Origin of the sequence: Streptomyces sp. HUAS TT11, assembly GCF_051553595.1 — a bacterium.
Classification (GTDB): domain Bacteria; phylum Actinomycetota; class Actinomycetes; order Streptomycetales; family Streptomycetaceae; genus Streptomyces.
Map to the genome: position 1 here is coordinate 6,550,569 of NZ_CP196184.1, position 114,583 is coordinate 6,665,151.

Consider the following 114,583-nt stretch of genomic DNA (forward strand, 5'->3'; position numbering starts at 1 on the left):
GCGCCACGGACACCATCTTCGGGTCCTGCTCGAGCCCGGTTATCCGGTGCCCGGCGCGGGCCAGACGCAGTGCCTGGGTGCCCTGGCCCATGCCCACGTCGAGCACCCGGAGCCGCCGTCCGACCGCGAACCGTGCGGCTATCTGCTCGTCGAGCTGCCGCGCCACCAGCTCCTGCCGCACCACGTCACGCAGACCGCCCAGCTTGCTCAGCCAGGCATCCGCGGCCCCCCCGGAAAAAGAGTCCGTGCTCAGGGCCGCTCTCCGCGCTTGACCTGAGGCTTCGGCAGGCGGAGCCGGCGCATCTGCAGGGAGCGCATGAGCGCGTAGGGGACGGCACCCCGCTTGTTCTGGTCCGGGAAGCGTTCGGCGAGCCGCTTCCGCAGCCGGTAGGCGGAGAAGACCGAGTCCAGCACGATCAGGATGATCACGACGAGCCACAGCAGCAGCGCGATGTTCTGCAGCTGGGGCACCCGCACCACGCTCAGCACGAGAATGACCACGGCGAGCGGCAGGAAGAACTCCGCGACGTTGAAGCGGGAGTCCACGTAGTCGCGGGCGAACTTGCGCACCGGGCCCTTGTCCCGGGCCGGCAGATACCGCTCGTCACCGCCGGCCAGTGCCTGGCGCTGCCGCTCCATGGCGGCGCGGCGATCGTCGCGCTGGCGCCGGGCGGCGTCCTTGCGCGTCGTCGGCGTATTGGCGACGCTGCGCCGCTGGGACTGGGCCTCACTGCGCTTGGGCGTGGGCCTGCCCTTCGGGGCCTGCGGGTCACGGGTCTGCTTGGAGAGGGTCACCTGCGCCTTGTCGGCGGGGGCCTTCTCGTCCTTGGCACGGCTACGGAACACAAAACCCAAGGGTACGGGGTACCCGCGCATGGACCCCAGCCGGATGGGGAACGATCCGGCAACACCCGTCGTCTGTATGGGGACAGAGGGGCCCTAAAAGGAAGACCGCCGGCGTTCTTCCGTCGGACGGCCGAGGGAATCCGGGAATCACCCCGCACGTAACCCCGGGGCACTCCTACTCCCTACGCCGGAGCGGAACCGGGGGCAGTCGTCCTTGGGGATGACCGCATCCGGCCGCGAACAGTGCGGTAATGGATGCAGGGACCGTACTGTGGGTCCTGTCGCAGACCTGTGAGCTGGAGTCCGTCAGAAGGGGGCGCGCGAAGCCCATGAGCGGTGTGATGAAGCGTATGGGGATGATCTTCCGCGCGAAGGCGAACAAGGCCCTTGACCGGGCCGAGGACCCGCGCGAGACCCTCGATTACTCGTACCAGAAGCAGCTGGAGCTGCTGCAGAAGGTGCGCCGCGGTGTCGCGGACGTGGCGACCAGCCGCAAGCGCCTGGAGTTGCAGCTCAACCAGCTCCAGAGCCAGTCCACCAAGCTCGAGGACCAGGGCCGCAAGGCGCTCGCCCTCGGCCGGGAGGACCTGGCCCGTGAGGCGCTGTCGCGGCGCGCCGCGCTCCAGCAGCAGGTGACGGATCTGGAGACCCAGCACCAGACCCTGCAGGGCGAGGAGGAGAAGCTCACGCTGGCGGCCCAGCGTCTCCAGGCGAAGGTGGACGCCTTCCGCACGAAGAAGGAGACCATCAAGGCGACGTACACGGCGGCCCAGGCACAGACCCGCATCGGCGAGGCCTTCTCCGGGATCTCCGAGGAGATGGGCGACGTCGGCCTGGCCATCCAGCGCGCCGAGGACAAGACCGCGCAGCTCCAGGCCCGTGCCGGCGCCATCGACGAACTTCTGGCCTCCGGCGCCCTCGACGACCCCTCCGGCATGGCCAAGGACGACATCCAGGCGGAGCTGGACCGGCTCTCCGGCGGCACGGACGTGGAGCTGGAACTGCAGCGCATGAAGGCGGAGCTGGCCGGCGGGTCCGCCCAGCCCCAGGCCATCGAGGGCGGCACGGGCCAAGGGCAGAACCAGTCCCAGCCGCAGGACACCCCGCGCTTCGACAAGCAGTGACGCTGTCATCCACCGCGTCCCCCTGAGGAGGGCGAGATGATCGTACGGATCATGGGGGAGGGGCAGGTGAAGCTGGACGACGCCCACTTCACCGAGCTCAACAAGCTGGACGACGAACTGCTCCGGGAGATGGAGGGCGGTGACGAGGAGGGCTTCCGCCGTACTCTGGGCGCCCTCCTGGACGCGGTGCGCCGCCTGGGCTCCCCGCTCCCGGACGACTCCCTCGAACCGTCGGAGCTGATCCTGCCGTCACCGGACGCGAGCCTCGCCGAGGTCCGCGAGATGCTGAACGACGACGGGCTGATCCCGGGCTGAGCGCCGATGCCGTCGTTCCGGGCCGGGGCCGCCCGCAGTGTGCGGCCCGGTCCGGGGACGGACCTGGGCGCCCACGCCGGTCTACGCCGTACGGCATCCGTTCCGCCCGCAGCGGGCGCGCCGTACCTTTGCTGAGGTGAGCACCCTAGAACGCACCAGGGACGGCCTCCGCGCCCACCCGCTCGGCCTGGACGCCGCCCTCGCCTTCGGCGTCCTCGTCTGCATGGTGGTCGGCTCCTTCGTCGACCCCCACGGGCAGGACGGCCCCACCTGGGGTGCGCGCACCCCGGCCGCGCCCAGCCTCACCCTGCTGGTGCTCAGCGCGGCGGCCCTGGTGTTCCGCCGCAGAAGGCCCGTGACCGTACTCGCCGTCACGGCCGCACTCTCCCTCGTGGAACTGGTCACCGCCGACCCCCGTGTCCCCGTCGCCATGTCCGCGGTCGTCGCTCTCTACACCGTCGCCGCCACCACCGACCGCCCCACCACCTGGCGCGTCGGGCTGCTCACCATGACCGCTCTGACCGGCGCCGCCATGCTCGCGGGCACCGTCCCCTGGTACGCCCAGGAAAACCTCGGCCTCTTCGCCTGGACGGGCATGGCCGCGGCCGCCGGCGACGCCGTGCGCAGCCGGCGCGCCTTCGTGCACGCCATCAGGGAGCGCGCGGAGCGGGCGGAACGCACCCGCGAGGAGGAGGCCCGCCGCCGTGTCGCCGAGGAGCGGCTGCGCATCGCCCGTGATCTGCACGACGTCGTCGCCCATCACATCGCCCTGGTGAACGTGCAGGCCGGGGTCGCGGCACACGTCATGGACAGACGGCCCGACCAGGCGAAGGAGGCCCTCGCCCACGTCCGCGAGGCCAGCCGCTCCGCACTCAACGAACTGCGCGCCACCGTCGGCCTGCTCCGGCAGTCCGGTGACCCCGAGGCACCGACCGAGCCCGCCCCGGGCCTCGCCCGCCTCGACGAGCTCGCCGACACCTTCCGCAACGCCGGTCTCCCCGTCGAGGTCGCCCGCGCCGACCACGACACCGCCCTGCCGGCCGCCGTCGACCTGGCCGCCTACCGGGTCATCCAGGAGGCCCTGACCAATGTGCAGAAGCACGCAGGACAGCGGGCGAAGGCCGAGGTCAGCGTGGTGCGGGTGGGACCGGCGGTGGAGATCACGATCCTCGACGACGGGACGGGCGAGGACCCGGGGCCCGAGGACGACGGGCACGGCGGGCACGGCCTGCTCGGGATGCGTGAGCGCGTCACCGCCCTGGGCGGGACCCTCGCCGCCGGTCCCCGCTACGGAGGCGGCTTCCGGGTCCATGCGATCCTTCCGGTCAGGAACCGTGCGACGACGACGGCAGGGGAGACCGTATGACCGCCGCCCCGGGAGGACCCGTATGACCATCCGCGTCCTGCTGGCCGACGACCAGGCACTGCTGCGCAGCGCCTTTCGCGTCCTCGTCGACTCCGAGCCGGACATGGAGGTGGTGGGCGAGGCGTCCGACGGCGCGGAGGCGGTCCGGCTGGCCGGGGAACGGCGCGCCGACGTCGTCCTCATGGACATCCGGATGCCCGGGACCGACGGTCTCGCCGCCACCCGGCTGATCAGCGCCGATCCCGCCCTCGCCCACGTCCGGGTGGTCATCCTGACGACCTTCGAGGTCGACGACTACGTCGTGCAGTCGCTGCGCGCCGGGGCGTCGGGCTTCCTCGGCAAGGGATCCGAGCCCGAGGAACTGCTGAACGCCATCCGGGTCGCGAACGGCGGCGAGGCGCTGCTGTCGCCCGCCGCCACCAAGGGGCTCATCGCCCGTTTCCTCGCCCAGGGCCCGGACGACGACGGGCGCGATCCGGCACGCTCCGACCGCCTGGGCACGCTGACCGGACGCGAACGGGAGGTGCTCGTGCAGGTCGCGGGCGGTCACTCCAACGACGAGATCGCCGAACGGCTCGAGGTCAGCCCGCTGACGGTGAAGACGCACGTCAACCGTGCCATGGCCAAGCTGGGAGCGCGGGACAGGGCGCAACTGGTCGTCATCGCCTACGAGTCGGGGCTGGTGCGTCCGAGGTCGGAGTGAGCGGGTTCCGGCCCGGTACGTCCACGGGTGGAGCGAGTCGCATCGGGCCGTACTGCGTCCGCAGTAGGCGCGGCCCGGGGAAATCGACCGTGGGGCGACGGATCGGCACCCTCCGATGCAGCAGGGTGTAGGGGTGGGGGCTCATCTGCGTCCCCGTCCTTCCGCTCAGCCACAGAGAGAGACGCCGACCCATGTCCTGGCTGTCACGATTCAGCCTCGCGCAACGGGCCCTGATAGCGCTGATGTCGATCGTCGCGCTCGTCTTCGGGGCGATCGCGATCCCACAGCTCAAACAGCAGCTCCTGCCCACCATCAACCTGCCCGTCGTGTCCGTCCTGGCTCCGTACCAGGGCGCGTCCCCGGACGTGGTCGAGAAGCAGGTCGTCGAGCCCCTCGAGAACACCCTGAAGGCCGTCTCCGGCATCCAGGGCGTCACCTCCACGGCGAGCGAGGGCAACGCCGTCATCATGGCGTCCTTCGACTACGACAACGACAGCAAGCAGCTCGTCGCGGACGTGCAGCAGGCCGTGAACCGGGCCCGCGCCCAGCTCCCGGACTCGGTCGACCCGCAGGTCATCGCCGGTTCGACCGACGACATCCCGGCCGTGGTCCTCGCCGTCACCTCCGACAAGGACCAGCAGGCCCTGTCCGACCAGCTCGACAAGACCGTGGTGCCCTCGCTGAAGGACATCAGCGGGGTCGGCCAGGTCACCGTCGCCGGCGTGCGCGACGTCCAGGTCGCCGTCACGCCCGACAACGCCGCGCTCGCCAAGGCCGGGCTGACCACGGTCGTGCTCGGCCAGGCCCTGCAGGCGGGCGGCGCGACGGTCCCCGCGGGCTCCTTCGACGAGAACGGCAGCAACCGCACGGTCCAGGTCGGCGGCGGCTTCACCTCGCTGCAGCAGATCCAGGACCTGATGGTCGCGGGCCGGCCGGGCACGAAGCCGGTGCGCCTCGGCGACGTCGCCACGGTCCGGCAGGAGGAGGCCAAGGCCGACTCCATCACCCGTACGGACGGCAAGCCCAGCCTCGCCGTGAACGTGACGATGGACCACGACGGCAGCGCGGTCGCGATCTCCAACGCGGTCAAGGACAAGCTGCCGGACCTGCGCAAGGACCTCGGTTCGGGCGCGACCGTCACCGTGGTCAGCGACCAGGGCCCGGCGGTCTCCAAGTCCATCCGCGGTCTGACCAGTGAGGGTGCGCTGGGCCTGCTCTTCGCGGTCCTGGTGATCCTGGTCTTCCTGGCGTCGGTGCGCTCCACCCTCGTCACGGCCGTCTCGATCCCGCTGTCGGTGGTCCTCGCCCTGATCGTCCTGTGGACGCGCGACGTGTCGCTGAACGTGCTCACGCTCGGCGCGCTGACCATCGCCATCGGCCGTGTCGTCGACGACTCGATCGTGGTCCTGGAGAACATCAAGCGGCACCTCGGCTACGGCGAGGAGCGGGAGACGGCGATTCTCACCGCGGTGCGCGAGGTGGCCGGAGCGGTGACCTCGTCGACGCTCACGACGGTGGCGGTCTTCCTGCCGATCGGCCTGGTCGGCGGTGTGGTGGGCGAGCTGTTCGGCTCGTTCTCCCTCACGGTCACGGCTGCCCTGCTCGCCTCACTCGTGGTGTCGCTGACCGTCGTCCCGGTCCTGTCGTACTGGTTCCTGCGCACCCCGAAGGGCATGTCGCAGGACGCGGAGGAGGCGCGCCGCGCGGCCGAGGCGAAGGAGGCGCGGAGCCGTCTGCAGCGCTTCTACGTGCCCGTGCTGCGCTTCGCGACCCGCCGCCGCCTCACCAGTGTGGCGATCGCGGTGGTCGTCCTGATCGGCACCTTCGGCATGGCGCCGCTGCTGAAGACGAACTTCTTCGACCAGGGCGAGCAGGAAGTCCTCAACATCAAGCAGAAGCTGAAGCCGGGTACGAGCCTGTCGGCGACGGACGAGCAGGCCAAGAAGGTCGAGAACATGCTCGCCGGGACGAAGGGCGTCAAGGACTACCAGGTCACGATCGGCTCGTCCGGGTTCCTCGCGGCGTTCGGCGGCAGCACCGACACCAACCAGGCGTCGTACACGGTGATGCTGGACGGGTCCGCCAAGTACGAGGACGTGCAGAAGCGCATCGAGGACGGCATCGCCGGGCTCTCCGGGATCGGCGCGACCACGGTGGCGGCCGGTGACGGCTTCGGCAGCCAGGACCTGAAGGTGGTCGTGAAGGCGGCCGACGGGGACGCGCTGCGCAAGGCCTCCGAGCAGGTCCGCACCGAGGTGGCGAAGCTCAAGGACGTCACCGATGTGAGCAGCGACCTGGCGCAGAGCGTGCCGCGTATCTCGGTCAAGGCCAACTCCCGTGCGGCCGCGGCCGGTTTCACCGACCAGACGCTGGGCGCGGCCGTCACCGAGGCCGTGCAGGGCACCAAGGCGGGCACGGCGGTCCTCGACGACACCGAGCGGGACGTCGTCGTCCGGGCGGCGAAGCCGGCGCAGACGCTGGGGCAGCTGAAGGACCTGCGGCTCGGGGCGGTGAAGCTGGGCGACATCGCCACGGTGCAGCTCGTGGACGGCCCCGTCTCGATGACCCGTATCGACGGTCAGCGGGCCGCCACGATCACGGCGCGCCCCACCGGTGACAACACCGGCGCGGTGAGTACGGACCTCCAGTCGAAGATCAACGCACTGAAGCTGCCCGCGGGTGCGACGGCGCAGATCGGCGGTGTCTCGCAGGACCAGGACGACGCGTTCAAGAACCTGGGCCTGGCCATGCTCGCCGCGGTGGCGATCGTGTTCATGCTGCTGGTCGCGACGTTCCGCAGCCTGGCGCAGCCGCTGATCCTGCTGGTCTCCATCCCGTTCGCGGCGACGGGCGCCATCGGCCTGCTCATCGCGACGGGCACCCCGATGGGCGTACCGGCGATGATCGGCATGCTGATGCTGATCGGCATCGTGGTGACCAACGCGATCGTGCTGATCGACCTGATCAACCAGTACCGCAAGCAGGGTTACGGCGTCGTCGAAGCCGTGATCGAGGGCGGTCGCCACCGTCTGCGCCCGATCCTGATGACGGCCCTGGCCACCATCTTCGCGCTTCTGCCGATGGCCCTGGGCGTCACGGGCGAGGGCGGTTTCATCGCCCAGCCGCTGGCGGTGGTGGTGATCGGCGGTCTGGTCTCGTCGACGCTGTTGACGCTCCTGCTGGTGCCGACCCTGTACGCGATGCTGGAGCTCCGCAAGGAGCGCCGCGCGAAGAAGAGGGCGGCGAAGCGCGCGAACAAGACGGGCACCGTCGAGCCGGCGGAGTCCGAGTCCGGCGAGCCGGAGCCCGCGGGGGTGTAGTCCTCCGGGTACGGCAGAGGCCCGGTCCGCACGTTGGTGCGGACCGGGCCTCTGCATTCACACGCCACCAACGCCCCGACAGGGGCGTGGGGCTCTGCGCAGAACCTGCGTCGGGCGGGTAGTCGCCGACGCGCGCTGATGGGGGCGCGGGGCTCTGTGCAAACCCCGCGTCGGAGGGGTAGTCGATGACGCACCCCGACCGACCCGCGGGGCTCTATGCAACCCCGCGTCGGGCGGGTAGTCGCTGACGCACTCCGACCGACCCGCGGGGAACCGCGCAAACCCCGCGTCGGAGGGGTAGTCGTCGACGCCCGCTGATGGGGGCGCGGGGCTCTGCGCAGAACCCGCGTCGGGCGGGTAGTCGCCGACGCGGGTTCTTGAGGGCGCGGGGCTCTGCGCAAACCCCACGACGGGCGGGTAGTCGCCGACGCACCCCGACCGATCCGCGGGGGACCGCGCAACCCCCAACAGCCCAGCGGCAGCGCTACGGCAGTGCCAGCATCCGCTCCAGCGCCAGCTTCGCGAAGGCCTCCGTCTCCTTGTCGACCTCGATGCGGTTGACCAGGTTCCCCTCGGCCAGCGACTCCAGTGCCCATACCAGATGCGGCAGGTCGATGCGGTTCATCGTCGAGCAGAAGCACACCGTCTTGTCGAGGAAGACGATCTCCTTGTCCTCCGGCGCGAAACGGTTCGCCAGCCGGCGTACGAGGTTCAGCTCCGTACCGACGGCCCACTTGGAGCCGGCCGGGGCCGCCTCGAGCGCCTTGATGATGTACTCCGTCGAACCGACGTAGTCCGCCGCGGCGACGACTTCGTGCTTGCACTCGGGGTGGACGAGCACGTTCACGCCGGGGATCCGCTCCCGCACGTCGTTGACCGAGTCCAGGCTGAAGCGGCCGTGGACCGAGCAGTGACCGCGCCACAGGATCATCTTCGCGGCGCGCAGTTCCTCGGCGGTGAGCCCGCCGTTCGGCCTGTGCGGGTTGTAGACGACGCAGTCCTCCAGCGACATCCCCATGTCCCGCACCGCGGTGTTGCGGCCGAGGTGCTGGTCCGGAAGGAACAGGACCTTCTCACCCTGCTGGAACGCCCACTCCAGGGCCCGCTCGGCGTTCGACGACGTGCAGATGGTGCCGCCGTGCTTGCCCGTGAACGCCTTGATGTCGGCGGAGGAGTTCATGTAGGAGACCGGCACGACCTGCTCGGCGATGCCCGCCTCGGTCAGCACGTCCCAGCACTCGGCGACCTGTTCGGCCGTGGCCATGTCCGCCATGGAGCACCCGGCCGCCAGGTCCGGCAGAACCACCTTCTGGTCGTCGGAGGTCAGGATGTCCGCCGACTCCGCCATGAAGTGCACACCGCAGAAGACGATGTACTCGGCGTCCGGTCGCGCCGCGGCGTCACGGGCCAGCTTGAAGGAGTCGCCCGTGACGTCCGCGAACTGGATGACCTCGTCGCGCTGGTAGTGGTGACCGAGCACGAAGACCTTGTCCCCGAGCTTCTCCTTGGCCGCGCGGGCACGCTCCACCAGGTCCGGGTCGGAGGGGGAGGGCAGGTCGCCGGGACACTCGACGCCGCGCTCGCTCCTGGGATCGGCCTCACGGCCGAGCAGCAGCAGGGCGAGGGGCGTCGGCTGTACGTCGAGCTCCTGGGTCTGGGCGGTGGTCACGACACGCACCCTTTCTGTTCTGCGGCTCGCCGGCCCGAAGGGGCCGGCGGGACATGCCTTTTCGTCGAATTGACGCTATCTATCATAACCGCTTCACGTCAGTTTGACGATGGGCATTGCGTCCATGTGACGTGAATCCCGGCCCGCCCCGGCCGCCCATCCGCGGGGGATCGTCCGGTGGTCCAGGAGGAATACCGCAGGCGACACGACGGTGTCCCCCGCGGCGGCCACGGGCCGGTGTGCGTGTTCCGGCGCGTGTGCGAGCATGAATGGGGTAGCGAAAAGAAACGCGCTCGGCCCGGAATGAATCCGCGGCCACGCCGGTTGCAATCGTCGGCAAGCAGTCTCCGTACAACCCGGGAGAGATGTAGATGTCCGTACAGGACGAGACCACCACCGTCACCGACGGCATCATCCTGACCGACGCCGCTGCGGCCAAGGTCAAGGCCCTGCTCGACCAGGAAGGTCGTGAAGACCTTGCGCTGCGTGTCGCCGTTCAGCCCGGTGGCTGCTCCGGCCTGCGCTACCAGCTCTTCTTCGACGAGCGCGCCCTCGACGGCGACGTGGCGAAGGACTTCGGCGGCGTGAAGGTCGTCACCGACCGCATGAGCGCCCCGTACCTGGGCGGTGCGACGATCGACTTCGTCGACACCATCGAGAAGCAGGGCTTCACCATCGACAACCCGAACGCCACGGGTTCCTGCGCCTGCGGCGACTCCTTCAGCTGAGCCGGCACCGGCCACCGCGACGGTGACCGGCAGACGTACGGAGGCGGCGTCCCCCCGACAGGGGACGCCGCCTCCGGCTTTTCCGCCGGCCCGCTGCGCCTGCCGTGTCTATCGAGCCGCGCCGCCGGAGGGGCTCTTCGGCAGTGCGCCGGCCGTCTCCTTCGGGATCTCGTCGCCGTCCGAGCCCACCACCGTGCGACCGCCGAGCGGCGCCTTCAGATGCAGCGTCTCGTGGTAGGTCTTGGCGATCATGATGCAGACCTTGCCCTTCCAGGGCGTCTCGGTCACGGTGACCGTCACCCTGTCGGGGGTCTCGCGCACGGATGCCGTGTAGTCGGCGCAGACCCCGCCCATGTAGGCGACGGTCACGGTCCGGTCGTCCGCGGTGTATCCCATGACCTTCACATCGCGCGTGGCCGGCGCCGACGAGGGGTGATCACTCGGGCCGCCGGTCCGCGGGCTCGGCTGTCCGGGTGGCTGCGGGGCCGCCAGATACCGCGGGTCGACCGCCGGATGCGCCACCGTGAAGGTGTCCCCGGTGCCCGCAGGACGCACCTGGAAGAGCCACGACGGCACCAGCACCGGCTTCGCGCCCACGGAATGCACGGCCAGCCCGAACACCGCTCCCGTCACGACCGCCGAGGGCCGTCCCGGCAGTGCGGTCGACGCCCGGCAGGGCGCCTCGTCCCGGTCCTTGAGCGGCACCGGGCTCGCGCAGCCGCCGATGCCCTTGCGGCCGTACGACGGGGGCGCGCCGTTCATCAGGTCCAGGGTCTTCTTCGCGCCGATGACGGGATAGGCGGCGCCCTCGACCGGTGTGCCGAGATTCCCGCTGCCACCGATCACCTCGCCGTCGGAGTCGATCCGGAGGCCGGTCGTCCAGCCGTGCGTCGGCAGACCCCCCACCCGGGGCTCCGCGTTCACCACCCGCACCCGCCCCATGAGCTGGGACGCGTTCAGCTTCGCGTCGTCCTGGCCGACCGCCTTCAGCACGGGAGCGGCCGCCTTCTTCGCCGCCTCCTCGCTCACCGGCCGCGTATCCGCGGGCCCGGACCCGGACGGCCTGCACGCCTTGCCCCTCGGGCAGTTGTCGGTGCCCGGCAGGGAGGTGCTGAACGTCCACGTCCCCGGCGCGTTCCTGCCCACGCGCAGATTCGGCTCGGCGCCGTCCTTGACCGATCCCACCTGCCAGGTGTCGCCCACGAGTCGCGGGGTGCCGCTCAGCCGCAGGGCCTCGGCGAGCCGGGCCACCTCCTCCTCGGCCACCGCGTCCCTCGCCCAGTACACGTGTGCAGACTTCGGGCCGTCCGGGAGCCGGGCCGCCACGGTGTAGGCCGTGCCGTACGGGTCGGGCTCGCCGACCGCGATACCGGAGGTACGTCCGTCGCTGTAGCCGTCGAGGGCCAGCGCCGGGGGAGTGCCGTCCCCGCCCGGCGCCGCGGAGTCGCCCGATCCGCCGGACGCGGTCGCCGCGACGTACGCGGTGCCGCCCCCGACGAGCAGCACCGCGGTGACCACCGAGGCGACGGCGGCGCGGGAACGTCGCCGGCGCGGCACGGCCGCCTCCGCACCCTCGGTGACCTCGGTGGCGTCACGCGCGTCGTCGGGTCGCTCGGTGTTCACCGCATCGCTCCTTCGGCTCCACTGCTGTCCCGGCGGACCCCGCCGTACGGCACGACGCCACGGCAAGGTCGTACACCGCATCCCCTGTACAGGGGACGGCGATGGGACGCTGCGGGGGAGCGCGCGGTTCCCTTCCGGGCGCGCATGCGGGTGCGGGCGCCCGGTCGGTCCCTGCGGCCGGTCAGTCCCCGTAGTCCGACATGGCGTCCAGCAGTCGGGCCGAGGCGGGCGGCACGCTGACGCCGTGGATCAGGGACGGGGAGACCGGCAGCGCAGCGGTTTTCGCGGGGGCCGCCCAGTGGGGAGCCATCCGGGCGCTGTCTTTCGGCAGCGACGCCAGGTCGCCCTCCAGGTCGAGCGGAACGCTGCCGTGGACCTCGATCTTCGTCATGAGGGAACGGTAGGCTCGGTCGGACCCGCGAAGAAAGATCTACTATCGGGTAGTTTTTCCTGCTTCAGACGGCCGGGTCGACCGGGTAGCGTGGACTGTCAATCCCTTTTGCCACAGGAGCGTGTCCTCGCCGTGCGTATCGCAGTCACCGGCTCCATCGCCACCGACCACCTGATGACCTTCCCCGGCCGCTTCGCCGACCAGCTGGTCGCGGACCAGCTGCACACGGTCTCCCTCTCCTTCCTGGTGGACCGTCTCGACGTACGCCGCGGCGGTGTGGGCGCGAACATCGCCTTCGGCATGGGGCAGCTCGGCACCGGGCCGGTCCTGGTCGGCGCGGCGGGCTCGGACTTCGACGAGTACCGGGCCTGGCTGGACCGGCACGGGGTGGACACGGCCTCCGTGCGCATCTCCGAGACCCAGCACACGGCCCGCTTCGTATGCACCACGGACACCGATCACAACCAGATCGGCTCCTTCTACACCGGTGCCATGAGCGAGGCCCGGCTCATCGAGCTGAAGACGGTCGCCGACCGGGTGGGCGGTCTGGATCTGGTGCTGATCGGCGCCGACGACCCGGAGGCGATGCTGCGCCACACGGAGGAGTGCCGCACCCGGTCCATCCCGTTCGCCGCCGACTTCTCGCAGCAGATCGCACGTATGAACGGCGACGAGATCCGGATACTGGTGGACGGGGCGACCTACCTCTTCTCCAACGAGTACGAGAAGGGGCTCATCGAGACCAAGACGGGCTGGACCGACGCGGAGATCCTCGGCAGGGTCGGCCACCGGGTGACCACGCTCGGCTCGCGGGGTGTGCGCATCGAGCGGTCCGGCGCGGACCCGATCGAGGTCGGCGTGCCCGAGGAGACGGGGAAGGTCGACCCGACGGGCGTCGGCGACGCCTTCCGCGCGGGCTTCCTGTCGGGCCTGGCCTGGGGCGTCCCGCTGGAGCGCGCCGCCCAGGTCGGCTGCATGGTGGCCACCCTGGTCATCGAGACGCTGGGCACCCAGGAGTACCAGCTGCGCCGCGCCCACTTCATGGAGCGCTTCACCAAGGCGTACGGCGACGACGCCGCGCTCGAGGTCCAGAAGCACCTCGTCTGACCGCCGGGCGGCGCGCCCTAGGAGAGCCGGCGGACCAGGTAGGCGGAGCCCCGCTCCGCCGGCTCCTCACCGACGTACTCCTGCCCCCGCATCTCGCACCAGGCCGGGATGTCCAGGCGCGCCGCCTCGTCGTCGGACAGGACCCGCACCGTGCCGCCGACCGGCACGTCCCCGAAGACCTTCGCCAGCTCGATCACGGGGATCGGGCACCGCTTGCCCAGGGCGTCGACGACCAGGGCGTCCTGCGGTCCGGCCGTCCGCGGGGACGGCGCGCCGAGCTTCGCGCGCACGCCGGCGACCGCGTCCGGCAGCACCGCGAGGAACCGCTCGACCTCCGCGGCCGGTGTGCCGAGGGGCAGCGAGACGCGGACGTTGCCCTCGCTGAGCACGCCCATCGCCTTCAGCACATGGCTCGGCGTCAGCGTGCTGCTCGTGCACGACGAGCCGGACGACACGGAGAAACCCGCCCGGTCGAGCTCGTGCAGCAATGTCTCCCCGTCGACATAGAGACAGGAGAAGGTGACGATGCCGGGCAGGCGGCGCACCGGGTCGCCCACCACCTCCACATCGGGAACCAGCGCGGGCACCCGCGCCCGGATCCGCTCCGTCAGCTCCCGCAGCCGTACCGCCTCCCCGGCCGCCTCCGCCCGTACGGCCCGCAGCGACGCCGCCGCCGCGACGACCGCCGGGATGTTCTCGAACCCGGCCGCCCGTCCCGACTCCCTTTCGTCCACCGGGCCTTGGGGTGCGAACCGCACCCCCTTGCGCACCGCGAGGAGCCCCACCCCGGAAGGGCCGCCCCATTTGTGCGCACTCGCCGTCAGTACCGACCAGTCACCCTCCACCGGACCCCAGATGAGCGACTGCGCCGCGTCCACCAGCAGCGGCACCCCGGCCGCGCGGCACAGGGCGGCCACCTCGGCGACCGGCTGGACCGTCCCCACCTCGTGGTTGGCCGACTGGAGGCAGGCCAGCGCGGTGTCCGGACGCAGCGCCGCCCCGTACGCCTCGGGCGCGACCGAACCCGTGCGGGAGACCGGAACACGGGTCACGGTGCCGTCGCCGGCTTCGAACACCTCCGCCGCATGAAGGACCGACGAATGTTCGACGGCTGACACGATCAGGTGGCGTCCGACCCGGCGGCGGCCGGACAGCACCCCCTCGATCCCCGAGTGCACCGCCCGCGTGCCGGACGCGGTGAAGACCAGCTCGTCCGGACGGCAGCCGACCGTTTCGGCGGCCGCCTCCCGTGCCGCGTCCAGCAGCATCCGGGCCCGCCGGCCCTCGCGGTACAGACGAGCAGGATCGGCCCACCCCTCGTCGAGCGAGGCCTGCAGCGCCTGGCGGGCGACGGGGTGGAGGGGAGCGGCGGAGGCGGCGTCGAAGTAGGACACACCGCAACGCTAACTCCTGCGAACCGGGTGGCCCGGCGCAGGTCCGGGGCGGCCCGCGAACCACCCCCGTGCCACCCTCGAACCACCGTCAGATGCTGGCCAGAAGCGGTCATTCCACCCCTTCGGGGTGACCGGCGGCGCGTTGGGCACCCTCCCCGCGCGCCCCCAAATAGCGTCCAGTAGGGTTTGGTCCGCATAAACATCCAAACCCCTGCCCGACGCAGGGCGGCGACCGACCAGCGAGAAGGCCGCAGCCGACCGCGCGGGCGAGACTCTCGGGAAGGCGCTACGTGAGTCCCAACGGCTCCGACCGCTCGCCGCGGCGCCCGATGCGGCGGAAGCTGCTGCAGGCACTGACCGCGGGCCTGGTCCTTGCGACCGCTACCGGTTGCACATACAAGGACTTCCCCCGCCTTGGTATGCCCACCCCGACCACGGAAGAGGCTCCGCGGATCCTCTCCCTGTGGCAGGGCTCCTGGGCTGCCGCGCTGGCCACCGGCGTGCTGGTGTGGGGCCTGATCCTGTGGAGCACCATGTTCCACCGGCGCAGCCGCACCAAGGTCGAGGTTCCTCCGCAGACCCGGTACAACATGCCGATCGAGGCCCTGTACACGGTTGTGCCGCTCATCATCGTCTCGGTGCTGTTCTACTTCACGGCCCGCGACGAGTCGAAGCTGCTCGACCTCTCCAAGAAGCCCGACGTCACGGTCAACGTCGTCGGCTACCAGTGGAGCTGGGGCTTCAACTACGTCACTCCGCTCGCCGGGGTGACGGGGGATGCGAAGACAGATCCGAACCTGGACGCGATTCCCACCCGGTACAAGGACGACTTCCCGGCGAACGCCGGCGGTGTCTACGACTTCGGCACGCCCGCCACGCGGAACCCGCAGACGGGCAACCCGGGTCCGACCCTCTGGCTTCCCAAGGGCAAGACGGTCCGCTTCGTCCTCACCTCGCGCGACGTCATCCACTCCTTCTGGGTGCTGCCGTTCCTGATGAAGCAGGACGTCATTCCGGGCCACACCAACGCCTTCCAGGTGACTCCCAACCAGGAGGGCACCTTCAGGGGCAAGTGCGCCGAGCTGTGCGGCGTCGACCACTCCCGGATGCTGTTCAACGTGAAGGTCGTCTCGCCCGAGCGTTATGAGCAGCACCTCAAGGACCTCGCCAAGAAGGGGCAGACCGGTTACATTCCCGCCGGCATCGCGCAGACGAGCCACGAGAAGAACCGGGAGACGAACAACCTGTGAGCATCCTCAACGAACCCCAGGGTGCCGCGGCAGCTGAAGACTCGTACGAGAACGAGCTGCCGGTCCGGCCCAGGCGACCCGGCAACGTCGTCGTCAAGTGGCTGACCACCACCGACCACAAGACGATCGGCACGCTGTATCTGGTCACGTCGTTCGCGTTCTTCCTCATCGGCGGCGTCATGGCTCTGCTCATGCGCGCCGAGCTGGCCCGCCCGGGCCTGCAGATCATGTCGAACGAGCAGTTCAACCAGGCGTTCACGATGCACGGCACGATCATGCTGCTGATGTTCGCGACGCCGCTGTTCGCCGGTTTCGCGAACTGGATCATGCCGCTGCAGATCGGCGCGCCCGACGTGGCGTTCCCGCGGCTGAACATGTTCGCCTACTGGCTCTACCTGTTCGGCTCGACCATCGCGGTCGGCGGCTTCCTCACCCCCCAGGGTGCGGCCGACTTCGGCTGGTTCGCCTACAGCCCGCTCTCGGACGCGGTCCGCTCGCCGGGCATCGGCGCCGACATGTGGATCATGGGTCTGGCCTTCTCCGGCTTCGGCACGATCCTCGGCTCGGTCAACTTCATCACCACGATCATCTGCATGCGCGCACCGGGCATGACCATGTTCCGCATGCCGATCTTCGTGTGGAACGTGCTGCTGACCGGTGTGCTCGTTCTGCTGGCCTTCCCGGTCCTCGCGGCCGCGCTGTTCGCCCTGGAGGCGGACCGCAAGTTCGGTGCGCACGTCTTCGACGCGGCCAACGGCGGCGCCTTGCTATGGCAACACCTCTTCTGGTTCTTCGGCCATCCAGAGGTGTACATCATCGCGCTACCGTTCTTCGGCATCATCTCCGAAGTCATCCCGGTCTTCAGTCGCAAGCCGATGTTCGGTTACATGGGCCTGATCGGCGCCACCATCGCCATCGCCGGCCTCTCCGTGACCGTGTGGGCGCACCACATGTACGTCACCGGTGGCGTACTGCTCCCGTTCTTCTCCTTCATGACGTTCCTCATCGCCGTACCGACAGGCGTGAAGTTCTTCAACTGGATCGGAACGATGTGGAAGGGATCGTTGTCCTTCGAGACACCGATGCTCTGGGCGACCGGCTTCCTGATCACCTTCACCTTCGGTGGTCTGACCGGCGTCATCCTGGCCTCGCCGCCGATGGACTTCCACATCTCCGACTCGTACTTCGTGGTCGCGCACTTCCACTACGTGGTGTTCGGCACCGTCGTCTTCGCGATGTTCGCCGGCTTCCACTTCTGGTGGCCGAAGATGACGGGCAAGATGCTCGACGAACGCCTCGGCAAGATCACCTTCTGGACGCTGTTCATCGGCTTCCACGGCACCTTCCTGGTGCAGCACTGGCTGGGCGCCGAGGGCATGCCGCGCCGTTACGCCGACTACCTCGCGGCCGACGGCTTCACCGCCCTCAACACGGTGTCGACGATCTCCTCGTTCCTGCTCGGTCTGTCGATCCTGCCGTTCCTCTACAACGTGTGGAAGACGGCCAAGTACGGCAAGCCGGTCGGGGTCGACGACCCCTGGGGCTACGGTCGTTCCCTCGAGTGGGCCACCTCCTGCCCGCCGCCGCGGCACAACTTCCTCACCCTGCCGCGCATCCGTTCCGAATCCCCCGCCTTCGACCTGCACCACCCGGAGATCACTGCGCTCGAGCAGCTCGAGCACGCGGGTGCCGGCAGCAAGGCCGTCTCCGGTGGCAAGGAGGCCGGCAAGTGAAGATCCAGGGCAAGATGTTCATCTGGCTGGCCGTCTTCATCCTGGCCATTGCCGTCATCTACGGCCTGTGGTCCAAGGAACCGGCCGGTACCACCGCGCTCTTCCTGGCCTTCGGCCTGAGCATCATGATCGGCTACTACCTGGCCTTCACGGCCCGGCGGGTCGACACGGGCGCCCAGGACAACAAGGAGGCCGACGTCGCGGACGACGCCGGTGAGGTCGGCTTCTTCAGCCCGCACAGCTGGCAGCCGCTCGCCCTCGGTGTCGGCGGCGCGCTCGCCTTCCTGGCCATCGCGATCGGCTGGTGGCTGCTGTACTTCTCGGCCCCGCTGATCCTGGTGGGCCTGTGGGGCTGGGTCTTCGAGTACTACCGCGGCGAGAACCGCACCCAGTAACACGCACCCAGTGCACGGGAGCCCGACACTCCGTCAGGAGTGCCGGGCTCCCCCTTTTGCCGTGCAGCGCGTCCCCCGCACGGCTCTCTCCGCGCGCCGCGGCCGACAGACGTCCCTAGCGTGAGGTCATGAGCCACACAGTCTTCTTCCGGGGCGACGCCGGACCCGACAGGCGCCCGCCGGCGCGCCCGCGACACCGCACCGCCGTCAGTTGCTCGCTGCTCGCGATAGCCCTCGGCGCGGGGCTCGCCGGCTGCGGGTACGACGGCAACCCGCTCTCCGCCAGCCCGTACGACGCGGCGGACGAGGTCTCCTACAACGCCCCCGCCGACTCCGACAAGAAGGTCGACCCCGACAAGCCCCTGGAGATCACCGCCTCGGGTGATGACGGACGCATCACGGACGTGACGGCCACCGATTCCCACGGGCGCCAGGTCGCCGGTGAACTCGCCGCCGACGGCAGCCGCTGGCACAGCACCTCCCCCCTGGCCGCCGGCACCCACTACACGGTCCGGGTGAGCACCGAGGACGACGACGGTGCACAGGGCCGCAAGGTCATCGAGTTCGACACCGGTACGCCCAAGAGCAAGACGCTCAAGGTCAGCTTCGGTCCCAACACAGGTACCTACGGCGTCGGCGAACCCGTCACCGCCGAACTCAGCGAGCCCGTCAAGGACAAGGCGTCGAGGGCCATCGTCGAGAGAGCCCTCAAGGTGGACTCCGTGCCCGCGGTCCAGGGCTCCTGGTACTGGGTGGACGACAAGAAGCTGCACTACCGCCCCCAGGACTACTGGCCCGCCCACGCCACCATCACGGCCCACAGCAACCTCGCGGGCATGAAGGTCGGCGACCGTCTGTGGGGCGGCGAGGTGAAGCCTGTGAAGATGACCACGGGCGACCGCGTCATCGCGGTCACGGACGCCGCCGCCCACCAGATGACGGTCTACAAGAACGACCAGGTCCTGCGGCGGATACCCATCACCACGGGCAAGCCCGGCTACGAGACCCGCAACGGTGTCAAGGTCGTACTGGGCAAGCAGTACGTCGTACGCATGCGCGGTACCTCGATCGGCATCTCGCAGAACTCGAGCGATTCGTACGACCTGATGGTCTACTGGGCGGCCCAGGTCACCTTCAGCGGCGAGTATGTGCACGCGGCGCCCTGGTCCGTGGGCTCACAGGGGTACGCCAACGTGAGCCACGGCTGCACCGGCATGAGCAACGGCCAGGCCCAGTGGTTCTACAACACGGTGCAGCAGGGTGACATCGTCAAGGTCGTCAACTCCTACGGCAAGCAGATGGAGCCGTTCGGCAACGGGTTCGGCGACTGGAACGTCGACTGGGCGAAGTGGCGCAAGGGCAGCGCCCTGGTCGCCGACAGCGGCACGAACGCCCAGGACCGGGCACGTCTGCGCCCTGAATCGATCTGAGACGGGCCCTCCGCGCCCCGTCAGGGGCGCGGGACCGGGACATCGTGCGGCTCCACCGTGGGGGTACGACGCACCAGGAGGGAACGGCTGCCGCCCTCACCCCGGGCGGCCCCGGCTCTCAGGCGCTCAGCAGGGCCTTGCGGCGCAGCAGATCGGCCAGGGCCGACGCGAACTCCACCGGCTCGACCGGGAGCGCCACCGCCGCATCCGCACGGCTCCACGTCGCCAGCCAGGCGTCCTGCGGCCGCGCGATCAGCACCAGCACCGGCGGGCAGTTGAAGATCTCGTCCTTGATCTGCCGGCAGACGCCCATGCCGCCCATCGGCACGGCCTCGCCGTCCAGGACGCACACGTCGATACCACCCCGGTCCAGCTCCTTGAGGACGGCGCCCGGTGTCGCGCACTCCACGAACTCGACCGCGGGGACGTCCGGGGCGGGCCTGCGCCCGGCCGCGAGCCGCACCTGTTCGCGGGTGGTGGAGTCGTCGCTGTAGACCAGGACCGTGGCGGTCGGCTGCATGCTTCCTCCGGTACGCACTGGTGTCCGCCGTCCTACGGGACGGTTCCGTTGGGGCGGATGCTACTCCCTCGGACTCGTGGTCAACACCGGTTCGGACAGGGCTTCGATGGGCCATCCGGGCAGTACACACGGTGCGGACACTCCGAACGGCACCCCCCGGAGTGAGGGCGGGATAAGGGACCGACATAATGTCGGTCGTGGCGACAGCAACGACAGTAGAAACCGGGCACGCGCACCCGTCGGTCAACCGGCCGAACCTCACCAGCGTCGGAACCATCATTTGGCTGAGTTCCGAGCTGATGTTCTTCGCGGCCCTCTTCGCGATGTACTTCACCCTGCGATCGGTGACCGGGCCGACCCACTGGAAGGAGATGGCGAGCCATCTCAACTTCCCGTTCTCGGCGACCAACACCACGATCCTGGTGCTCTCCTCCCTCACCTGCCAGCTCGGCGTGTTCGCTGCCGAGCGCGGTGACGTGAAGAAGCTCCGGGGCTGGTTCATCGTCACCTTCATCATGGGTGCGATCTTCGTCGGCGGGCAGATCTTCGAGTACACCGAGCTGGTCAAGAAGGACGGCCTCTCGCTCTCCTCGGACCCGTACGGCTCGGTGTTCTACCTGACCACCGGGTTCCACGGCATGCATGTGACGGGTGGTCTCATCGCCTTCCTGCTGGTCCTCGGCCGCACCTACGCGGCGCGGAGGTTCACCCATGAGCAGGCGACCGCCGCCATCGTCGTGTCCTACTACTGGCACTTCGTCGATGTCGTCTGGATCGGCCTCTTCGCCACGATCTACATGATCAAGTAGTCGGCCGTCGGCCGCGGCGGACGTTCACCCGATCGGGGAGAACCGATCGCCCGCGACGAACCGATCCATTTCCAGAAGCATCGACGCAGAAGATCCTGACACCGGGGTAATCCGTGAAAAAGCTCTCCGCACGACGACGCCATCCGATGGCGGCGCTCGTCGTCCTACTCATCGCGCTGACGCTCTCCGGGGGGCTGTACGCCGCGTTCGCGCCCGCCGACAAGGCGCAGGCCGATGACACCGCCCAGTCCCTCGCCATCGAGGAGGGCAAGAAGCTCTACCAGGTGGGCTGTGCCAGCTGCCACGGCACCGGCGGTCAGGGCTCCTCCGACGGACCCAGCCTGGTGGGTGTGGGTGCGGCGGCCGTCGACTTCCAGGTCGGTACCGGTCGCATGCCCGCCGCCACCTCGCAGGGCCCCCAGGTGACGAAGAAGAAGAACATCTACTCGCAGGCCCAGATCGACCAGCTCGCGGCGTACATCTCCTCGCTCGGTGCCGGCCCGGCCGTCCCGACGACGAACGACTACAGCCCCGAGGGTGCCGACATCGCCAAGGGCGGCGAGCTCTTCCGCACCAACTGCGCGCAGTGCCACAACTTCACGGGCAAGGGTGGCGCGCTGACGCACGGCAAGTTCGCGCCGAGCCTCGACGGCGTCGCCCCGAAGCACATCTACGAGGCCATGCAGACCGGCCCGCAGAACATGCCGTCGTTCCCCGACACCACGCTGTCGCAGCAGAACAAGAAGGACATCATCGCGTACCTCAACGCGGTCAACGGCGACCAGACCGACAACCCCGGCGGCCTCGAGCTGGGCGGCCTCGGACCGGTCTCCGAGGGCCTGTTCGCCTGGATCTTCGGCCTGGGCGCACTGATCGTGCTCGCCGTCTGGGTCGCCGCTCGGACCGCAAAGGCCAAGAAGTCATGAGTAGCCACGACATTCCAGAAGAGAACCTGCCCGCTGAGCAGGACACCGCACACGGTGCCGTGACGGTCGCGGACGAGGAGAACCCGTTCGCCGACCCGGGGCTGCCGCCCCACGAGCACCGCGTCCAGGACATCGACGAACAGGCCGCCAGGCGCTCCGAGCGCACGGTCGCCATGCTGTTCACCGTGTCGATGCTGGCGACGCTGGGGTTCATCGCCTCCTACGTCACGATCCCGACGGACAAGTCGATCTTCGTCTTCCCGATCGGGCACCTCAGCGCGATGAACTTCGCGCTGGGCCTGACGCTCGGTGTGGCGCTGTTCGCCATCGGCGCGGGCGCGGTCCACTGGGCCCGCACCCTGATGTCCGACATGGAGATCGCCGACGAGCGTCACCCGGTCGAGGCGTCGCCGGAGGTGAAGGCGAAGGTCCTCGCCGACTTCCAGCAGGGCGCCAAGGAGTCCCAGCTGGGCCGCCGCAAGCTGATCCGCAACACGATGTTCGGTGCGCTGGCCCTGTTCCCGCTCTCCGGCGTGATGCTGCTGCGCGACCTGGGCCCGCTGCCCGGCACCAAGCTGCGCCACACGCTCTGGTCCAAGGGCAAGCTCCTCGTCAACATGAACACGAACGAGCCGCTGCGTCCCTCGGACGTCGCGGTGGGTTCGCTCACCTTCGCCAAGCCCGAGGGCCTGGAGGAGAACAACGAGGACTTCCAGACCGAGATCGCCAAGGCCGCCCTGATGATCGTCCGGCTGCAGCCGGACAACATCAAGGACAAGCGGGAACTCGAGTGGTCCCACCAGGGCATCGTGGCGTTCTCCAAGATCTGCACCCACGTCGGTTGCCCGATCTCCCTGTACGAGCAGCAGACGCACCACGTCCTCTGCCCGTGCCACCAGTCCACCTTCGACCTCTCCGACGGTGCCCGGGTCATCTTCGGCCCGGCCGGTCACGCCCTGCCGCAGCTGCGCATCGGCGTGAACGCGGACGGTTACCTCGAGGCGCTCGGCGACTTCGAAGAGCCCGTCGGTCCTGCTTTCTGGGAGCGCGGATGAGTACTGCATCGACCAACCCGAACCCCGCCGGGGACGCGGCGGGCGGCTCGCGCGGACGGGCACCCGCCGGCGAGCGCCTCGCGGACTGGGCCGACGGCCGCCTGGGTGTCTACACCCTGGCCAAGTCCAACATGCGCAAGATCTTCCCCGACCACTGGTCGTTCATGTTGGGCGAGGTCTGCCTCTACAGCTTCCTGATCATCATCCTCACGGGTGTGTATCTGACGCTGTTCTTCCACCCGTCGATGAACGAGGTGGCGTACCACGGCAGTTACGTGCCGCTCCAGGGCCAGATGATGAGCGAGGCGTTCAACTCGACGCTGCACATCAGCTTCGACGTCCGCGGCGGTCTGCTGATCCGGCAGATCCACCACTGGGCGGCGCTGGTCTTCCTCGCCGGCATGTTCGTGCACATGATGCGCGTGTTCTTCACGGGCGCGTTCCGCAAGCCGCGTGAGATCAACTGGGTCTTCGGCTTCCTGCTGTTCGTCCTCGGCATGTTCACCGGCTTCACCGGCTACTCGCTCCCGGACGACCTGCTCTCCGGCACCGGTGTCCGCTTCATGGAGGGCGCGATCCTGTCCGTGCCGATCGTCGGCACGTACCTGTCGTTCTTCCTCTTCGGCGGTCAGTTCCCGGGTGGCGACTTCGTGGCCCGGTTCTACTCGATCCACATCCTGCTGCTGCCGGGCATCATGCTCGGTCTGGTGGTCGGCCACCTGATCCTGGTCGTCTACCACAAGCACACGCAGTTCGCGGGTCCCGGAAAGACGAACAACAACGTCGTCGGCATGCCGCTGATGCCGGTCTACATGGCCAAGGCCGGAGGCTTCTTCTTCCTGGTCTTCGGTGTCATCGCGGCCGTCGCTGCGGTCGCCCAGATCAACCCGATCTGGGCCATCGGCCCCTACCGTCCGGACCAGGTGTCCACCGGCGCCCAGCCCGACTGGTACATGGGCTTCTCCGAGGGCCTGATCCGTGTGATGCCGGGCTGGGAGGTCAACTTCTGGGGTCACACGCTCGTCCTGGGCGTGTTCATCCCGCTGGTGATCTTCCCACTGGTCCTCGTCGCGATCGCGGTGTACCCGTTCATCGAGGCCTGGGTCACCGGCGACAGGCGCGAGCACCACATCCTGGACCGCCCGCGCAACGCCCCGACGCGTACCGCCTTCGGTGCGGCGTGGATCTCCTGGTACTTCGTGCTGCTCGTCGGTGGTGGAAACGACCTCTGGGCGACGCACTTCCACCTGTCGATCAACGCGATCACCTGGTTCGTCCGCATCGCCTTCTTCGTGGTGCCGGTCCTCGTGTTCATCGTGGCCAAGCGGATCTGCCTGGGTCTGCAGCGCCGCGACCGCGACAAGGTGCTGCACGGCCGCGAGTCGGGCATCATCAAGCGGCTGCCGCACGGTGAGTTCATCGAGGTGCACGAGCCGCTCAGCCAGGAGCAGCTGCACACGCTCACCTCGCACGAGCAGTACCAGCCGGTCGAGATCGGCGCGACGGTCGACGAGAACGGCGTCGAGCGGAAGATCAAGGGCTCGGAGAAGCTGCGCTCCAAGCTGAGCGGCGCCTACTACGGAGACGCCAACCAGATCCCCAAGCCCACGGTCGAGGAGTACAAGGAGATCACGAGCGGCCACGGCCACCACTGATCGCTGCGCGCGCCACGCCACGGTCGAAGGGCCCCGTCCAGTCATGGACGGGGCCCTTCGCCGTGTCCCGGGCTGGATAGGGTGGAGCTGTTCGACAACCCGAGCCCCATGTCGGGGCCACCACCCAGGAGCGGCTTATGAGCGCTGTGAACCCCGCCGGAGGCGACACCGCGGCGGTCCGTTCCTGGCCCCAGGTACTGAACGGGCTGCTCGAGGGCCGTGACCAGAGCGCCGACGACACGGCCTGGGCGATGGACCGCATCATGCGGGGCGAGGCGACCGATGCCCAGATCGCCGGCTTCGCCGTGGCGCTGCGTGCCAAGGGCGAGACGGTCGCGGAGATCACCGGGCTCGTCCGGGCGATGTACGAGCACGCGAACGTCATCGAGGTGCCGGGGCCGACGGTCGACATCGTCGGTACGGGCGGTGACGGCGCGAAGACCGTGAACATCTCCACGATGTCGTCGATCGTGGTGGCCGGTGCGGGCGCCAAGGTCGTCAAGCACGGCAACCGGGCCGCGTCCTCGGCGTCCGGGGCCTCGGACGTGCTGGAGAAGCTCGGTGTCAATCTGGAGCTGCCGGTGCACCGGGTGGCCGAGGTGGCCGAGCGGGCCGGGATCACCTTCTGTTTCGCGGTCAAGTTCCACCCGGCGCTGCGGCACGTGGCGGCGGCACGCGGACAGCTCGGCATCCGTACGACGTTCAACGTCCTGGGCCCGCTGACGAACCCGGCGAAGGTGAAGGCGCAGGCGGTCGGGGTCGCCGACCCGCGGATGGCGCCCATCGTCGCCGGGGTCCTCGCGGAGCGCGGCAACTCCTCCCTGGTGTTCCGGGGCGACGACGGCCTGGACGAGCTGACGACGACGTCGACGTCCCGGGTGTGGGTGGTCCGCGACGGCAAGGTCACCGAGGAGTCCTTCGACCCGAGGGACGTCGGTATCGAGCTGGTGCCGGTGGAGGCGCTGCGCGGCGCCGACGCCTCCTACAACGCCGAGGTCGCACGGCGGCTGCTCGACGGTGAGACGGGCCCGGTGCGGGACGCCGTGCTGCTGAACTCCGCCGCGGCCCTCGTGGCGCTGGAGCAGGCCGACGGCCCGCTGGTGGACCGGATCCGGGCCGGCATGGCGAGGGCGGCGGAGTCGATCGACTCGGGAGCGGCCAAGAGCGTCCTGGACCGCTGGGTGGCCGCGAGCCACGCCTAGCACCACCGCTCCGGGCGGGCCGCGGTCTCTTCCGCCGCGGTCCGCCCGAGGTGTCTTCGGGCCCTGTCGCGGGGCACGCTCGTCGCCGGGGCACCGCCCTGTCCGGGGCGCCCCCCGCGGTCCTCGGTGCATCCCGGTATCCGGACAGAAGTTGCAGCCGATCGATCACCCCTCTAATGTCCTGCGCAGGTCATGAGCGACAGCCATTCGGCCCCGGCCGGCTGTCCGGCAACCCTCCGTCCGTGGCGGGGTGCCCCGGGTGAGGACCAGGCCGTAGGCAGCGAGGTCTGCGGCAAGCGCGGACCCCTCGCGTCACCAGGGGTCCTGGTCGTTCGAGGGAGCCTTCCGTGAGCAAGCGAATGCGCTAGGGCCGCAGAGCCCCGCCTCCGCATCCCCTTTCACCCCTTCGTGTGCCGTCGACCCCGTCATGCGCTGTCCTGCGCACCGTCCGGCACGGCGAATCCACCTGTCCTCACGGGAGTGCACCCATGTCCGTCTCCACCGTTGCATCCGACCGGTCCGTCTGTTCCCCGCTGCCCGTTCTCGGACGGGATGTCACCGTCCCGCTCGTCACCGGCGGCGAAGTCACCTACGCCGCGCTCGACTACGCGGCCAGCGCCCCGGCGCTCCAGCGGGTCTGGGACGACGTGGCGGCCTACGCCCCGTACTACGGCAGCGTCCACCGCGGTGCCGGTTACCTCTCGCAGCTCTCCACCGACCTGTTCGAGAACGCCCGCGGGACGGTCGCCGAGTTCCTCGACTGCCGGGAGGACGACCAGGTCGTCTTCACCCGGTCCACCACCGATTCGCTGAACCTCCTGGCCGCCGTGGTCCCGGCCGGCTGCGAGGTCTTCGTCTTCGAGACGGAGCACCACGCGTCGCTGCTGCCGTGGCGGGACGCCCAGGTCACCTACCTCGACGCCCCGAACACTCCGGGGCAGGCCGTCGAGACCCTGGAGCGCGCCCTGGCGCACCGCGCACCTTCCCCGGCCTCCGGCCCGGCCCTGGTCTGCGTCACCGGCGCGTCCAACGTCACGGGTGAGCTGTGGCCGGTGCGCGAACTGGCGGCGGCCGCCCATGCGCACGGCGCCCGTATCGTGCTGGACGCCGCCCAGCTGGCTCCGCACCACCCGGTGTCGGTCCGCGACCTCGACGTCGACTGGGTCGCCTTCTCCGGGCACAAGCTGTACGCGCCCTTCGGGGCGGGAGTCCTGGCAGGCCGCGCCGACTGGCTGCGCGATGCCGAGCCGTATCTCGCGGGTGGCGGCGCCAGCCGCAAGGTCACTCGGCGTACCGACGGGGGAGTGGACGTCGAGTGGCACGAGAGCGCCGCGCGGCACGAGGCGGGCTCGCCCAACGTCATCGGCGCCTACGCGATCGCCTCCGCCTGCAAGGCTCTCACCGAGGCCGGCTTCGACACGCTGGTGGCCCGCGAGCGGCAGCTGATCCGTATCGTCGGGGAGGGGCTCGCCGAGGTCCCCGAGGTGAAGGTGCTGTCCCTCTTCGGTGACGACTCGCCCCGCGTCGGCGTCATCTCCTTCGTCGTCGAGGGCTGGAACAGCTCCCACTTCGCCGCCGCGCTCTCCGCGGAGTACGGCATCGGTGTCCGCGACGGCCTGTTCTGCGCCCACCCGCTGGTGCGTACCCTGCTGGGCAGCGACCCGCAGACCCAGGGCGAGTGCGGTGCACCCGAGGCCGCGCCCGGGGAGAAGTCCCTCAACGCGATCCGCGTCAGCTTCGGCGCGGGCACACCCGACGAGCACGTCGAGCGGTTCGTCCGCGCGGTCAAGGAGCTCGTCAGCGACGGCGCGAAGTGGAACTACCGTACCGAGGGCGGTCGTTGCGTGCCGACGGTGTGATCCACCGACGTCCGGCGGTTCAGCGGGGGACGAGCCCCGCGGGCCGCGGGCGGGGCCGGCGGCACGGACCCCGAGGGCGAACGGCCGTGAACGGCCGAGGAGTTCATGGACGGTCCCGGCCCGCGCGACACGGTGGCGCGGCCGGGGCCCGACGGACCGGGTCTCCGGTGCCGATACCCGTGCCTCGTCGCGGCGCCGGCCGCGGCGGGCGGTGATTGCCGGGGGTGCTGCTCGCCGCGCGTGGGGGAGTCGCCGGCCGGAGAGGCACTCTCGGCCGTGGCCGGGCGGGCTTCGGACGTCGGCCGGCACTACGGGAAAGGGCTCGGCGGATACCGCGGAGGTGTGCCGCGGCCTCGCGGAAGATCACTGCGGGGGCGGCTGCCCCTGCCCGGCCGGGCAGGAGGGTGCCTCGAAGCCGTGTGCACCGACGGGACGCGGGGGCCCTGTCCACATGGCCGCCGTCAAGGGCGTCACCGCTTCGGACGTACCGGTCTAGTTGTCGAGCCCGATCGCGAACGCGGCCTCCAGGTCGTGCTGGGAGTACGTGCGGAAGGCGACATGCGTGTCCGTGGCCAGTACGCCCTGGATCTTGCTGATCCGGCCGGGGATGACGTCCGCAAGGTCGTCGTGGGCCTTCACCCGGACCATGGCGATCAGGTCGTAGGTGCCGGTGACGGAGAAGACCTCGCTGACACAGTCCAGCGCGGCGATCGACTCGGCGATCTCGGGGATCCGGTCCACGCTGGTCTTGATGAGGACGATCGCGGTGATCACGGCTGGTGTTCTCCCTCGGGGGCCTGGGCTGGGGGTTTCACCCTACTCGTACGGCCGTAGCGCACCCAGGCGTAGCCGAAGCCCAGCGTGAAGCCGACCAGGTGCGCCAGATAGGCGACCCCCGGCCCCTGCGCGGCACGGCCCGCAGCCATCCACTGAAGGCTCGCCCAGAAGGGCAGCACGACCCAGGCCGGGAAACGCAGCGGCAGGAAGAGCAGGAACGGGAAGAGACTGGTCACCCTGGCCTTGGGGAACAGGAACAGAAAGGCGCCGAGGACCGCGGAGATGGCTCCGGAGGCTCCGACCAGCGTCTGCGCCGACTCGGCGTTGGCCGCCGCGTACCCGAGCAGCGCCAGGTAGCCGCAGCCCAGGTAGAACAGGGCGAACTCCAGGTGGCCCATCCGCTCCTCGGCCATCGCCCCGAAAACGTAGAGGAACAGCATGTTGCCCAGCAGATGCACCCAGCTGCCGTGGACGAACAGCGCCGTCGCGGGGGTGAGCGCCGCCCGCGGCGCCCCGCTGAACAGTTCCACGGGCACGACCCCCCAACGGGCGAAATAGGACCGCTGGGCGGCCAGCAGTTCGTCCCCGGTGCCGTAGGCCGGATTCAGTCCCGCGGCCGGCCCGATCAGGAAGACCAGACAGCACAGGACGATCAGCCCGTACGTCACCGGCGCCGACTGCGCCCGCAGCGCTCCGGCGGCCACCCTCCTCCAGGTGCTGATCATGGGACAGAGCATGGCGTAACCGGACCGATCCATGCAGAGTGCCTCGCCGCACGGACGGACGGGCGGCGAGTACCCGCCAGGCCGTAGGGTTACGAGCCACACGCTCCAGGGAAACTGGCGCATCACGGAGACTGGAAGAAGGAAGAGCGGCCACGATGACGGTTCCCCTCCCGACCGAGACGACGCGCTGGCGCTGCACCCTCTGTGGAAACCTCACGCGGTTCGACGTCACCCGCTCGTCGAAGGTCGTCGAGTATGTACACCTCGATCTCGCCGGGGAGCCGAAGGTCGAGGAGCGCGAGGTGGTCAGTGAGACCATCGAATCGGTGCGTTGCCGCTGGTGCAACGCCCTGGATCAGGTGGAGCTCGTGGACAGGCCGGGCGCCGGCTCCTGAGGGAGGCGGTCCCGCACGGACAGTGGGGTGACGGATGGTGGAGACCACAGGCGGGGAGCCGGCCGACGGCGCCGCTGAGGTGCTCGACCGCCCGCTGCCCGACGGCGTGCGCCGCCGTGTCGTGCAGATCGTGTCGGAGAGCTTCGGCGGTCTGACCCTCGGCGAACTGCCCGTCCAGCTGCGGCAGTATGCCCGGTTCACCCCGAACCGCCGGGCGAAGTTCGCCGGCAACGCCATGGCGTCGGCCCTGGAGACCGATGCGGTGTTCCGCCAGCGCATCGGGGAGAAGCTCAGGGAGACGCAACCGGAACTCGCCGACGCCCTCGACTCCGGTTCGCCGCCACCTGCCGCGGACCCGCTCGACGTGGCGGCCGCGGCCTACGTGCTGCGCCCGGCCGGCTGGGTGAAGCTGGTCACCGCCGCCGGGGAGGAGGCCCAGCGGGCGAACGCCGAGCGCGCGGACGAGGAGAGCCGGGCCGAGCTGGAGCGGCTGCGTGCCGAGTTGACGGCCGCCCGGGCCCAGACCCGCACCGAGACGGAACGGTTGCGCTCGGAGGCCGAGTCCTCCCGCAAGGAAGCCGAATCGCTTCACCGCAAGTTGCGTGCCGCCCTCAGCGACGTCAAGCGCGGCGAGGCGGCCCTGCGCAAGGCCCGGGTCGAGATGGACTCCGTACGGGCCGAGGGGCAGGCGCAGTTGTCCGCCGCCGAGAGCGAGGCCCGGCGGCTCAGGGCGCGACTCGGTGAGGCGGAGGCCGCCCTGGAGGCCGCCCGTAGAGCGGCTCGCGAGGGCCGCAGTGTCGAGGACATGCGGGTCAGGCTGCTGCTCGACACGGTGCTGGACGCCGCCCAAGGGCTGCGGCGGGAACTGGCGCTGCCGCCGGTGTCCGTACGGCCCGCCGAGACCGTGGACGCGGTCGAACCAGGACGAATGACCCCGAAGGACATCGCCGCCCGTGCGCTGTCCGAGAACGATCCCGCGATCCTCGACCAGTTGCTCGCGCTGCCTCAGGCGCATCTGGTCGTCGACGGCTACAACGTCACCAAGACCGGCTATCCGCAGATGCCGCTGGAGAAGCAGCGGCTCAGGCTCCTCGGGCAGCTCTCCCAGCTGGCCGCGCAGACCGGGGCCGAGGTGACGTGTGTTTTCGACGGGGCGGAGCTGGCCGCCCCCGTGCTGCTCGCGCCGCCGCGCGGGGTGCGGGTGCTGTTCTCCAAACCCGACGTGACCGCCGACGAGTTGATCCGCCAGCTGGTGCGCGCGGAACCCCCGGGCCGACCGGTCATCGTGGCTTCGACCGACCGCGAGGTGGCCGACGGGGTCGCGAGGGCGGGCGCGCGCCCGGTCGCGTCGATCATGTTGCTCAAGCGACTTTCCAGGGCGTAACGGGCAAATCGGTCGCAGCCTGCGGCTTGCGCCGAACATCCCATGGGTAACCAACGCACCAAGCGCAACGTCCGTGCGGCTTGCCCGAATTGAGCGGATCGCCACGCAACGTAGTGTCAAGGCGGTATCACTGCACGTGAGTTCCGTGCAAAGAATGCATTGCGTGACCGAGATTTTCCCGCTCGGGATTTGAACTGATCACAGAGAGGTCACTAGGGTCGGGCTTCGAACCTCCGCACGGGCGATCACTCACAAGGGGTGGTTGGCGGCGGAGGGGCCCGCCCACCGGCGTGTCGGTAGGCGGCTGAAGGAAGAAGGAGCTCGCCTCCGTGGCGTCCCACCGTCGACCCAAGCAGCCGAGCCGCGCACGTGTGACCGTGCTCACCACCGCAGCGGCCGCAGCCGTTGTCCTCAGCGCCCAGGCGGCCAACGCCGCCCCCAGCGCCAAGCCGAGCAAGGACGAGGTCAAGTCCAAGGTCGACAAGCTCTACGAAGAGGCGGAGAAGGCCACCGAGGCCTATGACGGGGCCAAGGAGAAGCAGGACAAGCTGGAGAAGGACATCTCCACCCTGCAGGACAAGGTCGCCCGGGGTCAGGACGAGCTCAACCAGCTGCGCGACGGCATCGGCACGATGGCCAGCGCCCAGTACCGCAGCGGCAGCATCGACCCGTCCATCCAGCTCTTCCTGTCCGCGGACCCGGACGACTACCTGGACAAGGCGTCGACGCTGGACCAGTTGAGCGGTCAGCAGGTCGAGGCGCTGAAGAAGATCCAGGAGAAGCAGCGCGAGCTGGCCCAGGAGCGGCAGGAAGCCACCGACAAGCTCAAGGACCTCGCCTCCACCCGCACCGAACTCGGCAAGAAGAAGAAGGAAGTCCAGGGCAAGCTCGCCGACGCGCAGAAGCTGCTCAACAGCCTCACCGCCCAGGAGCGTGCGGCCCTCCAGGCCGACCAGGCCCGCGCCAGCCGCGACAGCATGCGCAACGCCCTCAACGGCTCCACCGCCTCGGCCTCCGGCCGCGCCGGAGCGGCCTTCGCCGCCGCGCAGAGCGTGATCGGCTCGCCCTATGTCTACGGCGCCTCCGGCCCCTCCTCCTTCGACTGCTCCGGCCTGACCTCCTGGGCCTACGCCCAGGCCGGTGTCTCCATACCGCGGACCTCCCAGGCCCAGGCCAACGCAGGCACCCGTATCTACAGCCAGAGCGACCTCAAGGTCGGCGACCTGGTCCTCTTCTACGGCGACCTGCACCACATCGGCCTCTACGCGGGCAACGGCCAGGTGCTGCACGCCCCGCACACCGGTGCCTCGGTGCGCTACGAGTCGATCGGCAACATGCCGTTCCAGTTCGGCGTCCGGATCTGACCGCCTTCCCGGGCGGTCCACACCCGCCCGAACGAGGGAATTCCAGCGGCTCCCGCTGACCCTGTGCCCCGCCTATGACCTGCGTCAGGGCGGGGTTTCGCATGGTGTGTGCCCATCGCGCCCTTTGTTCCAGGAGTGATCGCCCGGCTACTGTCTGCCGCGTTTCCCCCGCCGAGCGGCGGGGGTTGTCAGCGGAAGGGAGTGCGACCGGACGTGGGGTCCCATCGCCGCCTTGCACCATCCGGCCTCGGCCGGGGACGTGGCGCCACAGCCGCCGTCGTGTCCGCCGCCGCGGCTGCCGCGGCCCTCGGTGCCGTACCGGCGCACGCCGCGCCTCGTGATCACCGGGCCACCGTGGACCGGCTCTACCTGGAGGCCGAACAGGCCACGGAGGCGTACAACGCGGCCGGGGAACGCGCCGGTTCGCTGCGCCGGCAGGTCGGCCGGGCCCAGGACCGGATCGCCCGCCAGCAGGATCGTGTCAACGCCATGAGGGATGTGCTCGGCACGCTCGCGGGGGCCCAGTACCGCTCCGGCGGCCTCGCCTCCTCCCTGGAGTTGCTGTTCTCCGACAATCCCGCCGACTACCTCGAGAAGGCGGCGGCGCTCGACCGGATCGGCGTTCGCCAGTCCGGGCAGTTGAGGGAACTGCGGGGTGCCCTGCGGGAACTGGCCGAGGAGCGCACGGTGGTGGCGGACGAGCTCGCCGCGCTGGAGAAGACCCGCAAGGCCGTCGCCCGTCACAAGAAGGACGTGGAGCGCAAGCTCGCCGCGGCGCAGCGCATGCTCAACTCCCTGCCGCCGGCGGAGCGGGCGGCCTACGAGCGGGTGTCCCGCTCCGGCGGCGGCATGCCCGACCTCGCCGACGCGGTGCCGCCGGGTCCCCGGGCCGCCGCGGCCGTCGCCGCGGTCCGCTCCGCGCTCGGCCGGCCGTATGTGTGGGGTGCCAGCGGGCCGCGCAGCTTCGACTGTTCGGGCCTCATGCAGTGGTCGTACGCCCATGCCGGAATCGGGCTGCCCCGCACGTCGCAGGCGCAGCGCCACGCCGGCCGCCGGGTCCCGCTCTCCCAGGCCCGGCCCGGAGACCTGGTCGTCTACCGCGCGGACGCCAGCCATGTGGCGATGTACGTCGGCAACGGCCGGGTCATCCACGCACCTCACCCCGGGGCCGCGGTGCGCTACGACCCGGTCGGGATGTTGCCGATCTCGTCGGTCATCCGACCCTGAACGCGACGGCGATACACCCTCCGACCGGCGCGTACGATCGTGAGGTGGCTGGTCGCAGACGGGTGCCGGGGGTCGTGGCGGGCTGTGTGGTGCTCCTTGCCGGACTCGTCGGCTGCTCAGGCGGCTCCGGTACGGACGCCCAGACCGCAGCCGTGCAGCAGGTGCTCGACCGGCGGGCGGCGGCGATCCTGGACGGGGACCGCTCGGCGTTCCTCGCGACCGAGGCGGTGTCCGGTGACGCCGACGGCCGACCCGCCGCCGGCCCGGCCGAGTTCGACAACCTCCGTGACATACCGCTGGCCGCCTGGTCCTACCGGCTGACCGCGCTGCACCGCACCGGTGACCGGGCCACCGCCGACGCCGAACTGCGCTACCGCATCAAGGACTACGACCGTGCGCCGGTCACCGCGAGTCGTGTGCTGCGGCTGACCCGCAGCGACGGCCGCTGGGTCGTCGGCTCCGAGGACCCCGCGCAGAAGGCCAACCAGCAGCTGTGGGAGCAGGGCGCTGTCGAGGTGGTGCGCGGGTCGCACAGTCTGGTGCTCGGCGTCGGGCAGCCGCACAGTGCGCTGCGGGCCTACGCGGACCTCGCCGACCGTGCGGTGCCCGCCGTCACCGACGCATGGGGCACCGACTGGCCCCGGCACGTGGTGGTGCTCGTGCCGAGCACGCTGGAGGGGATGGCCGGGCTGCTCGGCGCCCCGGCGGCCGGCTACCGCGGGATCGCCGCGGTCACCACCGGCGAGGCGGGGGGTGCCGGGAAGGCGCCCGCCGACCGGATCATCGTCAACCCGGAGGCCTACGGCGTTCTGGGCGACCTGGGCAAGCAGGTCGTGCTCAGCCACGAGACGACCCATGTCGCCACCCGTGCCCACACCACGGCGGCCACCCCCCTGTGGCTCTCCGAGGGCTACGCCGACTGGGTCGGCTACCGCGGCACCGGCCGTCCGCCCGGTCAGGTGGCCGCCGAACTCGACCGCGCGGTCGCGCTGGGTCATGTCCCGGCCGCGTTGCCGAAGGACGCGGACTTCGCCTTCTCCGGGGACCCGGGCAAACTGGCCCAGGCGTACGAGGGCGGCTGGATGGCCTGCCGGATGATCGCCGACCGCTGGGGTGAGGTCCGCCTGAACGAGTTCTACCGAATGGTGGGCGACCACCGTGAGCGGCCGGGGGCGGTCGAGGGCGCGATGAGGAAGGTGCTCGGGACGACGCCGGAGGCGTTCACACGCCAGTGGCAGGTGTATCTGAGAGCCCAACTGGGCTGAGGGCCCGTTCGTCGGGGTCGGCCGGCCGCGCGTTCGCCTCGCGCGGTCAGGAGGGTGCGAGCGTCTCCTGGGTGCGGGTGGCCTGAGGCGGCACGGTCGGGGCCGGGCGCGAGACCGTGTCGCGCCACAGCGCCCGCGCGGCGGTCAGCGTGGCGAGCACCAGCAGGCCGTTGCGCACGAACAGCAGGGTGATGCCCAGCCCGTCGCCGGCGACGACGTTCGCGAAGCAGACCGGGAACTCCAGGACGGTGGCCAGGCAGGCGACCACCACCAGGGCGCCGGGCAGCGTCATCCGGCTCGCGCGGGAGCACAGGCAGACGGCCGCGAGCCCGACCAGCCACACCATGTACTGAGGGCTGATCACCCGGCTGGTGACGGTGAACAACAGCACCGCCACGAAGGCGGCGTCCGCGAGCGTGTGCGGCGACGTCCGGCGGACGCTGACACGCCACAGCAGCAGCCATCCGAAGGCGACCACGGTCAGGAAGAGGGCGGCCGAGCTGACCCAGTCGACGTACGGCCCGAGGAATTCCACCGAGCCGTAGTTGAGCAGTACCCGGCCCTGCCAGCCGAAGTGCCGGGCCACGTGGAAGACCAGCGAGCCCAGGGACTCGACCTCCGTGCCGCGGTCCCGCTGGGAGGTCAGGAAGCCGAAGGCGCCGGGCATCGTCAGAGCGGCCGCGAGGGCGAGGGAGCCGGCCGTCGTCGCGGCCGACACCCATGCCCGGCGTCTGACGGCACCGGCCAGCAGCAGCGCCGGCCACACCTTCAGCAGGGCCCCCAGGGCCACCAGTGCCCCCATCGCCCTCGGCCGGCGGGCACCCGCCAGCAGCGCGGCCACCGCCACCGCCGTCACCATCAGGTCGTAGCGGGCGTACACGGTCGGGCCGAGCAGGGCGACGCCGACCACCCAGACCCAGGCTCCGCGCTCCGTCCTGTGCGGCCGGCGGCCCGCGTACAGCAGCAGGCACAGGACCGCCAGGTCGGCGACGCAGGCGAGGACGTAGAAGGCCTGCGCGTAGTCCAGGAAGGGCAGCAGCGCGGGGGAGAGCACGGCCAGCGCCGCGGCGGGCGGATACTGCCAGGTCACGTCGTCGTGCGGGAACGCGCCGCTGCGCAGGGTGTCGTACCAGCCGTGGTAGATCACCGAGACGTCGCTGGTGACGTCCGGGCCGGGGAAGACGAACACCTTGAAGACGAAGAGCAGCAGGGCCAGCCTGGTCAGAGCCCAGGTGGTGAGCAGCAAGACCGGGAACCGCCGTGTGCCCGCCATGTCCACCTGAGCCCCTGTCCTGCCCGTTCCGTGTCGCCTGTGGTGCGGGACCATGATCTCCCGCCGCACAGTGCGACGGCGACGAAGCGCGGCCGTGCGGAGCCGTGAGTACGGTGACACATCCCGTTCTGTAGTGTCGACGACGATGCACAAGACCCTCATCGTGACCAACGACTTTCCGCCCCGTCCGGGTGGTATCCAGGCGTTCCTGCACAATATGGCGCTGCGTCTGGATCCGGAGCGGCTGGTCGTCTACGCCTCCACCTGGAAGCGGGGCCGCGAGGGCACCGAGGCGACCGCCGCCTTCGACGCAGAGCAGCCCTTCGCCGTCGTACGCGACCGGACCACGATGCTGCTGCCCACCCCGGCGGTGATCCGGCGCGCGTCCGGACTGCTGCGGGAGCACGGATGCACGTCGGTGTGGTTCGGGGCGGCTGCCCCGCTCGGTCTGATGGCGCCGGCATTGCGGCGCGCCGGGGCGGAACGGCTGGTGGCGACCACGCACGGCCACGAGGCGGGATGGGCCCAGCTGCCCGCCGCCCGAAGTCTGCTGCGCCGGATCGGCGACTCCACGGACACCCTCACCTATCTCGGTGAGTACACGCGTTCCCGTATCGCCTCCGCACTGACCCCGCGGGCGGCCGCGCGCATGGTGCAACTGCCGCCGGGCGTCGACGAGAAGAGGTTCCGCCCGGACTCGGGCGGCGACGAGGTCCGCGCACGCCTGGGCCTGACGGACCGCCCCGTGGTGGTGTGCGTCTCCCGGCTGGTCCCGCGCAAGGGCCAGGACACACTGATCTCGGCGATGCCGCGCATCCTGGCCAAGGAGCCGGACACGGTCCTGCTCATCGTCGGGGGCGGGCCCTACGAGCGGGAACTGCGCCGGCTGGCCGACGACACCGGGGTCGCCGACGCCGTCCACTTCACGGGCGCCGTCCCGTGGCCGGAGCTGCCGGCCCACTACGGTGCTGGCGACGTGTTCGCGATGCCGTGCCGGACCCGGCGGGGCGGCCTGGACGTGGAGGGCCTCGGCATCGTGTACCTGGAGGCCTCCGCGACGGGCCTGCCGGTGGTCGCCGGCGACTCGGGCGGTGCCCCGGACGCGGTGCTCGAGGGCGAGACGGGCTGGGTGGTACCGGGCGGCTCGGCCGAGGAGGCCGCGGACCGGATCGTCACCCTCCTCGGCGACCCCGAGCTGAGGCGGCGCATGGGGGAGCGGGGCCGGCAGTGGGTCGAGGAGAAGTGGCGCTGGGACCTGCTGGCGGAGAAGCTCCGGACGCTGCTGTGAGGCATGCCGGGACACCGGGGGTTGTCGTCCGAGGTGGGCGCCGCGCACGCGGTCGTCGCTGATCGACCCCGGCGGTGACGGGGCGTACGGCTCCCGGGCCGTGCGAAGGCCCCGGCAGAGCCTGGCGGTGACGTGCTCAAAAACCGGTGGAAGCGCGCGACCGCGCGCCATTACCGTGCTGCCGAACCAAGTCGTCTGATCAAGGACGTGCCGTTGTACACCGTGTGAGACCTCCCGAGCGCTGATCTGTCGCGCGTCGCGCCTGTGCGCCGCGCTCCTTTCTGCTGCGGACTTCTCACTGAAACCGGTGTACTTCGGTGCTCACGAACTGGGTGGTCACGCCCACCTGCCTGCCGCTCGTTCTCCGCCGTTGCCACGCGTGCGCGTCCGAGCGCTTCCGGGCAAGCGGTAAATTCCGCGTCAACGCACACCACAAGCTCATCGACGTCTGGCTTCTCGTGCTCTGTACCGGGTGCGGGGAGACGGCAAAGCTCACGGTGCTGGAACGCACGCATGTGCGGTCGGTACGACCTGAGCTGCTGGACCGACTGCACGGCAACGACCCCGGCCTGACGGCCGAACTGCTCCAGGACCCCGTCGTGCGGCGCCGTAACCGCATCGCCCTCGACTGGGACAACGCCTGGCGCCTCGACACCGGCGGATCGGATCACCTGGACCGTGAGGTGATCGACATCTCGGTCCGCTTCGCGGCGCGGATTCCCGTGCGCCCGGTGCGACTGATCGCCGAAGGCTGCGGACTTTCACGGGCCGAGGTCGAACGGCTGATCACGGAGGGCGAACTCGTCTCGGCGGTCCGGCTGAGCGGCCGGCTCGCCGGCGACTTCACCTTCACGCTCACGCGCTGAACCCTCCGCGGGACCGGTGCCTGTCCGGCAGCATCCGCCGGACAGGCACCGCGGCCTGCCGTTCGGGCCACGCCGGCACCGCGGGTCGGCCCCCGCGATCGTGGCCGCCCCGCGCCGCCGACACACGGGCATCCGCACCCTCGTCCTGGAGATGGGCCGCCTGTGCAACACGCCCGGCCCCGGCGGGAAGGTGTTCTGCTCCACCGGTGCGCCGGACCGGGGATCCATGTGGTTCCGCACGCGCACCGAGGCGCCCCTGGCCACCTTCCTGTGGCTGGACGCCGTCAACAAGGCCATCGGCCGCCACCCGGGTGTCCTGGACCGAGACTCGGCTGGAGGGCCGCACCGGGCGCCGTGTCGGTACGGACGGCCAGAACCTGTTCGACCGGGTCGACGCGGCCGACGCCACGGTCTACCGGTACGACCTCTTCGGCTCGGCCGGCAAGGCCTTCGCCGGCGACTTCACGTACCGCCCGCTCGGCGGCTGCGTCCTCGGCCGGTCGACGGACGGCTGCGGCCGTGTGAAGGGGTACTCCGGGCTGTACGGCACCGACGGATCGCTCGGGCCCGGCTCGATCGGCGTCCATCCGTTCCGCACTGTCACCGCGCTCGCGGAACGCACCATGACGCGGGTCCTCGCCGAGGACATCGCGTCATGACATGAGGGTGTCCGGGCCCGCTACTTGCGGTAGATGGCCTCGATCTCGTCCGCGTAGTCCTTGGCCACCACACTGCGCTTCAGCTTCAGGGACGGCGTGAGGTGGCCCGACTCCTCGGTGAACTGGGAGGGGAGAACGCGGAACTTCCGCACCGATTCGGCCTTCGACACCGCGGCGTTGCCGTCGTCGACCGCGTCCTGGATCGCGGCGAGCAGATCCGGGTCCTCGCTCAGCGACGCCGCGGTGACGCCGGCCGGCTTGCCGTGCTCGGTGGCCCAGCGCCCGAGGAACTCCTCGTCGATGGTGATCAGTGCACCGACGAAGGGCCGCCCGTCGCCCACCACCATGCACTCCGCGACCAGCGCGTGCGCCCGGATGCGGTCCTCGATCACGGCCGGGGCCACGTTCTTGCCGCCCGCGGTGACGATGATCTCCTTCTTGCGGCCGGTGATCCTGAGGTAGCCGTCCTCGTCGAGGGTGCCGATGTCACCGGTGTGGAACCAGCCGTCGGCCAGCGCCTCCGCGGTCGCCGCCTCGTTGTTCCAGTAGCCCTTGAAGATGTGCTCGCCGTGCAGCAGCACCTCGCCGTCGTCCGCGATGCGGATCACGGAGCCCGGCATCGGCTGGCCGACCGTGCCGATCTTCTGCCGGTCCCAGGGGTTGAACGCCGTGGCCGCGCAGGACTCGGTCAGCCCGTAGCCCTCCAGCACCGTGAAGCCCATGCCGCGGAAGAAGTGGCCCAGCCGCTCGCCGAGCGGGGCGCCGCCGGAGATGGCGTACTCGCCCCGGCCGCCGAGCACCGCGCGCAGCTTGCTGTAGACCAGCTTGTCGAAGGTCTTGTGTTTGATCCTGAGCCCGAGGGACGGGCCGGACGGGGTGTCGAGCGCACGGCTGTAGGCGATGGCCGTGTCCGCCGCCTTGTCGAAGATCTTCCCCTTGCCGTCGGCCTGCGCCTTGGCGCGCGCCGAGTTGTAGACCTTCTCGAAGACCCGCGGCACACCGAGAATCAACGTCGGGCGGAAGGCCGCCAGTTCGTCGGTGAGGTTCTTGATGTCGGGCACGCAGCCCAGCTTGATGGGCGCCATCATCGGCGCGATCTGCACCAGACGTCCGAAGACGTGCGCGAGCGGCAGGAAGAGCAGGACGGAGCACTCGCCCGTACGGAACAGGGGGCGCAGCCGCTCGACGATGTTCCCGCACTCGGCGAAGAAGTTGCGGTGGGTGAGCACACAGCCCTTGGGGCGGCCGGTGGTCCCGCTGGTGTAGACGATGGTCGCCGGGTCGTCGGCCTTGGCGAGCGAGCTGCGCTCCTCGACCATGGCGTCGCTGACGTCCCTGCCGGCACGGCCGAGCTCCTCCACCCCACCGGCCTCGATCTGCCAGAGGTGCTTGAGCGCGGGCAGCCGGTCCCGTACCGACTCGACGGCCGCGGCGTGCGTGCCCAGTTCGACGATGCACGCGGTCGCACCGGAGTCGCCGAGGATCCACTCCACCTGCTCGGGCGAGCTGGTCTCGTACACCGGCACGGTGATCGCGCCCGCGCTCCAGATCGCGAAGTCGAGCAGTGTCCACTCGTACCGGGTCCTGGACATCAGTCCCACCCGGTCGCCCGGTTGCACGCCGGAGGCGATGAGCCCCTTGGCGGCGGTCCGCACCTCGGTGAGGAAGGCGGTCGCCGTGACGTCCTGCCAGGTGCCGCCCACCTTGCGGGCGATGACGGCGACATCGGGGTGCTGCGCGGCGTTTCTGCGGACGATGTCGGTCAGGTTGCCGTCGGCAGGGACCTCGTACAAAGCCGGAAGGCTGAACTCGCGCAAGACTGCTGCTCCTCATAGGGCACCGACGCCACGACTCTGTGTGGTGCGACGGTGCGGTCCAAGGCTCGGGCAGTGCGCAGGGTTCTTCCTACGGAGTCGTTGGTTGAAACCCTGAGCACGACTGGACGGCCCGGACGTTACCCGCCGGTATGGCTTCTCCGACAGGGGGTCATGACGAGATGTTCCGTGCGTCACATGTGTTGACGTTCCATTGCGCACAGTAGTCCACGCTTTTCCTGACTGGCCAGTATCCGCAGGTCCGGCGGCCACTGTTCACAGTTGCCGCACACGCTTACGCTTGATCGTCATGGCTCCCACACCGGGCGGTAACCCGAGGACGCGCATTCACGTGGTCAGCGACGTGCACGGCAATGTGCGCGACCTCGCCCGGGCCGGCGACGGGGCGGACGCGCTCATCTGTCTGGGTGACCTGGTCCTCTTCCTGGACTACGCCGACCACTCGCGCGGGATCTTCCCGGACCTGTTCGGCAAGGAGAACGCCGACCGGCTGGTGGAACTGCGCACCGCCCGCCGCTTCGAGGAGGCGCGGGCGTTCGGCGCCGCGTTGTGGGCCGGCGTCGGCACGGAGCGTGCGGCGATCGTCGAGAAGGCGATCCGCAGACAGTACGCACAGCTGTTCGCCGCGTTCCCCACTCCGACGTATGCGACCTACGGCAATGTCGACATGCCGCCCCTGTGGCCGGAGTACGCCGCACCCGGTACCACCGTGCTGGACGGCCAGCGGGTCGAGATCGGCGGCTGGACCTTCGGCTTCGTCGGCGGGGGCCTGCGCACCCCGATGCGGACCCCTTATGAGATCGACGACGAGGAGTACGCGGCGAAGATCGAGGCCGTGGGCGAGGTGGACGTGCTGTGCACCCATATCCCGCCGGAGGTGCCGGAACTCGTCTACGACACCGTGGCGCGCCGTTTCGAACGCGGCAGCAGGGCGCTCCTCGAGGCGATCCGCCGCACGCGTCCGCGCTACTCGCTGTTCGGCCACGTCCATCAGCCGCTGGTGCGCAGGATGCGGATCGGAGCCACGGAGTGCGTGAACGTCGGGCACTTCGCGGGCAGCGGGAAACCCTGGGCGCTGGAGTGGTGAGCGGACGTCGGCCCGACGGCAGGAGCGGTGGTGGCCGCGCGGCCGGTGCGCGGTAGCCTTCACGCTGCACACACGTGCGCACGTGCGCACCACCCTCCCTCACCGGACCGCATCTGGAGGAGCCACGTCGATGGCGGAACACACCAGCTCGAGCATCACGATCGAGGCGGCCCCGGCCGATGTCATGCGGGTGATCGCCGACTTCGCGCGCTACCCGGACTGGACGGGCGAGGTGAAGGAGGCCGAGGTGCTCGCGACGGACCAGCAGGGCCGCGCCGAGCAGGTACGCCTCGTGATGGACGCGGGCGCGATCAAGGACGACCAGACGCTGGCGTACACCTGGACGGGTGACAGCAAGGTCTCCTGGACGCTGGTCAAGTCCCAGATGCTCCGCTCCCTGGACGGTTCCTATCTTCTGAAGCAGGCGGGTCCGGGCGGCACGGAGGTCACCTACCAGCTGACCGTGGACGTCAAGATCCCCATGCTCGGCATGATCAAGCGCAAGGCGGAGAAGGTCATCATCGACCGCGCGCTGGCAGGCCTGAAGAAGAGGGTGGAGTCGGGAGAGCAGGCGTAACAGGCCCGGCGGCCGCGGGGCGCGGCCGCCCGGTCCGGAGCGGCACCGTGGTGCGGACCGGGCCGTTCCGCGTGTGCGGGCTCACCCACGTCCTGCCCGACCCTCCGGCCGGGCCCCGGTAGCGTGCACCCTCATGCGCACCATCCTGATCACCGGCCCGGGCGGTTCCGGCCGGACCACCGTCGCCGCGGCCGCCGCGCTGGAGGCCGCCCGCCGGGGCAACCGCACCCTCGTGCTCGGCGCCGACCGCACGGACGCGCTCGGTGCGGTCCTCGGTGTCCCCACCGGCGCCGAACCCGTCGAGGCCGCCCCCGGCCTCACCGCCTGGCGTCCGGACGCCGCCGCCGGGTTCCGGGAGGACCTCGCCGCATTCCAGGACCGCGCCGCCGGTGCGCTCGACCTGCTCGGCGCCGCCCGGCTGGACGCCGAGGAGGTGACCCCGCTCCCCGGTGCCGAGGAACTCGCCTTCCTGCGCGCCCTTCGCGACGCCGCCCTCTCGGAGGCGTACGACCTCCTCGTCGTCGATCTGCCCCCCGTCCCGCAGGCCCTCGGACTGCTCGCCCTGCCCGAGGAACTCCGGCGCTATCTGCGCCGTCTGCTCCCGCCGGAGCGGCAGGCCGCCCGCGCTTTGCGCCCCGTCCTCGGCCGGCTCGCGGGCGTCCCGATGCCCGCCGAGTGGATGTACGAGGCCGCCGCCCGCTGGGACGGCGAGCTGGCCGCGGTCGAGTCCGTGGTCGCCGACCGCGCCACCAGCGTGTGGCTGGTGGCCGAGCCGGGACCGGCCGGGGCCGACGCGGTCCGCACCGCCGTCACGGGCCTGGCCGTGCGCGCCCTGCGGCCCGAGCTCCTGGTCGCCAACCGTGTCCTGCCCGAGCACGGCCAGGACACCTGGCCGGCCGGCCTCGCCGCCCAGCAGCGCAAGGCCCTGGAGGAGTGGCAGGGGACCTACGAGGTGCACCCCCTCCCGCACCTCGGCCGCGACCCGCGCGGCGCCGACGACCTGGGCTCGCTCGTGCCTCCCGGGGTCAACCCCGCGCCCGACCCGGTCGAGTGGCCCGTGGCGGACCGCCTCGCCGAGGACGGGGTGCTCGTATGGCACATCCCGCTGCCCGGCGCGATACGCGAGGAACTCGAGCTCGTACGGCGCGGCGACGAACTCGTCGTGACCGCGGGCTCCTTCCGCCGGATCGTTCCGCTGCCGTCCGCCCTGCGCCGCTGCACCGTGGCCGGCGCCGCCCTGCGCGACGAAGAACTGCGCATCCGCTTCGCCCCGGACCCGGAGCTGTGGCCGCGCTCCGTGTGACCGGCCCGGACCGGCGCCCGTCCGGGCGCCGGGGCCGGCCGGGCGGGCACGCGCTGAATCGCGTACCCCCGTTCGGGTAACGTCGGGAGTACGTACCCCAGTCAGGAGTCCGCCATGAGCGAAGAGCGCCCCACGTCCGACGCCGCTCAGGACGCCGCCGTCGGTGGGGGTCCGTCCCGGGCGAGCCAATCCGAGAACTCGCGGGAGCGGGCGACCGACGCCGACGCCTGGGCGACGGCGTGCGCCGAAGACCTCGCCGCGGAGAAGGCGCGCCGCCGGACCCAGTACGGCCGGCCGCCCGGCTCGGCGGCCGACGAGCTGCGCAAGCTCGTCGACGCCGTCGCCGACAAGCTGTCCGGGCTGCAGACACCGCTGTTCGGCGCCGCGGCCTCGGGCGCGGCCCAGCAGATGGTCCAGCAGGCCGTGCAGCAGGCCAAGGCCGCCGTGGAACCGGTCATCGAGCGCAATCCCGAGATCTTCGACCACCTCGCCGCCGCCGGTTCCGAGCTGCTCGCCGCCTACCGCTCGGCCGTCGAGGCCCAGGAGAGGCGCTGGACCGACCGCACCTCCCGCGACTTCGGTCCCGAGGACGACCAGGGTTCCGGGGAGCGCATCGACCTCGACTAGGCCCGAGGGAAGTACCGGGTGGTCGGGGCGCAGGGAGGGCCCCGACGTCCGTCAGCACCCTCGGGTACGGTTGGCCGTAGCGGGGCTCGACCGAAACTGAGGGATTCATGGGACTCACCATCGGCGTCGACATCGGTGGAACGAAGATCGCGGCCGGTGTGGTCGACGAGGAAGGCAACATCCTCTCCACGCACAAGGTGCCGACTCCGGGTACGCCCGAAGCCATCGTGGACGCCATCGCCGCGGCCGTCGAGGGTGCCCGCGCGGGGCACGAGATCGTCGGCGTCGGCATCGGTGCCGCCGGATACGTCAACCGCCAGCGTTCGACGGTGTACTTCGCGCCGAACATCGACTGGCGGCAGGAGCCGCTCAAGGCGGAGGTCGAGGCCCGTGTGGGTCTCCCGGTGGTCGTGGAGAACGACGCGAACGCCGCCGCGTGGGGCGAGTACAAGTTCGGTGCCGGCAAGGGCCATCGCAACGTCATCTGCATCACGCTCGGCACCGGTCTCGGCGGCGGCATCATCATCGGCAACAAGCTCCGCCGCGGCCACTTCGGTGTGGCGGCGGAGTTCGGCCACATCAGGATGGTCCCGGACGGCCTGCTGTGCGGCTGCGGCTCGCAGGGCTGCTGGGAGCAGTACGCCTCGGGCCGCGCCCTCGTGCGGTACGCGAAGCAGCGTGCCAATGCCACCCCCGAGAGCGCGGAACTGCTGCTCTCGCTCGGTGACGGCACCCCGGACGGCATCGAGGGCAAGCACATCTCCATGGCCGCCCGCCAGGGCGACCCGGTCGCGGTGGACTCCTACCGTGAGCTCGCCCGCTGGGCCGGTGCCGGCCTCGCCGACCTGGCCTCGCTCTTCGACCCCTCCGCGTTCATCGTGGGCGGCGGTCTCTCGGACGAGGGCGAGCTCGTGCTCGACCCGATCCGCAAGTCGTACAAGCGCTGGCTGGTCGGGGGCAACTGGCGCCCGGTCGCCGAAGTGATCGCCGCCCAGCTGGGCAACGAGGCGGGCCTGGTCGGCGCCGCCGACCTGGCCCGGGAGCCCGACCCGATCATGTAGGGGCCGCCCCCTTCACTCGACGGCGCCCGCCTCTCCCGATGCCGGGGAGGCGGGCGCCGTCGTTCTCCACGACCGGCCCGCCCGCCCGCGCCTCTCCCACCGGGTACGGGCTATCTTGATCGGCATGGCGCCCTCGACTCCGCTGCTGCCCAACTCCCGCACCGAACCCGACGGTTCGGCCGTCATCAGGGTCCTCGGCTACAACATCCGGTCGATGCGGGACGACACCGACGCGCTCGCCCGGGTGATCCGAGCGTGCGAGCCCGACGTGGTGCTGGTCCAGGAGGCCCCGCGCTTCTTCCGCTGGCGCAAGAAGCTCGCGCGGCTCGCGGCGGCCTCCGACCTGGTGATCCTCACGGGGGGCGGTACCGCGGCGGGACCCGCGATCCTCTGCTCGCTGCGCGCCACGGTCGAGCGCACCGAGGACGTGCTTCTGCCGCTCACCCCGGGGCTGCACCGCCGGGGCCTCGCCACGGGGGTCGTACGGTTCGGCGGTGCCCGGGTCGGCCTCGTGAGCTTTCATCTGAGCCTGGAGCGCAACGAGCGCCGAGCCCAGGGCGGCATGGTGCTCGACCGGCTCGCCCGGATGGGCGTCGAGCACGCGATCGTGGGCGGCGACCTCAACGAACGCCCGGACGGTCCGGCCTTCGCACGGCTGGCGGGCAGCCTGGAGGACGGATGGGCCACCGCCCCGTGGGGCGCCGAGTACACCTGGACGCCCACCGACCCCTACCAGCGCATCGACGCCCTCTTCGCCACGAGCGGGGTCGAGATCCTCGGCTGCGGCGTGCCGCTCGGCCACCCGGGGGTGACGGAGACGGACCTGAGGGCGGCCTCGGACCACTTTCCGGTCCTTGCCGCCCTCAGGGTTCCCGCGTCGTAGAGCCGGTCAGACCACCGCGCCACGGCCGGGGTCGTCGCCGTCCTCGTCGTCGGTCCTCATGCGCGCCACCAGCGTCGCGAAGCCGCCGAGGAAGCCGCCGACGCCGAGCGTGGTCAGCCACCAGGTCATCTCCCAGCCGAGCACCACCGCCAGCAGGAGCAGGATCGGGCCGCCGACCACTCCGAGCCAGGCGAACTTCGCCGTCGTGTCGCCCGTGGGCAGCGGCGGCGGCTCGGGCGGGACGAAGTGGCCTTCGTCGTCATCGTCGAAGTCGTCCTCGGAGGGCTCCCGCGGTGTGTAGTCGCGCGGGCCCACACCGGGCGCGAAGGAGATCGAGCTGCCCAGGGGCCGGGCGGGCGCGTCCCGTCCTTCACCCTGATCCCCGTCTCCTTCGCCCTTCTCCCCGTCCTGCTCCCCGTCCTCGCCGTCCGGCTCCATGGCGGGCAGCGCCAGGTCCTCGATCGGCTTGTACGGCTTCGAACCGGGCGGGTCCGCAGGCTCCTCGCCGTACCCCGCGACGATCGCCGCCCAGGCGGCGTCCTCGTCGAAGGGCACGCCCTTCTCGTCCGGCTCGCGATCCTCGCGGTCGGAGTCGTGCTCAGCCACCTGCGGACGTCCCTTCCTTGTCGACACTGGGCGCGAGCCGGCCGATGAACGAGTGGCTCTCCTCGTGGATCCGGTCCGCATCGTGGTCCAACGTCGCCACGTGGTAGCTCTGTTCCAGCACGATCTCCGTCACGTCCGTGGACGAGACGCGGCCGAGGATCCGGGCCGAGTCGGCGGGCGGCACCACATGGTCCTGCGGACTGTGCAGAAGCAGCAGCGGCTGGGTGACCTGCGGCAGCTCCCCGTCGACCACGCGGAAGAAGGTGCGCAGGGAGTGCGCCGCGTGCAGCGGCACCCTGTCGTAGCCCAGCTCCGTGCTGCCTTCCTTGGCGATGTCGCTGGTGATGCCCTTCGTCGTCCGGACGAGGTGGCGGGCCACCGGAAGGGCGTACGCCGACAGGCCGTGCACCTTGTTCGCCGGGTTGACGACCACCACACCGCTCACGGCCTCGCCGTGCCGGGCGGCGAGCCGCAGGGCCAGGGCGCCGCCCATGGACAGGCCGGCCACGAAGACCTGCGCGCAGCGGTCGCCGAGGGCCCGCAGCTCGCGGTCCACCTCCGCGTACCAGTCGTGCCAGCCGGTGAGCTGCAGGTCCTCCCAGCGTGTGCCGTGCCCGGGCAGCAACGGCAGCGAGACGGTGAGGCCGCGCTCGGCGAGATACTCCGCCCAGGGGCGCAGCGACTGCGGGGAACCGGTGAAGCCATGGCAGAGGAGGACGCCGACCTCCCCGCCGTCGTGGCGGTACGGCTCGGCTCCAGGGAGGACCGGCACGTCGGTCTCCTGTTCATGAAAGGGGCTGGGCACGTCGATTGCAGGTACTTCACCGTACGCGACCGCACTGACACCGACCAGGGCCGTCGGCCTCTTTGCGAAAGGACCGGGTTAAGGTCTGTTCGACACACACAGGAGGCAGTCGGTTGTTGTACGGCGCGATGAAGGTATCCATCGGGGGGCCGCTGAAGCTTGCCTTCAGGCCCTGGGTGGAAGGCCTGGAGAACGTTCCCGCCGAGGGCCCCGCGATCCTGGCGAGCAATCACCTGTCCTTCTCGGACTCGTTCTTCCTGCCCGTCATGCTCGATCGGAAGGTCACCTTCATCGCGAAGGCCGAGTACTTCACGACACCCGGTCTGAAGGGCCGGCTGACCGCCGCCTTCTTCAAGGGCGTGGGGCAGCTCCCCGTCGACCGCTCCGGTGCGCGTGGTGCGGGCGAGGCCGCGATCCAGAGCGGCATCGAGGTGCTGGAGCGAGGCGAGCTGTTCGGCATCTACCCGGAGGGCACACGCTCGCCCGACGGGCGCCTCTACCGCGGCAAGCCCGGTGGTCTCGCGCGCGTGGCGCTGGCCACCGGCGCGCCCGTGATCCCGGTCGCCATGATCGACACGGAGAAGATCCAGCCGCCCGGCAAGGTCATGCCCAAGCTGATGCGCCCGGGCATCCGCATCGGCAAGCCCCTGGACTTCCGGCGCTACCAGGGCATGGAGCAGGACCGTTTCGTGCTGCGCGCCGTGACCGACGAGGTCATGTACGAAATCATGAAGCTCTCCGGTCAGGAGTACGTCGACATCTACGCGACCGCCGCCAAGCGGCAGATCGCGGAGGCCGCGAAGGCGGAGAAGCAGGCGCACAAGGAGGACCGCAAGGGTGCCGTGAGGGAACGGCCGGGCTCCTAGACGCGTCCGTCCGGGTCGGGGGGAGTGAACCGAAGGGGCGCTCCGGCGGGGGCGCCGCCCAGGTGAACGACAAAGGGGGGACATGGCCAAGCGCGAGCGGGTCGTCCGGATGTCGGTCGAGCAGCCGCTGTGGCGTGCGCTGACGGCGTACCGGGTTCTGACGATGCTGTACGCGATCGGGCTCTTCGCGACCGCCTACGGCCATTTCGTCCGGCCCTGGGTGGCGATCGCGTACTACGCCGTGCTGTGCGGCTGGACGCTGGCCACGCTCCCGAGGGTGGCGAACGCCGCGAGCTGCACCAAGCGCTTCCTGACCGCCGACCTCACGATCGCGCTCACCGGCATCCTCCTCACCCCCGTCGCCGACACCCATGAGCGGATCCTCGCGGGAGGCCCCACCCTGCCGTCGATCTGGACCGCCGGATCGGTGCTCGCCTTCGCCGTCAAGGGCGGCTGGCGCTGGGCGGCCCTCGCCTCCACCCTGGTCGCCGCCGCGAACCTGGTCGAACGCGGCGCCCCCGCCCGCGACACCATCCACAACGTGGTCCTCGTCTGGGTCGCCTCCATCGCGATCGGGTACGTCGTCGAGGTCGCTCGTGCCTCGGAGCGGACCCTCGCCCGCGCCCTGGAGATCGAGGCGGCGACCCGTGAGCGGGAGCGGCTGGCCCGGGGCATCCACGACAGCGTGCTCCAGGTGCTCGCCATGGTGCAGCGGCGCGGCACGGCCCTCGGCGGGGAGGCCGCGGAGCTGGGCCGGCTGGCCGGCGAGCAGGAGGTCGCCCTGCGCAATCTGGTCTCCGGGGGCCTGGTGCCGCTCTCACGGGTCTCGGAGGACGCGGCGCTCGGCGCGGTCGTCCGGGCGGTCGAGGAACCGGACGTCGAGGAGGGACCGCTCGATCTGCGTGCCCTGCTGGCCCCGCACGCCGGTGCCCGGGTGACGCTGTCCGCACCGGGCTCGCCCGTGCCGCTCGCTCCGGCCGCCGCCCGGGAGCTGGCCGCGGCCGTCGGGGCCGCCCTGGACAATGTCCGCAGGCACGCCGGTGACGGGGCGCGCGCCTGGATCCTGGTCGAGGACGAGCCGCGGGGAATCGTCGTGACCGTACGCGACGACGGGCCCGGCATCCCGGAGGGGCGGCTCGCCCAGGCGGAGGGCGAGGGGCGGCTGGGGGTGGCCCAGTCGATCCGCGGCCGGCTGCGCGACATCGGCGGCACGGCCGAGCTGATCTCGGTCCCGGGCCAGGGCACGGAAGTGGAGCTGACGGTGCCGAAGGGCGTGCAGGACCCGGACGGCCCGAACGACACGAAGGGCCCGGAGGGCTCACGGGGGAAGGCGGAGACGCGATGACGGGAGCGCAGCGGCCGGCGGGGATTCGGGCGGCCGGGCGAAGGACGGTGCGGCCGGCGACGGCGGCATCGGCCGGCGGGTGCCGGGCGGCGGCGGTGCCGGTCATGGTGCGAGGTGCCGGCCGGGCAGGGGCCCCACCGGGACCGGCGGCCGCAGGGGTGACGCGGGGGGAGGGGCGATGACGGCGGACGCGACCGGGGCGCGACGGGAGTCGACCAGGGTCATGGTCGTCGACGACCACCCCATGTGGCGGGACGCCGTCGCGCGTGACCTGGCCGAGGCCGGCTTCGACGTCGTCGCCACCGCGGGCGACGGGGAGCAGGCGGTGCGCCGTGCCCGGGCCGCAGCGCCCGACGTCCTCGTCCTGGACCTCAATCTGCCCGTGAAGCCGGGCGTCCAGGTCTGCAAGGAACTCGTCGGTGCCGACCCGGCGCTGCGGGTCCTCGTGCTGTCGGCGAGCGGCGAGCACGCGGACGTGCTGGAGGCGGTGAAGTCGGGTGCCACGGGCTATCTGCTGAAGTCGGCGTCCACGGAGGAGCTGATCGACGCGGTGCGCCGCACGGCGGTGGGCGATCCCGTCTTCACCCCCGGTCTCGCGGGCCTGGTCCTCGGGGAGTACCGCCGCCTCGCCTCCGAACCGGCGCCCGCCGCGGACGCCGACGAGCCGAAGGCCCCGCGGCTGACCGACCGCGAGACCGAGGTGCTGCGGCTGGTCGCCAAGGGCCTGAGCTACAAGCAGATCGCCGAACGCCTGGTCATCTCGCACCGCACCGTGCAGAACCACGTCCAGAACACCCTGGGCAAGCTCCAGCTGCACAACAGGGTGGAACTGGTGCGCTACGCGATCGAGCGAGGGCTCGACGGTGAGTGAACCGTGCTGCACACTCCCACTTTCGGGTGAATTGACGGTGATCAACTAGCCGACATTTCACCGGAATTGACTCTCCGCGGCATGCCGAAGTGACGTGGATCACCATTAGCGTGACTCGCATCAGGCAACCGCGGCGAAGGGACATTTCCAATGCGGGTCGGAGTACTGACCGGAGGCGGCGACTGCCCCGGGCTCAACGCCGTCATCCGGGGCGTCGTTCGCAAGGGCGTGCAGGAGTACGGCTACGACTTCGTCGGTTTCCGGGACGGCTGGCGGGGTCCCCTGGAAGGAGACACCGTCCGGCTCGACATCCCGGCGGTGCGCGGCATCCTGCCCCGCGGCGGCACGATCCTCGGCTCCTCGCGGACCAATCCGCTCAACGAGGAGAACGGCATCCGCCGGATCAAGGAGAACCTCGCCAAGGAGGAGGTCGACGCGCTCGTCGCGATCGGCGGTGAGGACACCCTGGGGGTCGCGGGGCGGCTGGCGGACGAGTACGGCATCAAGGTCGTCGGTGTGCCGAAGACCATCGACAACGACCTGTCGGCCACGGACTACACCTTCGGTTTCGACACCGCCGTCAACATCGCGACCGAGGCGATCGACCGCCTGCACACGACGGCGGAGTCGCACATGCGGGTGCTGGTGGTGGAGGTCATGGGCCGCCACACGGGCTGGATCGCGATCCACTCGGGGCTGGCCGGCGGGGCCAACGTCATCCTCATCCCCGAGCAGCGCTTCGACGTCGACCAGGTGTGCGCCTGGGTGACGTCCCGGTTCAAGGCCTCGTACGCGCCGATCGTGGTCGTCGCCGAAGGCGCGATGCCGAAGGACGGGGACGTGGTGCTCAAGGACGACTCCATGGACTCGTTCGGGCACGTCCGTCTCTCGGGCGTCGGCGAATGGCTGTCCAAGGAGATCGAGAGGCGCACCGGCAAGGAGGCCCGTACGACCGTCCTCGGACACGTCCAGCGCGGCGGCACGCCCAGCGCCTTCGACCGCTGGCTCGCCACCCGCTTCGGCCTGCACGCCATCGAAGCGGTACGCGACGGCGACTTCGGCAAGATGGTCGCCCTGCACGGCACCGACATCGTCCGGGTCCCCATCTCGGAGGCCACGGCCAGGCTGAAGACGGTCGACCCGAAGCTGTACGACGAGGTCGGCGTCTTCTTCGGCTGACGCCCCGGCGGTACCAGGGTCCGACGACCCGCGTTCCCGGCGATCGTCCAGCGGGGGTGCCCCGCGAGCGCACCCGCGTCCGCACCCCCGTATATTCGCCGCTGTCAGGCAATCCTGGTCATTCCGCCGGAGGGCCCCGTGGAGATCCTCGCGTTCGGTGTGCAGGCCGACGAGAAGCCCCTGCTCGAGAAGGCCTTCGCGGGGCATCACGACATCCGCTGTCTTGACGTCTTCCTCAACGAGGACACGGCGCCCATCGCCGTCGGCCGGGAGATCGTCTGCACCAGCGTCAACTGCGAACTCGGCAGTCGCGTCCTGCGGACCCTCGCGGCCGGCGGCACGAGGATGCTCGCCCAGCGCTCCACCGGCTTCAACAACATCGACCTCCCGGTCGCCGAAGGCATCGGCCTGACGGTCGCCCGGGTCTCGTACTACTCGCCGTACTCCGTCGCCGAGTTCGCCTGGACCCTCGCCATGGCCGTCAACCGGCGCATCGTCCGGGCCGGCAACCGCACCCGCGACTTCGACTTCCGTCTCGACGGCCTGATGGGCCGCGACATGCACGGACGCACCGCCGGAGTACTGGGCACCGGCAAGATCGGCGAGGCGTTCACCCGCATCGCCCACGGCTTCGGCATGCGGCTCCTCGGCTGGGACGTCGTCGAGAACCCGGCGTGCGTCGCGCTCGGCCTTCAGTACGTCTCCAAGGAGGAGCTGCTCACCCGGTCCGACCTGGTCAGCCTGCATGTCCCGCTGATGCCGGAGACCACCCACCTCATCGACGCGACCGCCCTGCGGGCCATGAAGGACGACGCCGTCCTCGTGAACTCCAGCAGGGGCGGTCTCATCGACACCCAGGCTCTGGTCACCGAGCTGCGCGCGGGCCGCTTCACCGGGGTCGGCCTCGACGTGTACGAGGCGGAGGCGGGCCTGTTCTTCCTCGACAAGTCCCTGGAGCCGGTCGAGGACGACACCCTGGCCCGCCTCGTCACCTTCCCGAACGTCCTGGTCACGTCGCACCAGGCGTACTACACCGCGGACGCCGTCACCCAGATCGTCGACGCCACGGTGCGCAACGTCCTCGACTACACCGCCGGCCGCCGCTCCGAGAACGTCCTGGTGCCCAGGCCCACCGACTGACCCAGCAGCTCCCGTACGACGGCGGCGCCGTTCACCGACAGCACCGACTCCGGGTGGAACTGGACACCGGCGAACCCCGGCCCGCGCAGTGCGTGCACCTCACCGCCCGTGCCGCGGCTCACGTCCACACCGTGCGCGGCCAGCTCGGCGGCCGCCTCGTCGTCGCAGTGCGCCACGAAGCTGTTGTAGAAGCCGACGGTCTCCGGCCGGCCGAAGAGATCGATCTCGGTCTGCGCGCCCTGGTGGGGGATCTCCTTGCGCACGATCTCCAGTCCCAGCTCGGCCGCGATCAGCTCGTGGCCCAGGCAGACGCCGAGCACCCCGTGCCGGTGGTCCCGGACGACCTGTGCCGTCAGCTCACGCAGGAACCGCATCCTGGGATCGGCCGTGTCCGACGGATCGCCCGGCCCGGGCCCGAGGACCAGCGGCCCGTCGTGCGCGAGCACCGTCTCCCGCAGCCCCGGCTCGTCGTACCGGCGCACGGTCACCTCGAGCCCCGACGACCGCAGGACGTGGGCGAGCATCGCGGTGAAGGTGTCCTCGGCGTCGACCACGAACGCGTGTCCGGCCAGGTCCGCGGTCCGCTCCTGCATCCGCAGCCAGAACGGGGCGAGCCGGCCGCGCCTGCCGTCGAGCGCCGCCCGCACCCGCGGGTCGTCCCCGAGCTTCGGGCGTTCGTGCTCGGTGCGCGGCCGTGCCGGGCGCACGCCCAGCGCCGCCAGCACCCCGGCGGCCTTGGCGTGGGTCTCCGCCACCTCGCTCGCGGGGTCCGAGCCGCGTACCAGGGTGGCACCCACCGGGACCCGCAGCCGTCCGTCGGCGTCGATGTCGGCGGTCCGGATGAGGATGGGGGAGTCGAGTGTCTGGGCGCCCCCGGCGTCCCGTCCGAGCAGTGCGAGCGCGCCCGCGTAGTAGCCACGGCCGCCCCTCTCGTGCCGCTCGATCACCCGGCAGGCGTTCTGCACGGGCGAGCCGGTGACGGTCGCCGCGAACATGGTCTCCTTCAGCACCTCGCGCGCGTCGAGGGTGGACCTGCCGCGCAGTTCGTACTCCGTGTGGGCGAGATGGGCCATCTCCTTCAGGCGCGGTCCGACGACGACCCCGCCCATGTCGCCGACCGTGCACATCATCTTGAGCTCCTCGTCGACGACCATCGACAGCTCCTCGATCTCCTTGCCGTCCGCGAGGAAGGTGAGCAGATCCTCGGCCGTCGGGCCGTCCGCGGGATAGCGGTACGTTCCGCTGATGGGGTTCATCACGACGGTCCCGCCGGTCCGTTCCCCGTCGGCGCCCTCGGCCGTCGGGGCCTGCTGCCCGCCCCGTCCCCCCGACATCCGCACGTGCACCTCGGGGCTGGCGCCCACCAGCGTCCGCCCGTTCGCCTCCCGCCCGCGCCCTTCCGGCGAAGGCGCCCCGTTCCCGGTGTGCACCACGAAGGTCCAGTACGCGCCACGCTCGCCGAGCAGCAGCCGCCGGAACAGCGCGAGGGCGTCGGACCGGCCGAATCCCCGCACGATCCCCTCGTAGGTCCGCCGGATCACGAAGTTCGCCCCCTCGCCCCGTGCGATCTCCTCGCCCAGTACCCGGCCGACGATCCGCGCGTACTCCTCGTCGGGCACGTCGAAGCCGCCGTCCTCCACCCGGACGTCGTGCCGGGGCAGCTGATCCAGGACCTCGTCGAGGGCCAGCTCGTAGGACTCCTCGGGCCGCAGGGCCAGCAGCGGGGTGCCGTCGTCGCGGACGTCGAAGCCGCGCTCGCGGATCTGGCGGTACGGGACGAGGGCCAGCGCCTCGTCGGGAAGATCGGCGAGGCGTTCGTAGGCGTCGACGCGGCCGATCAGCAGCTCCACGGTGTCGTGGTCGCGACCGGGCGTACGGCGGCGCAGCAGGGCGAACGGGCGTTCGTCGTGCAGGAGTCGTGTGAGGTCCATGGTTCCTCTTCCGTCTGTCGTGAGGAGGAACGACCCCGGTCGCACGAACGCCGAAGGCCGCCCCCCGGGCGGCCTTCGCGAAGTCGTGGAATACGCGCAGTCAGTGGGCCGCCGGACGAGCGGTCCACCACCAGTTCTGGTTCGAGTGCGCGAACATGCGGCGACCTTACCCCATCGCGCGGCGCGTCGAGGGGGATGCGCGGCGGGGCCGCGGTGGGCCCGGTCGCACCGCGGCGGTGCGGTGCGACGGGGAGCGGGGGCGGGGCGACCGCCCGGCCGAGGTGCCGGCGTCCGCCGTCGGTGTCCACGGAGCGTATCCGTCGTCTCACTTTCTGGGCGCGGGCCGGGAGCCATCACCTCACCCCGTAATGTTGAGGGGTGACCGTGAACGCTAAGACCAGCGCAAGCGCTGGCAACACCTGGCGAGACCTGCCCGCGGCGCAGCAGCCCGAGTACCCCGACCCCGAGGCTCTGCGCGCAGTGATCGCGGACCTCGAGTCGTATCCGCCGCTCGTCTTCGCGGGCGAGTGCGACCAGCTGCGCGCCCGGATGGGAGCCGTCGCCAGGGGCGAGGCGTTCCTGCTCCAGGGCGGCGACTGCGCCGAGGCCTTCGACGCGGTGTCCGCCGACCACATCCGCAGCAAGCTCAAGACCCTGCTCCAGATGGGCGCCGTGCTCACGTACGCCGCCTCGGTGCCGGTGGTGAAGGTCGGCCGGATCGCCGGCCAGTACTCCAAGCCGCGCTCGAAGCCCACCGAGACCCGTGACGGCGTGACGCTGCCGACCTACCGCGGCGACTCCGTGAACGGCTTCGACTTCACCGAGCAGGCCCGCGTCCCGGACCCCGAGCGGCTGAAGCGGATGTACAACGCCTCCGCCTCGACGCTCAACCTCGTCCGCGCCTTCACCACCGGCGGCTACGCCGACCTGCGACAGGTGCACGCCTGGAACCAGGACTTCGTGAAGTCGTCGCCGTCCGGGCAGCGCTACGAGCAGCTGGCGCGGGAGATCGACAACGCGCTGAACTTCATGCACGCCTGCGGGGCGAACCCGGAGGAGTTCAGGACCGTCGAGTTCTACTCCTCGCACGAGGCGCTGCTGCTCGACTACGAGTCGGCGCTGACCAGGGTCGACTCGCGTACCGGACAGCTGTACGACGTCTCCGGCCACATGGTGTGGATCGGTGAGCGCACCCGGCAGATGGACGGCGCGCACATCGAGTTCGCCTCCCGGATCCGCAACCCCATCGGCATCAAACTCGGCCCGACGACGACGGCCGAGGAGGCGCTGCAGTACATCGAGCGTCTCGACCCGGAACGCGAGCCGGGCCGGCTGACCTTCGTCGTCCGGATGGGCGCCGACAAGATCCGTGACCGGCTTCCCGAGCTGGTCGAGAAGGTCACGGCGTCGGGCGCGGTGGTGGCCTGGGTGACCGACCCGATGCACGGCAACACCTTCGAGGCGGCCTCGGGCCACAAGACCCGCCGCTTCGACGACGTGCTCGACGAGGTCAAGGGCTTCTTCGAGGTCCACAAGTCGCTCGGCACCCACCCGGGCGGCATCCACGTGGAGCTGACCGGCGACGATGTCACCGAGTGCGTGGGCGGCGGCGACGAGATCTTCGTCGACGATCTGCACCAGCGCTACGAGACGGCGTGCGACCCGCGGCTGAACCGCAGCCAGTCGCTGGACCTGGCGTTCCTCGTCGCCGAGATGTACCGCGACCAGTAGCCGCTCGGACTGCCATGGGCCCGGAGGTGGGGCGCGGATCACATGCGATCGGCGCCCCTCCTGCCTTTTGCCGTCACTCCACGGCGGGTAAGGTTAGGTTTGCCTCACCGATCGATCGGGACGGCACGACCTCGGAAATCCCGTCGGGAGGTGAACCGCGTGTACGTCTGCAGTTGCTTCGGCGTCACCGAGCAGCAGGTGAAGCAGCACGCGGAGAACGGCGCCTGCACCCCCCGGCAGATAGCGTCGGCGTGCAAGGCGGGCACGGACTGCGGTTCGTGCGTACGGCGGATCCAGTCGCTGCTCGGCCGCGGGGCCTGCCCGCGCCGTGAGCTCGCCGACCGGGGCGGGCCGGTCCTTGCCGCCGTGGACGGCCGGGACGCTTCCGACGATCTGGAAGAGGCCGCCTGATCGCGCGGCCGTCGGTCAGCTGTCCGGCTGTTCGATGACCTGGGCGATGTAGAGCGCCTCACCGAGCTTCTCCACCAGCTCCAGCTGGGTGTCCAGGTAGTCGATGTGATCCTCCTCGTCCTTGAGGATCGACTCGAAGATCTTCGCGGACGTGATGTCGCCCTTCTCCCGCATGATCTTGACCCCGCGCCTGAGCCGGTCGATCGCCTCGACCTCGACCTGCCGGTCCGCCTCGAACATCTCCTTCACGCTCTGTCCCACCCGGACGTGGAAGAGCCGCTGGTAGTTCGGCAGGCCCTCCAGGAAGATGATGCGGTCGGTCAGCACCTCGGCGTGCCGCATCTCGTCGAACGACTCGTCCCGCGTGTGCTTGGCGAGCTTGTACCAGCCGTAGTTCTCCTGCAGCTTCGCGTGCAGGAAGTACTGGTTGATCGCGGTCAGCTCACCGGTGAGCTGTTCGTTGAGGAATTCGATGACCTCCGGATCGCCCTGCATCGCGCGGGCTCCTTCCAAGCGGAAACTGGCGGGTTGCGCCGCATGATTGCACTGGCGTCCGAACGCGTCCAGTAAGTTCACGCTTAGTGGGAGTTGTCCGATTCGGGTATGGGCTGGTCATGTGCACCCTCCGCGGTCTGTCAGGATGGAGTCATGGGTCATCCGGTGGAGCGCGAAACTCGAGAAGCGGCAGGATCCGAGCTTCCGCCGGGACAGCGACTGCAGCGCGGATGGCCGGTCACCCACTACGGCCCCGTCCCCAAGTTCCGCTCCGAGCGCTGGGAGTTCAGGGTCTTCGGAGCCACCGCGGACGGTGAGAAGCACTGCTGGAACCATGAGGAGTTCACGTCGCTTCCGTATGCGACCGTCGTGGCCGATCTGCACTGCGTCACGAAGTTCAGCATGCTCGGGGCGGAGTGGGGCGGTGTCCCGGCGCGCACGGTTCTTCAGATCGCGCCGCCCGCGCCCGCGGTCACCCATGTCATGGTCTGGGCGGAGTACGGATTCAGCTCCAACCTGCGCCTCGCCGACTTCGCCTCGGACCGCACGATCTTCGCCACCCACAAGGACGGCGAGCTGCTCACCGCGGAACACGGCTTCCCGCTGCGTCTGATCGTTCCGCATCTGTACGCCTGGAAGGGCCCCAAATGGGTCCGCGGCGTCGAGTACATGACCGCCGACCGCCGCGGCTTCTGGGAGGAGCGCGGCTATCACAACCTCGGCGACCCCTGGAAGGAGCAGCGCTACTCCTACCAGGAGGAGCCCGGGGACGGCCCCGAGCTCTGACCTGCCGGCTGTCCGGTCAGCCGTGGTAGGGGTGCACCACCGCGTGGCCCTTTCCGCGGCCGATCATCCACTTGTTGACCGGCGTGGTGAGCACAAAGGCGAGGGCGAGCGAGACCGCCAGCGAGCCCCAGAAGAGCAGATCGCCGAGATGGGCCTCCATCGCGGACGGCCACAGGACGATCACGCCGTTGTCGATCACCTCCATCACGGCGATGGAGAGGGTGTCCGCGGCGAGGGCGACGCGGACGGCGGTCCGGAGGTCCACGCCCGCCCCGAGGATGCCGCGCAGGGTGAGCGAGTAGCCGAAGACGAAGGCGAGCACGATCGCGAGGGCCATGGTCGGGCCGTTGCCCCAGCCCGCCGCCGTGCCGATCACCATGCCGAGCACCTCGCCGATGGCGCATCCGGTGAGGCAGTGCAGGGTGGCCCGCGCGGCCGCCTGCCAGGTCGCTCCGCCCGTTCCGTGGCCGTGGTCGGCCCGAGCGGAGTGCGCTACGTGGTCGGTGTGTGCCTCGTGCTGCATGGCGGCCCCCGATGTCCGGCTGCGTTTCCCGTCGCCACACAGAACCGTATACCCCATGGGGGTATTCCGCAGCTGTTCGGTCTCAGCCGTCCCGCAGCTTCTTCAGGCGCTCCACGTCCGCCGCGTGCCCTTCCTTGCCACCCGGCGTCTCGATGATCAGAGGTACGCCTTCGGTCGCCGGATGGGTCATCAGAGCGCGGAACGGTTCCTCGCCGATGTGCCCGGCCCCGATGTTCGCGTGGCGGTCCTTGTGGGCGCCGACCAGGTCCATCGAGTCGTTCGCGTGGATCAGCCGGAGCCGTCCCTCGCCCACCGTCTCCACCAGCAGATCCAGCGTCTGGTGCATCCCGTGCGGCCCGGTCAGATCGTGCCCGGCCGCGAAGACATGGCAGGTGTCGAGGCACACGCCCAGCTTGGGGTGCGCGTCGAGGGCCTCGAAGTACGGCCCGAAGTCCCAGGTGCGCGAGCACAGGGAGGCGCCCTGGCCCGCGGTCGACTCCAGCAGAAGGAAGGGATCGTCGTCGTGCGTCAGCTCGTCCAGCAGGGGGAGCAGGCGCTCGCGCACCTGGGCGAGGGCGACGGCCCGGTCCCGGCCGCCCGTCGCGCTGCCCGTGTGCACGACGACGCCCAGCGCCCCTATCTCCCGGCCCCGGCGCAGCGAGTGCCGCAGGGACGCGACGGACCTCTCGGCCGTCGCCTCGGTGTGCGAGCCGAAGTTGATCAGGTACGGCGCGTGGACGTACGCCGGGATCGACCCGGCGGCGCACGCGGCACGGAACTCCTCGTCCTGCCGCGGATTGCCGGCGGGCGTCGCCCAGCCCCGCGGATTGGCGACGAAGACCTGGACGGTCTCGGCCCCGAGGTCACGCGCGTAGGCCAGCCCGACCGAGTTCAGACCGCCGGCGACGGGGACATGTCCGCCGATGGGATTGCGGGCGGCACCGGACGTGCCGAACGGGCCACGGGACTGCTGAGTTCTCACCCTTCAAGGGTGTCATGCGTCCCGTGGCGCTCCGTCAGCGGATCTTGATCGTGATCGTCGACCCCTTGGGCGCCTTGTCGCCGCCCTCGACGGACTGGCTCTTGACCGTCTCGCCGAACAGGCCCAGCAGCCCCCGGTCCTCCTCGACCCGGAAGCCCGCTCCCTCCAGGGTCCTCCTCGCGTCGTCGACGCCGTCACCCACCACGTCCGGGACCTCCACCTGCTCGCGGCCCTTGGAGATCGTCAGCGTGACGGTGTCGCCCTCGCCGGCCTCCTTGCCCGCGCCCGGCGACTGCTCGGCGATCTGACCGGCCTCGAACTCCGACATGATCCGGGTGTCCGCGATCTTCACTTCCAGGCCCGCGTCGCGCAGTTCCGCGGTGGCGTCGTCGAGGGAGCTGCCCGTGACGTCGGGAACCTCCACGGGGCTGCCCTTGCTCACGGTGAGCGCGATCGCCGAGCCGCCGTGGCGTTCCGTGCCCGCCTCCGGATCCGTGCCGATCACGAAGCCCTCGGGCACGTCCTCGCTGAAGGCGCGGGTGACCATGCCCGCGACGAGCCCGTGCTGCTCGAGCCGGTCCTGCGCCTTCTCCAGCCGGACGCCCTTCAGATCGGGTACCTCGACCGTCTCCGGGCCGTCCGAGACGGTCAGCGTGACGGAGTCGTGGGAGCGGATCCGCGCGCCCGTCGTCGGGTCGCTGCTGATCACCGTGCCGCGCGCGACCGTGTCGCTGTAGGCGTGCTTGACCTGCTTGACCTCGAGCCCCGCCTGCCCGAGCCGGTCCCGGGCCTCGGCCTCGGTCTTCGCCAGCAGCGGGGGGACCTTGGTGAACTGACCGGAGTTGATGTACCAGACGCCGGTGCCCACACCGAACAGCACCAGCACGGCGAGAACGAGCGCGAACACCCCGCGCCGGGGGCGTCCGCGGCGGGCGGCGGGTGGCCCGGGCGCAGGCATCTCGAGCCGGCTCGTGCGGTTGATCACCGCCGTCGGGCCCTCACCGACCGGGGCGACGGGAGTGCGCGGGACGACGCTCGTGCGGTCCTGGGCGTTGTCGTGCTCCTGAGTGATCGCCTGCGGAGGCACCGCCTCCAGCTGTTCGGCGGTGAGCGCGCCGCGCGCCTCGCGGACCTGTCCGAGCAGGGACACCGCATCGCCCGGTCGCAGCCGGGGGTCGCGCGCGGTCGCCGAGGCGACCAGATCGTCGAGTTCGACGGACAGACCGGGAACGGCGGCCGACGGCGGCGGCACGTCCTCGTTGAGGTGCTGGTAGAGCACCTGGGCGGGGGAGTCCCCGTAGTGGGGCTTGCCGCCGGTGAGCATTTCGTAGAGGACGACTCCGCACGCGTACACGTCGACCCGGGGGTCGGCCGTGCCGTGCTCGATCTGCTCCGGGGCCAGGTAGGAGACCGTGCCGAGGACGGCGCCCGTCGTGCTGGTGACGGTGTTCACGGCCCGTACAAGGCCGAAGTCGGCCACCTTGACCCGGCCGTCGTCCCCTATGAGGACGTTCTCCGGCTTCATGTCGCGATGCACGAAGCCGGCGCGGTGGGCGGCGCCCAGGGCGGCGAGCACCGGCTCGAGGATGTCCAGGGCGGCGCGCGGTTGCAGCGCGCCGCGCTCGCGCAGCACGTCGCGCAGGGTGCAGCCGGCGACGTACTCCATGGCCAGGTAGACATAGGACCCGTCGGAGCCCTGGTCGAAGACCTGGACCACGTTCGGGTGCGCGAGGCGCGCGACCGACTTGGCCTCGCGTATGAAGCGCTCGACGAACGAGCCGTCGGCCGCCAGCGCCGGATGCATCACCTTCAGCGCCAGGACGCGGTCGAGGCGGGTGTCCACGGCCCGGTAGACCGTGGCCATCCCGCCGACCGCGATACGGGCGTCGATGCGGTAGCGGCCGTCGAGCACATGCCCGACGAGAGGGTCCTGAAGGGTCGTATCCACGCAGGTGAGTCTACGAGGGCATAACGACCCGCCCGGCAGTTACGGCCGAGCCGGGGTGCGACTGCAGCCGACCTGTGACGCGCACCGCACCCGTACGGGGCCGCGGCCGCCGGTCTTCAGAAGGCAGGCCGCTCCGGGTCCAGACGGGCGACGCCCTCCGTGGGGGACGACGCCTGAGCGAAGTGCCGGCGGGGGATGCGGCCCGCCCTGAGCGCGAGCCGGCCCGCGTCCACCGCATGCCGCATCGCCTCCGCCATCAGCACCGGTTCCTGGGCCCGGGTGACCGCCGAGGCGAGCATCACACCCGCGCACCCCAGCTCCATCGCGAGCGCCACGTCCGACGCCGTGCCCGCTCCCGCGTCCAGGACGACCGGCACACGCGCGTGTTCCACGATCAGCTGGAAGTTGTGCGGGTTGCGGATGCCGAGCCCGGATCCGATCGGCGAGCCGAGCGGCATGATCGCCGAGCAGCCGACGTCCTCCAGCTTCCGGGCGAGGACGGGGTCGTCGTTGGTGTACGGCAGCACCGTGAAACCGTCGTCGACCAGCGTCTCGGCGGCGTCCAGCAGCTCGATGGGGTCGGGCAGCAGGGTCCGTTCGTCGGCGATGACCTCCAGTTTGACGAGGTCCGTGCCGAGCGCCTCACGGGCGAGACGGGCGGTGAGCACGGCCTCGCCCGCGGTGAAGCACCCCGCGGTGTTGGGCAGCACCCGGATGCCCAGCTTCTCGAGCACGGAGAGCACCGAGCCGTGCACCGAGGCGTCGACGCGCCGCATGGCGACCGTCGTCAGCTGCGTGCCGGACGCCACCAGCGCCCGCTCGAGCACATCCAGGCTCGGCGCACCGCCGGTGCCCATGATCAGCCGGGACGAGTAGGTCGTACCACCGAGGACGAAGGGGTCGTCGGCCATGGTCAGCCTCCTTGGACGGCGGTGAGGATCTCGACGCGGTCCCCCTCGCGGAGCTGCGTCGAGGGCCACTGCGTGCGCGGGACGACGGTTTCGTTGAGGGCGGCGGCCACGCCCGACGGGGCCGTGGTCAGGATCCGGACCACGGCGTCGAGCGCGGTGTCGGGGGCGATCCGGTGGGACTCGCCGTTGACCGAGATGTTCATGCGGGCTGCTCCGTGAGTGCCGCGGCGAACCGCGTGGGGGTGAAGGGGCGGGCTTCGTCGGGGAGCTCGCCCGTGGTCAGGACGTGGGCCATGACGTCGCCGGTGACGGGGGTGAGCAGGACGCCGTTGCGATAGTGCCCGGTGGCCAGCAGCAGGCCGTCCAGCCGGGTGGGCCCGAGCAGCGGCGCGTTGTCCGGGGAACCCGGACGCAGACCGGCACGGGTCTCGGTGAGTGGCAGCTCGGTGATGCCGGGGACCAGCTCGTGCGCGTCCCGCAGCAGTTCGTAGACGCCGCCCGCGGTGACCGTCGTGTCCCAGCCCAGCTCCTCGCTGGTGGCGCCGACGACCAGCTCCCCGTTCTCGCGCGGCACCAGGTAGACGTGGCTGCCGCGGACGACGGCACGCACGGTACGGCTCAGGAACGGCGCGTACCGCTCGGGCACGGTCAGCCGCAGCACCTGGCCCTTCACCGGCCGTACGGGTGGCAGGACCTCGTCCGGGACACCCGCGAGCCGTCCGCTCAGGCTGCCCGCGGCGAGGACCACCTGCCCGGCGGAGAGGTCGTCCCCGCCGGAGGTCCGGACGCCTGCGGCGCGGTCGTGCACCACCGTCAGCCGTTCGGCCCACGTCCGGTGGAAGACGACCCCGGCCCGTTCGCACGCGACGACCAGGGCCGCCGCCAGCCGGCGCGGGTCGATCTGGTGGTCTCCGTCCACCCTCAGGCCGCCGCGCACACCGGGCGCGAGCATCGGCTCCAGGCGGCGGCACTCGCGTCCGTTCAGCCACTCCGCCGCGAGGCCGGACCGCTGCTGCAGTGCGTGCAGTTCCCGCAGGTGGGCACGGTCGTCGGCATCCAGCGCGACCGCCAGCGTGCCGCACCGGCGGTAGCCGAGGTCCCGGCCGGACGCCTCGGCGAGCTCGTCGGCGAAGTCGGGGTAGCGACGGGCGGACTCGAGGTTGAGGCCGAGCAGCGTCTGCTCCCCGTAGTGCAGTTCGGTGACGGCGGCGAGCATCCCGGCGGCCACCTGGGCGGCACCACCGCCGGGCTCGGGATCCACCACGGTGATGGAGAGCCCGTGCCGGGCCGCCCGCCAGGCGGTCACCAGCCCGATGATTCCGCCCCCGACCACGAGGACGTCCGATGTGGGTGCAGGAGACATGGGCGTCACGCCCCCTCCCTTCGCCGGCATGACCCGGATCAGGTTCGTACGGTCGGAGGCCGCCAGCCTCCCTCTCAGCCCGGTGCGTCCGGGCTCCCGCGAGTGCTTTACGTCGGCCACCCTATCCGCTGCCCTTTGCCTCGGTAAGGGAGCCTCCGCACACGGCCCCGTCGCTCGAAGGACCGGCCTTCGCCCGCGTGATGGCGAGGACCGTCGCGCTGGTTCCGGCCATGGTGTCGATGCGCCCGCGTTCGATCGGCAGGAAGGCCCGGCGGGTGGCGACGGCCACCACGGCGGAGCCAATGATCATCGGGGGGCCGCACGCCAGGGCGACCACGAGCGGGAGCGCAACCAGGATCGCAGGGATGTGCACGGGGGTGCCGACTTCCAGGCCGACCACGAGGGCGTACAGCAGGACGGCGGTCGCCGGGGCGGCGGTGCGGGCGGCCCGTGGCGTTCTCGGGCTGACGTCACTGGTGCGTGTCGGCACTTGTCCGGGCGTTGGGCGTCTCCCGTATCCAGTCGTCCGCGGGCCGAGGTGGCTGGTCCGGAGTCAGTCTGCGGGGTCGGGGATCGAGTCGTCGGGCCCTGACCGGGCGTCGCCGCGTGCCGTGAGCAGGCGTGGGAGGGCGGCGAAGTGGCTCCGGCCGGCGAATCGACGAGCGACAGGCCGGCGCCCGCTCAGTACGCCCGAACGGGGTCGTCCGTGGGCCGTCCGGGGGTGGCCGGCGATTCCGGGTGACGGCGGGCGACGAGCAGTACGGCGCTGGTCACGCGGGTATGACGCAACGCCTTTGCGGGTAGGCGATAGCTTTCACGAGACTATGGTGATCAAGTGAGCGAGCAGACGCAGGCGCGGAGCGATTCGGCACGGCGGGTGGTCGTCGTGGGCGCGGGCATGGCAGGGGTGCAGACCGCGGTCGCCCTGCGGGAACAGGGCTTCGGGGGCCGGGTGACGCTGATCGGCGCGGAACCCCATCCGCCGTACGACAGACCGCCGTTGTCCAAGGCCGTGCTGCTCGGAAAGGCCGAGGGCTCCGCCTTCGACGTCGACTTCGAGGCCCTGGACATCGAGTTGCGGCTGGGCTGCGAAGTGTTCGGCGTCCGCCCCGACGACCAGGAGCTGGACACCACCGAGGGTCCCGTGCCGTACGACGTCCTGGTCCTCGCGACCGGCGCGGAGCCGATCCGGCTGCCCGGCACGGAGGGGGTGCCGGGGGTGCATCTGCTGCGCACGCTGGACGACGCCGAGCGGCTGCGGCCGGTCCTCGCCGAGCAGCACGACGTCGTGGTCGTGGGTGCCGGCTGGATCGGCGCGGAGTTCGCCACCGCCGCGCGCGAGGCGGGCTGCGCGGTCACGGTGGTGGAGGCCGCCGACCGGCCGCTCGCCGGGGCGCTGCCCGAGGACGTGGCCGCGCCGATGACGGCCTGGTACGCGGACAGCGGCGCCGAGCTGCGCATCCACGCGCGCGTGGAGCGCATCGAGCCGGGGGCCGTGGTGCTCGACGACGGTTCGCGGGTGCCCGCGGGCGCGGTGGTCGTGGGCATCGGGGCCCGACCGGCGACGCGATGGCTCGCCGAGTCGGGCATCGCCCTCGGGGTCCACGGCGAGGTACTGGCCGACGACCATCTGCGTACCTCGCTGCCCGACGTGTACGCGGTCGGCGACTGCGCATCCTTCCCGTCGGGGCGCTACGAGGAGCGTCTGCTGGTCCATCACTGGGACAACGCCCTCCAGGGCCCGCGCACGGTGGCCGCGAACATCATCGGGGAGACGCCGATGGCGTACGACCCGGTGCCGTACTTCTGGTCCGAGCAGTTCGGCCGTTTCGTGCAGTACGTGGGCCATCACGCGGCCGCCGACACGACGGTGTGGCGCGGCGACCCCGAGGGCGCGGCCTGGGCGGTCTGCTGGCTGCGCGGGGGACGCCTGGTCGGTCTCCTGGCCGTGGGCCGCCCCCGGGACCTGGCCCAGGGCCGCCGTCTGATCGAGGCGGGCACCCCGATGGATCCCGGACTCCTGTCCGACCCGTCGCGCCCGCTGAAGGAGGCGACGGCGTGACCGCGTCCGGCGGCCCCTGCGAAGCCCCAGGTGAGAGCGCTTCCGTATCCACCGCAGGAGGCAACCGTGCCCCCGGTGGAGGCGCCCCGCTTTCCGACTGTCGGTCCGGGATGGCACGCTTGATCCCGTGACCGAGATTGACGCAAAGATCGATGCTCTCGTCCCTGCCTGGCTCACCCTCCCCGACATCGCCGAATCGCTCGGCGTCGAGGTGACCCGGGTACGGCAGCTGGTCAAGGAGGGCCAGCTCATCGCCGTACGCCGAGGTGAGAACCGTGCACTGCACGTCCCCGCCGCCTTCATCGACGGGGACAAGGTCGTCAAGGGCCTGTCCGGCACCTTGACGCTGCTGCGGGACGACGGCTTCACGGTCGAAGAGATGATCGAGTGGCTCTTCACCCCGGACCCGACCCTGCCCGGCACCCCCGCGCAGGCTCTGAGCGAGAATCGCGGCACGGAGGTGAAGCGCCGCGCGCAGGCGCTCGCCGTCTGACCCGATCCGAGAACAACCGTCCGGCGTACGGGCCGCGGTCCCCGGGCCACGGCCCCTGGGCGACCGTGCCCGCCGCGGCCCGTACGCCACCGACCACGGGGGGACCCCACCGTGCCCGACACAGGCCGCACCGCCCGGCTCGCCGACGCCCGCGTCTACCTGTGCACGGACGCCCGCAAGCCGCAGGGCGACCTCGTCGAGTTCCTCGACGCGGTCCTCTCCGGCGGCGTCGACATCGTGCAGCTGCGGGACAAGGGCATGGAGGCAGCGGAGGAGCTCGAGCACCTCCGGGTCTTCGCCGACGCCTGCTCCCGCCACGGCAAACTGCTCGCGGTGAACGACCGCGCGGACGTCGCGCACGCCGCCGCGTCCGACGTCCTGCACCTCGGCCAGGGCGACCTCCCCGTACCCTCGGCCCGCGCCCTCCTCGGCGACGACGTCCTCATCGGGCGCTCCACGCACAGCGAGGCGGAGGCCGAGGCCGCCGCCGTGCAGGAGGGCGTGGACTACTTCTGCACCGGACCCTGCTGGCCGACCCCCACCAAGCCCGGCCGCCCCGCCCCCGGACTCGGCCTGGTCCGGCACACGGCCGCCCTCGGTACCGAGCGCCCCTGGTTCGCCATCGGCGGTATCGACCTGGACAACCTGGACGAGGTCCTGGAAGCGGGGGCCCGCCGGGTGGTCGTGGTCCGTGCCATCACCGAGGCGGGCGACCCGGGCGCGGCGGCGTCGGAGTTCGCGAAGCGGCTGCGCACCGTGTGACGCGGCCGGTCTGTCCGAAGGGTGGACAACAAGTCGACAATTCGGGCAAATTTCCAGCTTTCCGTTGGGGGACCGCCGCTCCCTGGCTAACCTGCGACTATGGCCCTTGGAACCCCGTCCACGAGGACTGATCGCGCGCGGACAGTGCGCGAGATCCTCGCCACCGGCAAGACGACGTACTCCTTCGAGTTCTCGGCGCCGAAGACCCCCAAGGGTGAGCGGAACCTGTGGAGCGCGCTGCGGAGGGTCGAGGCGGTCGCCCCGGACTTCGTCTCCGTCACGTACGGTGCCGGCGGTTCCACCCGCGCGGGCACCGTCAAGGAGACCCAGCAGATCGTCGCCGACACGACACTCACCCCGGTCGCCCACCTCACCGCGGTCAACCACTCCGTCGCGGAACTGCGCAACATCATCGGCCAGTACGCGGACGCCGGTATCCGCAACATGCTCGCCGTCCGCGGCGACCCGCCCGGCGACCCGATGGGCGACTGGGTGGCGCACCCGAGCGGCCTGACCTACGCGGCCGAACTCGTCCATCTCATCAAGGAGTCGGGCGACTTCTGCGTAGGCGTCGCGGCGTTCCCCGAGATGCATCCACGCTCACTGGACTGGGACAGGGACGTCGCCCACTTCGTCGCCAAGTGCCGGGCGGGCGCCGACTACGCGATCACACAGATGTTCTTCGAGCCGGAGTCGTACCTGCGCCTGCGCGACCGGGTCGCGCAGGCGGGCTGTGCGACCCCGGTCATCCCCGAGGTCATGCCCGTCACGAGCGTGCGAATGCTGGAGCGGCTGCCCCAGTTGAGCAACGCCGCCATCCCCGCGGGGCTGAAAGAGCGGATCCTCACAGCGAAGGACGATCCCGCGGCTGTACGCTCGATTGGCATCGAGGTCGCCACGGGGTTCTGCGCGAGGCTGCTGGCCGAGGGAGTCCCCGGACTGCACTTCATTACACTCAACAACTCCACGGCGACGCTGGAAATCTACGAAAACCTGGGTCTGCACCATCCGCAGCAGACCTAGACCCGTCGCACCGGCATACGACACACTGCGTAGCGGCCACTGGGAGAGGGGCGTACATGGGCTGGACGGTCCTCTACATCGCGTTCGGCATCGTCGCGTTGTGGCTGCTGGGTGAGGTGCTGCTGCAGTACAAGGCGCGACTGCGCTGGCGTCTGCTCGCCTTCGTGGGCTTCCTCGGTGTCGTCTTCGGCGTGATGATCCCCTCCGTGGTGGTCATCGGTCTCGGCGCGGCCGCGTTCGCGGTCGGGCAGACCTATGTCACGCTCTCGTTCCGCCGCGGCTTCGCGGCCGGCTGGGCGGTCGGCAACCGCCCGCGCGAGGGCGCCGAGGGCGGCAGCAAGCGCCGCCGGGGCGAACCGGTCCACGAGCAGCAGGAGGCGGTGGAGGAGTCCGACGTCGAGTCGACGGCGGGCGGAACCTACCGTCAGGACGACGGGTACGACGCGGCCCACGACAACGCCTTCGCCGAGCAGCAGCAGCCCGCGGAGACCCCGGCCCAGGGGACCGCGGTGTACGAGCCGCAGCCCCTGCCCGAGGACACCGGTTCCTACGGCGTCTACAACCACGAGGCGTACGCCGCGGCGGGGGATCCCTCCTACGCCGGTGCCGGCCAGGCCCAGAACCAGGACCAGGACCAGCAGGCCTACGCCTACGACGGCTACGCCGGGTACGGGCAGCAGCAGTACGGATACGACAACAGCCAGCAGCAGTACGCCGCCTACTCCGACCCGTACCAGGGCACGCAGACCTACGACGGCTCGTACGACCCGTCCTACGGCGGGCAGCAGCAGTACGGCCAGCAGGCGTACGGCCAGGACCAGTACGCCACGGGCACCTACGGCGAGACCCCGCCGGGCGGCGTCTGGGTCCCCCAGCAGCGCACCACCGAGGACGCGTACGGCGGCGAGCTTCCGCCGGAGCAGCAGTACCCGTACCAGCAGCAGGGCAACGGCACCACGCAACCGCACGGCTACGACGAGCAGTACCGCTTCTGAGCGGTCGTGCCCGCCCGCCTCCTCACTGCGAACCCCGGAAGCCGGGTCCCTCCACGATCAGTCCGGCGACCAGCGCACCCGACATGCCGGCGTGCGACAGGCCGCCGCCCGGGTGGGACCAGCCGCCGACCGTGAGAAGGCCCGGCACACGAGTGGTGTTGGACGGCTGCAGCAGACGACCGCCCGCGGCGGCCAGGGCCGGTGCCGGGACCGCCCCGCCGGGCACACCGGTGTCCTCGGCGATGTCGGCGGCCGTGCGCACCTCGCGCCACAGGAGCCGGTCGCGAAGATCCGGCACCGCGCTCCCGGCGGCTTCGAGGATCCGGTCCACATCGGGCTCGGACACGGCCGGGCCGGAGGACACCGTCACCGTCAGCGTGACGGCCTCGTGCCCACCGGGCGCCGACGCGGGGTCGTCCGGGCGCAGCACCGTCACCGTGGGAGTCGCGGCCGGCCCCGCGGGGTCGCCGAAGATCCGGTCCAGCTCGCCCTCGCGGTCGGGCGTGTGGACCACCGTCCGGTGGACGGCGCCCTCGGGGCGTCCGCCGCGCAGCGCCAGCAGCACCGTCAGCCGGCTGGGCATCCCCTGCTGCGGAGCCACCTCGCCCGCTCCCCGCGCCGCCGCCGTGCCGGGCAGAAGCCGGTCCAGGACCGCGGGCGCCACTCCGGCCACCACCTGGTCCGACTCCACCACGGACCCCTCGGCCAGCTCGAGCCCGGCCGCCCGGCCGTCCTTCTCGACGATCCCGGTGACCTCGGCCCCGAAGACGAACTCCACCTTCCGGGCCAGGCAGCGCTCGTACAGGGCGCGCACCAACTCCCGTATGCCTCCGCGCACATACCAGGTGCCGAAAGCGTGCTCCATGTACGGCAGCACGGCCGCACTCGCCGGAGCGGTCCGGGGATCCAGTCCGTGGGCGAGGGCATGGCTCTCCAGCAGGGCCGCCAGCCGTGCGTCGCGCAGCTCCCAGGCGCCGATCTCGGCGAGCGTGCTGGCCCGGCGGGTGCGCAGCAGCTTCTTGTGCGGCACGGCCGGGTAGGGCTCGCGCTCGGCGAGCACCGACCGGTCCGGCCACAGCGGCTCCTCCAGGAGCGGCCGGCGGGTGCGGTCCCATGCCTCGCGGGCCCGCACCAGGAAGTCGCCCCAGCGCCCGCCCGCGCCCGTGCCGAGCGCCGAGTCCAGCGCCGACACGACTCCCGCGCGCGACGCGTTCGGCAGCGAGACCTCCGTGCCGTCCGCGAAGAGGTGCCGGGAGGCGGGATCCACCTGGACCAGTTCGACGCAGGCCTCGAGCGGCTCCCGGCCGGTCTTGACGAACAGGTCGCGGTAGACCGCGGGCAGCGGCAGCAGGCCCGGGCCGGTGTCGAAGGAGAAACCGTCACGCGACAGACGGCGCACCGCGCCGCCGTACGTCTGCGTGCGCTCGTACACCACCACCCGGTGGCCCGCGACGGCCAGCCGGGCAGCGGCCGCCATCGCGCCCGTGCCGGCGCCGATCACCGCAATCCGTGCCATGTCGGTGACTTTATCGGCCGCCGCCGACAGCCCGGCCACGGGTCTGTGACCGGCGCGTTCGCCGGGCCGCCGAGCGGCTTGGCCCTGGCCCGGGGAACAGTGGCGCGGAGGCGGCCCGCAGCAGCGGGGTCGCGGCCTCCTGGGGGTGAGCGCCCAGGGCTGAGTATCCGTACCTAGCCGAGGAGTTGAGTACCCGCGCGGATGGGACCCGACCTGCACGAACGAGAGAGTGGACGCACGGACAGGGACGCGGCTTCGGCACCGCCGACACGGGGCGGCGGAACGGAGCCCGCCCTTGCCGCTCCTTCCGCCGGCCCGGTTCGGCGGAAGCGAGACACGGGGGACCCGGGGACTGACCGAACGAGGGTCCGGCGGGGGAGCACGACGGAGCACCGGTTCGGGGCGGCAGGCGGGGGACGCGGCCGCCCGGACCGGCGCTTCGGTGTGCCGGACGGGCTAGCGGCTGCCGCTCACCCGTCCCTGGAGCAGCCGCGACAGGGCCGCATGGACGTCGTCCAGGGAACGCTCCGGCTGGAACGACTGCCAGTCCAGGGCGGCCACCAGAACCATGCCGACCAGGGCGGCCGCCGTCAGCGGGACGTCGATCTCGTCGCTGAACTCGCCGTTCGCCACACCCGCGCGCAGCACGTCCTCGATGACCGCGACCACCTGCTGCCGCACCACCATGAGCGTGGACTGCCAGGCTCGGTTGGTGCGCCACAGCTCGGCCACGTACAGCTGTGTGAAGGCCGGGTAGCGGGCGATGAAGCCGAGCCCCGCGCGGATCATCGCGTCCAGGGCGTCCACCTTGGTGCCGCCTGCCAGGTCCGTCTGCTCGGCCGCATCGCGCAGGGACTCGGTGAGCAGCCCCACGCCGTGCCGCAACAGCTCCTCGAAGAGGACGGACTTGCTCGCGAAGTTGTAGTAGACCGTGCCCTTCGCGACGCCGGCACGCTCGGCGATCTCGTCCACGGTGGTGGCGGAGAACCCCTGCTCCGCGATGAGGGTGACGGCCGCCTCGTAGAGCTTCTGGCGGGTCGCCTCGCGGCGGCTCGAGCCGCCGCCCGTTGCGGTGGTGCTGCGTTCCATGGCGTTGATTCTCACAGCACCCGCCGCGTGCGAGGACACAGGCCCGGTTGCACGCGTCACAGACTCAGCTCCGGATGCAGACGGTCGAGGGTCCACACCTGCCGGCGGCGGGCCGACAGGGCGGTGAGCGCCAGGGCGCCCGCGGTGAACGCCACGAGAACGGCGCAGGCCTGCCACACGGGTCCGAGACCCCCGCCCGTGATGAGCCTGCGCAGCGCCTCGACGACGTAACTCATGGGCAGGAAGGGGTGGATCGCGTTGAAGAAGCCGGGACTGGTCTGCACGGGGTAGGTGCCGCCCGCGGACGTGAGCTGGAGCATCAGCAGGGCGAGCACCAGAATCCGGCCCGCCGCTCCGAAGCGCGCGTTCAGCCACTGCACGAGCGCCGCGAAACAGGCCGCCACCAGGAACAGGAATCCGATCGTCCCCGCCGCGTGGACCATTCGCAGGCCGATCGCCCAGTGCAGCACCGCCATCAGCGCGGTCGTCTGCAGCACACCCACGGCGGCCACCGGCAGCCAGCCCGCGAACGCGATCCGGCGGGCCGGGGCGCCCGCCGCCAGCGCGCGCCGGTTCAACGGCGGGATCAGCATGTACGCCACCATCGCGCCCACCCACAGGGACAGCGGGATGAAGTACGGGGCGAAGCCGGTGCCGTAGTTGGGGGCCTTGTGCAGATCGTCGGAGACGAGCCGCACCGGGTCGGACATGACCCGGGTGCGCCGGTCGCGGTCCTGCTCGCCGTAGTCGGGGATCTTCCCCGCACCCTCGTGCAGTCCTCCGGCGAGCTCGCCGGAGCCGTCGCCGAGCTTGTACATGCCTCCGTTGAGGTCGATCGCGCCGGTCTTCAGTTCGCCGACGCCCGCATCCAGGTCGGCCACTCCGGTGGCGGCCGTACCGAGGCCGGTGTGCAGGGTGCCGGCCCCCTTGGCGACCGCGGCGGCCCCCTTGTCGAGCGCGTCGATCTCGGCGACCGCGTGGTCGAGGTCGTCGGACAGGTGCGGTGCCGCCTCGGCGAGCGCCCGGGCCTGCCGCTGGAGGGTCGTGAGGTCCTTCTGCAGGGCCGCCATGTCGCCGTGGTAGTCCTGCACCACGGTGTTGACGTCCGCGGCGAGTCGCGCCGCCTGCGCCGCCGCGTCCTTCGCCTCCTTGAGGTCGCCGCACGCGGGGTCGTCCAGAATCTGCCCCACGCAGCGCCTGGCGTAGACCGCGTCCAGCGTCCGGGAGGCGGTGCGGGTGCCGCTCTCCGCGGCGGGCGCCGTCGTGACGAAGGCCTGGAGGTGGTCGCTGATCACGCCCGCCGAATCGGCCACCAGGGTCGCGGTGTCGGCGATCTGCCGGCCGTTCTTCTTCAGGAAGGGCCGCACCCGGTCGGCCGTGCCGTCGACCCGGTCGGCGAGCTTGCGGGTGCCCTCCGCGACCTGCTGAGCGCCGTCCTGGAGGTCTCCCGCGCCCTTGTGGAGCTTCTTCAGGCCGCTGGTCAGGTGACCGCTGCCCCGCTTGGCCTCCTCGAGCCCGTCGGCGAGGTCCTTGGAGCCCTTCTCCGCCTTGCCGATCCCGTTCGTGAGCCGGTCGGCTCCCTCGGCGGCCTTCACCGTCGCCCCATGGATGTCCGAGAACGAGATGAAGATCCTGTCGAGGAACGACCGGGACGCCTTGGTGGACGCGGCAGTCCGCACCTCGTTGAACACCGTCCTGGAGATCTGCCCGACGATGTAGTTGTTCGCGTCGTTCGTGCGCACCTGGAGCGCCCCCGTCTCGGGGGAGCCGCCGGAGCTGGAGGCGACCCGGGAGCTGAGGTCGTCGGGCATGGTCAGCGACAGGTAGTACGTGCCGTCCTCGACGCCCCGCCGGGCCTCGGCCGCGCTCACCTCGTGCCACTCGAAGGTGTCACTGCGCCGCAGCCCCTTGACGAGGTCGTCGCCCACGGCCACCCGTCGGCCGCCCACGGTCGCCCCGTCGTCGCCGTTGACGAGCGCCACGGGTATGCGGTCGAGCCGCCCATAGGGGTCCCAGAACGACCACAGGTACAGGGCGCCGTACAGCAGCGGCAGCAGCAGGAGCGCGACGAGTGCCGCGCGGGGCAGCCTTCCCCTGCCGAACCGCCTGAGCTCAAGCGCGGCCAGTTTCGGCGAGCGCATCCGCCGTCTCCTCATCGTCGTGGTCGTCGTCCCCGGACGGCTCGTCGGAGGTGGGTTCGTGCCGCGGGTCGCGTGTGCCGCCGGCGGACTCCCGGTGCGGGCCCCGTCCGTCCCGGGCGGCCCCGCCGGCCGCGTCCGGCGGGGTGGCGGCGGCCCCCGCGCGCCCTTCCCGCCTCTCGGGCACGGCTTCTCCGGGGCCGTCCTGCGCGCCGCGCCGTCCGCCGCCATCGGGGGCGGTCGACACCACGACCGCTCCCCGAGGGGCCTCGGCGCAGACGGCGACCACCGTCGTCCCCGTCTCGGCGAGCGACCGCAACAGGTCCCAGAGGGCGGCCCGTTCGCGGGCCGAGAGCTTGAGATCGGTGTCGTCCAGGGCCAGCAGACGCGGACGGCCGATCAGGGCCAGGGCCACGGCCAGCCGCAGGGCCTCGAGGCGTTCCAGGTCGCGCACGGCCGTGCGGGAGCCCTTCGGCAGCGACGCCGGGTCGAGACCGGCGGCGGCGAGGGCGGTGTCGATCCGCCGCGTCGCCCGGGCCGCCCGCTCGGCGCGCGGGCGCAGCAGTGCACGCAGGGAGTCGCCGAAACGGGCCTCCAGCAGGGCCCGTTCACGCAGGTGCTCGCCGACGGTCAGGGCCGGTTCGAGGTCGGTGACGCCGGGCACATGGGCGAGCGCGCTGATCCGGCGGACCGCGGACATCTCCTTCGGCAGCCGGTGCCCGCCGACCGTCGCCCGGCCCTCGCCCGGCTTCATGCGCCCGGTGAGGGCGAGCAGCAGCGAGGTCCGGCCTGAGCCGGAGGGACCCGCGACGGCGATGAGCGATCCGGGCGGCGCGTCGAAACCGACGCCCCGGAACACCCAGCCGCGCGGGCCCTTCAGCCCGAAGCCCGTGGCTGCGACGGCGACGCCGGGAGCCGTCTTCTGCCCCTGCATCTCCCTGCCCCCTCTTCCCGGCAGGCCACCGGCCGGGGCGGTCTGCTTTGAACTGACTGGTCAGTGCAAAAAGTTACCCCGAACTGCTGAGCGAAGCAAAAGTCCAGGTCAGAAGGGACTGTCAGTGCCATACCTCACGATGGGCACATACGGCGACAGTGCCGTCACACAGACGACAGGAGGTTCGTCATGGCCAGTCACCACGCAGCCGCCGCACGCCGGCGTCGCGCCACCGGCCCTGCCCCCTCACTGACCGGCCCGGCGAGCGATGTGCACCCCGTGCTGCGCCGGGCCACGGCCCCGCCCGCCGCCCTCGACCTGCTCGCCCAGGCACACGCCGCACTCGACGAGGCGGCCCTCCTCGACACGCCCAACGAGCGCTATGCCACGGCCCATCTGGCCGCCCTGCGCACGGCGGCCGCCGTGCTCGCCGCGCGCGGGCGCCCGGAACCCACGGCGCGACGCCGCGCCAGGATCAGGAGTGCCTGGGAGGTACTCCCCGAGATCGCGCCCGAACTGACCGAGTGGAGCGCGCTGTTCGCCTCCGGCGCCTCCCGCCGCGCCCGGGCCGAGGCGGGCATACAGGGCGCCGCCGGCACCCGCGACGCGGACGACCTGATCCGCGACGTTGCCATGTTCCTGCGGCTGGTCGAGCGCATGCTCGTGCTCCAGCCGGTGCTGCCGCAGCCGCGGCGGGAGGAGGACCGGGAGATGCCGGACGCGGGCTGAGCCGTCCGGCGCGGCCGCGGGGCGGCGGGCGGCCGGTGCGGGACCGGGGACGCCCGGTGGGGACGGCACGCTGTTCGGCCGGTGGACAGGCCGCCGGTCATGGCGCCGGAGGCAATAGGGTGGAAGCGCCTGCAGCCTTTCGACCTGGTACCGGGGTGGGAGGGCCGTCCGATCGCTCCGCCTTGCACCAGGCGGTGCCACGCCGAGGAGTCAACTGCCGTGTCGGACCCGCTGCGCCCGCGCGCCTCTCTGCGTACCGCCGTCGTCTGGGAGGTCCTCCAGGACGCCCTGGACCGCCGCGTCAAGGTCACGGGGCGGGACGCGCTGGACGTCCTCGACACCGGCGGCGGCAGCGGCAACTTCGCGGTGCCCGTCGCCCGCCTCGGTCACCGTGTCACGGTGGTCGATCCCAGCCCGAACGCCCTGTTCGCGCTGGAGCGCAGGGCCGCCGAGGCCGGTGTCGCCGACCGGGTGCAGGGCGTTCAGGGCGACGCCCACGGTCTCTTCGACGTGGTCGAGCGCGGCGGCTACGACGTGGTGCTGTGCCACGGCGTTCTGGAGTACGTGGACGACCCCGCCGAAGGCGTCCGCAACGTGGTCGCCGCCCTGCGCGGCGAGGGCGTCCTCAGCCTCCTGGCCGCCGGGCTCGGCGGCGCCGTCCTCGCGCGGGCCCTCGCCGGGCACTTCAAGGAGGCCAGGCAGGCGCTGGAGGACCCGAACGGCCGCTGGGGCGAGAGCGACCCGGTGCCGCACCGCTTCACCGCCGAGCAGCTCACCGCGCTCGTCGAGGAGGCCGGCCTGCGGGTGGGAGCCGTCCACGGGGTCAGGGTCTTCGCGGACCTCGTGCCCGGGGTGCTGGTGGACACCGAACCGGGGGCGCTGGAGGCGCTGCTCAAGCTGGAGGCCGCGGTCGCCGAGACCCCCGCCTTCCACTCCGTCGCCACCCAACTCCATGTCCTCGGTGAGACCCGAGGGACGACCGGGGCCTGAGCACGGACGGGCTCCCGGCAACGGCCCGAGCGCCCCTGGGGCGAACGCACTTCAAAAATGACGGCGCCCCGCTGATCAGGGGCTCGGCGGCAGATGGAGTACGCCACAGGCCCCCCGATCGAGCGGTCCGCGCCGTATGATCGAGGGAGACCGCCCGGCATGACGGGTCGGCCGCTGGGGAATGGAATCTTCAGTGAGCCGGGACGGCCATGGCGGGTTCCGGTTGGCCAATTGGCGTAGAGGGGCGGGTTTCAAGGGGGCGATTCCCTGCCTATCCTGAAGGGGACCCCCGGTCGCCCCGGCGACTGCACGATGAGGAGGACTCCGTGCCGCTCTCGGAGCACGAGCAGCGAATGCTCGAGCAGATGGAGCGAGCGCTGTACGCCGAAGATCCCAAGTTCGCGACAGCGCTTGAGGGAAGCGGGCTGCGTACGTACACCCGGCGACGGGTCTACCAGGCGGCCGCGGGCTTCCTGGTGGGTATCGCGCTCCTCATGGCCGGAATGGTCGCGAAGCAGATCTGGATCAGCGTGGTGGGCTTTCTCGTCATGCTGGGCTGTGCGGTGCTCGTCGTGACCGGTTGGCGCAAGGCCCCCAAGCCGGGCGAGCAGGGGGCGCCGGGCGCCCGCAGGCAGGTCAGGCAGCGACGCTCCATGATGGATCGCATCGAGCAGCGTTGGCAGCGGCGCCGGGACGAGCAGGGCCACTAGGCCCCGGGCCGGCAGATGACTTTCGCACAAGGGGGCGCCACCGGTGAGGTGGCGCCCCCTTGAAGCATGTCCCGACGCCCTGAGCGGCAGGTCGGAGGGCCGGACACCACGTGGGTACGCGGCCGGTCGCGATGACCGGGTGCGCGAGCGCCGGGCCGGGGGCCGCGGAGGACGGTGTGCGGCGCCTGTCGAGCGGCGAGTCGGGGAGCGCGGCGCCCGTCGAGCCGTGGGTCCGGTGGTGCGGCTCCTGGCCGGCCGTGAGCTCGGCAGTGCGACGTACGGGCGCGTCCGGTCCGGGGGCGGGGACGTACACACCCTTCGGAGCCCGCCTCGGACCCCCATGGGCGAGCGGGGCCCGTCCACCCGGAAGCGGGGCGGACGGGCCCGTCTCGTCAGCCGCTCTGCTGGCCCGACGGGCGCCGCGTCAGGGAGGCCCAGCGGGCCGCCCAGCGGGCCCTGAGATCCATCCAGCGGTCGGCCGCGGCCCACACCGCACGCCGGGCCGAGCGCGGTGCCACGACCGCACGCACCCGCTTCGACCCGCTGACCGTGGACCGCAGGGCCCTGCGCAGCGTGCGCGCATCGTCGACCAGTCCGGCCTGGGCGCGCGGCTCCGGGGCGAAGAGCACCTGCTCCACGGCACCGGCCACCCGGTGCACCGCCTCGGCCGCCGGCGGGTCCAGCCGGCCGAGGCGCACGATGCGCTCGGCGGCCCTGCGTGGGGTCAGCGCGTCGTCCGGCAGGATGCCGTAGTCCCACGCCGTGTCCGTCAGCTCGCGCCACACGGCCAGGGTGTGCCCCACGGCCGCCTCGGTCCGCCGGCTCACGGGTCCCTCGCCGGGCAGCACCGTCACCCCGAGCTCGTCGGCGGGGCGCTCGCCGGGTACGGAGGGCGGCCCGGCGGACGACGCATGCCGGGCGGAGGCCAGCCGTACGGCACGTCTCCGCAGGCGCCACAGCATCGGCGCCAGCGGCACGGCGAGCACGACCAGACCGAGCAGCGTCCACGCCAGGACCCGGTACCACGGAGGTCCGCCGTCCCCGGAGGAGACCGTCGCGCTCGCCGACTGGCTCGGGCACTCCGCCATCCTGCGCTCCTGTGCCGAGCAGCTCTGGGCGGCCGACGGCGCGGTGGACGGCGCTGTGGACGAGGACAGCGACGGGCGGGGGGCAACCGGCTCCTGCCCGGTCGGGGCGTTCGACTGCGTGTACGAGGGTGCCGACCCACGGGTCGGAGTGGGCTCGAAGCGAGTCCAGCCCACACCCTCGAAGTACAGCTCCGGCCATGCGTGCGCGTCCCGCAGCCCGACCGACATCGAGCCGTCCGGCAGCGGTGAGCCCGGTGTGAAGCCCACCGCGACGCGTGCCGGTATCCCCAGGGTCCGGGCCATCGTGGCCATCGCGAAGGAGAAGTGCACGCAGAAGCCGCGCTTGTCCCGCAGGAACCGCGCGATCGCGTTCGGCCCGTTGCCGACCTGCACATCCGTGTCGTAGGTGAAGCCGCCGTCGAGCGAGAAGTAGTCCTGGAGCTTGACCGCCTCCTCGTAGCGGTCGGACGATCCGGCCGTCACCTCGCGGGCCGTCCGGGCGACCACTCCCGGCACCGACGACGGCACCTTGGTGAACTCGCGTTCCAGTGCGGCGGGGGGCTCCGGCGCCGAGGCCAGTTGCTCGGCGGTCGGCTGCACGATCAGGCTCTTGACGCCGTACTGCAGGCCGCGGGTGTTCTGCCCGTGGTCGCCGACGAGCGTCCGGCCCACCGGCTCGTACCGCCAGCTGCCCTTGATCTTCACATCGGTCGCCGGGTAGGGCATCGGCAGCCAGTCCTGGGCGTACCAGTCCGCCGCCGAGATCTGTGTGTCGATCTCCGTCCGCCGGACGCTGCCCGCGAGGCCGGCGGGTGTGGGCAACGTGTCCGGCACCGCCGTGATGTGGCGCTGGGCCGGCTTCCAGGTGGTGCCGTCGAACTCGTCCAGGGCGACGATCCGCAGATACATGTCCTGGGTGTCGTCCGTGTTGGTGCGGTAGGCCATGACCTGCCGGTCCTGGTCCACGTTCAGGCTGTCCCGCAGCGACACCAGGGGGTTGACCGCGGAGATGGTGTTGCCGTTGCCGATGCCCGTGCCGACGCCCGTACCGGTGCCGTCCAGCAGTCCGCCGGAGAGCGAGGGCAGGGCGAGCGGCACCACCAGGGCGGCACCCAGCGCGACCGCGCCGATCCGGCGGCCGGTGCGAGCGGGCGCGACGGCGTGTCCGGGGTCCCGGCCCGGGGAGCGGGGTGCGGTGCTGAAGACCCGCCCCCACTGGGAGAGCCGCTCGCGGCCCTCGGCAAGGAGCAGCGTCAGATAGCCGGCGGCGGCCGTGAGGAACCACAGCCAGTCGGTGCCGCCGTCGGACAGCCCCGCGGCCACCGAATACAGCGCGAGCAACGGCAGTCCGGCCGGGGCCGCCGCGCGGAACGTCACCGCCAGCGCGTCGACCAGCAGCCCGATCACCAGGACCCCGCCGACGATCATCAGCCGGATCCCGGGGGTCAGGGGCGCCGGGATCGCGTACCGTCCGACGTCGTCCGCGCCCGACTGCAGGAGCTCCCCGAAATGACGGAAGGCCTCGGGACCGGGGACGAACCCGGCGATGGACTGGTCCCGGGCGAAGAACAGCGTGAGCAGCAGAAGGGTGACCACCGCCTGGCAGGCGATGGTCAGCGGGCGCGCCAGCGGGACGCGCCGGGTCAGTGCGCCCACACCGGTCTGTACCGCGAGCAGGAACACCACCTGAAGGATCCAGGTCGCCGGGGACACGAGCGGCAGCAGGGCGCACGACGCCATCAGTGTCGCCGCCGCGGCACACAGCGCCAGCCGGGCCCGCCCGCTCATGACCGTCCCTCCGCACCGCTCACGGCGCCCACACCCGTGTGCTGCCGGTCCGCCTCACGCCACAGGTCCGCGAGCGGGACGCCCCTGGGCACCGCGAGCGCGGTCCAGCCCGCCTCGCGCAGCAGCCGCAGCCGATCCTGACTCCGGTCCGACGCGCTCGGCACCTCGTCCGGTTCGCGTCCCCAGGAGGCGCTGTCCAGCAGGAAGGCGAGCGCCCCGCCGCTGCGCGTGCTCATCTTGGCCGCCACCGTGGCCTGCTCCTCGTCGAGGTCGCCGAAGAAGGCCACCAGCAGGCCCTCGTTCCCGCCGCGCAGCAGGTCGTACGCGCGTGACAGGCCCGCGCCGTCCGAATGGTCGATCACGGCGAGCGTGTCCATCATCAGTCCGGCCGCGTCGGCGGACTGCTGGCTCGCGCCCGCGAACCCGTCCGCGCCCTCACCGGGCACCGAACTGCCGGTGTCGGTCAACAGCCGTACCGAGAAACCCCGTTCGAGCATGTGCACCAGCGCGGACGCCGCGCCCGCGACCGCCCACTCGAAGGCCGAGTCGGGGCCCGAGCCCCGGAAGGCGACGGCCCGGGTGTCCAGCAGGACCGTGCACCGGGCGCGCTGCGGCTGCTCCTCGCGGCGCACCATCAACTCGCCGTAGCGCGCGGTGGAGCGCCAGTGCACCCGGCGCAGGTCGTCGCCGTGCCGGTAACCGCGGGGGATCACGTCGTCCTCACCCGCCAGCGCCAGCGAGCGCTGCCGCCCGTCGCCGTAGCCCCTGGCCTCGCCCGTGAGCCGTACCTGCGGCAGCGGCTCCACCCGCGGGATCACCGTCAGGGTGTCGTAGGTGGAGAAGGAGCGGGTCAGTTCGCACATGCCGAAGGGGTCGCTCAGGCGCAGCTGGAGCGGTCCCAGCGGATAACGCCCGCGCAGGTCCGAGCGCACGCGGTAGGACACCTCGCGCCGCCCGCCCGCCTCCACCCGGTCCAGGACGAAACGGGGGCGCGGCCCGAGCACGTAGGGCACCCGGTCCTGGAGCATCAGCAGCCCGGTGGGCAGCCGCGAGACGTTCTCCATCCGCAGATGGACCCGGGCCTCCGATCCCGCGGGGACCCGCGAGGGGGAGAGCCGGCGGCTGCCCGCGACCCGGTAGCGCGTGCGGTACAGCACCGACGCGCACACCAGGGGCAGCGCCGCCAGCAGGAGACCCACCCGGAGCAGATCGCTCTGGCCGAGCACATACGCACAGATCGCGGCGGCCACCCCGGCGGCGAGGAAGGAGCGGCCGCGCGTGGTCAGTCCCGCGAGCGTGGTACGCAGCCCGCCCTTGTCCTCCTCCTCGGTGTGCGCCGTCCCCCCGTGGGCCATCACAGCCTCCGGGGCGGCTGCTGGCCGTAGCCGCGGCCCATGGTGAGACCGGACTGCTGGGGCGCCGCGGGCACCGGGGTGCGCTGCAGGATCTCCTCGACGACCTGTTCCGCCGTCCGGCGGTTGAGCTGGGCCTGCGCCGTGGGCAGCAGGCGGTGGGCCAGGACGGCCACGGCGAGCGCCTGCACGTCGTCGGGCAGTGCGTACTCCCGGCCGCTGAGGGCTGCGGACGCCTTCGCCGCGCGCAGCAGGTGCAGGGTGGCGCGCGGCGAGGCGCCGAGTCTGAGATCGGGATGCGTACGGGTGGCGGAGACGAGGTCCACGGCGTAGCGGCGGACCGCCTCGGCGACATGGACGCCCCGGACCGCCTCCACCAGTTTCACGATGTCGTGGGCGTGCGCCACCGGCTGGAGGTCGTCCAGCGGATTCACCCCGCCGTGGATGTCGAGCATCTGCAGCTCGGCCTCCGCGCTCGGGTAGCCGATGGAGACACGGGCCATGAAGCGGTCGCGCTGGGCCTCGGGCAGCGGATAGGTGCCCTCCATCTCCACCGGGTTCTGGGTGGCGACCACCATGAAGGGGCTGGGCAGTTCGTATGTCTTGCCGTCGATGGTGACCTGGCGTTCCTCCATCGACTCGAGGAGCGCGGACTGCGTCTTGGGCGAGGCGCGGTTGATCTCGTCCCCGATCACGATCTGGGCGAAGATCGCGCCCGGCTTGAACTCGAAGTCCCGGCGCTGCTGGTCCCAGATGGACACGCCCGTGATGTCCGAGGGCAGCAGGTCGGGCGTGAACTGGATACGGCGCACCGAGCAGTCGATGGAGCGCGCCAGTGCCTTCGCGAGCATGGTCTTGCCGACGCCGGGGACATCTTCGATCAGCAGATGCCCCTCGGCGAGCAGCACAGTCAGCGAAAGGCGTACGACCTCTGGCTTGCCCTCGATCACTCCTTCCACCGAACTGCGGACACGCTCCACAGTGGCGGTCAGATCAGTAAGGCTCGCTCGATCGTCATAGGTCGTCACCCGGCCCTCCTCGGCCCGTTATTGCTCCGGGCCGACGCTCTGCGATGCGGACCGGCCCACCCCGAAACACGGACACCACGCGCGAAAGGTTCCGCGTGATGCCACCCCCGCATTCTTGTTGCCGTTACCGGTTCGTGTCACTCGCCTGTGGATAACTGGCCGCGATATGTCGGCCTTACGGCCTTTTTGGCCCACCGAAGCCGGGGTTTTTCGACCGAATGGACGTTCGCGAAGGGGACAGGCGTGGTGGCGCGGCAGGTGCCGCGCCCCCCTTACGCGGGGTCGATCTCCCGCAGCAGGCCCGTCTTCACATCGAAGACGAAGCCGCGCACGTCGCCCGTGTGCAGCAGGAACGGGGAGGTGCGCACGCGCTGCATCGACTGCCGTACGTCCTGGTCGACGTCGCGGAAGGCCTCCACCGCCCAGGCGGGACGCTGGCCCACCTCCATCTCCAGATCGTGCCGGAACTCCTCGGTCAGGGACTCGAGGCCGCAGCCGGTGTGGTGGATGAGGACGACGCTGCGGGTGCCCAGCGCCCGCTGGCTGATGGTGAGGGAGCGGATCACGTCGTCGGTGACGACGCCGCCCGCGTTGCGGATGGTGTGGCAGTCGCCCAGTTCGAGTCCGAGCGCGGCGTGCAGGTCCAGCCTGGCGTCCATGCACGCCACGACCGCGACGCGGAGCACGGGGCGGGCGTCCATCCCGGGATCCGTGAACGCGGCGGCGTACTGCTCGTTGGCGTCGACGAGGCGATCGGTGACGGTGCCCACTATGGCGCCTTCGGGACCGGCGGGAACGGATGCGGAAGTCGTCATACCCATGACGTTACTGGTCACGGACGATCGGGGCCTGCTGTGAGAGCGGACAAAGAACGCCACGTGTGCTTGTTGTGAGGTAACCCACACAGTCGGTGGACCTCGGCCGGAACCTCTGCCGGACGGGTGATTCCCCTCGAACCGCCCCGCCGCGACGCCCTGGCGCGCGACGCGCAGGGCAGTTGATTGACCGCAAGACAGGGTGGACTAAAGTGACGCGAAGCGGGAGGCGAGATGCTCTTCCTGCGGACTGTTTCCCCCGGAGACACCGGCTGAGCGCCGGTTCCTCCCCACGTGCGCGGCGCGTACGTACGGCTCGGCCTCCTCCCGCTCCCGGTCGGCTGACGCTTCCGGCGCCGGCAGGCCCTCCCCCTCGCGAGCGGGCGGGGACCCGGTGGTGCGGACCCGGTCGTGCCGGATCTGAGAGGCCCCCTTGAGCGAGAGTCGACACGTGCCCGTCATGCTCGGGCGGTGTCTGGACATACTGGCGCCGGCCCTCGCCGAGCCGGAGGCCGTCGTCGTCGACTGCACCCTCGGGCTCGGCGGCCACAGCGAGGCACTGCTGACGCGCTTCCCCGAGGCCCGGCTGGTGGGGCTCGACCGCGACAAGGAGGCGTTGCGCCTGTCGGGGGAGCGGCTTGCACCGTTCGGGGAGCGCGCCACCCTGGTGCACGCGGTCTACGACGAACTTCCCGGCGTGCTCGACCGACTGGGTGTCCCGCGCGTCCAGGGCATCCTCTTCGACCTCGGCGTCTCGTCCATGCAACTCGACGAGGCCGGACGCGGCTTCGCGTACGCGCAGGACGCCCCGCTGGACATGCGGATGGACCAGACGACGGGCCTGAGCGCCGCCGAGGTCCTCAACACCTATCCGGCGGGCGAACTCGTGCGGATCCTGCGGGCCTACGGCGAGGAGAAGCAGGCCAAGCGGATCGTGTCCGCCATCGTGCGCGAGCGCGAGAAGGAGCCGTTCACCACCAGTGCCCGGCTCGTGGAGCTGATCCGCAACGCGCTGCCGCAGGCGGCCAAGCGGACCGGCGGCAACCCCGCCAAACGCACGTTCCAGGCGCTGCGCATCGAGGTCAACGGCGAACTCGCCGTCCTGGAGAGGGCGATCCCGGCGGCCGTGCAGGCGCTCGCGGTCGGCGGCCGGATCGCCGTCCTCTCCTACCACTCGCTCGAGGACCGGCTGGTCAAGCAGGTCTTCGCGGCCGGCGCCGCGACCACCGCGCCGCCCGGTCTGCCGGTCGTCCCCGAGCGCTACCAGCCCCGGCTCAAGCTGCTCACCCGCGGTGCCGAACTTCCCACCGAGGAGGAGGTCGCCGAGAACCGCCGGGCGGCCCCGGCGCGTCTGCGCGGCGCCGAGCGCATCCGCGAGGATGTCGAGTGAGCCGGACGAAAGGGGTGGGGGAGTGACCAGGAGCGGCGTGCCCGCGGGCGGCCGGGCCACCGAGGGGATCCCGCCCCGGCCCGAGGCCCCGGCCCGGACGGGGCCGCTCGCCGGCTCCACCGGACCGCCCCGGGAGTCGCGGTGGCCGAAGAGGAGGCGTACGGGCATGGCGGCGCGGCGGGAGGGTGTGTGAGCGCGAAACCCCGACTCAGAGGGAGGGCCGCCCGGCTCGCGCGGCTGATTCCCGCCGGCGGTGCCGCCGGCGCCGCACGGACCCCCTTCGTGCTGCTCGTCGTCGTGCTGCTCGGCGGCGGGCTCATCGTGCTGCTCGTGCTGAACTCCGCGCTGAGCGAGGGCGCGTTCAAGCTCGACGACCTGCAGCGGCAGACCAAGAACCTCACCGACGAGGAGCAGGCCCTCCAGCGGGATGTGGACGCCTACTCGGCACCCGATGCGCTCCAGCGCCGCGCCCACGAACTCGGCATGGTCCCCGGCGGCGACCCCGCCTTCCTGAACCCCGACGGCACCGTCAAGGGCGTTCCCTCGGCCGCGGCCGAGCAGTCCGCGGCGAGCCCCGCGGCCGTGCGCCCGCCCATGGCGATCGGCTCCGGCCCGAGCAGGGCGCCGTCGCCGTCGTCGACCCAGCGTGCCGGTACGGCCTCCGCGCCCGCGCCCACCACGGCCCCGCCCGCCCCCTCCACCCCGCCCGCGTCCTCCACTGCGCCAGCACACCCCTCCAAGACCCCCGGCAGGTGACGGAAGTGTCCGACAGGGAACCGCCGCGCCGCCGCGTGCCCGGCCCCGCGCGGCCCGCTCGTCCCGTGCGCCCGGACGCACGGCGCCACCCGGGCTCCGGCGCCCGCCCCGCACGCCGCCCCGCCCCGGCCCGCGGGCCCGCCTCGAGCATCCGGCTGGGCAGCCCGCGCCCCCGGCTGCGCCTGGTCGGTCTCGCCCTGACCCTGGTCCTGTCCGTCTTCGTTCTGCGGCTGCTCCAGGTGCAGGCCGTGGACGCCAGCGCATACGCCGCCAAGGCCGATCAGAACCGCTACGTGGGCCGCACGCTGGCCGCCGTACGCGGCGAGATCACGGACCGCAACGGGGTGGAGCTCGCGACCAGCGTGGACGCGTACGACATCACGGCCGACCCGACGCTGTTCACGACGAAGGCCACCGGGACACCGGACGCCCCCGAGCAGGCCGCCGCGCTGCTCGCCCCGATCATCGACCAGGACGTCGCCCTGGTCGCCAAGAAGCTCAGGACCCCGCACACTCGCTACGTCCTGCTGGCCCGCCGGCGCACCCCACAGGTGTGGAACCAGATCAAGGACCTGAAGAACACGCTCGCCGACCGGGCCAGGACGGACAAGGGGACGGTCAACGTCCTCGCCGGAGTGCTCGCCGAGCCCACCAACAAGCGCGTCTACCCGAACAGCGTGCTCGCCGCCGGGGTACTGGGCTGGGTCAACGCCGACGGCAAGGGCGGCGGCGGCATCGAGCAGCAGCTGAACGAGGACCTGGCGGGCAAGGACGGCAAGATCCGCTACGCGCAGTCGGGCGGCCGTCTGGTGCCCACCGCCGGTTCCGCCGAGACGCCGGCCGTGGCCGGCTCCGACGTCGAGCTGACCATCGACCGCGACATCCAGTGGGCGGCCCAGAACGCCATCACCCAGCAGGTGAAGACGTCCCACGCGGACCGCGGCTACGTGGTCGTGCAGGACACCCGTACCGGCCAGATCCTCGCCATGGCGAACTCGCCCGGCTTCGATCCCAACGACCTGTCCAAGGCGAATGCCGCGGCCCTCGGCAACGCGGCCGTCCAGGACGCGTACGAGCCCGGCTCCACCGCGAAGGTGATGTCGATTGCCGCGGTGCTGCAGGAGAACGTCGCCACCCCGATGACCCACGTCGTCGTGCCCAACAGGCTGCACCGCGGCGACCGCCTCTTCCAGGACGACGTCGACCACGCGACCTGGAACCTGACGCTGAACGGGGTCCTCGCCAAGTCCAGCAACATCGGCACGATCCTGGCGACCGGGCAGCTCGGCAGGACACAGCCGGAGGCCAACCGGATCCTCTACTCGTACCTGCGCAAATTCGGCATCGGCAGCCCCACCGGCCTGGGCTTCCCCGGTGAGACCAGAGGCATCCTCGCGCCGCCCGAGAAATGGTCGACGTCGCAGCAGTACACGATTCCTTTCGGCCAGGGAGTGTCGATCAACGCGGTCCAGGCCGCCTCCGTCTACTCGACCATCGCCAACGGCGGCGTCCGCGTCGAGCCGACCCTGGTGCGCGGCATGAAGGGCGCGGACGGCCGCTTCACCCCGGCCGCGAAACCGCAGGAGACCAGGGTCGTCAGCGACAGAACGGCGAAGACCCTCGCCCAGATGCTGGAGTCCGTCGTGGACGACCGGGAGGGCACAGGTGTCGCGGCCCGTATCCCCGGTTACCGGGTCGCGGGTAAGACGGGTACGGCGAACCGTGTGGATCCGGCCACCGGCAAGTACCGCGGTTACACCTCCTCCTTCGCCGGGTTCGCCCCCGCGGACAACCCCCGGGTGACCGTCTACTGCGCCATCCAGAACGCCACCAAGGGCAGCTACTTCGGCGGTCAGATCTGCGGTCCCGTCTTCAAGCAGGTCATGGAGTTCGCCCTGAAGACCCTCCAGGTCCCGCCCACCGGGGCCGCGGCCGCGAACCTGCCCGTCACGTTCTCGCCATGACCAGCACTACGGGAAGACCACCAGGAACCAGCTCGTGACATCGATCACCCCCGATCCCGGGAACCACGCCCCGCCCGCGCCCACCTGCCTCCCCCCACCGCCGGCGCCGGAGCGCGCTGCGCGCGGGCTCCCTTTTCGCTCCGGCGGGGGCACGCCCGGTACGCTCACCGCCGTGCCACACGCTGATCAGTCCCCCACTTCCCAGAAGGGCGCTTCCGTGACGTATCCGGGGCCGCCGCGACCGGTTCAGGTCTCCGCCACACCCCTCGCGGAGCTCGCCGGCCAGCTGGGCGCCGCCGCGCCGGAGAACCCTGCCGAGGTCACGGGCATCACCCATGACTCGCGTGCGGTCCGCCCGGGCGATCTGTACGCCGCGCTTCCGGGCGCCCGGCTGCACGGTGCCGACTTCGTCACCCAGGCCGCAGGTCTCGGCGCGGTCGCCGTGCTGACCGACCCGACGGGCGCCGAGCGCGCCGCCGCCACCGGGCTGCCCGTCCTGGTCGCCGACGATCCGCGCGGACGGATGGGCGAGCTCGCGGCGACGATCTACGGCCACCCGGGACGGGACCTGCTCCAGATCGGCATCACCGGCACCTCCGGCAAGACCACGACCGCCTATCTGGTCGAGGGCGGGCTGCGCTCGACCCACAGCACCGGCCTCATCGGCACGGTCGAGATGCGCATCGGCGACGAGCGCATCAAGTCCGAGCGCACCACGCCCGAAGCCACGGACCTGCAGGCCCTGTTCGCGGTCATGCGCGAACGCGGGGTCGAGGCGGTCGCCATGGAGGTCTCCAGCCATGCGCTGGTCCTCGGCCGGGTCGACGGCTGTGTCTTCGACGTCGCGGTCTTCACCAACCTCAGCCCGGAACACATGGAGTTCCACTCCGACATGGAGGACTACTTCCGGGCCAAGGCGCAGCTGTTCACCGAGAAACGCAGCCGGATCGGCGTCGTCAACTTCGACGACGAGTACGGCCGCAGACTCGTGAAGGAGGCCGGCGTCCCGGTCGTCACATACTCGGCCGAGGGCCATCCGGACGCCGACTGGCGCGCCCAGGACGTCCGGGTCGGCCGGCTCGACTCGGCCTTCACCGTGCTCGGCCCCGAGGGCCTGCACATCTCCGCCAAGTCGCCGCTGCCGGGCCCCTTCAATGTGGCCAACACCCTCGCCGCGATCGTCGCCCTCGCCACGGCCGGCATCGACCCGCAGACCGCCGCCGACGGCATCGCCGCCGTGCCGGGCGTCCCGGGCCGCCTGGAGCGCGTGGACGCCGGGCAGCCCTATCTCGCGGTCGTCGACTACGCCCACAAGACCGACGCCGTCGAATCGGTGCTGCGCGCCCTGCGCAAGGTCACCGAGGGCAAGCTGCACATCGTGCTCGGCTGCGGCGGCGACCGGGACACCACGAAACGCGCCCCGATGGGCGCCGCCGCGGCCCGGCTCGCCGACACGGCCGTACTGACCTCCGACAACCCGCGCTCCGAGGATCCCCTCGCGATCCTCGCGACCATGCTGGAGGGTGCGGCCTCCGTACCCGCACACGAACGAGGCGAGGTGCAGGTCTTCGAGGACCGGGCCGCCGCCATCGCCGCCGCCGTGGCCCGCGCGCGGCCCGGGGACACCGTGCTGGTCGCGGGCAAGGGCCACGAACAGGGCCAGGACATCGCCGGAGTGGTCCGTCCCTTCGACGACCGCCAGGTGCTTCGCGAAGCTATCCAGAAGACCCAGGGATGAACTTGTGATCGCCCTCTCCCTCGCCGAGATCGCCACAGTCGTCGGCGGGCAGATGCATGACATACCGGACCCGTCCGTCCAGGTGACCGCGCCGGTCGTCCGGGACTCCCGTGAGGTGGAGCCCGGCGGCCTCTTCGTCGCCTTCGTCGGCGAGCGCGCGGACGGGCACGACTTCGCGCCGGCGGTGGTCGAGGCGGGCGCCGCGGCCGTGCTGGCGTCCCGCCCCGTCGGCGTGCCCGCGATCGTCGTGGACGACGTGCAGGCCGCCCTCGGCGCCCTCGCGCGCCACGTGGTGCGGCGGCTGGGGGCGACCGTGGTCGCCCTCACCGGTTCCGCCGGCAAGACCAGCACCAAGGACCTCATCGCCCAGGTGCTCCAGCACAAGGCGCCGACGGTGTGGACGCCCGGCTCGCTCAACAACGAGATCGGGCTGCCGCTCACGGCTCTCAGCGCCACCGAGGACACGAGGTTCCTCGTGCTGGAGATGGGAGCGCGCGGGATCGGCCACATCCGTTACCTCACCGGTCTGACCCCGCCGCGGATCGGCCTGGTGCTGAACGTCGGCACCGCCCACATCGGCGAGTTCGGCGGCCGTGAGCAGATCGCGCAGGCGAAGGGCGAACTCGTCGAAAGCCTCCCCTCCAAGGACGAGGGCGGCATCGCGGTGCTCAACGCAGACGATCCGCTCGTGCGGGCCATGGCGTCCCGTACGACGGCGAAGGTGGTCCTTTTCGGAGAGTCCGACGAAGCGGACGTTCGCGCCGAGAACGTGAGACTCACGGACAGCGGACAGCCGACCTTCAGCCTTCACACACCCTCCGGGTGCAGTGATGTGACCATGCGCCTGTACGGTGAGCACCACGTGTCGAACGCGCTCGCCGCGGCCGCCGTCGCCCATGAGCTGGGCATGTCCGCGGAGGAGATCGCAACCGCGCTCTCCGAGGCGGGCACCCTCTCCCGTTGGCGGATGGAGGTCACCGAGCGCCCGGACGGCGTGACGGTCGTCAACGACGCCTACAACGCGAACCCCGAGTCCATGCGAGCCGCACTGCGCGCGCTCGTGGCGATGGGCAAGGGGCGTCGTACGTGGGCGGTGCTCGGCAAGATGGCCGAGCTCGGGGACGAGGCGCTCGCCGAGCACGACGCGGTCGGGCGGCTCGCCGTCCGGCTCAACGTCAGCAAGCTCGTCGCGGTCGGGGGCAGGGAAGCGTCCTGGCTGCAACTGGGCGCATATAACGAGGGTTCGTGGGGTGAGGAGTCGGTGCACGTGTCCGACGCACAGGCGGCGATCGACCTGTTGCGCAGCGAGCTGCGCCCAGGAGACGTCGTACTCGTGAAGGCGTCCCGGTCGGTCGGGCTCGAGAGTGTGGCCCAGGCGCTGCTCGAGACCGGTGCCGAGGGTGAGGTTGCCGCCCGATGATGAAGCAGATCCTGTTCGCAGGAGTCATTGGCCTCTTCCTCACCCTGATCGGCACTCCGCTGCTGATCAAGCTGCTGGCCCGCAAGGGCTACGGGCAGTACATCCGCGACGACGGCCCGCGCGAGCACGCCAGCAAGCGCGGCACGCCGACCATGGGTGGCATCGCGTTCATCCTGGCGACGATCGCCGCCTACTTCCTGTCCAAGGTGATCACGAGCTGGACCACCGACAAGGCGGCCACACCGACCTTCTCCGGTGTGCTGGTGCTGGGCCTGATGGCCGGCATGGGCCTGGTCGGCTTCCTCGACGACTACATCAAGATCGTCAAGCGGCGCTCGCTCGGTCTGCGGGCCAAGGCGAAGATGGCCGGCCAGCTGATCGTCGGCATCGCCTTCGCCGTACTGGCACTGCAGTTCGCCGACGCCCGCGGCAACACCCCGGCGTCCACCAAGCTCTCGTTCGTCCAGGACTTCGGCTGGACGATCGGCCCGGTGCTGTTCGTGATCTGGGCGCTGTTCATGATCCTCGCGATGTCGAACGGCGTGAACCTGACCGACGGTCTGGACGGCCTCGCCACCGGCGCCTCCGTGCTCGTCTTCGGCGCGTACACGTTCATCGGCGTCTGGCAGTTCCAGGAGTCCTGCGCCAACGCGGCGACCCTGACCAACCCGGCCGCCTGCTACGAGGTACGGGACCCACTCGACCTGGCCGTGGTCTCCTCCGCGCTGATGGGCGCCTGCCTCGGCTTCCTGTGGTGGAACACCTCGCCCGCCAAGATCTTCATGGGTGACACCGGATCGCTGGCCCTCGGCGGCGCGCTGGCCGGCCTCGCGATCTGCTCCCGCACCGAGCTGCTGCTCGCGCTGCTGGGCGGCCTCTTCGTCCTGATCACCATGTCGGTCGTCATCCAGGTCGGCTCGTTCCGCCTCACCGGCCGCCGCGTCTTCCGCATGGCGCCACTCCAGCACCACTTCGAGCTCAAGGGCTGGTCCGAAGTCCTGGTCGTGGTCCGCTTCTGGATCATTCAGGGAATCTGCGTGATCGTGGGTCTTGGCATCTTCTACGCGGGATGGGCAGCGGAAAAGTGACCGACTGGCAGGGGAAGCACGTCACCGTCGCCGGCCTCGGCGTCTCCGGCGTCCCGGCGGCCAAGGTGCTCCACGGGCTCGGCGCCCGCGTCACGGTCGTGAACGACGGCGACGACGAGCGGGCCCGGGCACAGGCCGCCGAGCTGGAGGCGCTCGGCATCACGGTCCGGCTCGGCGACGGCGCCACCCTGCCCGAGGGCACCGACCTCATCGTCACCGCACCCGGCTGGAGGCCCGACAAGCCGCTGTTCGCCGCGGCGGCCGAGGCCGGTGTACCGGTCTGGGGCGATGTCGAGCTGGCCTGGCGGCTGAGGGGTCCCGACGCGGCCCCCTGGCTCGCGGTCACGGGAACCAACGGCAAGACCACCACCGTGCAGATGCTCGCCTCGATCCTGCGGGCGGCGGGCCTGCGCACGGCCGCCGTCGGCAACATCGGGGTCTCGCTGCTGGACGCCGTCCTCGGTGAGGAGCAGTACGACGTGCTCGCGGTGGAGCTGTCCAGCTACCAGCTGCACTGGGCCCCGTCGCTGCGCGCCCACTCCGCCGCGGTGCTCAACCTGGCGCCCGACCACCTCGACTGGCACGGCTCGATGGAGGCGTACGCCGCCGACAAGGGCCGTATCTACGAGGGCAATCGGGTCGCCTGCGTCTACAACGTCGCCGACAAGGCGACCGAGGACCTGGTGCGCGAGGCGGACGTCGAGGAGGGCTGCCGGGCGATCGGCTTCACCCTCGGCGCACCCGCCCCGTCCCAACTCGGCGTCGTGGACGGTATCCTGGTCGACCGCGCCTTCGTCGAGGGCCGGCAGAAGAACGCGCAGGAGCTGGCCGAGGTCTCCGACGTGAACCCGCCGGCCCCGCACAACGTGGCCAACGCCCTTGCCGCGGCGGCCCTCGCGCGCGCCTTTGGGGTGCCGGCCGGGGCCGTACGGGACGGACTGCGGTCCTTCACCCCGGACGCCCACCGCATCGCGCATGTGGCGGACGTGGACGGGGTCGCCTATGTCGACGACTCCAAGGCCACCAACACCCACGCGGCGGAAGCCTCGTTGGCGGCGTACGAGTCGATCGTGTGGATCGCCGGCGGACTCGCCAAGGGGGCCACCTTCGACGAACTGGTCGCCAGGTCGGCCAAGCGGCTTCGCGGTGTGGTGCTCATCGGCGCGGATCGCGCGCTGATCGGTGAAGCCCTCGCGCGACACGCCCCGGAAGTACCCGTCGTCGACCTCGACCGGACCGACACTGGGGCGATGCGCGCGGCCGTGCAGGAGGCGCGACGGCTCGCGCACTCCGGGGACACGGTGCTGTTGGCTCCCGCTTGCGCCTCCATGGACATGTTCGCGAACTACAACAAGCGCGGGGACGCGTTCGCGGAGGCCGTACGCGAACTCGGCACCGCGGACGCCTGACGGCGGGCCCCGGTCGCTCCGGGCACGCCCGGGATCCCTGGGAGGGACGCGTGACGACGCCATCGTGGCCGGTGTTCCGCCGGCGGCTGCCCGCCGGCGGCACCGCTCCGTGCAGCGAGGTGACCGGTGGCCTCCAGTAGCCGTGCGGTGCAGCGGCCGGCCCGGCGGCCCACCGGTCCGCGCTCCTCGCGCGACAACCCCGCGGGCCGTCTCGTCGCCCGGGCCCGGCGGGCCTGGGACCGCCCGCTCACGGCCTACTACCTGATCCTCGGCGGAAGCCTGCTGATCACCGTGCTGGGTCTGGTGATGGTCTACTCGGCCTCGCAGATCACCGCGCTGCAGATGTCGCTGCCGGGGTCGTACTTCTTCCGCAAGCAGTTCCTCGCCGCCTCCATCGGCGCCGTGCTGCTGTTCGTCGCGTCGCGGATGCCCGTGAAGCTCCACCGGGCGCTGGCCTACCCGATACTGGCGGGTGCCGTCTTCCTGATGGCGCTGGTGCAGGTGCCCGGGATAGGGATGTCGGTCAACGGCAACCAGAACTGGATCTCGCTCGGCGGCTCCTTCCAGATCCAGCCCAGCGAGTTCGGCAAGCTCGCCCTCGTGCTGTGGGGCGCCGACCTGATCGCCCGCAAGCAGGACAAGCGGCTGCTCGCGCAGTGGAAGCACATGCTCGTGCCGCTGGTCCCGGTGGCGTTCCTGCTGCTCGGGCTGATCATGCTCGGCGGCGACATGGGCACGGCCATCATCCTGACCGCGATCCTCTTCGGACTGCTGTGGCTGGCCGGGGCCCCGACGAGGATGTTCGTCGCGGTGCTGTCCGTCGCGGCCACCATCGGCGTGATCCTGATCAAGACCAGCCCCAACCGCATGGCCCGGCTCTCCTGCATCGGGGCGACCGAAGCCCAGTCGGGCCCGGTCGACTGCTGGCAGGCGGTGCACGGCATCTACGCTCTGGCGTCCGGCGGGATCTTCGGGTCCGGCCTCGGTGCGAGTGTGGAGAAATGGGGCCAACTGCCTGAAGCGCACACCGACTTCATCTTCGCCGTCACCGGTGAGGAACTGGGCCTCGCAGGGACGCTGTCGGTGCTCGCCCTCTTCGCGGCTCTAGGCTATGCGGGTATCCGCGTGGCCGGACGCACGGAGGACCCCTTCGTGAGGTATGCCGCGGGAGGCGTGACGACCTGGATCACCGCTCAGGCGGTGATCAACATCGGTGCGGTGCTCGGCCTGCTGCCGATCGCCGGCGTCCCTCTCCCGCTGTTCTCCTACGGGGGATCCGCCCTGCTGCCGACCATGTTCGCCATCGGGTTGCTGATCGCCTTCGCGCGCGACGACCCCGCTGCGCGGGCGGCGCTTGCGATGCGGCAACCTCGCTTTGGTAGAAAGCGGGCGGGAGGCCCTCCGGGGCCTCGGAGATGGAACACGATGCGACGGCGTGCCTCGGTGGCGCGCCCGTCCGGAGAGCGGTGAATTTCGGTGCATGTCGTACTCGCCGGTGGGGGGACCGCCGGCCACATCGAGCCCGCGCTCGCCCTCGCGGACGCCCTGCGCAGGCAGGATCCGACCGTGGGGATCACGGCACTGGGCACGGAGCGCGGTCTGGAGACGCGGCTCGTCCCCGAGCGGGGCTACGAACTCGCGCTGATCCCCGCCGTGCCCCTGCCGCGGAAGCCGACCCCCGAGCTGATCACGGTCCCCGGGCGGCTGCGCGGCACGATCAAGGCGGCCGAGCAGATCCTCGAGCGGACCAAGGCGGACGCCGTCGTCGGTTTCGGCGGTTATGTCGCCCTGCCCGGTTACCTGGCCGCCAAGCGGCTCGGCGTGCCGATCGTCATCCACGAGGCCAACGCGCGCCCCGGTCTGGCCAACAAGATCGGTTCGCGGTACGCGGCCCAGGTCGCTGTCTCCACCCCCGACAGCAAGCTGCGCGGCGCCCGCTACATCGGCATCCCGCTGCGCCGTTCCATCTCCGTCCTGGACCGCGCCGCGGTGCGCCCGGAGGCCCGCGCCGCCTTCGGGCTCGACCCGAACCTGCCGACGCTGCTGGTCTCCGGCGGCTCGCAGGGCGCCCGCAGGCTCAACGAGGTGGTCCAGCAGGTCGCTCCGTATCTGCAGCAGTGCGGGATCCAGATCCTGCACGCGGTGGGCCCGAAGAACGAACTGCCGCGCGTCCAGCAGATGCCGGGTATGCCTCCCTATGTCCCGGTACCGTACGTGGACCGGATGGACCTCGCGTACGCCGCGGCCGACATGATGCTCTGCCGCGCGGGCGCGATGACCGTCGCCGAACTCTCCGCCGTCGGGCTTCCGGCCGCATACGTCCCGCTGCCCATCGGCAACGGCGAACAGCGGCTGAACGCCCAGCCGGTGGTGAAGGCGGGCGGCGGACTGCTGGTCGACGACGCGGAGCTGACCCCCGAGTGGGTCCAGCAGAACGTGGTGCCCGTGCTCGCCGACCCGCACCGGCTGTACCAGATGTCCCGCGCGGCCTCCGAGTTCGGCCGCCGGGACGCCGACGACCTGCTCGTCGGCATGGTGTACGAGGCGATCGCCTCGGCACGGGCCGCCCGCTGACGAGGGGCGCACAGGACGGCGGGTGAGCCGTCGCGGTGGGGGTACCCGCGGCTTTCGGCCGCGGGAGAACCGACCCAGGGAGAAGGAGGGCGCGTGGCCGGACAGATGACCGCCGAGCGCGGCGAACGGCAGCGGCTGGAGTCCGGCCCGCCCCGGTCACCCCGTGTTCACCGGCGCCGTATGCTCATCATCCTTTTCCTTGCCGTGGTGTTGACGGGCGGCGGCTCCATCTGGCTGCTGTACGGCTCCCCGTGGTTGCGTCTGGAGCGTGTCTCCGTCACGGGCACGCAGGTGCTGACCCGGACGCAGGTGCGCGAGGCCGCCGGTGTCCGGCTCGGTACGCCGCTGATTTCCCTCGACACCGATGCGATCGCGGCGCGCCTGCGCCGGAAATTGCCCAGGATCGACTCGGTTGACGTCTCCCGTTCCTGGCCTCACGGAATCGGGCTGAAAGTGACCGAACGCACGCCGGTTCTGATCCTGGGAGACGGCGGAAAGTTCATCGAAGTGGACCGGGAAGGCGTACGGTTCGCGACGGTTTCCGCCCCTCCGAAGGGCGTTCCCGCTCTGGAATTGACCGTGGAGCGTTCGGCCGCCGCAACGCGTTTCGGCACCGGCCGGCTGATCGGCGCGGCGGCTCGAGTCGTCCAGGACGTTCCCGCCGCCGTCGCCCGGGACATGCGGACCGTCACGGTCCGTTCCTATGACTCCATCTCGCTGGAGTTGAGCGGCGGGCGGACCGTCGAGTGGGGCAGCAGCGAGAAGGGCCGCGCCAAGGCGGTCGCACTGAGCGCGCTGGTGAAAGCCGCGTCGCGTGCCCGGCACTTCGACGTAAGTGTCCCCAGCGCCCCTGCGTCATCGGGGAGTTGACGGCCGTCCGCGCAGGCCAGCACCCTGGTTGGGCAGCGCTACGGCTGATCACATAGGGTGAAAAGAAAAACGGGAGGTTCGGCGTGTTCGTTGAACGTGCGCCACTTGTCGACTTAGTGTCCTGTTCGGAAGAGTCCAAGGAACAGGCACACTGGTAACCCTAAACTTCAGGGTTAGGGTTCGGGTCGGCGTTCGGACCGTCCCATTCGGCATCTGCCGGCGAGCCGCGGGACAGCCGCGGGACGACGGCAACGTAATTCGAGGCGAGAGGCCTTCGACGTGGCAGCACCGCAGAACTACCTCGCAGTCATCAAGGTCATCGGTGTCGGCGGCGGTGGTGTCAATGCCATCAACCGGATGATCGAGGTCGGCCTCAAGGGCGTCGAGTTCATCGCCATCAACACCGACGCGCAAGCCCTGTTGATGAGCGACGCCGACGTCAAGCTCGACGTCGGCCGCGAACTCACCCGCGGACTCGGTGCCGGAGCCAACCCGGCCGTCGGCCGCAAGGCCGCCGAGGACCACCGCGAGGAGATCGAGGAGGTCCTCAAGGGGGCCGACATGGTCTTCGTGACGGCCGGTGAAGGCGGCGGCACCGGCACCGGCGGCGCGCCCGTCGTGGCCAACATCGCGCGCTCCCTCGGTGCCCTCACCATCGGCGTGGTCACCCGGCCGTTCACCTTCGAAGGACGGCGCCGCGCCAACCAGGCCGAGGACGGCATCGCCGAACTCCGCGAAGAGGTCGACACCCTCATCGTCATCCCGAACGACCGGCTGCTGTCCATCTCGGACCGCCAGGTCTCCGTCCTCGACGCCTTCAAGTCGGCGGACCAGGTCCTGCTCTCCGGTGTCCAGGGCATCACGGACCTCATCACCACCCCCGGCCTGATCAACCTCGACTTCGCCGATGTGAAGTCCGTCATGTCCGAGGCCGGTTCGGCCCTCATGGGGATCGGCTCGGCCCGCGGCGACGACCGCGCGGTGGCCGCGGCCGAGATGGCTATCTCCTCGCCGCTGCTCGAGGCGTCCATCGACGGTGCGCGCGGTGTGCTGCTGTCCATCTCCGGCGGCTCCGACCTCGGTCTGTTCGAGATCAACGAGGCCGCCCAGCTGGTGAGCGAGGCCGCACACCCCGAGGCGAACATCATCTTCGGTGCCGTCATCGACGACGCCCTCGGCGACGAGGTGCGGGTCACCGTCATCGCCGCGGGCTTCGACGGCGGCCAGCCCCCCGCCAAGCGGGACAACGTCCTCGGCTCGTCCGCCGCGAGGCGCGAGGAGCCCACGCCGGCGCGTGCGGCCGAGGGCCGCCCGTCCTTCGGCTCGCTCGGCACCGTCACGCCCAAGGAGGCGCCGGAGCCCGCTCCGGAGCCGGTCAGCGAGCTCCCGGTCACCCCGCCGCCGATCCCGCAGTCGCGCAGCTACTCGGACAGCGCGGCCGAGGAACTGGACGTTCCGGACTTCCTGAAGTGATAGGACAGCGCGACACCGTGAGCGGCGCGCACTTCGCCTTCACCGACAGGTGGGGCGGGGTGAGCGCCGCTCCGTACGAGGAGCTCAATCTCGGCGGCGCGGTCGGCGACGACCCCGACACCGTCCGCACCAACCGCGAGCTGGCCGCCAAGTCGCTGGGGCTCGACCCCGTCCGGGTCGTCTGGATGAACCAGGTGCACGGCGCGGACGTGGCGGTGGTGGACGAACCCTGGGGTGAAAAGCCGGTGCCCGAGGTTGACGCGATCGTCACCGTCCGGCGCGGTCTCGCGCTCGCCGTGCTCACCGCCGACTGCACCCCCGTTCTGCTCGCCGACCCCGTCGCCGGGGTCGCGGCCGCCGCACACGCGGGCCGGCCCGGCATGGTCGCCGGGGTCGTCCCGGCCGCGGTGCGGGCGATGACGGAACTGGGCGCCGAGCCGTCCCGGATCGTCGCCCGCACGGGGCCCGCGGTCTGCGGCCGGTGCTACGAGGTGCCCGAGTCGATGCGCGCCGAGGTGTCGGCCGTCGAACCGACGGCGCACGCCGAGACCGGCTGGGGCACCCCGGCGGTCGACGTGAGCGCCGGAGTGCATGCGCAGCTGGAACGGCTCGGGGTGTACGACCGGGTGCAGTCGCCGGTGTGCACGCTGGAGTCGGTTGATCACTTCTCGTACCGCCGCGACCGCATCACCGGGCGACTCGCGGGATATGTCTGGCTGGACTGATGGGCATGACGGACCGTAGGGACCAGATCGCGGCGAACCTCGCGAGAGTCGAGGACCGCATCGCCGCCGCGTGCGCGGCCGCGGCACGCAAGCGGGAAGAGGTGACCCTCATCGTGGTCACCAAGACCTATCCCGCGAGTGATGTGCGGATTCTCTCGGAGCTCGGGGTCCGCCATGTCGCCGAGAACCGCGACCAGGACGCGGCGCCCAAGGCGGCGGCTTGCGCGGATCTGCCGCTCACGTGGCATTTCGTCGGCCAGTTGCAGACCAACAAGGTGCGATCCGTGGTCGGTTACGCGGATCTCGTGCAGTCCGTCGACCGATCCAGGCTCGTGACGTCGTTGTCGCGGGAGGCCGTGCGGGCCGGGCGCGAGATCGGATGCCTCATCCAGGTCGCGCTCGACGCGGACGCGAGCGGGCGGGGCGCGCGTGGCGGGGTGGCACCCGCGGGAATCGAAGAGTTGGGCGACCTCGTCGCGGATGCCGAAGGGCTGCGGTTGGACGGGCTGATGACCGTCGCGCCGCTCACCGGCGAGTACGCGGGGCGTCAACAGGCGGCGTTCGAGCGGTTGATGGATTTGTCGACCGACCTGCGCCGAGCCCATCCGGCTGCAACCATGGTCTCGGCAGGAATGAGTGCGGACCTCGATCAGGCCGTGGCGGCCGGGGCGACACATGTGCGCGTCGGTACCGCGGTACTCGGAGTCCGCCCCAGGCTCGGGTAACGTCGCCAAGAAGTCGGACCACAGCAGAAAATATGGTCATTAACGCTGCTAGCGGGCGTAACGACCTCGTGGATCGCGGGCACTTGGCGGTCGTCAGCCGATCCACCACAGAGCGGAGGACTCAGAGCATGGCCGGCGCGATGCGCAAGATGGCGGTCTACCTCGGCCTCGTGGAGGACGATGGGTACGACGGCAGGGGATTCGACCCCGACGACGACTTCGAGCCCGAACTCGACCCGGAGCCGGAGAGGGACCGCAGGCGGCACGAGCCGTCACACCAGTCACACCAGGCGCATCAGCCCCAACGGGACGAATCGGTGCGCATGGTGCAGCCGCCGGCTCAGCGTGAACCGGTGCCGCAACCCGCTTCGCTTCCCGCGGAATCGGGGCGTCCGGCTCGCATCGCGCCCGTGGCATCCATCACACAAGAACGCCAGAGTATGGAGAAGAACGCGCCGGTGATCATGCCCAAGGTCGTGTCCGAACGAGAGCCGTACCGGATCACCACGCTCCACCCCCGGACCTACAACGAGGCCCGTACCATCGGGGAACACTTCCGTGAGGGCACGCCGGTGATCATGAATCTGACTGAGATGGATGACACAGATGCGAAGCGACTTGTCGACTTTGCGGCCGGTTTGGTGTTTGGTCTTCATGGCAGCATCGAACGGGTGACGCAGAAGGTGTTCCTGTTGTCGCCTGCTAACGTCGATGTCACAGCGGAGGACAAGGCCCGCATCGCAGAGGGCGGGTTCTTCAACCAGAGCTGAGACGCACCACCGGAAAGAGCGCGGGAACCAGGGGAGAGGGAAGCACGGATCATGGGTGTGTTCCTGGAGGTTGTCTACATCGTGCTGATGTGCTTCCTCGTCGTGCTGATTTTCCGGCTGGTCATGGACTATGTCTTCCAGTTCGCCCGCTCATGGCAACCCGGCAAGGCGATGGTGGTCGTTCTGGAGGCCACCTACACTGTCACTGATCCACCGTTGAAGCTTCTGCGGCGGTTCATCCCGCCGCTGCGTCTCGGAGGCGTGGCGCTCGACCTGTCCTTCTTCGTTCTGATGATCATCGTCTACATCCTGATCTCCATCGTGGGGAATCTCGCGAGGTGAAAGTGGACGATACGGTCTTGCCGACTGCCGATGACTACGTTGAGGTGAAGAGATGCCGTTGACCCCCGAGGACGTGCGGAACAAGCAGTTCACGACCGTCCGCCTCCGAGAAGGCTATGACGAGGACGAGGTCGATGCCTTCCTCGACGAGGTCGAAGCCGAACTGACCCGCCTGCTCCGGGAGAACGAGGATCTGCGGGCCAAGCTGGCCGCCGCCACTCGTGCCGCCGCGCAGAACCAGCAGAACATGCGCAAGCCCCCGGAGGCGCCGGACCAGCCTCAGGGCATGCGCGGTCCCGGCGGTCCCGTGCCCGCCGGCATATCGGGCCCGCCGCAGCAGCAGATGGGTGGCCCCATGGGTGGACCGCCCCAGCTGCCCAGCGGTGCACCGCAGCTGCCTGCCGGCCCCGGTGGACAGGGCGGTCCGCAGGGTCCCGGCCCGATGGGTCAGGGTCCGATGGGTCAGGGGCCGATGGGTCAGGGCCCCATGGGTCAGGGTCCGATGGGTCAGGGGCCGATGGGCCAGGGTCCGATGGGTCAGGGGCCCATGGGCCAGGGCCCCATGGGTCAGGGTCCGATGGGGCAGCCCCCGATGGGTCAACCGCCGATGGGTCAGCCCCCGATGCCGCAGCAGATGGGCCAGCCCCCGATGCCGCAGCAGATGGGCGGCCCGATGGGCGGTCCCATGGGTGGTCCCGGCATGCCCGGTCAGGGCCCCGGCGGCGACAGCGCCGCCCGTGTCCTCTCGCTCGCCCAGCAGACCGCCGACCAGGCGATCGCCGAGGCCCGCTCCGAGGCCAACAAGATCGTCGGTGAGGCCCGCAGCCGCGCCGAGGGTCTCGAGCGTGACGCCCGTGCCAAGGCCGACGCCCTGGAGCGGGACGCGCAGGAGAAGCACCGTGTCGCGATGGGCTCCCTGGAGTCCGCCCGCGCCACGCTGGAGCGCAAGGTCGAGGACCTGCGCGGCTTCGAGCGCGAGTACCGCACGCGGCTGAAGTCCTACCTGGAGTCGCAGCTGCGCCAGCTGGAGACCCAGGCCGACGACTCGCTGGCCCCGCCGCGGACCCCGGCCACGGCCTCCCTGCCCTCGCCGGCGGCACCGTCGATGGCTCCGGCGGGTGCGAGCGCCCCGTCGTACGGCGGCAACCAGACGATGGGCGGTGCCCCGGCACCGACCCCCCCGTCCTACGGCGGTCAGCAGCAGATGTCCCCGGCGATGACCCAGCCGATGGCGCCGGTCCGGCCGCAGGGCCCGTCGCCGATGGGTCAGGCTCCCTCGCCGATGCGCGGGTTCCTCATCGACGAGGACGACAACTGACGGCAGGAACGCCACAGGCGTCGGCAACACCAAGGGCGGGGCTCCGGATTCTCGATCCGGAGCCCCGCCCTTGTGCTACGCGCGTTCGGTAGCCCTGCGGCTTGTGTTCGGGCGTGGGAGCGGTTGTGCGTACGCACACCACGCCGAAGGCCCGGGCCCGCCATGATTTTTCCGGCGGGCCCGGGCCTTCGTGTGTGTCCTACGCCTTGTGCAGGCGGAACGTCAGGGCGAGTCCCTCGTCCGTGAACGGCGCACCGTAGCTGTCGTCCGCCTCGCCCTGGGCGAAGTCCGTGGCGAGGACCTCCTCGGCGATCAGGCCCGAGTGCCGGCTGAGGGCCGCGATGACCGCCGGGTCGGTCGCGGTCCACCGGAGCGCGATGCGGTCGGCGACGTCCAGGCCGCTGTTCTTGCGGGCCTCCTGGATCAGCCGGATCGCGTCACGGGCGAGGCCCGCCTGGCGCAGCTCCTCGGTGATCTCCAGATCCAGGGCGACGGTCGCGCCCGAGTCCGACGCCACCGACCAGCCCTCGCGCGGGGTCTCCGTGATGATCACCTCGTCGGGGGCGAGAGTGACCGTCTCCCCGTCGACCTCCACCGACGCCGTGCCGTCCCGCAGGGCCAGGGACAGCGCCGCCGCGTCCGCGTTCGCAACGGCCTTCGCCACCTCCTGGACGCGCTTGCCGAAGCGCTTGCCCAGGGCGCGGAAGTTCGCCTTCGCCGTCGTGTCGACGAGCGAGCCGCCGACCTCGGCGAGGGAGGCGAGCGCCTCGACGTTCAGCTCGTCCGTGATCTGCGAGTGCAGCTCCGGGTCCAGGGTCTCGAAGCCGGCCACCGCGACCAGCGCGCGGGACAGGGGCTGCCGCGTCTTGACGCCCGACTCCGCGCGCGTGGCACGGCCGAGCTCCACAAGACGGCGCACCAGCGCCATCTGCCGGGACAGCTCAGGGTCGATCGCGGCCGGGTCCGCCTGCGGCCACGAGGCCATGTGCACGGACTCGGGGGCGCCGGGGGTGACCGGCACGACCAGGTCCTGCCAGACCCGCTCGGTGATGAAGGGGGTGATCGGCGCCATCAGCTTGGTGACCGTCTCGAGGACCTCGTGCAGCGTGCGCAGCGCCGCCTTGTCGCCCTGCCAGAAGCGCCGGCGCGAGCGGCGCACGTACCAGTTCGACAGGTCGTCGACGAAGGCCGACAGGAGCTTGCCCGCGCGCTGGGTGTCGTACGACTCCAGCGCCTCGGTCACCTGGTCGGTGAGCGCGTGCAGCTCGGACAGCAGCCAGCGGTCCAGCACCGGGCGGTCGGCCGGGGCCGGGTCGGCCTCGCTCGGCGCCCAGCCCGAGGTGCGGGCGTACAGGGCCTGGAACGCGACGGTGTTCCAGTAGGTCAGCAGCGTCTTGCGGACGACCTCCTGGATCGTGCCGTGGCCGACGCGACGGGCCGCCCAGGGGGAGCCGCCCGCGGCCATGAACCAGCGCACGGCGTCCGCGCCGTGCTGGTCCATCAGCGGGATCGGCTGGAGGATGTTGCCGAGGTGCTTGGACATCTTGCGGCCGTCCTCGGCGAGGATGTGGCCCAGGCACACCACGTTCTCGTACGACGACTTGTCGAAGACCAGCGTGCCGATCGCCATCAGCGTGTAGAACCAGCCACGGGTCTGGTCGATGGCCTCGGAGATGAACTGCGCCGGGTAGCGGGACTCGAACAGTTCCTTGTTCTTGTACGGGTAGCCCCACTGCGCGAACGGCATCGAGCCGGAGTCGTACCAGGCGTCGATCACCTCGGGTACACGCGTGGCCGTCCCGCCGCACTGCGGGCAGTCGAAGGTCACCTCGTCGATGAACGGGCGGTGGGGGTCGAGCTCCGACTGGTCGGTGCCGGTCAGCTCGCCGAGCTCGGCACGGGAGCCCACGACGGTGAGGTGGTCGTCCTCGCACCGCCAGATGGGCAGCGGCGTGCCCCAGTAGCGGTTGCGGGACAGCGCCCAGTCGATGTTGTTGGTCAGCCAGTCGCCGTACCGGCCGTGCTTGACCGTCTCCGGGAACCAGTTGGTCTTCTCGTTCTCCTCGAGAAGGCGGTCCTTGACGGCCGTGGTGCGGATGTACCAGGACGGCTGTGCGTAGTAGAGCAGCGCGGTGTGGCAGCGCCAGCAGTGCGGGTAGCTGTGCTCGTACGGGATGTGCTTGAAGAGCAGGCCGCGCTGCTGGAGGTCCTCGGTGAGCCGTTCGTCCGCCTTCTTGAAGAAGACGCCGCCGACGAGCGGGACGTCCTCCTCGAAGGTGCCGTCGGGGCGCACCGGGTTGACCACGGGCAGGCCGTACTCGCGGCAGACCTTGAGGTCGTCCTCACCGAAGGCGGGGGACTGATGGACCAGACCCGTGCCGTCCTCGGTGGTGACGTAGGTGGCGTTCACCACGTAGTGGGTGCCGCCCGGGGTCTCCGGGAACTCCACCAGCTCGAAGGGCCGTCGGTACGTCCAGCGCTCCATCTCGGCGCCGGTGAAGGACCGGCCCGTGGACTCCCAGCCCTCGCCGAGCGCCTTGCCGAGAAGCGGTTCGGCGACGACGAGCTTCTCCTCGCCGTCGGTCACGACGACGTAGGTGACGTCGGGGTGGGCGGCGACCGCGGTGTTGGAGACGAGCGTCCACGGCGTTGTCGTCCACACCAGGAGCGAGGCCTCGCCGGCCAGCGGACCGGACGTGAGCGGGAAGCGGACGTAGACCGACGGGTCCACGACCGTCTCGTAGCCCTGCGCCAGCTCGTGGTCCGACAGACCCGTGCCGCAGCGGGGGCACCAGGGGGCGACGCGGTGGTCCTGGACCAGCAGGCCCTTGTTGAAGATCTCCTTCAGCGACCACCAGACGGACTCGATGTACTCGGGCTCCATCGTGACGTAGGCCTCGTCGAGGTCGACCCAGTAGCCCATGCGGGTGGTCAGCTCGGAGAACGCGTCGGTGTGCCGGAGGACGGACGCGCGGCACATGGCGTTGAACTCGGCGATGCCGTACGCCTCGATGTCCTTCTTGCCGCTGAAGCCGAGCTCCTTCTCCACCGCCAGCTCCACCGGGAGGCCGTGGCAGTCCCAGCCGGCCTTGCGGGCCACGTGGTAGCCGCGCATGGTGCGGAAGCGAGGGAAGACGTCCTTGAAGACGCGGGCCTCGATGTGGTGGGCGCCTGGCATGCCGTTGGCGGTGGGCGGACCTTCGTAGAACACCCACTCGGGGCGGCCCTCGGACTGCTCCAGGCTCTTGGCAAAGATCTTCTGCTCGCGCCAGAAGTCGAGCACCGCGTGCTCGAGCGCGGGCAGGTCGACCTGGGCGGGCACCTGGCGGTACTGCGTCATCGATCTTCCTCCGGCGGACGTGCTGCCTTCCGTCGGAGGGACGAGAACCGGGAATCGTCTGCCTTCCCCGAACGCCGTGTGCGGCGCGCTCCCGCGGTACCACCCTCCTTGGTCCTCCGGTGCGTGCATGCACCGGTGAACCCCCTCATTGGGGTCGCGATGCCGGTTCTAGCGGCCTTGGACGGTCCGAGGCTTTCTTCCGGCGGCTCCGGGGTGATCTTCACAGTGCGCTCGCCCCCGGGCTTCCACCGTCCCCGGGTCGCTCCTGGCTGCGTACGCCGCTACTCGTCCCCATCCACGCTTCTCGCTCCGCCCAGTGTACGGCGCCGCACCGACTTCGGCCGACCGGTTTTGCTCCCCGGGGGCGGCGCGCGGGACGGGCGCGCGGGTGACCCGAATGGCGCGGGCCCGGTGTCCGGATCCCGGGACGCCGGCCCCGGCGGATTATGCGGCGGAGAGCTGGGCACAACGGATGCAGGCTCGCCGTGCGGCTCGCGTGTGGCGGGCGATTTCGGTGGCGTGCCCCGTTGCCGCGGGCCAGAAGTCGATTTATCGTCCCAGCACGATTCGCGCGCAAGATCACAATATGTGAAGGGGCCGCGGCCATGGTGGCGAAAAGGACCGCCGTACAGCAGTCGTCGACCGGCAGAACCGCCGGTGCGGCAGGCTCCGGCGTGTCGTCGACCCCTGACGTGCGCGGGAGGAACAGCGTCCGCGCGGCGCTGGGCCGGACGGCCGGACTGGTCCGCAGGCTCGGAGCGTCCGTCGGCGGTGTCGCCGGGGCGGGCAGGGAGCCCACGGGCACTACGGAGAGGGCCGCCCGGCAGCGGGCGGTCACGAACCCCGAAGCTGCGGGAGGTCCGTCGGGAGGCCGTGCGAAGGCCTCCGCCGGGCGGGCGCGCACAGGCCGGAGGTCCGGGGCCGGACGGGCGCCTGCCGGACAGGCGGCCGCCTCCACGTCCGTGAGTGCGGCGGGGAAGGGCTCGGTGAAGTCCGGGGTCAAGGATGCGCCTGTCGGGAATGTCGGGAATGTCCGGAGCGCTGAGAACGCTGGCACCTCAGGAACCCGGGCAGCGACCGGCAGGCCGGCCGCCCGGAAGACGGCCTCGGGAAAGGCCGCCGCCGGCGCGGGCGGGTCCCGCGGGGCGGCTGCGAAGAAGGCAACCGCGAAGCCGGCGACTGCCGGGACGGCCGGTGGGAAATCTGCTTCCGGAACGGCCGGTACCAAACCGGCCGCCGGGACCGCCGGCAAGGGGCCGGCCTCCGGGAAGCAGGCCCGGGCCGGTGCCGCCGGGACATCGGCGGCCCCGAGGAAGGCGGCCGCGAGGAAGGGCCGAGGAGAGGAGGAAGACGGTCCCGAGGGACCTGCGGGGAAGAAGTCGACGGCCGACGGGAAGAGAGCGGTGACCGCCACCACCGCGAAGAAGTCGGCAGCGAGGAAGTCCGGCGCCAAGGAGGCAGCGGTGACCAGCACCGTGGTGAAGAAGGCGACAGCGGCGAAGAAGCCCGTCGCCGAGAAGGCGGCGGCGAGCACCGTCGCCGAAGGGGCTTCGTCGAAGAAGCCCGTCGCCAAGAAGGCACCGGGCAAGAAGGCGGCGGCCAAGAAAGCCGTCGCCAAGAAGGCCGTCCCCGGGAAGACGGCCAAGGCCACGGCCTCGAAGAGCGCCGCCGGTAAGGGCGGCACCACGAAGAGCACCCCCACAAAGAGTGCGGCCAAGAAGAGCACGGCCAAGAAGGCGGCCGCGGGAAAGGTCGCCAAGCAGACGGGAGCCACGACGGTGGTTGCGAAGAAGACTCCTGGCACGGCCACAGCGGCGACGAACCCCACCGCGGTCCCCAAGGCGAGGTTCGCCGCGGTGGAGCCCGGAGAGCTGGCGGTGCGCGCCGGCGAGGACCCGTGGACTCCCGAGGAGGTGGCGGAGGCGCGCGCGGAGCTCCAGTCCGAGGCGATGCGGCTGCGCGGGGAGATCGACGCGTCCGAGCAGGCGGTGGTGGGGCTGATGCGCGACTCCGGGGACGGTGCCGGCGACGACCAGGCGGACACCGGCACGAAGAACATCACACGCGAGCACGAGCTGGCGCTCGCCGCCAACGCGCGCGAGATGCTCGAGCAGACCGAAAGGGCCCTGGACCGTCTCGACGCCGGCACCTACGGACTGTGCGAGAGCTGCGGGAACCCCATCGGCAAAGCGCGCATGCAGGCCTTTCCGCGGGCCACGCTGTGCGTGGAGTGCAAGCAGAAGCAGGAACGCCGGTAGTGATCCTCTCCTCAACACCTGGTGGGGCCGGGTGGTGCCGTACTCTCGTCCTCAGTGAGGGCACCTAGGTTGAGGGACTGACGTGGCAGAGGCGGAGCGCATCATCGGTACGCCGGACATCCCAGACGCGTCGGGGGCCGGGCCGGAGCAGTCCGAGGAACGGGCCCCGGCGGACGGCTCCGGCGCGAACGAGGTGGGGTCCGGCGTCGCCGACCGTCCCAAGGGCAAGCGCCGTATCGCGGTCCTGTTCGGGGTCGCCGCCTTCGCATACGCCCTCGACCTGGTCAGCAAGCTCGTCGTGGTCGCGAAGCTGGAGCACCACGCGCCGATCGAGGTCATCGGCGACTGGCTGAAGCTCGAGGCCATCCGCAATCCGGGCGCCGCCTTCGGTTTCGGCGAGGCCTTCACCATCATCTTCACCGTGATCGCGGCCGCCGTGATCGTGGTGATCGCCCGCCTCGCGCGCAAGCTCTACAGCCTGCCGTGGGCGGTCGCGCTCGGCCTGCTGCTCGGCGGCGCCCTGGGCAACCTCACCGACCGGATCTTCCGCTCGCCCGGCGTCTTCGAAGGCGCGGTCGTCGACTTCATCGCGCCCAAGCACTTCGCCGTCTTCAACCTGGCCGACTCGGCGATCGTGTGCGGCGGCATCCTGATCGTGCTGCTCTCCTTCCGCGGCCTCGACCCGGACGGAACGGTCCACAAGGACTGAGCGTCCGGGACTCTCGTACAGGGCTGTCCGACCCGTCCGGCATACTCGACGGGTGAGCACGCTTCCCGAGATCCGCACCCTGCCCGTACCCGACGGCCTGGAGGGCGAGCGCGTGGACGCCGCCATCTCCCGGATGTTCGGCTTCTCGCGTACCAAGGCGGCGGAACTGGCCGCCGCGGGCAAGGTGCAGGTCGACGGCGCGGTGGTCGGCAAGTCCGAGCGCGTGCGCGGCGGGGCCTGGCTCGAGGTGGAGATGCCCCAGGCGCCCGCGCCGGTGCAGGTGGTCGCGGAGCCCGTCGAGGGCATGGACATCGTGCACGACGACGAGGACGTGGTCGTGATCGTGAAGCCGATCGGCGTGGCCGCGCATCCGTCCCCCGGGTGGTCGGGCCCGACCGTGATCGGCGGTCTCGCCGCCGCCGGGTACCGCATCTCGACCTCGGGCGCCGCCGAGCGCCAGGGCATCGTGCACCGGCTCGACGTGGGTACCTCGGGCCTGATGGTCGTGGCCAAGTCGGAGCACGCGTACACGTCGCTCAAGCGCCAGTTCAAGGAGCGCACGGTCGACAAGCGCTACCACACGCTCGTGCAGGGCCATCCCGACCCCACCAGCGGGACCATCGACGCCCCCATCGGACGCCACCCCACGCACGACTACAAGTGGGCGGTCACGGCCGAGGGCAAGCCGTCCGTGACGCACTACGACCTGATCGAGGCCTTCCGCTCGGCCTCCCTGCTCGACGTCAAGCTGGAGACCGGGCGCACCCATCAGATCCGCGTCCACATGGCCGCCCACCGGCACCCGTGCGTCGGCGACCTGACCTACGGCGCGGACCCGACGATCGCCAAGCGGCTCGGACTGACCCGTCAGTGGCTGCACGCCGTGCGCCTGGGCTTCGAGCATCCGGGGGACGGGGCGTGGGTGGAGTTCGAGAGCGCCTACCCCGCGGACCTGCAGAAGGCGCTGGACACGGTACGTGAGGAGAGCTGGGCATGACCGCGGCGTACGTGGTGCGGACGGCCGAGGACCCCGCCGACCGTGAGGCGTGCTTCACGGTCCGCAAGGAGGTCTTCGTGAGGGAGCAGGGCGTTCCCGAGGACATCGAGTACGACGTCCACGACGCCGACGCGGTCCATGTGCTGGCCGTGCGCGACGACGGCATGCCGCTCGGCACCGGTCGCCTGCTGTTCGGGGAGGCGGCCGCGGCGAAGAACGGCGGTGACCCGTCCGTGGGATCCCTCGGCCGGCTCGCGGTGACCCGGGAGGCGCGCGGCCTCGGGGTCGGCGCGGCGCTGGTCCGGGCGATCGAGGACGCGGCGCGTGCGCATGACCTGACGGCGGTGGACCTGCACGCGCAGACGCATGCGCTGGGGTTCTACGAACGGCTGGGATACGTGGCCTACGGGCCGGAGTTCCCGGACGCCGGGATACCGCACCGGTCGATGCGGCGCCTGCTGTAGCCGGGGAGCGCCGAAGAGCCCCGCGGGAGGGTGACATGGCAGGCTTGGGGTCTGCCGTGTGAACGTCGAACCGCCGGAGCGCTCACCGTGGATCAACTGGCCCTGATGCTCCTGCTGCTGCTCGGGGCCGTGGTGAGCGTCCCGGTCGGGGACCGGCTGGGAGTACCCGCTCCGGTGCTGATGACGCTGCTCGGGATCGTGCTGGCACTGCTGGACTTCGTGCCGAACGTCAACATCCCGCCCGAGCTCATCCTGCCCGCACTGCTGCCGCCGCTGCTGTACGCCGCGGCGCGTCGTACCTCCTGGCGCCAGTTCGCGGCCAACAAGCGGCCGATCTTCCTGCTGGCCGTGGCCCTGGTGTTCGTCACCACGGTGTGCGTCGCCGTGGTGGCCCACGCGATCGTGCCGGGGCTGCCGATCGCCGCCGCGGTCGTCCTCGGCGCATTGGTGGCGCCGCCCGACCCGGTCGCGGCCACCGCCGTGGCGGGGCAACTGGGACTGCCCCGCAGGTTGGTCTCGATCCTGGAGGGTGAGGGCCTCTTCAACGACGTGACGGCGATCGTGCTCTACCACGTCGCGATCGCCGCCGCCGTCAGCGGAACGTTCTCGTTCCCTGACGCCGCGCTGGAACTGGTGCTCTCCGCGATCGTCGCCCTGGTCGTCGGCCTTGTGCTCGGCTGGGCCGCCAGCAAGCTGCTCGACCTGCTCAACGACGCCACCCTGCAGGTCGGCCTGACACTTCTGGTGCCGTACGCGGCCTACGTCCTGGCCGAGGAGCTGCACGGCTCCGGCGTCCTGGCCGTGCTCGTGACCGCGCTGTTCCTGGCCGAGGCCCGGGACCCGGACGACGTGCTGATGCGCCTGGCCGGGCACACGTTCTGGGAGGTGGTCGACACCCTGGTCACCGGGATCGCGTTCGGGCTGATCGGGCTGGAGCTGCACCAGGCGATCCGGACGGCGTCGGGGCGGTGGGACCGGATGCTCGTCTGGGCCGCGGCGATCGTCGGCGTCGTGGTGGTCGTGCGGCTCGTGTATCTGCTGCCCGCGACCTGGCTGACCAAGCGGATGCACGCGCTGCGGGACTACGACGAGGACATCCCCATGTCCTGGCGGGAGACCGTCGTGATGTGGTGGGCGGGAATGCGCGGTGTGGCCTCGGTGGCGCTGGCCCTCGCCATTCCGCTGACGACGGACGACGGATCGCGCTTCCCCGACCGGGACGAGATCGTGTTCATCGCCTTCGGAGTGATCATGGCGACGCTGGTGCTCCAGGGTCTGACGCTGCCGTGGCTGGTGAGAAGGCTGGGAGTGCGGGCCGACACGGTGAAGGAGAAGGAGTTCGAGAGGGTGCTGGCGGTCCGCGCGGCCAAGGCGGCGAAGCGGAGGCTCAAGGAGATCGAGGACGTCGAGGAGCTCCCGGAGGAACTGTCCGAGCAACTGCTGCGTCGGGCCTCCGACATCGGGGTGCGCATCAGTCCCGAACTGGCGGACGAGGAGCGGCGCGAGGCGCACCAGCAGCGCGCCAGGCGGCTGAAACGGCTGCGCAGGATCCAGGGTGAGATGCTCAGCGCGGCCCGGCACGAGGTGCTGGCGGCCCGCAGCGAACCGGGCTCGGACCCGGAGGTCGTCGACCGGGTGCTGCGCCATCTGGATGTGCGCAGTCTGCGCTGACCGCCGCGCCGGGCCGGCGACGCGTCCCGAGTGCCCGGGGGAAACAACCGCCCCGTGGATGCCCGGCTTTGTACGATCGGATCATGGCGCGCAATGTGGTGATCAGCGGTGGAGGTACGGGGATCGGGCTGGCGGCGGCGAGGGCCTTCGCGTCGGACGGGGATCGGGTGCTGCTCCTCGGCCGGCGGGCGGAGGTGCTGGAGAAGGCCGAGGTGCCCGGCGCGCTCACCTATGCGGCCGATCTGAGCGACCCCGGCGCGGTGCGCGGGGTCGCCCGCTTCGTGGCCGACGAGCTCGGCACCGTGGACGTCCTCGTCAACAGCGCGGGCGGTGCGGGCAATCTGGAACCCGAGGCCGGCACCGAGGACCCGCTCGACGCCGTGGCGCACACCTGGACCGTCAACTTCCGGCTGAACGTGCTGACCGCGACCCTGCTCACGGAGGCGCTGCGCGAGCGGCTCGCCTCGCCGGGCGGGCGCGTGCTGTTCCTCAGCTCCATCGCCGCCTACCGCGGCTCCGGCAGCGGGGCGTACGCCGGGTCCAAGGCGGCGCTGCATCCGTACGCCTTCGATCTGGCCCGCGACCTGGGACCGCGTGGGATCACGGTGAACGTGGTCGCACCCGGCTATGTCGAGGACACCGGGTTCTTCGGGGACGCGATGAACCCGGCGCGGCGCGAACGACTCATCGCGGAGACGTCCACCGGCCGCGCCGGGACCCCGGGCGACATCGCCGAGACCCTGCACTGGCTGGCGTCCCACGGAGCGGGACACATCACCGCACAGGTGATCCAGGTCAACGGCGGTGCCGAACGCGGGCACTGACGGGCCGGCGCCTCAGCCCCGGTTCGTCCGCGGCTCGTACGCCCTGCGGGCCGCTCCGGGTGACCTGTGCCCGTTCGTGCCGGGCGCGGGCACCGCGTCCGCCGTGTTGACCCGCGGCAGCGCGTAGGGGTGCTCCTCCGTCAGCCAGCGGATCATCTGCTCGCGGACCGTGACCCGGACCGTCCAGATGTCGTCCGGGTCCTTCGCCGTGACCAGCGCCCGTACCTGCATGGTGTTGGGCGTCGTGTCGGTGACCTGGAGGCCGAGGGCGCGGCCGTCCCAGGCCGGGCACTCGCGCAGGATGTCGCGGAGCCTCTCGCGCATCGCCTCCACGGGCGCGGCGTGGTCGACGTGGAAGTAGACGATGCCCGTCATCTGCGGGCTGCCGCGGGACCAGTTCTCGAACGGTTTCGAGGTGAAGTACGACACCGGCATGGTGATCCGGCGCTCGTCCCACGTCCGCACCGTGAGGAAGGTGAGCGTGATCTCGTCGACGGTGCCCCACTCGCCGTCCACCACGACCGTGTCGCCGAGCCGCACCATGTCGCCGAACGCGATCTGCAGGCCGGCGAAGAGGTTGGCGAGCGTGGACTGCGCGGCGACACCGGCGACGATGCCGAGGACGCCGGCCGAGGCCAGCAGCGAGGCGCCGGCCGCGCGCATCGCGGGGAACGTCAGCAGCATGGCGGAGACCGCCATCACGCCGACCACCGCCGCCACCACGCGCATGATCAGCGACACCTGGGTGCGCACACGGCGGACCCGGGCCGCATCGTGGTGGGCACGGGCGTAGCGGGTGTACGAGGTCTCGACGATCGCGCCGGCGATCCGGATCACCAGCCACGCGGCCGCACCGATCAGCACCAGCGTCAGGGTCCGGCCGACCCCGACCCGGTGCTCCTCGAGGAGTTTCGCCTCGTCGTAGGAACCTCTCAGCAGGGCGGCGCACAGAACGAGCTGATAGGGGATGCGGCCGCGACGGAGCAGGCCCCACAGGGGCGTCTCGGGGTGCCGGCCGTTCGCCTTGCGCAGCAGGATGTCCGTGCCCCACCCGATGAGCAGTGTGAGCACGACCGAGCCGCCGACGACGATCACCGGGCGCAGTACGTTCTCCATGCCTTCGAACGTAACCGCACGGCGCGATGATGAACATGCGACCTGGATCCACCCGGGAAGAAGCCGACTACGGCACGGTCGGCGACGGCTGGCACGATGGGCTCATGAACATCATGCTCTTCCACTCGACGTACGGACTGCGGCCGGCCGTCCGGGCCGCCGCCGACCGGCTCCGCGCCGCCGGGCACGAGGTGTGGACCCCCGACCTGTTCGACGGCCGTACCTTCGAGACGGTCGAGGAGGGCATGGCGTTCAAGGACGAGATCGGCAAGGAGGAGCTGCTCAAGCGAGCCGTCCTGGCCGCCGCGCCGTACTCGGAGCGAGAGCTCGTGTACGCGGGGTTCTCCCTGGGTGCCGCCACCGCGCAGACCCTGGCTCTCGGCGACAGCAAGGCCCGCGGGCTTCTGCTGCTGCACGGCACGTCGGACATCGCGCCGACCGCGTCGGTGGACGACCTGCCGGTCCAGCTGCACGTCGCCGAGCCCGACCCGTTCGAGACGGACGACTGGCTGAGCGCCTGGTACCTGCAGATGGGCAGGGCGGGAGCCGACGTGGAGATCTACCGCTACGCGGGCGCCGGGCACCTCTACACCGACCCCGGCCTGCCGGACTGGGACGAGGAGGCGGCCGAGGCCACCTGGAGGGTGGCGCTCGGCTTCCTCGACAGCCTGTGAGCGGACGTGCCTGTGTGGATCACACCGGGTCGTAGGTGCGCTCCACCTTCTGCGTGCCGCTGCGGGTGCGGTACGAACGCGCCCACGAAGAGGTGGCGTTCGGGCTGGTGCGGTCGGACAGGACGTAGTAGTCCATCTGCGCCCGCTCGGCGGTGATGTCCAATACGCCGTAGCCGTGGCGGTCGGTGTCCACCCACTGGACGTGCCGGTTGGCCGCGCGGATGACCGGCGAGGCCAGTGCGGAGACGGTGCCCTCGGGGACCTTGACGATGTCGTCGAGGTTGTCGGAGGTGACCGACGTCACCACGAACTCGGTGCCGGCCGAGGGGGACAGCGGATACGTACCGGCGTCGACGGGTATGTCGTTGGCCCACGCCATGTGGATGTCGCCGGTCAGGAAGACCGTGTTGCGGATGACGTTGTCCCGCAGATGGGCGAGGAGTTCCCGGCGGTCGTCCGTGTAGCCGTCCCACTGGTCGGTGTTGAGGGCGATGCCCCCCTGCGGCAGGCCCAGCAGCTTCGCCAGCGGCTTGAGCAGGTCGGCGGT

At 71.1% G+C, this 114,583-nt stretch carries 103 protein-coding genes, 1 pseudogene and 2 riboswitches (2 of these 106 only partly in view); of the genes and pseudogenes, 70 read left to right on the forward strand and 34 right to left on the reverse strand.

What is annotated here, in order from left to right:
- Both ACSHXN_RS29220 and ACSHXN_RS29225 read right to left on the reverse strand, forming a co-directional pair.
- Window positions 1-166: the 5' end (the start) of a class I SAM-dependent methyltransferase gene (locus ACSHXN_RS29220; protein ID WP_356291918.1), read on the reverse strand. 536 nt of this gene lie to the left of the window's left edge; the window shows 166 of its 702 coding nt (coding positions 1-166); it begins with the start codon at window positions 164-166; its stop codon lies beyond the left edge, outside the window.
- 83 nt (window positions 167-249) lie between these two features.
- A complete protein-coding gene (locus tag ACSHXN_RS29225; RefSeq protein ID WP_355140561.1) occupies window positions 250-876 on the reverse strand; it encodes a DUF3043 domain-containing protein in 627 nt (208 codons plus the stop codon).
- Between the two features lie 299 nt (window positions 877-1,175).
- On the opposite strand from ACSHXN_RS29225, the gene ACSHXN_RS29230 reads away from it, so the two are divergent.
- From ACSHXN_RS29230 to ACSHXN_RS29250, 5 genes are all read left to right on the forward strand, one after another.
- Window positions 1,176-1,970, forward strand: a complete 795-nt coding sequence (locus tag ACSHXN_RS29230; protein ID WP_355140581.1) for a PspA/IM30 family protein — start codon at window positions 1,176-1,178, stop codon at window positions 1,968-1,970.
- 36 nt (window positions 1,971-2,006) lie between these two features.
- On the forward strand, window positions 2,007-2,285 hold the full coding sequence (pspAA, locus tag ACSHXN_RS29235) for a PspA-associated protein PspAA (RefSeq protein WP_355140562.1): 279 nt from the start codon (window positions 2,007-2,009) through the stop codon (window positions 2,283-2,285).
- Window positions 2,286-2,421: 136 nt separating this feature from the next.
- A complete protein-coding gene (locus tag ACSHXN_RS29240; RefSeq protein WP_355140563.1) occupies window positions 2,422-3,651 on the forward strand; it encodes a sensor histidine kinase in 1,230 nt (409 codons plus the stop codon).
- A gap of 22 nt (window positions 3,652-3,673) precedes the next feature.
- On the forward strand, window positions 3,674-4,354 hold the full coding sequence (locus tag ACSHXN_RS29245) for a response regulator transcription factor (protein WP_345547771.1): 681 nt from the start codon (window positions 3,674-3,676) through the stop codon (window positions 4,352-4,354).
- Window positions 4,355-4,545: 191 nt separating this feature from the next.
- Window positions 4,546-7,674 carry an efflux RND transporter permease subunit gene (locus ACSHXN_RS29250; protein WP_355140564.1) on the forward strand — a complete coding sequence of 1,043 codons (3,129 nt, stop codon included), beginning with the start codon at window positions 4,546-4,548 and terminating at the stop codon, window positions 7,672-7,674.
- A 484-nt stretch (window positions 7,675-8,158) separates the two neighbouring features.
- Here the strand turns inward: ACSHXN_RS29250 and nadA are convergent, their stop codons facing one another.
- On the reverse strand, window positions 8,159-9,343 hold the full coding sequence (gene nadA / locus ACSHXN_RS29255; protein ID WP_355140565.1) for a quinolinate synthase NadA: 1,185 nt from the start codon (window positions 9,341-9,343) through the stop codon (window positions 8,159-8,161).
- A gap of 371 nt (window positions 9,344-9,714) precedes the next feature.
- Between nadA and ACSHXN_RS29260 the strand changes: the two genes are divergently transcribed.
- Window positions 9,715-10,071 carry a HesB/IscA family protein gene (locus tag ACSHXN_RS29260; RefSeq protein ID WP_059132495.1) on the forward strand — a complete coding sequence of 119 codons (357 nt, stop codon included), beginning with the start codon at window positions 9,715-9,717 and terminating at the stop codon, window positions 10,069-10,071.
- Between the two features lie 108 nt (window positions 10,072-10,179).
- Here the strand turns inward: ACSHXN_RS29260 and ACSHXN_RS29265 are convergent, their stop codons facing one another.
- Complete coding sequence (locus ACSHXN_RS29265) at window positions 10,180-11,694, reverse strand: hypothetical protein (RefSeq protein ID WP_383356151.1); 1,515 nt, start codon at window positions 11,692-11,694, stop codon at window positions 10,180-10,182.
- Window positions 11,695-11,875: 181 nt separating this feature from the next.
- Window positions 11,876-12,085, reverse strand: coding sequence for a hypothetical protein (locus ACSHXN_RS29270; protein WP_355140568.1), 210 nt, complete (start codon window positions 12,083-12,085; stop codon window positions 11,876-11,878).
- A 132-nt stretch (window positions 12,086-12,217) separates the two neighbouring features.
- Here ACSHXN_RS29270 and ACSHXN_RS29275 point away from each other — a divergent pair, with 132 nt between their 5' ends.
- Entirely contained in the window at window positions 12,218-13,192 is a 975-nt protein-coding gene (locus ACSHXN_RS29275) for a carbohydrate kinase family protein (RefSeq protein WP_355140569.1), read from the forward strand.
- 17 nt (window positions 13,193-13,209) lie between these two features.
- Here the strand turns inward: ACSHXN_RS29275 and ACSHXN_RS29280 are convergent, their stop codons facing one another.
- Entirely contained in the window at window positions 13,210-14,586 is a 1,377-nt protein-coding gene (locus ACSHXN_RS29280; protein WP_438304243.1) for a cysteine desulfurase/sulfurtransferase TusA family protein, read from the reverse strand.
- Window positions 14,587-14,876: 290 nt separating this feature from the next.
- On the opposite strand from ACSHXN_RS29280, the gene ctaC reads away from it, so the two are divergent.
- The 4 genes from ctaC to ACSHXN_RS29300 all read left to right on the forward strand — a co-directional run bounded on the left by ctaC (window position 14,877) and on the right by ACSHXN_RS29300 (window position 19,394).
- Window positions 14,877-15,836: an aa3-type cytochrome oxidase subunit II gene (gene ctaC / locus ACSHXN_RS29285; protein WP_345547757.1), complete on the forward strand. Its 960-nt coding sequence runs from the start codon at window positions 14,877-14,879 to the stop codon at window positions 15,834-15,836.
- Complete coding sequence (gene ctaD, locus ACSHXN_RS29290) at window positions 15,833-17,569, forward strand: aa3-type cytochrome oxidase subunit I (protein ID WP_345547755.1); 1,737 nt, start codon at window positions 15,833-15,835, stop codon at window positions 17,567-17,569. Before ctaC ends, ctaD begins: the two co-directional genes overlap by 4 nt.
- The gene (locus ACSHXN_RS29295; RefSeq protein ID WP_355140571.1) at window positions 17,566-17,964 is read left to right on the forward strand and encodes a cytochrome c oxidase subunit 4; all 399 of its coding nucleotides are present in this window, start codon (window positions 17,566-17,568) and stop codon (window positions 17,962-17,964) included. The genes ctaD and ACSHXN_RS29295 overlap by 4 nt, the downstream gene beginning before the upstream one ends.
- Window positions 17,965-18,092: 128 nt before the next feature.
- Window positions 18,093-19,394 carry a L,D-transpeptidase gene (locus ACSHXN_RS29300; RefSeq protein WP_355140572.1) on the forward strand — a complete coding sequence of 434 codons (1,302 nt, stop codon included), beginning with the start codon at window positions 18,093-18,095 and terminating at the stop codon, window positions 19,392-19,394.
- A gap of 118 nt (window positions 19,395-19,512) precedes the next feature.
- Here the strand turns inward: ACSHXN_RS29300 and ACSHXN_RS29305 are convergent, their stop codons facing one another.
- Complete coding sequence (locus ACSHXN_RS29305) at window positions 19,513-19,914, reverse strand: response regulator transcription factor (protein ID WP_059133826.1); 402 nt, start codon at window positions 19,912-19,914, stop codon at window positions 19,513-19,515.
- Window positions 19,915-20,102: 188 nt separating this feature from the next.
- Here ACSHXN_RS29305 and ctaE point away from each other — a divergent pair, with 188 nt between their 5' ends.
- The 6 genes from ctaE (at window position 20,103) to ACSHXN_RS29335 (ending at window position 27,420) form a co-directional block, all read left to right on the forward strand.
- Window positions 20,103-20,723, forward strand: a complete 621-nt coding sequence (gene ctaE, locus ACSHXN_RS29310; RefSeq protein ID WP_331267465.1) for an aa3-type cytochrome oxidase subunit III — start codon at window positions 20,103-20,105, stop codon at window positions 20,721-20,723.
- A 113-nt stretch (window positions 20,724-20,836) separates the two neighbouring features.
- Window positions 20,837-21,649, forward strand: coding sequence for a cytochrome bc1 complex diheme cytochrome c subunit (gene qcrC, locus ACSHXN_RS29315; protein ID WP_331267466.1), 813 nt, complete (start codon window positions 20,837-20,839; stop codon window positions 21,647-21,649).
- Window positions 21,646-22,704, forward strand: coding sequence for a cytochrome bc1 complex Rieske iron-sulfur subunit (qcrA, locus tag ACSHXN_RS29320; RefSeq protein ID WP_355140573.1), 1,059 nt, complete (start codon window positions 21,646-21,648; stop codon window positions 22,702-22,704). The genes qcrC and qcrA overlap by 4 nt, the downstream gene beginning before the upstream one ends.
- Complete coding sequence (gene qcrB, locus ACSHXN_RS29325) at window positions 22,701-24,359, forward strand: cytochrome bc1 complex cytochrome b subunit (RefSeq protein WP_355140574.1); 1,659 nt, start codon at window positions 22,701-22,703, stop codon at window positions 24,357-24,359. The genes qcrA and qcrB overlap by 4 nt, the downstream gene beginning before the upstream one ends.
- Before the next feature lie 137 nt (window positions 24,360-24,496).
- A complete protein-coding gene (gene trpD, locus ACSHXN_RS29330) occupies window positions 24,497-25,561 on the forward strand; it encodes an anthranilate phosphoribosyltransferase (RefSeq protein WP_355140575.1) in 1,065 nt (354 codons plus the stop codon).
- Between the two features lie 188 nt (window positions 25,562-25,749).
- Window positions 25,750-25,866: riboswitch (SAM riboswitch) on the forward strand.
- A 183-nt stretch (window positions 25,867-26,049) separates the two neighbouring features.
- The gene (locus ACSHXN_RS29335; RefSeq protein ID WP_356108284.1) at window positions 26,050-27,420 is read left to right on the forward strand and encodes an aminotransferase class V-fold PLP-dependent enzyme; all 1,371 of its coding nucleotides are present in this window, start codon (window positions 26,050-26,052) and stop codon (window positions 27,418-27,420) included.
- 492 nt (window positions 27,421-27,912) lie between these two features.
- On the opposite strand, the gene ACSHXN_RS29340 is transcribed toward ACSHXN_RS29335, so the two are convergent.
- Together ACSHXN_RS29340 and ACSHXN_RS29345 are read right to left on the reverse strand one after the other, a co-directional pair.
- On the reverse strand, window positions 27,913-28,194 hold the full coding sequence (locus ACSHXN_RS29340) for an Lrp/AsnC family transcriptional regulator (protein ID WP_059133819.1): 282 nt from the start codon (window positions 28,192-28,194) through the stop codon (window positions 27,913-27,915).
- Window positions 28,191-28,922, reverse strand: a complete 732-nt coding sequence (locus ACSHXN_RS29345; protein WP_355140577.1) for a rhomboid family intramembrane serine protease — start codon at window positions 28,920-28,922, stop codon at window positions 28,191-28,193. The genes ACSHXN_RS29340 and ACSHXN_RS29345 overlap by 4 nt, the downstream gene beginning before the upstream one ends.
- A 155-nt stretch (window positions 28,923-29,077) precedes the next feature.
- Between ACSHXN_RS29345 and ACSHXN_RS29350 the strand changes: the two genes are divergently transcribed.
- The 5 genes from ACSHXN_RS29350 (at window position 29,078) to ACSHXN_RS29370 (ending at window position 34,557) form a co-directional block, all read left to right on the forward strand.
- Window positions 29,078-29,317, forward strand: coding sequence for a hypothetical protein (locus ACSHXN_RS29350; RefSeq protein WP_220294388.1), 240 nt, complete (start codon window positions 29,078-29,080; stop codon window positions 29,315-29,317).
- 34 nt (window positions 29,318-29,351) lie between these two features.
- On the forward strand, window positions 29,352-30,701 hold the full coding sequence (locus ACSHXN_RS29355; RefSeq protein ID WP_355140578.1) for an NYN domain-containing protein: 1,350 nt from the start codon (window positions 29,352-29,354) through the stop codon (window positions 30,699-30,701).
- Window positions 30,702-31,030: 329 nt separating this feature from the next.
- Window positions 31,031-32,065 carry a C40 family peptidase gene (locus ACSHXN_RS29360; RefSeq protein WP_355795568.1) on the forward strand — a complete coding sequence of 345 codons (1,035 nt, stop codon included), beginning with the start codon at window positions 31,031-31,033 and terminating at the stop codon, window positions 32,063-32,065.
- Window positions 32,066-32,278: 213 nt separating this feature from the next.
- Window positions 32,279-33,292 carry an NlpC/P60 family protein gene (locus ACSHXN_RS29365; protein ID WP_438304249.1) on the forward strand — a complete coding sequence of 338 codons (1,014 nt, stop codon included), beginning with the start codon at window positions 32,279-32,281 and terminating at the stop codon, window positions 33,290-33,292.
- 44 nt (window positions 33,293-33,336) lie between these two features.
- A complete protein-coding gene (locus ACSHXN_RS29370; RefSeq protein ID WP_438304252.1) occupies window positions 33,337-34,557 on the forward strand; it encodes a hypothetical protein in 1,221 nt (406 codons plus the stop codon).
- Window positions 34,558-34,603: 46 nt separating this feature from the next.
- Here ACSHXN_RS29370 and ACSHXN_RS29375 read toward each other — a convergent pair whose 3' ends face one another.
- On the reverse strand, window positions 34,604-35,836 hold the full coding sequence (locus tag ACSHXN_RS29375; RefSeq protein ID WP_383356129.1) for a glycosyltransferase 87 family protein: 1,233 nt from the start codon (window positions 35,834-35,836) through the stop codon (window positions 34,604-34,606).
- 139 nt (window positions 35,837-35,975) lie between these two features.
- Here ACSHXN_RS29375 and ACSHXN_RS29380 point away from each other — a divergent pair, with 139 nt between their 5' ends.
- From ACSHXN_RS29380 to ACSHXN_RS29390, 3 genes and pseudogenes are all read left to right on the forward strand, one after another.
- Window positions 35,976-37,118, forward strand: coding sequence for a glycosyltransferase family 4 protein (locus ACSHXN_RS29380; protein ID WP_355133282.1), 1,143 nt, complete (start codon window positions 35,976-35,978; stop codon window positions 37,116-37,118).
- Between the two features lie 317 nt (window positions 37,119-37,435).
- Window positions 37,436-37,984 carry a DUF1062 domain-containing protein gene (locus ACSHXN_RS29385; protein WP_355133280.1) on the forward strand — a complete coding sequence of 183 codons (549 nt, stop codon included), beginning with the start codon at window positions 37,436-37,438 and terminating at the stop codon, window positions 37,982-37,984.
- A gap of 324 nt (window positions 37,985-38,308) precedes the next feature.
- Window positions 38,309-38,643: pseudogene (locus ACSHXN_RS29390) on the forward strand (GMC family oxidoreductase); the annotation flags it as partial.
- A gap of 20 nt (window positions 38,644-38,663) precedes the next feature.
- On the opposite strand, the gene ACSHXN_RS29395 reads toward ACSHXN_RS29390, so the two are convergent.
- Window positions 38,664-40,460 carry an AMP-dependent synthetase/ligase gene (locus tag ACSHXN_RS29395; protein ID WP_356291824.1) on the reverse strand — a complete coding sequence of 599 codons (1,797 nt, stop codon included), beginning with the start codon at window positions 40,458-40,460 and terminating at the stop codon, window positions 38,664-38,666.
- Between the two features lie 307 nt (window positions 40,461-40,767).
- Between ACSHXN_RS29395 and ACSHXN_RS29400 the strand changes: the two genes are divergently transcribed.
- The 6 genes from ACSHXN_RS29400 to ACSHXN_RS29425 all read left to right on the forward strand — a co-directional run bounded on the left by ACSHXN_RS29400 (window position 40,768) and on the right by ACSHXN_RS29425 (window position 46,016).
- Complete coding sequence (locus tag ACSHXN_RS29400; RefSeq protein ID WP_355133276.1) at window positions 40,768-41,565, forward strand: metallophosphoesterase family protein; 798 nt, start codon at window positions 40,768-40,770, stop codon at window positions 41,563-41,565.
- A 130-nt stretch (window positions 41,566-41,695) separates the two neighbouring features.
- Entirely contained in the window at window positions 41,696-42,142 is a 447-nt protein-coding gene (locus ACSHXN_RS29405; protein WP_355133274.1) for an SRPBCC family protein, read from the forward strand.
- 133 nt (window positions 42,143-42,275) lie between these two features.
- Entirely contained in the window at window positions 42,276-43,445 is a 1,170-nt protein-coding gene (locus tag ACSHXN_RS29410; RefSeq protein ID WP_438304255.1) for an ArsA family ATPase, read from the forward strand.
- A 114-nt stretch (window positions 43,446-43,559) separates the two neighbouring features.
- On the forward strand, window positions 43,560-44,072 hold the full coding sequence (locus ACSHXN_RS29415; RefSeq protein WP_355133270.1) for a DUF5304 domain-containing protein: 513 nt from the start codon (window positions 43,560-43,562) through the stop codon (window positions 44,070-44,072).
- A 107-nt stretch (window positions 44,073-44,179) separates the two neighbouring features.
- Window positions 44,180-45,133, forward strand: coding sequence for an ROK family glucokinase (locus ACSHXN_RS29420; RefSeq protein ID WP_331267481.1), 954 nt, complete (start codon window positions 44,180-44,182; stop codon window positions 45,131-45,133).
- 124 nt (window positions 45,134-45,257) lie between these two features.
- Window positions 45,258-46,016 carry an endonuclease/exonuclease/phosphatase family protein gene (locus ACSHXN_RS29425; RefSeq protein ID WP_356108275.1) on the forward strand — a complete coding sequence of 253 codons (759 nt, stop codon included), beginning with the start codon at window positions 45,258-45,260 and terminating at the stop codon, window positions 46,014-46,016.
- A gap of 6 nt (window positions 46,017-46,022) precedes the next feature.
- Here the strand turns inward: ACSHXN_RS29425 and ACSHXN_RS29430 are convergent, their stop codons facing one another.
- Together ACSHXN_RS29430 and ACSHXN_RS29435 are read right to left on the reverse strand one after the other, a co-directional pair.
- Window positions 46,023-46,622, reverse strand: a complete 600-nt coding sequence (locus ACSHXN_RS29430; protein WP_355133266.1) for a hypothetical protein — start codon at window positions 46,620-46,622, stop codon at window positions 46,023-46,025.
- Window positions 46,615-47,394 (reverse strand): alpha/beta hydrolase, encoded by a 780-nt coding sequence (locus ACSHXN_RS29435; protein WP_355133264.1) that lies wholly within the window; start codon window positions 47,392-47,394, stop codon window positions 46,615-46,617. Before ACSHXN_RS29435 ends, ACSHXN_RS29430 begins: the two co-directional genes overlap by 8 nt.
- 149 nt (window positions 47,395-47,543) lie before the next feature.
- Between ACSHXN_RS29435 and ACSHXN_RS29440 the strand changes: the two genes are divergently transcribed.
- The 5 genes from ACSHXN_RS29440 to ACSHXN_RS29460 all read left to right on the forward strand — a co-directional run bounded on the left by ACSHXN_RS29440 (window position 47,544) and on the right by ACSHXN_RS29460 (window position 52,828).
- Complete coding sequence (locus ACSHXN_RS29440) at window positions 47,544-48,293, forward strand: lysophospholipid acyltransferase family protein (RefSeq protein WP_383356183.1); 750 nt, start codon at window positions 47,544-47,546, stop codon at window positions 48,291-48,293.
- Window positions 48,294-48,375: 82 nt separating this feature from the next.
- The gene (macS, locus tag ACSHXN_RS29445) at window positions 48,376-49,638 is read left to right on the forward strand and encodes a MacS family sensor histidine kinase (protein WP_355133260.1); all 1,263 of its coding nucleotides are present in this window, start codon (window positions 48,376-48,378) and stop codon (window positions 49,636-49,638) included.
- 178 nt (window positions 49,639-49,816) lie between these two features.
- A complete protein-coding gene (locus tag ACSHXN_RS29450) occupies window positions 49,817-50,509 on the forward strand; it encodes a response regulator transcription factor (protein WP_355133258.1) in 693 nt (230 codons plus the stop codon).
- A 150-nt stretch (window positions 50,510-50,659) separates the two neighbouring features.
- On the forward strand, window positions 50,660-51,688 hold the full coding sequence (locus ACSHXN_RS29455) for a 6-phosphofructokinase (protein WP_355133256.1): 1,029 nt from the start codon (window positions 50,660-50,662) through the stop codon (window positions 51,686-51,688).
- Window positions 51,689-51,826: 138 nt separating this feature from the next.
- A complete protein-coding gene (locus ACSHXN_RS29460) occupies window positions 51,827-52,828 on the forward strand; it encodes a 2-hydroxyacid dehydrogenase (protein WP_355133254.1) in 1,002 nt (333 codons plus the stop codon).
- Here the strand turns inward: ACSHXN_RS29460 and ACSHXN_RS29465 are convergent.
- Window positions 52,774-54,759: a chorismate-binding protein gene (locus tag ACSHXN_RS29465; RefSeq protein WP_356291832.1), complete on the reverse strand. Its 1,986-nt coding sequence runs from the start codon at window positions 54,757-54,759 to the stop codon at window positions 52,774-52,776. The genes ACSHXN_RS29460 and ACSHXN_RS29465 overlap by 55 nt on opposite strands.
- A 100-nt stretch (window positions 54,760-54,859) precedes the next feature.
- Window positions 54,860-54,916, reverse strand: a complete 57-nt coding sequence (locus ACSHXN_RS29470; RefSeq protein WP_079050971.1) for a trp operon leader peptide — start codon at window positions 54,914-54,916, stop codon at window positions 54,860-54,862.
- Window positions 54,917-55,137: 221 nt separating this feature from the next.
- Here ACSHXN_RS29470 and ACSHXN_RS29475 point away from each other — a divergent pair, with 221 nt between their 5' ends.
- Window positions 55,138-56,490 (forward strand): class II 3-deoxy-7-phosphoheptulonate synthase, encoded by a 1,353-nt coding sequence (locus ACSHXN_RS29475; RefSeq protein ID WP_355133250.1) that lies wholly within the window; start codon window positions 55,138-55,140, stop codon window positions 56,488-56,490.
- A gap of 159 nt (window positions 56,491-56,649) precedes the next feature.
- A complete protein-coding gene (locus ACSHXN_RS29480; RefSeq protein ID WP_438304260.1) occupies window positions 56,650-56,901 on the forward strand; it encodes a (2Fe-2S)-binding protein in 252 nt (83 codons plus the stop codon).
- 15 nt (window positions 56,902-56,916) lie between these two features.
- Here ACSHXN_RS29480 and bfr read toward each other — a convergent pair whose 3' ends face one another.
- Window positions 56,917-57,396, reverse strand: coding sequence for a bacterioferritin (bfr, locus tag ACSHXN_RS29485; protein ID WP_355133246.1), 480 nt, complete (start codon window positions 57,394-57,396; stop codon window positions 56,917-56,919).
- Window positions 57,397-57,549: 153 nt separating this feature from the next.
- On the opposite strand from bfr, the gene ACSHXN_RS29490 reads away from it, so the two are divergent.
- On the forward strand, window positions 57,550-58,182 hold the full coding sequence (locus tag ACSHXN_RS29490; protein ID WP_355133244.1) for a sulfite oxidase-like oxidoreductase: 633 nt from the start codon (window positions 57,550-57,552) through the stop codon (window positions 58,180-58,182).
- Between the two features lie 16 nt (window positions 58,183-58,198).
- On the opposite strand, the gene ACSHXN_RS29495 is transcribed toward ACSHXN_RS29490, so the two are convergent.
- From ACSHXN_RS29495 to ACSHXN_RS29525, 7 genes are all read right to left on the reverse strand, one after another.
- Window positions 58,199-58,705: a DUF4396 domain-containing protein gene (locus ACSHXN_RS29495; RefSeq protein WP_438304262.1), complete on the reverse strand. Its 507-nt coding sequence runs from the start codon at window positions 58,703-58,705 to the stop codon at window positions 58,199-58,201.
- Between the two features lie 82 nt (window positions 58,706-58,787).
- On the reverse strand, window positions 58,788-59,687 hold the full coding sequence (locus ACSHXN_RS29500; protein WP_355133240.1) for a deoxyribonuclease IV: 900 nt from the start codon (window positions 59,685-59,687) through the stop codon (window positions 58,788-58,790).
- A gap of 34 nt (window positions 59,688-59,721) precedes the next feature.
- Complete coding sequence (gene pknB / locus ACSHXN_RS29505) at window positions 59,722-61,635, reverse strand: Stk1 family PASTA domain-containing Ser/Thr kinase (protein WP_356108265.1); 1,914 nt, start codon at window positions 61,633-61,635, stop codon at window positions 59,722-59,724.
- 116 nt (window positions 61,636-61,751) lie between these two features.
- A complete protein-coding gene (locus ACSHXN_RS29510) occupies window positions 61,752-62,546 on the reverse strand; it encodes a thiazole synthase (RefSeq protein ID WP_438304266.1) in 795 nt (264 codons plus the stop codon).
- 2 nt (window positions 62,547-62,548) lie between these two features.
- Window positions 62,549-62,749: a sulfur carrier protein ThiS gene (gene thiS / locus ACSHXN_RS29515; protein WP_355795604.1), complete on the reverse strand. Its 201-nt coding sequence runs from the start codon at window positions 62,747-62,749 to the stop codon at window positions 62,549-62,551.
- A complete protein-coding gene (gene thiO, locus ACSHXN_RS29520) occupies window positions 62,746-63,909 on the reverse strand; it encodes a glycine oxidase ThiO (RefSeq protein ID WP_355133232.1) in 1,164 nt (387 codons plus the stop codon). The genes thiS and thiO overlap by 4 nt, the downstream gene beginning before the upstream one ends.
- Window positions 63,908-64,019, reverse strand: a riboswitch (TPP riboswitch). (Overlaps the previous gene by 2 nt.)
- Window positions 64,020-64,030: 11 nt before the next feature.
- Entirely contained in the window at window positions 64,031-64,399 is a 369-nt protein-coding gene (locus ACSHXN_RS29525; RefSeq protein ID WP_355133230.1) for a hypothetical protein, read from the reverse strand.
- 345 nt (window positions 64,400-64,744) lie between these two features.
- Here ACSHXN_RS29525 and ACSHXN_RS29530 point away from each other — a divergent pair, with 345 nt between their 5' ends.
- The 5 genes from ACSHXN_RS29530 (at window position 64,745) to ACSHXN_RS29550 (ending at window position 69,244) form a co-directional block, all read left to right on the forward strand.
- Entirely contained in the window at window positions 64,745-65,971 is a 1,227-nt protein-coding gene (locus ACSHXN_RS29530) for an NAD(P)/FAD-dependent oxidoreductase (protein ID WP_438304268.1), read from the forward strand.
- Window positions 65,972-66,098: 127 nt separating this feature from the next.
- On the forward strand, window positions 66,099-66,464 hold the full coding sequence (locus ACSHXN_RS29535) for an Rv2175c family DNA-binding protein (RefSeq protein ID WP_115975155.1): 366 nt from the start codon (window positions 66,099-66,101) through the stop codon (window positions 66,462-66,464).
- Window positions 66,465-66,575: 111 nt separating this feature from the next.
- Window positions 66,576-67,226 carry a thiamine phosphate synthase gene (gene thiE, locus ACSHXN_RS29540; RefSeq protein ID WP_355133226.1) on the forward strand — a complete coding sequence of 217 codons (651 nt, stop codon included), beginning with the start codon at window positions 66,576-66,578 and terminating at the stop codon, window positions 67,224-67,226.
- 99 nt (window positions 67,227-67,325) lie between these two features.
- A complete protein-coding gene (metF, locus tag ACSHXN_RS29545; RefSeq protein ID WP_355133224.1) occupies window positions 67,326-68,249 on the forward strand; it encodes a methylenetetrahydrofolate reductase [NAD(P)H] in 924 nt (307 codons plus the stop codon).
- Between the two features lie 56 nt (window positions 68,250-68,305).
- Window positions 68,306-69,244 carry a hypothetical protein gene (locus tag ACSHXN_RS29550; protein ID WP_356291838.1) on the forward strand — a complete coding sequence of 313 codons (939 nt, stop codon included), beginning with the start codon at window positions 68,306-68,308 and terminating at the stop codon, window positions 69,242-69,244.
- A 22-nt stretch (window positions 69,245-69,266) separates the two neighbouring features.
- On the opposite strand, the gene ACSHXN_RS29555 is transcribed toward ACSHXN_RS29550, so the two are convergent.
- The 4 genes from ACSHXN_RS29555 to ACSHXN_RS29570 form a co-directional block, all read right to left on the reverse strand.
- Window positions 69,267-70,760, reverse strand: coding sequence for a phytoene desaturase family protein (locus ACSHXN_RS29555; RefSeq protein ID WP_438304272.1), 1,494 nt, complete (start codon window positions 70,758-70,760; stop codon window positions 69,267-69,269).
- Between the two features lie 456 nt (window positions 70,761-71,216).
- Window positions 71,217-71,849 carry a TetR/AcrR family transcriptional regulator gene (locus tag ACSHXN_RS29560; protein WP_059133302.1) on the reverse strand — a complete coding sequence of 211 codons (633 nt, stop codon included), beginning with the start codon at window positions 71,847-71,849 and terminating at the stop codon, window positions 71,217-71,219.
- Between the two features lie 56 nt (window positions 71,850-71,905).
- On the reverse strand, window positions 71,906-73,990 hold the full coding sequence (locus tag ACSHXN_RS29565) for a YhgE/Pip domain-containing protein (RefSeq protein ID WP_356108254.1): 2,085 nt from the start codon (window positions 73,988-73,990) through the stop codon (window positions 71,906-71,908).
- Window positions 73,962-74,921 carry an ATP-binding cassette domain-containing protein gene (locus ACSHXN_RS29570; RefSeq protein WP_383356081.1) on the reverse strand — a complete coding sequence of 320 codons (960 nt, stop codon included), beginning with the start codon at window positions 74,919-74,921 and terminating at the stop codon, window positions 73,962-73,964. The genes ACSHXN_RS29565 and ACSHXN_RS29570 overlap by 29 nt, the downstream gene beginning before the upstream one ends.
- A gap of 189 nt (window positions 74,922-75,110) precedes the next feature.
- On the opposite strand from ACSHXN_RS29570, the gene ACSHXN_RS29575 reads away from it, so the two are divergent.
- From ACSHXN_RS29575 to ACSHXN_RS29585, 3 genes are all read left to right on the forward strand, one after another.
- Window positions 75,111-75,650, forward strand: a complete 540-nt coding sequence (locus tag ACSHXN_RS29575; protein ID WP_355133214.1) for an SAV_6107 family HEPN domain-containing protein — start codon at window positions 75,111-75,113, stop codon at window positions 75,648-75,650.
- Between the two features lie 219 nt (window positions 75,651-75,869).
- The gene (locus ACSHXN_RS29580; protein ID WP_438304275.1) at window positions 75,870-76,640 is read left to right on the forward strand and encodes a methyltransferase; all 771 of its coding nucleotides are present in this window, start codon (window positions 75,870-75,872) and stop codon (window positions 76,638-76,640) included.
- A gap of 326 nt (window positions 76,641-76,966) precedes the next feature.
- Window positions 76,967-77,350 (forward strand): DUF3040 domain-containing protein, encoded by a 384-nt coding sequence (locus tag ACSHXN_RS29585; protein WP_059133237.1) that lies wholly within the window; start codon window positions 76,967-76,969, stop codon window positions 77,348-77,350.
- Between the two features lie 392 nt (window positions 77,351-77,742).
- Here the strand turns inward: ACSHXN_RS29585 and ACSHXN_RS29590 are convergent, their stop codons facing one another.
- The 4 genes from ACSHXN_RS29590 to ACSHXN_RS29605 form a co-directional block, all read right to left on the reverse strand.
- Window positions 77,743-80,226: a transglutaminase TgpA family protein gene (locus tag ACSHXN_RS29590; RefSeq protein WP_356108248.1), complete on the reverse strand. Its 2,484-nt coding sequence runs from the start codon at window positions 80,224-80,226 to the stop codon at window positions 77,743-77,745.
- Window positions 80,223-81,581, reverse strand: a complete 1,359-nt coding sequence (locus ACSHXN_RS29595; protein ID WP_355133208.1) for a DUF58 domain-containing protein — start codon at window positions 81,579-81,581, stop codon at window positions 80,223-80,225. Before ACSHXN_RS29595 ends, ACSHXN_RS29590 begins: the two co-directional genes overlap by 4 nt.
- Entirely contained in the window at window positions 81,581-82,606 is a 1,026-nt protein-coding gene (locus ACSHXN_RS29600) for an AAA family ATPase (protein ID WP_355133206.1), read from the reverse strand. The genes ACSHXN_RS29595 and ACSHXN_RS29600 overlap by 1 nt, the downstream gene beginning before the upstream one ends.
- A gap of 272 nt (window positions 82,607-82,878) precedes the next feature.
- Complete coding sequence (locus tag ACSHXN_RS29605) at window positions 82,879-83,421, reverse strand: beta-class carbonic anhydrase (RefSeq protein ID WP_355133204.1); 543 nt, start codon at window positions 83,419-83,421, stop codon at window positions 82,879-82,881.
- Between the two features lie 433 nt (window positions 83,422-83,854).
- On the opposite strand from ACSHXN_RS29605, the gene rsmH reads away from it, so the two are divergent.
- From rsmH to ACSHXN_RS29685, 16 genes are all read left to right on the forward strand, one after another.
- Complete coding sequence (gene rsmH, locus ACSHXN_RS29610; RefSeq protein ID WP_355133202.1) at window positions 83,855-84,811, forward strand: 16S rRNA (cytosine(1402)-N(4))-methyltransferase RsmH; 957 nt, start codon at window positions 83,855-83,857, stop codon at window positions 84,809-84,811.
- Window positions 84,812-85,000: 189 nt separating this feature from the next.
- A complete protein-coding gene (locus ACSHXN_RS29615) occupies window positions 85,001-85,567 on the forward strand; it encodes a septum formation initiator family protein (RefSeq protein ID WP_355795636.1) in 567 nt (188 codons plus the stop codon).
- 5 nt (window positions 85,568-85,572) lie between these two features.
- Window positions 85,573-87,531 carry a peptidoglycan D,D-transpeptidase FtsI family protein gene (locus ACSHXN_RS29620; RefSeq protein ID WP_438304281.1) on the forward strand — a complete coding sequence of 653 codons (1,959 nt, stop codon included), beginning with the start codon at window positions 85,573-85,575 and terminating at the stop codon, window positions 87,529-87,531.
- Between the two features lie 217 nt (window positions 87,532-87,748).
- The gene (locus ACSHXN_RS29625) at window positions 87,749-89,269 is read left to right on the forward strand and encodes a UDP-N-acetylmuramoyl-L-alanyl-D-glutamate--2,6-diaminopimelate ligase (protein ID WP_356108314.1); all 1,521 of its coding nucleotides are present in this window, start codon (window positions 87,749-87,751) and stop codon (window positions 89,267-89,269) included.
- Between the two features lie 4 nt (window positions 89,270-89,273).
- Complete coding sequence (locus ACSHXN_RS29630; protein WP_438304283.1) at window positions 89,274-90,689, forward strand: UDP-N-acetylmuramoyl-tripeptide--D-alanyl-D-alanine ligase; 1,416 nt, start codon at window positions 89,274-89,276, stop codon at window positions 90,687-90,689.
- On the forward strand, window positions 90,689-91,777 hold the full coding sequence (gene mraY, locus ACSHXN_RS29635; RefSeq protein WP_107116849.1) for a phospho-N-acetylmuramoyl-pentapeptide-transferase: 1,089 nt from the start codon (window positions 90,689-90,691) through the stop codon (window positions 91,775-91,777). The genes ACSHXN_RS29630 and mraY overlap by 1 nt, the downstream gene beginning before the upstream one ends.
- Window positions 91,759-93,186: a UDP-N-acetylmuramoyl-L-alanine--D-glutamate ligase gene (gene murD, locus ACSHXN_RS29640; RefSeq protein ID WP_438304285.1), complete on the forward strand. Its 1,428-nt coding sequence runs from the start codon at window positions 91,759-91,761 to the stop codon at window positions 93,184-93,186. The genes mraY and murD overlap by 19 nt, the downstream gene beginning before the upstream one ends.
- Before the next feature lie 126 nt (window positions 93,187-93,312).
- Window positions 93,313-94,656, forward strand: coding sequence for a putative lipid II flippase FtsW (gene ftsW, locus ACSHXN_RS29645; RefSeq protein ID WP_383356060.1), 1,344 nt, complete (start codon window positions 93,313-93,315; stop codon window positions 94,654-94,656).
- Between the two features lie 6 nt (window positions 94,657-94,662).
- Complete coding sequence (gene murG, locus ACSHXN_RS29650) at window positions 94,663-95,760, forward strand: undecaprenyldiphospho-muramoylpentapeptide beta-N-acetylglucosaminyltransferase (RefSeq protein WP_356108243.1); 1,098 nt, start codon at window positions 94,663-94,665, stop codon at window positions 95,758-95,760.
- A 93-nt stretch (window positions 95,761-95,853) separates the two neighbouring features.
- Window positions 95,854-96,630: a cell division protein FtsQ/DivIB gene (locus tag ACSHXN_RS29655; RefSeq protein ID WP_355133190.1), complete on the forward strand. Its 777-nt coding sequence runs from the start codon at window positions 95,854-95,856 to the stop codon at window positions 96,628-96,630.
- 279 nt (window positions 96,631-96,909) lie between these two features.
- Window positions 96,910-98,103 (forward strand): cell division protein FtsZ, encoded by a 1,194-nt coding sequence (ftsZ, locus tag ACSHXN_RS29660; RefSeq protein WP_438304288.1) that lies wholly within the window; start codon window positions 96,910-96,912, stop codon window positions 98,101-98,103.
- Window positions 98,100-98,828: a peptidoglycan editing factor PgeF gene (gene pgeF / locus ACSHXN_RS29665; RefSeq protein ID WP_356108240.1), complete on the forward strand. Its 729-nt coding sequence runs from the start codon at window positions 98,100-98,102 to the stop codon at window positions 98,826-98,828. Before ftsZ ends, pgeF begins: the two co-directional genes overlap by 4 nt.
- Window positions 98,829-98,833: 5 nt before the next feature.
- Window positions 98,834-99,553 (forward strand): YggS family pyridoxal phosphate-dependent enzyme, encoded by a 720-nt coding sequence (locus ACSHXN_RS29670; protein ID WP_355133184.1) that lies wholly within the window; start codon window positions 98,834-98,836, stop codon window positions 99,551-99,553.
- Window positions 99,554-99,681: 128 nt separating this feature from the next.
- Window positions 99,682-100,323, forward strand: a complete 642-nt coding sequence (locus ACSHXN_RS29675; RefSeq protein ID WP_355133182.1) for a cell division protein SepF — start codon at window positions 99,682-99,684, stop codon at window positions 100,321-100,323.
- 51 nt (window positions 100,324-100,374) lie between these two features.
- On the forward strand, window positions 100,375-100,665 hold the full coding sequence (locus ACSHXN_RS29680; protein ID WP_059133220.1) for a YggT family protein: 291 nt from the start codon (window positions 100,375-100,377) through the stop codon (window positions 100,663-100,665).
- 52 nt (window positions 100,666-100,717) lie between these two features.
- The gene (locus tag ACSHXN_RS29685) at window positions 100,718-101,983 is read left to right on the forward strand and encodes a DivIVA domain-containing protein (RefSeq protein WP_355133180.1); all 1,266 of its coding nucleotides are present in this window, start codon (window positions 100,718-100,720) and stop codon (window positions 101,981-101,983) included.
- Between the two features lie 199 nt (window positions 101,984-102,182).
- Here ACSHXN_RS29685 and ileS read toward each other — a convergent pair whose 3' ends face one another.
- Window positions 102,183-105,323 (reverse strand): isoleucine--tRNA ligase, encoded by a 3,141-nt coding sequence (ileS, locus tag ACSHXN_RS29690; RefSeq protein WP_438304292.1) that lies wholly within the window; start codon window positions 105,321-105,323, stop codon window positions 102,183-102,185.
- Window positions 105,324-106,726: 1,403 nt separating this feature from the next.
- On the opposite strand from ileS, the gene ACSHXN_RS29695 reads away from it, so the two are divergent.
- The 6 genes from ACSHXN_RS29695 (at window position 106,727) to ACSHXN_RS29720 (ending at window position 112,246) form a co-directional block, all read left to right on the forward strand.
- On the forward strand, window positions 106,727-107,581 hold the full coding sequence (locus tag ACSHXN_RS29695; RefSeq protein ID WP_355795663.1) for a TraR/DksA family transcriptional regulator: 855 nt from the start codon (window positions 106,727-106,729) through the stop codon (window positions 107,579-107,581).
- 82 nt (window positions 107,582-107,663) lie between these two features.
- On the forward strand, window positions 107,664-108,290 hold the full coding sequence (gene lspA, locus ACSHXN_RS29700) for a signal peptidase II (RefSeq protein WP_356108233.1): 627 nt from the start codon (window positions 107,664-107,666) through the stop codon (window positions 108,288-108,290).
- 52 nt (window positions 108,291-108,342) lie between these two features.
- Complete coding sequence (locus ACSHXN_RS29705; RefSeq protein WP_355133172.1) at window positions 108,343-109,287, forward strand: RluA family pseudouridine synthase; 945 nt, start codon at window positions 108,343-108,345, stop codon at window positions 109,285-109,287.
- Window positions 109,284-109,751 carry a GNAT family N-acetyltransferase gene (locus ACSHXN_RS29710; protein WP_355133170.1) on the forward strand — a complete coding sequence of 156 codons (468 nt, stop codon included), beginning with the start codon at window positions 109,284-109,286 and terminating at the stop codon, window positions 109,749-109,751. Before ACSHXN_RS29705 ends, ACSHXN_RS29710 begins: the two co-directional genes overlap by 4 nt.
- Window positions 109,752-109,838: 87 nt before the next feature.
- Entirely contained in the window at window positions 109,839-111,422 is a 1,584-nt protein-coding gene (locus ACSHXN_RS29715; protein ID WP_438304296.1) for a Na+/H+ antiporter, read from the forward strand.
- Between the two features lie 83 nt (window positions 111,423-111,505).
- A complete protein-coding gene (locus ACSHXN_RS29720; protein WP_355133166.1) occupies window positions 111,506-112,246 on the forward strand; it encodes an SDR family NAD(P)-dependent oxidoreductase in 741 nt (246 codons plus the stop codon).
- 12 nt (window positions 112,247-112,258) lie between these two features.
- Here ACSHXN_RS29720 and ACSHXN_RS29725 read toward each other — a convergent pair whose 3' ends face one another.
- The gene (locus ACSHXN_RS29725; protein WP_355133164.1) at window positions 112,259-113,362 is read right to left on the reverse strand and encodes a mechanosensitive ion channel family protein; all 1,104 of its coding nucleotides are present in this window, start codon (window positions 113,360-113,362) and stop codon (window positions 112,259-112,261) included.
- Window positions 113,363-113,466: 104 nt separating this feature from the next.
- On the opposite strand from ACSHXN_RS29725, the gene ACSHXN_RS29730 reads away from it, so the two are divergent.
- Window positions 113,467-114,036 (forward strand): dienelactone hydrolase family protein, encoded by a 570-nt coding sequence (locus ACSHXN_RS29730; protein ID WP_059133211.1) that lies wholly within the window; start codon window positions 113,467-113,469, stop codon window positions 114,034-114,036.
- Window positions 114,037-114,055: 19 nt separating this feature from the next.
- Here ACSHXN_RS29730 and ACSHXN_RS29735 read toward each other — a convergent pair whose 3' ends face one another.
- Window positions 114,056-114,583 carry the end of an alkaline phosphatase D family protein gene (locus ACSHXN_RS29735; RefSeq protein WP_355133162.1) on the reverse strand. 1,134 nt of this gene lie beyond the right edge of the window, so 528 of the gene's 1,662 nt are visible here — the last part of the coding sequence; its start codon lies beyond the right edge, outside the window — the gene reads right to left on this strand; its stop codon occupies window positions 114,056-114,058.

Excerpts from the sequence above, each read along its gene's own strand:
- ACSHXN_RS29510 (WP_438304266.1), bottom strand. The coding sequence starts at position 62,546 with ATGGCCGACGACCCCTTCGTCCTCGGTGGTACGACCTACTCGTCCCGG.
- ACSHXN_RS29420 (WP_331267481.1), top strand. The coding sequence starts at position 44,180 with ATGGGACTCACCATCGGCGTCGACATCGGTGGAACGAAGATCGCGGCC.
- ACSHXN_RS29355 (WP_355140578.1), top strand. The coding sequence starts at position 29,352 with ATGGTGGAGACCACAGGCGGGGAGCCGGCCGACGGCGCCGCTGAGGTG.
- ACSHXN_RS29710 (WP_355133170.1), top strand. The coding sequence starts at position 109,284 with ATGACCGCGGCGTACGTGGTGCGGACGGCCGAGGACCCCGCCGACCGT.
- qcrB (WP_355140574.1), top strand. The coding sequence starts at position 22,701 with ATGAGTACTGCATCGACCAACCCGAACCCCGCCGGGGACGCGGCGGGC.
- ACSHXN_RS29670 (WP_355133184.1), top strand. The coding sequence starts at position 98,834 with ATGACGGACCGTAGGGACCAGATCGCGGCGAACCTCGCGAGAGTCGAG.
- ACSHXN_RS29730 (WP_059133211.1), top strand. The coding sequence starts at position 113,467 with ATGAACATCATGCTCTTCCACTCGACGTACGGACTGCGGCCGGCCGTC.
- ctaE (WP_331267465.1), top strand. The coding sequence starts at position 20,103 with ATGTCGGTCGTGGCGACAGCAACGACAGTAGAAACCGGGCACGCGCAC.
- ACSHXN_RS29400 (WP_355133276.1), top strand. The coding sequence starts at position 40,768 with ATGGCTCCCACACCGGGCGGTAACCCGAGGACGCGCATTCACGTGGTC.
- trpD (WP_355140575.1), top strand. The coding sequence starts at position 24,497 with ATGAGCGCTGTGAACCCCGCCGGAGGCGACACCGCGGCGGTCCGTTCC.
- ACSHXN_RS29225 (WP_355140561.1), bottom strand. The coding sequence starts at position 876 with ATGCGCGGGTACCCCGTACCCTTGGGTTTTGTGTTCCGTAGCCGTGCC.
- ACSHXN_RS29490 (WP_355133244.1), top strand. The coding sequence starts at position 57,550 with ATGGGTCATCCGGTGGAGCGCGAAACTCGAGAAGCGGCAGGATCCGAG.
- ACSHXN_RS29565 (WP_356108254.1), bottom strand. The coding sequence starts at position 73,990 with ATGCGCTCGCCGAAACTGGCCGCGCTTGAGCTCAGGCGGTTCGGCAGG.
- ACSHXN_RS29495 (WP_438304262.1), bottom strand. The coding sequence starts at position 58,705 with ATGCAGCACGAGGCACACACCGACCACGTAGCGCACTCCGCTCGGGCC.
- ACSHXN_RS29300 (WP_355140572.1), top strand. The coding sequence starts at position 18,093 with ATGAGCCACACAGTCTTCTTCCGGGGCGACGCCGGACCCGACAGGCGC.
- metF (WP_355133224.1), top strand. The coding sequence starts at position 67,326 with ATGGCCCTTGGAACCCCGTCCACGAGGACTGATCGCGCGCGGACAGTG.
- ACSHXN_RS29675 (WP_355133182.1), top strand. The coding sequence starts at position 99,682 with ATGGCCGGCGCGATGCGCAAGATGGCGGTCTACCTCGGCCTCGTGGAG.
- ACSHXN_RS29230 (WP_355140581.1), top strand. The coding sequence starts at position 1,176 with ATGAGCGGTGTGATGAAGCGTATGGGGATGATCTTCCGCGCGAAGGCG.
- ACSHXN_RS29450 (WP_355133258.1), top strand. The coding sequence starts at position 49,817 with ATGACGGCGGACGCGACCGGGGCGCGACGGGAGTCGACCAGGGTCATG.
- ACSHXN_RS29550 (WP_356291838.1), top strand. The coding sequence starts at position 68,306 with ATGGGCTGGACGGTCCTCTACATCGCGTTCGGCATCGTCGCGTTGTGG.
- ACSHXN_RS29680 (WP_059133220.1), top strand. The coding sequence starts at position 100,375 with ATGGGTGTGTTCCTGGAGGTTGTCTACATCGTGCTGATGTGCTTCCTC.
- ACSHXN_RS29590 (WP_356108248.1), bottom strand. The coding sequence starts at position 80,226 with ATGAGCGGGCGGGCCCGGCTGGCGCTGTGTGCCGCGGCGGCGACACTG.
- ACSHXN_RS29335 (WP_356108284.1), top strand. The coding sequence starts at position 26,050 with ATGTCCGTCTCCACCGTTGCATCCGACCGGTCCGTCTGTTCCCCGCTG.
- ACSHXN_RS29405 (WP_355133274.1), top strand. The coding sequence starts at position 41,696 with ATGGCGGAACACACCAGCTCGAGCATCACGATCGAGGCGGCCCCGGCC.
- ACSHXN_RS29725 (WP_355133164.1), bottom strand. The coding sequence starts at position 113,362 with ATGGAGAACGTACTGCGCCCGGTGATCGTCGTCGGCGGCTCGGTCGTG.
- ACSHXN_RS29455 (WP_355133256.1), top strand. The coding sequence starts at position 50,660 with ATGCGGGTCGGAGTACTGACCGGAGGCGGCGACTGCCCCGGGCTCAAC.
- ACSHXN_RS29720 (WP_355133166.1), top strand. The coding sequence starts at position 111,506 with ATGGCGCGCAATGTGGTGATCAGCGGTGGAGGTACGGGGATCGGGCTG.
- qcrA (WP_355140573.1), top strand. The coding sequence starts at position 21,646 with ATGAGTAGCCACGACATTCCAGAAGAGAACCTGCCCGCTGAGCAGGAC.
- ACSHXN_RS29595 (WP_355133208.1), bottom strand. The coding sequence starts at position 81,581 with ATGGCCCACGGGGGGACGGCGCACACCGAGGAGGAGGACAAGGGCGGG.
- ACSHXN_RS29570 (WP_383356081.1), bottom strand. The coding sequence starts at position 74,921 with ATGCAGGGGCAGAAGACGGCTCCCGGCGTCGCCGTCGCAGCCACGGGC.
- ACSHXN_RS29560 (WP_059133302.1), bottom strand. The coding sequence starts at position 71,849 with ATGGAACGCAGCACCACCGCAACGGGCGGCGGCTCGAGCCGCCGCGAG.
- ACSHXN_RS29465 (WP_356291832.1), bottom strand. The coding sequence starts at position 54,759 with ATGGACCTCACACGACTCCTGCACGACGAACGCCCGTTCGCCCTGCTG.
- ACSHXN_RS29380 (WP_355133282.1), top strand. The coding sequence starts at position 35,976 with ATGCACAAGACCCTCATCGTGACCAACGACTTTCCGCCCCGTCCGGGT.
- bfr (WP_355133246.1), bottom strand. The coding sequence starts at position 57,396 with ATGCAGGGCGATCCGGAGGTCATCGAATTCCTCAACGAACAGCTCACC.
- ACSHXN_RS29270 (WP_355140568.1), bottom strand. The coding sequence starts at position 12,085 with ATGACGAAGATCGAGGTCCACGGCAGCGTTCCGCTCGACCTGGAGGGC.
- mraY (WP_107116849.1), top strand. The coding sequence starts at position 90,689 with ATGAAGCAGATCCTGTTCGCAGGAGTCATTGGCCTCTTCCTCACCCTG.
- ACSHXN_RS29605 (WP_355133204.1), bottom strand. The coding sequence starts at position 83,421 with ATGACGACTTCCGCATCCGTTCCCGCCGGTCCCGAAGGCGCCATAGTG.
- ACSHXN_RS29350 (WP_220294388.1), top strand. The coding sequence starts at position 29,078 with ATGACGGTTCCCCTCCCGACCGAGACGACGCGCTGGCGCTGCACCCTC.
- ACSHXN_RS29250 (WP_355140564.1), top strand. The coding sequence starts at position 4,546 with ATGTCCTGGCTGTCACGATTCAGCCTCGCGCAACGGGCCCTGATAGCG.
- ACSHXN_RS29345 (WP_355140577.1), bottom strand. The coding sequence starts at position 28,922 with ATGATCAGCACCTGGAGGAGGGTGGCCGCCGGAGCGCTGCGGGCGCAG.
- ACSHXN_RS29260 (WP_059132495.1), top strand. The coding sequence starts at position 9,715 with ATGTCCGTACAGGACGAGACCACCACCGTCACCGACGGCATCATCCTG.
- ACSHXN_RS29575 (WP_355133214.1), top strand. The coding sequence starts at position 75,111 with ATGGCCAGTCACCACGCAGCCGCCGCACGCCGGCGTCGCGCCACCGGC.
- ACSHXN_RS29305 (WP_059133826.1), bottom strand. The coding sequence starts at position 19,914 with ATGCAGCCGACCGCCACGGTCCTGGTCTACAGCGACGACTCCACCACC.
- ACSHXN_RS29555 (WP_438304272.1), bottom strand. The coding sequence starts at position 70,760 with ATGGCACGGATTGCGGTGATCGGCGCCGGCACGGGCGCGATGGCGGCC.
- ileS (WP_438304292.1), bottom strand. The coding sequence starts at position 105,323 with ATGACGCAGTACCGCCAGGTGCCCGCCCAGGTCGACCTGCCCGCGCTC.
- murD (WP_438304285.1), top strand. The coding sequence starts at position 91,759 with ATGGGCAGCGGAAAAGTGACCGACTGGCAGGGGAAGCACGTCACCGTC.
- thiO (WP_355133232.1), bottom strand. The coding sequence starts at position 63,909 with ATGTCTCCTGCACCCACATCGGACGTCCTCGTGGTCGGGGGCGGAATC.
- ACSHXN_RS29410 (WP_438304255.1), top strand. The coding sequence starts at position 42,276 with ATGCGCACCATCCTGATCACCGGCCCGGGCGGTTCCGGCCGGACCACC.
- ACSHXN_RS29425 (WP_356108275.1), top strand. The coding sequence starts at position 45,258 with ATGGCGCCCTCGACTCCGCTGCTGCCCAACTCCCGCACCGAACCCGAC.
- ACSHXN_RS29415 (WP_355133270.1), top strand. The coding sequence starts at position 43,560 with ATGAGCGAAGAGCGCCCCACGTCCGACGCCGCTCAGGACGCCGCCGTC.
- ACSHXN_RS29685 (WP_355133180.1), top strand. The coding sequence starts at position 100,718 with ATGCCGTTGACCCCCGAGGACGTGCGGAACAAGCAGTTCACGACCGTC.
- thiS (WP_355795604.1), bottom strand. The coding sequence starts at position 62,749 with ATGAACATCTCGGTCAACGGCGAGTCCCACCGGATCGCCCCCGACACC.
- pspAA (WP_355140562.1), top strand. The coding sequence starts at position 2,007 with ATGATCGTACGGATCATGGGGGAGGGGCAGGTGAAGCTGGACGACGCC.
- ACSHXN_RS29245 (WP_345547771.1), top strand. The coding sequence starts at position 3,674 with ATGACCATCCGCGTCCTGCTGGCCGACGACCAGGCACTGCTGCGCAGC.
- macS (WP_355133260.1), top strand. The coding sequence starts at position 48,376 with ATGGCCAAGCGCGAGCGGGTCGTCCGGATGTCGGTCGAGCAGCCGCTG.